Here is a 115,343-nt window from a genome sequence, read left to right as displayed (position 1 = left end):
GGGCCAAAAGGGTTTGATTACGCTTTTTCTAAAACCGACTTTTCTACTGATTTTTCTAGCAGTGCTTCTACTATTTCTTGAGAACGTACAGCAAGAATCGACAATAATGTATCGCTTAGGCCGTGGCTTGACTCACAGCATCCTTGTAAAAATATCTTAACATCGCAGTCTGATTTCATCTGAAGTTGGTATGAGCGCTCTACCGACTTGCTTTCAATCAACGGCTCAATAGAACTCAACATTTGATTGAACTCGTCATAACGGTATCCCGTAGCAAGAATAATGGCATCATATTCGTTCCACGATTGGACGTTGTTAATCGTGTCGTTTAATCGCAACGCAACTTTGTCATCTTTCAAGGCCACTTCTTGGATGTCGTGACAGCGTAGATGCTGATGGCTTCCCTCACCGGTCACTTTCTGTAAATACAGCAGTTCGTATATAGCATTCAGCTCTTCAGTATCGACAACCGAATAGTTAGTGCCACTAAATCGCGACAAAATTTGGTCACGCTGCGCTTGCGTACTTTTGTACATGTGATCAGTAAATTCAGGATCAAAGACTTCGTTTACAAACGGGCTGTCATCCGCTGGATGCATCGCAAAGCGTCTGTTCACCATATGGATCTCGCCGTCCGCGTAGCGGTTCGTTAAATCAACAAAGATTTCAGCGGCACTTTGACCAGCACCGACAATCGCGATTTTTGGTGGTTGGCTTGCATTGAACGTTTCACGCCACACTTTATATTTAGATGAGTGAATAACTTTTTTATCATCATGGCCTTCAAACTGTTTTGGCAATTTAGGTGTTCCACCCATTCCAACAATTAGGTTTTTTGCAATACGGACCGTTTTATTACCTTCAATATCTGTTGAGGTAACTTTAACTTTTGAAGTATGACCTTCTTCTTCAATCGCTTCGATATCTATAACGCGTTGTCCATAATGAACATGTGACGCAAACTGACCTGCAACCCAAGTAAGGTAGTCGTTAAACTCGACACGCGATGGATTCATACTGCCTAAGTTAATAAATGCACTTAATCTGTCTTTTTTATGCAGGTAGTTAACAAATGAGTAAGGACTTGTTGGGTTTCTAAGTGTAACTAGATCTTTTAAGCACGATATCTGCATTCTTGTTCCATCAAGCAGCATTCCACCATGCCATTCAAAATGAGATTTTTGCTCTAAAAAGCAATAAGTTAGCCCTTTATCTTTCGCTTGTTCTTCTAGCGAAATCGCAATTGATAAGTTTGCAGGGCCAAATCCTACACCGAGAACATCATATTCCTTAATTTGTTTCGTCATTTTTAACCTCATTATTATTCTTTGAGTGCAAGGCACCCTATTCCGACTGACTTTCTCAGAATGCGTTACTGAAAAAGCTATCCTTCAACTGACACATGAGCGCCGCACGTTTATGTGGAAACTCAAATTCTTTAATTTTGGCAAAGCCATATTTTTGTAAATATCCAATCATCTTGTCGTTGTCTGCTCTAGGTTCACTGACAATCTTCTCTGTTCTTGGATCTGATAAATAAATGAAATGACACACTGAAGGCAACCAAGCGTCGACCTTATGAGCTCCACGGTGAGACTCTTCGCCAACCAACATATGAATGCCTCGATCGTAGTCACCGGCCGCATAGTATGGTGCGATTCGATCTTCCTTCGTCCAGTACACTTCAATATAGGCAAAAGGCTGGTTATCTAAACAAACGATCAGCAATTGGTTTTTGTTATTTCGAACCGACTCTTCTAAGTAACAGCGATGCTCATCTAACGTGCCAGTCTGTTCCCAAAAAGCAGCCACTCTTGGGTTGTTCTGCCATTTATGAAAGTGCTTCAAATGCTTGTCGACATCCAACCCTTCAAGAGATAAAACTGCGTTGAGTTCTGGGATATAACGTTGGTAGAGCTCACCAGTAATTGGGACAGGCCTAGCCGGGTGATATCCTGAATCATCTAGAATCTGTTTATGAGGGAATAATCGATTTGGTACATTCTTCAGCCATAATTCAGCAACTTGCATCACCGACTCTCTCCATAGCACGCTCAAACCTTCTTTGGTCTGATAGCCCAATGAAGTAAGTGCTGCGCAGTTCACCTCCCCCAGTTCGATTGTTCTTACCGACCGATTAGCGGAAAACAGTAACGCAAACGCGGACAGCACTTCATGGTTTGCTACCGTCATCGCAGTGAGACGCCAATATTGTTCAGTTTCTCGAACAATCTCTACCATGCCCGAACTGACTTCTACACAGTAACGGTCTGTATTCGCTATTGAAGAAACACTCTGCCCCTCAGGCAGAGTGTTAGATGGCTGGTGATTACCAGTCATAAGTTACGCTCGCAATGACATTACGGCGGTCACCGTAGAAACAGTAGTAATCACAAGTTGCGATGTACTCTTTATCAGCAAGGTTTTTAGCGGCAACTTGGAATTTGTAGTCAGAGATGCGGTAGCTAACGGTTGCATCAAACAAAGTGTAAGAAGGCACCTTGTAAGTTTCTTCGTTGTCTCCGTAAGAATCACCGACATAACGTGCGCCAGCACCAATTGTCAGCCCATCTAAAGCTCCATCGAAGAATCGGTAGTTTGCCCACGCTGAAGCTAACTGATCAGCAATCTGTGATGGTGTATTACCTACATAATCACTGTTTGCATCAGACTTAATTTCAGAATCGATGAACGAGACGTTACCAATTAGCGTCAACGCTTCCGTAACGTTTGCAACGGCTTCAAGCTCAACACCACGGTTACGAACTTCACCGATTTGAGTCAACTGACCGGCAACTTGGCGTGCAAGGTTTTCTTTCGATACTTCAAACGCAGCAACATTAAAGTAGCCATCAAAACCGCGCGGTTGGTATTTCAGGCCTAGCTCAAATTGCTCACCACGTTCTGGCTTCGCTGGATCACCATTTTGATCAAGCTGAATAATTGGATTGAAAGACTGAGCATAGCTTGCATATGGAGTGAAACCACTGTCCATCAGGTAAGCAACACCTAAGTTCGTTGTCCACTCTTCATTATCAACCTTGGTTTTTGCACCAGTAGAAGTGTTATGCGTTTCATTACGTGAGTCATCGTACCGAACACCAACCTGCACAGCCCATGAGTTTGCAATCATCATTTGATCTTGCAGATATAGGCCAAGTTGGTTGTTATCTGTTTTCGTCGTTTGACGTTCAGACTCATCCATCGCTGCGAAGGTTGCAGGGTTTAACAGTGCGACGTTTGAACTGTATGACGGATCAAAAATATTGAATATCGGGTTAGGTATATTGCCTACACCCGGAACAGGAAGCAGACTGTTTGCATCACCAATAATTGGATCTGCAGCATAATCTTTACTGTCAATATCAATGCTTTGGTAATCTAGACCAGCGAGAAGCGTATGTTCTACAACACCTGTATTGAAGTTATGTACAACGCGGTTATCAATATTAAATGCGTTGGATGTCCCTTCTTCTGTCGAGGCTTGTCGAATGATGGAAGTACGATTTGGGTCATACGGAGCTAACGCTGTGTCGCCAACATACTGTGAGTAATACATCTGACGCAAGTTGATGTCCATTTGGCTGTAACGCGCATTTTGCATGAAGTAAGTGCGGTCATTGAAATGGTGTTCAAACTCGTAGCCTAAAGAAAGCTGTTCACGTTCAAATGTTTCCCAGTCAGGGTTGCCAACAGCAGTGCTATCACTGATTTTTCCATTAGGGTTTGATGTTAATGTTCCTTCCATTGGCAAAAATTGAAGGTACGGATCAGAATCGTCTTTTTGGTAACTGGTTAACAGAGTGATTTTCGTATCTTCTGTGAACTTATACGCCAATGATGGTGCAAGGAAAATGCGTTCTGCTTCCACGCCATCGACACGGCTGCCATTCTTACGAGCTAACGCTTGCATTCTAAATGCTAGTTGGTCGTTTACTTCTGAATTTACATCTAAGCTAAATTGCTTACGATCATCTGTGCCGAACTCTGCAGAAAATTGGCCTGAACCACCATCAAATTGTGGACGTTTGCTCACCACATTGATAACGCCGCCAGGAGGAGTTTGACCGTATAATGCTGAGCCCGGGCCACGAAGAATTTCTACACGTTCTAGGCCAAATGGGTCTATCTGCCAACTGTAGAAACCTGACGAATAAAGTCTTGTACCATCTTGATATAAACCGCTGTTTGCTTGCTTAAAGCCACGAATAACAAACCAATCTTGCTTGTTATCTTCACCAAAGTAGTTTGCTTGAATACTTGGTGTATATTGCAGTGCATCTGAAATACTAATTGAAGCGCGATCGTCCATTTGTTCACGAGTAACAATTGATACCGCTCGTGGTGTTTCACCTATCGCAACATCCGTTTTTGTTGCTGTGCGGCTACTTACACCGACATAGCTAAAGTCTGGACCGACTGAACTTTCCTCTAATTGCTGCCCTACAACAACAACCGTTTCTTCTTCATTTGCTTGAGCAATTCCTGACGCTAGAACTAAAGCGACCGCCAACGCTGTTGGGGTACGCATAAAGTGCCGATTCATATCAATCTCCTTCGTACGGCTATGAACCATTCCTAATAACAATGATAATTGTAATGATAACAATTATCATTGGTGTTTATAATTTAACGGAGTGTACCAATCTTATTTCAAAATTGAAACATTTCATTAATGATGTTTATAAATTATTGATTAACTAAATATTTAACTAAGTCTTGGATGACTAAATCGCTCTGAACAATGCCCAAGTGATCGGTATCAATGATGGTCGAAGCCTTCATGGAATTGAGTTTTGATAGCTCACCAGACAACCTTTCATGGCGTTTGATCGGTTGCCCGGCCCACCAGCAATGTAGAGATGTATTAACTTTGGGCAGCTCATATCCAGTACATAACGCACGCATATGTTGTTCGACAGACCAGCTAAATAGCATTTGCTGAGCATTGCTTGCCATATACTGATCAAACTGATTTTCAGACAGCCACGTTTCAAACGCTTCAGGCCACATTGGCGGTCTAACTGCATTCAGCAGCTGTAAGCATCGTTGCCCTTGTGACTCAGAAAGTTCGCCAAGTAGCATTGCGAGATGCTCTAGCAATTTTGCCTTAGAGGCAGGTGATTCCCATTGATCTTCTGCTATTTCAGTGCCTGGAACGTAGCAATCCAGCAAACCGCCAAACGCAATGTCATCACCGTTGTTCTCAAAACGTTTGATAAGTTCTTGGACCAAGGCGCCACCCAAAGACCAGCCGACAAGTCGGTATGGTCCGTTAGGTTGAAGTCGCTTGATCGTTTGATAGTAAACATCAGCCATATCAGAGAAAGAAGAATCAAATACATTGTGATACGCAAAGCTCTTAGACTTGATACCAAATACTGCCTTTTTACCCTCTAATGCTTGAGCAAGCTTTTGATAACCAGTCACACGCCCCGTCACAGGGTGGATACAAAACACAGGTTCTCGTTCGTCTGTCGTATCATTGAGTTTCTCGACAAGCTGCTCATCCGCTACTGCTGCCGTAGGCTGCGGGCTCGTGTTAATCAATTGAATGAGACAGGCTGTGTATTTTTCTGCTAGGTTTTGAATCGAATCAGAGGAGTAATGAGTCGTAGAAAATTCCCAAGCGAGCGTTAGCTTTCCAGATACAACCTGCGCATTTATGACTAACGGAGTCAGCATTTTGTTCAAACCAGATTGAGGGAGTCCCCCTTTCTCAATCGGCGTGCACCAATGAGCAAAACTGTTGCTCGAATACTGGCCTAAATAGTTGAATGTTGCTTGAGCCTGACAATCAGTTATCACGCCCTCATCAAGATACCGCGCCCCATAACCAATTCCTCCGTCACGTTTCACCATGCCTAGGTAATTTGCAGTACTGTCCAATACCGCCAACTGATCATCTTGGTATTGTCCAACCATCGGATAAAGACTCGTCGTCCAACCGACTAACCTTGATAGGTCTACGTCTCCAAACACAGACGCTTCTCGCCCGTGCCCTTCAAGGTAAACTGGAACTTCTTGCTGGTTTGAGCTGCCTAATGCCGATACCAGAGCACTGATAAGAATCGCTTGAACGTCGACGCCTAAATTGACGGTAGCTTCACGGAGTAAATATTGGGTATGTTCATTCGACAGTTCACTCTCAAAGACTTGGATATCTCGATAACGTGCTGGCTCGATTTGGGTACTAGAAACGCCTTCATAATGCCAAGTGTCTTGCATCAACTTCCCTTGATGGCTTTCACTCCACATTTCTAATGCATTCACCGCTTCATCAAGCGATGCTGATATTGGCATCAGATTTATAGGCTGACCAGATGCAACCTGCTGATACGCTTTCCATAAATCATCCAGCAGAATTCGCCATGACACCCCATCCACTGCCAAGTGATGAATCGCGATCAGCAATCGCTTCTCACCTGACGCCATTTGAGCATAGCCAGCTTGAATTAAGCGCCCAGCTCTAATGTCCATGCTTTGATGGATCTCTTGGGCAAAAGCCGAGAATTCGTCTTCAGTCAACGTCTCAGTTGTCCAAAGATACGTACGTGCTTCAAATGATTTAAAACGTTGCGTCCATTTCCCGTTATTAAAATCAAACGCTAGCCTCAAGCTAGGGTGAAGTTTAACCAGAGCCTGTAGCGCCAATTCCAAGTATTCAACATTCATCGTCTGCTTTAGTTCGACACAGACATGTTGATTCCAGTGATCCGGCTCAGGAAATTCCTGAGCAAAGAAGTGCGCCTGAATCGGCATTAAACCAAAGGACTGAACGGTTTCAACTCGCTCTTTCGTTGCTTTATGAACATCTAATGCGACGGCAAGATCAGATAAGGTTTTCGAAGAGAAAACTTGCTGAGGCGTAATGTTATAACCCGCAACCCGAACTTTGCTGACCATCTGCAAACATAGAATTGAATCACCACCTAGCGTGAAAAAGTTATCTGAACGACCGACGATAGGGATTCCTAGTAGATCCTGCCAAATTGAAGCGAGCAGAATTTCTTGTTCCGTTTCAGGTGCATCAGTCGCCGACTGCTCTATTAACACATTTGATATAGTAGGCAATGCATTACGATCTATTTTTCCAGCGGGTGTCAGAGGTAGCTTCTCCATCACCATTAGCTGACTTGGGACCATGTAATCAGGCAAGGTTTGCGAGAGTGCCGCGAGTATTAATTCAAAATCAAACACTTGCTTGTTAGGTGATTGCAGATAACCAAATAATTGTTTCTGGTTCCCCAGTTCTTTCGCTGCAACGACACAATGTTCAACTTGAGTAACCGCCTGAAGCTGGCTCTCGATTTCTCCTAGCTCAACCCTAAAACCACGTATTTTGACTTGTTGATCCGCACGGCCCATGTACTCCATGACATGATTGTCGTTCCATCGAACTAAATCGCCAGTGCGATACATACGTTCGCCATTTTGAGTAAACGGATCAGGTATGAACCTTTCAGAGGTTAAATGAGGCTGACCAAGGTACCCTCGCGCTAACCCTACTTCCCCTCCGATATAGAGTTCACCCACTTCTCCAAACGCAACTTTATTCAATTGTGAGTTCAAGATATAAAGTCGGCGTTCACCAACAGGGTTACCAATTGGCGCATAGGCGCTCTCTAATTTGTCTTCTGGGTAGGCACGCCAAATCATAGGGGTAACCACCGTTTCAGTCGGCCCATACCCATTAATGACTCTAGGAGGATTCACGACATTTTGCAGACGTTGATAAGTTTCAGCGGTAAAGGCTTCTCCCCCTAGCGTCCATGACCTAACATTGAGAGCAATGCCGGTATGCTCTATCCAATCGAGCAACGGACCCACATAGCTAGGAGGGAAACACGCAATCGTGACACTTTCTTGCTGAAGCACTTCGCAAGTTTGCTCTGCGCTCCATAGGCCTTGATCTCGAATCACAAGCTTACTACCAAAAGCCAACGGTACCGTCCAGCGCTCTACTGCTCCATCGAAACTGATTGAAGCAAAATGAAGCTCAACATCATTCGGTGTCATACCATACTGGTGACCAATAGTTTGAATATGCATAGACAAACCGATGTGGTTTACCGCGACACCTTTAGGTTTACCTGTCGACCCTGAAGTGTAAATGATGTAAGCCAATTGCTCGGGTAGCACCATAGTATCCAGTGTCGCTAGCGTGTTGTCCTTCATCAGGTCCGGCTCTAGTACAAGAGGCTTGGGTTGATTAAGAGATAAATCGAACTCCGAATGAATTTCGTTCCAACGCTGGGTTAACCCTTCTTGAGTGATCACCAAATCTGCACCAGAATCTTGAATCATGTAAGCCAAGCGTTCTGTTGGGTAATCAGGGTCGAGAGGTAAGAACGCGCCACCAGCTTTCATCACCGCTATCATTGCGATGAACATTTCAGGAGAGCGTTCAAATAACACCCCTGTCGCTTTATCCCTTGCAGCCCCTAATTCAACGAGTTGTTGAGCAAGGTTTGTTGATTCAGTTTCAACCTCTAAATAGGTGTACTCTTTATCATGATGTTTCAGCGCAATGGCATCCGGTTGTTCAGCCGCTTGATGTGAAATTAGCTCCATCACACTCTTAAATGTCCACGAGCCTTCGGGCTGACACAAAGTATTAAGCAGTGTAGAGTCTTGTTTTGAAAGTGTGTCAATTTGAACCATTGGCTGCTGAAGATAGGATTCGACTCCATCAATCATGCATTCCAACGTCGCATTCAGCTCTATCATTGACGCTTCACTGATACGATCAGCCGCGTAAGTCAGAACCACATTCGTCTTGTTTTCACTTTCACGAACATCCAAAGCGACGTCAAACAACGCAAATTGACCGCTTTGCGCTTGAGGGGACAGAGTTAGCTCTCCACCTAATTCAACGTTATCTGCTAGCTCGTTTTGATGGTTAAACAACACCTGAAACAGAGGCGTTTCGCCCGCTTTTCTCTCGGTAACTAATGCACTCACCAATTGGTCGAACGGCAAGAGTTGATGTTCTTGCGCACTCATGACTTTATGGTGTGCACTTTCTATTACCGTTGAAAGCGTCGTTTCTGGTTGAACAAACTGTTTGATGACCATGGTGTTCACAAAAAAGCCAATTAAACTCGCCACTTCATGACGCGTCCTATTGGCCATTGGCACCCCTACCGCAATATCGGCTCGTCCAGTTGTTTTTGCTAATGCGGCTTGCCAGAGTCCCAACCACAAGCTTGAAGTAGTGATAGAGTGCTGGCGTGCAATCTGCTTCAACTTCTCTGTTACAACACTATTTAGCGAATAACTAATCGCTTCAGCTACCCGTCTTTGATTAGGTTCGACGTTAGAGCTCCAAGGGTATAGCGCTTCTGAGTGCTCAGCCCCGAGTTCTTTCTGCCAAAATTCAATATGCTGCTGACCTTTTCCCGCATCCAAAAGGGCTTTTTGCCAATTAGAATAGTCACCGTATTGAATCGGTAGTTCAGATAACTCTAAGCCTTGATACAGAGAAATAAGTTCATTAAGAAAAACACCAATTGACCAACCATCTGAAACGATGTGGTGCATGACTATTTGCAGTGTCCAAGATGACTCTTCAACCTGTAGGCATTGCATGCGTATCGGTAAATCAAACTCCAAGTCAAATGCGTCTAAAACAAATTGATTTTGGAGCTCAGACTGTTGTTCTTCCGTCCATGTTCTCGCATCCACTACAGCAGGTGAAAGAGTCATCGCACTATCAACAAACTGGACAACATCATCTTGTTCTGTCGTCACAAACCTTGTTCTCAAGACTTGGTGGCGCTGCAAGACTTGATTGACGTAGCCCGTTAGCTTTGCGACATCGAGTTGGCCGGACACATTGAACGCCCCGGACATATGATAAGCGCTATTGCCTTTATCTAAACAATAGATATCCCAAAGGCGCTTTTGTGCAGGGGACAAACTTGCCGCTGTCGAAGTGTCACTTCCAACAATTGGGAGCTTCTCAAAATCTAACCCTTTCGCACTCAATAGTTCGATAAACTTGATTTGTTCTGGCTTTCCAAGCTGTAGAAAGCGTTTTGCTAATGCATGTTTGTCTATTTTTGCCGTACTCATAGCAGCTCCAATTCATCCATCAATGCTGCCATGGCATCGAATTCATCTTGTTCTTGTTCATTTTGTGTTTGAAATTTCGATTGCAAGCTGTCGGTTAAAGCCTGCAACGTTTTCGCTTCAAAAAAGTCTTTGAGTGCTATTTCAAGCCCCAATTCTTGTTGTGCTCTTGCCACCACCCGAGTAGCCAATAACGAGTGTCCGCCTAGCGCAAAGAAGTTGTCATCCAAACCAACTTGCTTGACTTCTAATACCTCCGCCCAGTTTTGTGTGAACCAAACTTCTAGCTCAGTTTCCGGAGCGCGGTATTCAATTGACTGCCACTCAGGCGCTGGGAGTGCTTTTCGGTCACGCTTTCCATTTGGCGACAACGGCATTTCCGATAACCCAATCACTATGGTTGGCACCATGTAATCCGGAAGGTGTTCAGACAAATGAGTTTTAATCAGCATTTCTTTGTTTGATTGCCATTCAGGGTCGACGATGTAACTCACCAACTGTTCACCTGTTTGATGCTTAAAAGCGATCACTGCCGACTCAACCACCCAATCTAGTTGGTTAATGACATTTTCAATTTCTTCAAGCTCAATTCGTAGCCCTCGAATTTTCACTTGATTATCCAAACGACCTAAATATTCATAGCGGCCATCTTCCATTTGAACGACTTGGTCACCCGTTCGATACAAACGGCTTCCCTCTTGCCCCCAAGGGTTAGGAATAAAACGATCAGCGGTTAGATCAGGTCTACCTAGATACTCGCGAGCCAAGCCAATGCCTGCTAAGTAAAGCTCTCCAGGTACACCATTTGGAACTGGGTTCCAGTTGTCATCCAAGACATAAAGCTGAGTATTGGAAATGGCATAACCGATAGGAATACGTTTAGAAACAGGTAATTCACATGGCCAGTAAGTCACATCAATCGCAGCTTCAGTTGGTCCGTAAAGGTTGTGCAATTCAACAGAAGACTGGGTCAGCACTTGCTCTGCAAGGTCAGCAGGTAGAGCTTCACCACTACAAACAATACGCTTGAGGCTAGTACATTCGGACATTTTCGTTTCAACCGAAAAGGCATTCAGCATCGATGGTACAAAGTGAATGGTTGTCACTTTTTCCTTTTGAATCACTTCAGATAAAGCAGTCGGCTGTCGATGAGAATCCGGTGGCGCGACGGCTAACCTTGCACCTGTCATCAGTGGCCAGAAGAACTCCCATACTGAAACATCAAAACTAAATGGTGTCTTTTGCAGCACACAATCAGACGGACTCAAGTTGTACTCTTCTTGCATCCAATTGAGGCGGTTTTGCAATGCGGCTTGGGTATTCACGACCCCTTTTGGCAAACCAGTCGAACCGGAAGTAAAAATGACATATAGCGCTTGGTCTGGATGCCAAGCCACTCTTGGTGATGTTATCTCCTGCTCCGCTAAATCCAAGGCGCTAATATCAATGTACTGACAAGCGTCGCTCTTCGGCCATAGGTGCATTGAGTTCGAATCGGTTAATAACAAATCGATATTCGCCGACTCTAAAATGTAATTAAGCCTTTCTTCAGGATAGCCAGGGTCAAGAGGCACATACGCACCGCCCGCTCTCGTGATCGCATGAAGCCCTATCACCAAATCAAATGAACGCTCTAACCCAAGACCAACACGAGTCTCAGCATTGACACCTTTATCCCTTAGCCAATTCGCCAGTTGATTAACGCGTTGGTTAAACTCTCTGTAAGTAAGAGACTGATCTTCCATAGAAAGCGCAATGGTGTCCGGCGTTTGTTCCGCTTGCTGCTCGATAGCTTGAGGCGGCGCTACAAATTGCCCCCAGTCGAGTTCAGTAGCATTAAACGCTTCTACTTGTTTCATGCTTCGCTCGTCAGACAGATGAACTTGCCCGACAAGTACATTTTGATTTTCTGAAACTTGAGTAAGTAGAAGTAGCCAGTGACTCAACATGGATTGCATCGTGCTCTCTGAGAACACAGGGGATACATAACTAATGAATCCACACCACTTATCTCTAGAAAGTTGCTGGATATCCATTGAGATTTCTAGCTGAGCATTCACCACGCCTGGGTCAAACGGTTCTACGTCCGCGCCATGCCAATCAAGAAGCTTTTCTGCATCAAAACTTTGGAAGTTAAAGCTCGTTTGGAATACTGGGTGATACTGTAAATTTCCGGTAATGCCTAGCGATTCCACTAACATTTCGAACGGGAAGTCTTGCCTTTCCAATGCCTGTTCGCTAAAGCGTTTAACTTGATTGAGTAACGAAGAGAACGAATCCTGAGAGTTGAAGTTGGCAGGGATCACCACGCTATTAATGAAACAGCCTTGCATTGACTGAGTTTCAGATTGAGTACGTCCTGCAACTGGCACTCCCACTCTCACTTGCTCGTGGCCTGAGTACTTGTGCATCAATAAATGCCACAGAGTCAGCATCACATTAAACGGTGTGGTGTGGTGAGAGCTAGAAAGTTGCTTCACAGCCTGAATTTGCTCTGTCGTTAGCTCAAAGTGCAGTCGATTGCCTTGGGTTTCTAGTTGCTCGCGTGGAACATCGCTATGCAGTACAAGAGGTTCAATATCGTGTTTTAACGCATTGAGCCACCACGATTTCTGCTGATTGGATTCCGGTGAATCTAGCCACTGTTGCTGCCATGCGACGTAATCGGCGTACTGAAGTCGGGTAGTGTCCACTGTCGCGGCGATATCTCCATTAACTGCTAACGCATAATGGTTAGAGAGCTCGCTAAGTAGGTGCTGCATTGATACACCATCAGCAATGATGTGGTGTACCACGATTAATAGTTCCGCTTGATGCTCGCTACACTGTACCCAATCGAAGCGAATCAGCGCCCCGTTTTCAAAGTCAAAAGGCTGTGCAATTAAGGATTCATAATAGCTTTCACGCTCACCTTGTATTGGTGAATGACATGCTATTTTTACTTCTCGCTTATCACAGATCGACTGCATTAACTCTCCATCAACTTGCGCAAAGTTTGTACGAAGAATTTCATGGCGTGCTACGAGCTGATTCACAGCAACTTGCAGCGCATCAACATCCACTTTGCCAGTAAAGCTAAGCCCTAAAGGCATATGGTAAGCAGCGCTGTTCGGCAACAGCTGTTGGACAAACCATAAACGTTTTTGTACCGCTGACGCAGGCATCAATGGCAAGCGCGCAGCCGCAACCATAGGCAGAACGTCAATCTCTTCTTTCACACATTGAGCCGCCAATTGCGCAAGCTCTGGAGTGTCGAATACGGCTTGGAGTGACAAACGAATACCGTCTTGTTGCTTGAGTCGACCCACTAGTTGTGTCGCGAGCAATGACTGCCCACCCAAAGCAAAGAAATCGTCATGACGCCCAATTTCCGTTTTGTTAAATAGAGATTGCCACTGCTTCGCTAATGCGATTTCTATCTCACCAATTGGAGAAACATATTCAACCGTAGACTCTGCTGACCATTTAGGTTCAGGTAAGCGCTTTTTATCCACTTTACTCGCTGGAGTCAGTGGAATTTTATCAAGCACCAATAACTGGCTTGGCACCATGTAGTCAGGTAGATCCGAAGCGAGTTCAGAGAGCACGGAATCTACAGAAATAGATTGTTCACTTTGGACGTAAGCCACTAACTGCTTTCCAGACGGGCTTTCACATGCGACCACCGCACATTGCTCAGATTGAGTAATGGTCTGTAAACGGGATTCAATCTCCCCTAATTCGACTCTAAAACCACGGATTTTGACTTGCTCATCGCTTCGCCCTAGGTATTCCATCACTCCATCGGCACGCCATTTTACCAAGTCGCCAGTTCGGTACATTCTTTCACCGTTACTCGCAAATGGATCTGGCAAGAAGCGCTCTGAAGTCATGTCTGGCCTTTCAAAGTAGCCACGAGCAAGCCCAACTTCTTCACCAATATACAGCTCTCCCGCCACTCCTAAAGGCACGCGATTTAAGGCACCATCAAGAACATACAAGGTTCGTGCGCCAACCGATGTACCAATTGGCGCATACGCGCTGTCCAAAGCGGTTTCAGGGTATGCTTCCCATATCATCGGTGTTACTACCGTCTCGGTCGGGCCGTAACCATTGATGATTCGCTTAGGCTTCAATACCGATTGCAGTTTGAAATAGGTATCTCTGGTAAATGCCTCACCACCTAAGGTCCAAGAGCGAACCTGTAGGTTTGGCTTCGCTCCTTCTATCCATTCTAATAACGGAAGGACATAACTTGGTGGGAAGCAGGCAATAGTGACTTGCTCTCTTTCAAGCACTTCACACGTTTGTTGGGCGCTCCAAAGCTGTTGATCGCGTATGACTAAACGGGAACCAAACGCCAACGGCACAGTCCAACGTTCGATCGCACCATCAAAGCTAATTGAAGCGAAGTGCAGTTCCACATCGTCTTTCGTCATACCGTAACGTTGACCGATGGTTTGAATGTGCATACTCAGGCCAGCTTGAGAGACACAAACCCCTTTCGGTTTACCCGTCGAGCCCGACGTATAAATCATATACGCCAGTTGATCCGGTAGTATCAAGGGTAAAGTTGATAACGTGGCAGACAGATCGAGCGAGCTGTAGCTTACTGTCGTCGCTTGATTAGCAATTTCGCTGGCGAGAAGCTCACTGGTTTCGTCGTGTATGAGCACTCGGGCACCGCTATCTTCCACCATGTAGTTCAAACGTTCTGTCGGATAAGATGGATCTAGTGGCAAGAATGCTGCCCCAGCTTTCATTACACCCATCATGGCGACAAGCATGTTGCAATCGCGCTCAAATATCACGCCAACAATGTCTTCACGTCGAATACCTAACTGAATCAGTTCAGCAGCGACGCCGTCACTTTGCGTATTAAGCTGCTCATAGCTTAACGAAACTCGTTGAGTGCCATTGGCTTGCTCAAGGTTTGAGGCTAGTGCTTCCGCAAGCGGTTGAACTTTCGCTTGCTCCGAAACCAAGCTTGTAAAAGGTGTAAATGACCAGCTTTCTGCTTCTTTTTGAAAGCTCTCTAGCGTTGCAAGTTGGGTAGTTTCTAAATCTGGAATTTGGCCAAGATGACTATCGACTAGTTCGACCAACTGCTCCAAATAATGTCGATTGGTCGCTGAAAGCGCTTCAATCTGTTGAGCTGAAAATTTACTTTCATCGAAAGCAAATACAATGCGTAACGAATCACTTGGCAAAATAGCCAATGTGAGTGGGTAATGCGTGAATTCGTAACTTTCAGGTTCTCCAACCAAAAGTTCCCCTTCCCCATTCAATAACGTTTCGTCTAAAGGATAATTCTCAAATACCACCAAGGTATCGAACAAGTTTTCCCCTGACCATCCAGTCTGTTTTTGAATATCAGACAGCGAAGAAAAGCTGAACTCGCGCTGCTCACTCGAAGCTCGCTGTATCCCTTGCAGCCAGCTAGACACTGACTTCGTGAGATCAACGCTATGAGTGATAGGCAATGTATTAATAAACAAGCCAACCATCGAATCACTGTGTGCAAGATCCGTTGGACGACCTGCTACGGTATTGCCAAATATCGGTGAAGTTTGTCCGGTAAATCTGTGTAGAGTAAGCAACCACGCAGCTTGCGTGAGGGTGTTAAGTGTTACTCCCGCTTGATTCAGTTTTGGAAGCCAAGAACCAATCACCTCTTTCGAGAAGTCATCGTTATGGCGCACAAATTTAGGCTCTACAACAGCGCTCTTTCCATAGGACTCCGCCAATCGAGTTGGAGATTCGATTCCTTGTAGGTATCGTTGCCAATATTCGTTCGATAACTCAGTGTCTTGCTTTTCCACCCACGCTAAATAGTCTGAGAACTCCGCTTTCACCGCGGTAAGTGTACGACCGTGGTACTGAGCAAATAAGTCGCTCAGCAACACGCCAGTACTCCAGCCGTCCATTAATATGTGGTGGATGGTAAACACACATTGAACATGCTCATCACTGGTTTGAACAAAATCGACGCGCCAAAGCGGTTTAACCGACTCCTTATCAAGGCCCTGTTCCAATAAGAAACCCTGATTCACTAATTCCTCTTTAAAGCCCTCCACATCAAAATGTTTACGTTGGCGAACATCGTGTAGATAAGATTCTAATTTCAGTTCTGACCACTCTGCCATGTAGGCATTGCCATCAAATGAGAACAAAGTAGAACGCAGCATCTGATGTCGATCCATCACACTTTGCCACGCGACCATCATCTTAGACACGTTCACATTGGTAAGCGGCAAAGTAATTTGGTTAACGTAGGTACTATCGCTATCGGAAAGTTTTGCGTGAAAATAAAGCCCTTGCTGCAACGTCGATAGAGGCAACAAAGTGTTCGGAAGCGAAGATTGGCCTTTTGCTTGAACGCACAAATCATCCAACTGCGGCTGCGAAAAATCGACAAGTGGCGTGTCGGCTTTGGTCAGCGCGGGTGAGGCACTTTTGAACAGCTTAGACAGTAGTTCAACACTGCCCTTTAGTGCCAAGCGTAATGATTCTATATCTAACTTAGGTGCGCACGCCTCATCCAGCTCGATTGCAAATTTAAGCTGTTGGGCTTCTGCAGAAACATTGAACACAATCGCCGCGTCAGCTTTGCTTTCATCGTCTCTCCATAAACCGGCATTATTTACCTTAACCGAATCACTAAACTGCTGACTTGAATTCCCCAGGTAATTAAACAATACATCTAGCGAAGAGGCATGAGGCCACAGGCCCTGTGCCACACCAGCATGATAAGTCGTCCCTCCTACACCATCTGTATCAAAGTTATCCTTGATAGCTTTAACCCAACTTGCTAACTCTGTCTGTTCAGGAATGAATTGAGGGTATAAAGAGGTATACCAGCCAACGGTACGGCTGAGATCAAGCCCTGACGACTCGGTAAATCGGCCATGGGATTCTCGGTGGATCGTAAACGGCCCTTGAGTATTTAACGTACTGAGGGACAGAGCTGAAGCAAGGAAAACCACTTGCTCTTGTGTCAATCGCGCAAACTCGAAACCCGCTTTCACTAACTGGCTTAACTCGGCATTCTCCATTGTCCATTCGCTAACTCGCGGTGTACCGCGTTTGTTTGGATACAAAGGAGAACTAATTTGCTTCTGCCAATAAGACTGTTGCTCTTGAGTGATTTCCAATGACTTAAGCGTATCTAACCAATTACCTTGATGATGGGTTTTGGGTGCTAGCGTAATCTGCGTTCCTTTTAGCTCCGCGTCATACAGTTTTGCTAAGTCTTCAATAAGTACAGGCCAAGACAAGGCATCCACCACTAAGTGGTGGATGGACATCAGCACTTCGCTTGAACCAGTCTGTTCCAAGGGTTTGGCCCCAACAGAAAGGCTGATGCCTTTGGCCAAGTTAATTTCCTTTTGGACATGCTCAACATCAATTTGTCGATCAAACTCGGTCAGCACAAAACATGGTGCATCGCTGTAGGTAGCGTGGTCTTGCAAAGAAAACTGCAATCTCAGAGCATCATGATGTAACGATAACTTGCGCAGCGCGGCAGTCATACACTCTGTGTCGACAGGAAACGCCCACTCGAATTGAATATATTGATTACAAAGACTTAACTGGTAATGCTCAATAAATCGCGACTGGATTGGAAGTAACTTAGTTTCTCCTTCCAATATCGCTTGTTCAGCGGTAACAAAGTGCGCTTCTTCTAGCTGTTCAGCCATCTGTTCAAGCTTCGGGTAATCAAACACCTGTTTTGGCGTGAGTCTATATCCGATTTGACGTAACTTACCTACCAGTTGCAGCGCCATGATTGAATCGCCACCAAGGGCAAAAAAGTGATTGTTCGATCCAACTTGGTTTACTTTAAGTAACTCACACCATAACCCGGCCAGTGCCCTTTGCTTTTCGGTTTTCAACTCACCGTCAGCTTCTGAAACGTCACTCCAATCAGGGGCTGATAGCTGCTTGCGGTCTACTTTTCCAGCCGGTGTTATCGGAAGCTTTTCTTGAATTAGGATCCGCGAAGGCACCATATAATCTGGAAGCGTTTGGCTTAGCTCAGAGATCCAACGTGACTCAACCTCGTCACTCGCGGTTGGTAACTGCACGTAACCAACCAGTTTTTTTCCTGTCGGAGAATCATGATCGACTACGGCACACAGCTCAGCATCAGACAAAGATTGCAGCTGAGACTCTATTTCCCCTAACTCGACTCGGAATCCACGAATTTTAACTTGATGATCGACTCGTCCTAAGTACTCCATCACGCCATCTTCGCGCCATTTCACCAAGTCTCCTGTGCGGTACATTCGTTCGCCATCGTTTGAAAAAGGATCTGGCAAGAAGCGTTCTGAAGTCAGGTCCGGTCGTTTTAGGTAACCTTCAGCCAAACTGACTTCCGAACCAATATACAATTCCCCAGCGCAACTTAATGGGACTCGATTAAGTTCGGCGTCAAGGATGTATAACTTACGATCGCCTACGGCATGTCCAATAGGAGCGTAAGCGCTAGTCATTGAATCCTCTGGGTACGCGGCCCAAATCATCGGTGTGATAACGGTTTCCGTTGGCCCATAGCCATTGATAATTCTTGGAGGCGCGATAACCGATTGAATACGTTCAAAAGTGTCTCGAGTAAACGCTTCGCCACCCAGTGTAATTGAGCGTAGAGCCAAATTAGGATTTTCAGTTTCTACCCAATCAAGCAATGGACCCACATAACTTGGCGGGAAACACGCGATCGTCACCTTTTCACTTTCTAACACATCACACGTTTGTTCTGCCGTCCAAAGTTCTTGGTCACGAATCACCAACTTAGCGCCAAATGCCAGCGGTACCGTCCAACGCTCTACCGCACCATCGAAGCTGATCGAAGCAAAATGCAATTCTACGTCGCTTGGCGTCATACCATAACGCTGTCCTATCGTTTGGACATGCATGCTCAAACCTTCGTGAGAGATAGTCACGCCTTTTGGCTTACCCGTCGAACCAGAGGTATAGATGATGTAAGCCAGCTCTTCAGCTAATGGCTGGCGAAACCGATGACCAACGGGAAGTTCCGAAAAACGAATGTCGTCTAAACACAATGGAGAAACTAGCGTATTCCCTTCCACCACATCGCTGCATCTATCATTGGATTTTTTATGGGTTAGTACTAACTCTGCACCGCTGTCTTCTAACATGTAGCTCAAGCGCTCAGTCGGGTAATCAGGGTCAAGCGGTAAGAAAGGCGCGCCTGCTTTTAGCACAGCGATCATAGAGACAATCATATCGACACCACGCTCCATCATCACCCCGACAGGCGCTGTGAGCGACGCCCCTTTTGATAAAATGGCATGAGCTAACTGATTGGAACGAGTTTCTAGCTCTAAATAACTGAGCTGTTCATTCTGGTGCTTCAGTGCAATGCTGTCTGGCGAGTGAGAAGCCTGTTGAGAAACCAACTCAGTGAATGATCGATAGCTCCAAGAATGATCGCTCTGCCCGAACTGATCAATCAAGCGCATGTCTGTGTTGGATATTGCATTGAGTGAAGCAACAGCTGAACTTGGCGCTCCAACAATAGCAGTTAGATTGGATTGAAAGCTTTCGATGAATTTACTAATGAATGGGCGCGTAAACTTTTCTTTTGCATACACAAAGCGAAGCGGCGAATTACCCTTGTTTACAACATCTAAAACAATCTCGAAAGGCGTTTCCAGAACAGGAAATTCTTCAAATTCACTTTTCACATGACCCGCTTGAATTGCGAGCTTATCGCCATGATTTCTAAAGTTGATTGCTGTGGTAGGAAAAGTTTGATCGCCAACGAGCAGCTCTAACGGTGTCGCTTCAAACCCTAAAGAAGATTTCATTGAAGCTTTAGTATTGGCGACAAGGCTTGAAAGAGTATCTTCCGCTTCAATTTGATAACCCATTACCGCGCTATTTACATAAAACCCGACAGTGCGACGGTTTTTCGAATTCCTATTCAGAGCGGGTACACAAATCGATGGGTGAATATTGGATGAATACTGGCGAAGCGTTAACATCATTGCGGACGCCAATACTTCAAACTTCGTCGCGCCTAATACACGACCAGTCTCTTTGACTAATTCGTTCAGTTCATCGGAGACAGTAAACAGCTCATGCCTCGCTGTGTAAGCATCTTGAGATAAATCGTTCAAACTTGGTAAAACAACCGAATCTTCACCGATGAAACGGTGATTTACCCAATCGGTTCTTTGTTGCGCGACGTGCTCCGATTTTTCAGCACTCACCTGCTCAGACGCATATTCTAGATAAGTTTGCGCCACTCTTGAGCGATAAGACTTACCCGCAACAAAATCCACCAGCGTTTTGATAATGATCTGTAACGACCACGCATCCGTCACAATGTGATGAGTCGCCAAAAGCACAGCAAATTTCTGATCTGTAAACTGATAAATGCAACTTCGAGCCAGTTTGCCTTCCGTTAGGTCAAACGGCTGTTGCCAACGCTCACGCGCGTTGCTTTGAATATATTCGACAGGATTTGCTTCTTCTCTTACATCTAACAAATCATAGTTAACCGCTGTATGCGGCAACACGCGTTGGGCTGCTTTTCCGTCAATTTCAGCGAATTGTGTGCGCAGAGAAGGAAACGCATCCACTGTATTATTGAGCGCTTGCTGCAGAGTATTAAGGGTGATGCCCTCCCCTTCAAACCATAATACCCCACCAACGTTATACGCTAAGCTAGAAGGCTGTAATTGCTGGAATAACCAAAGACGCTGCTGAGAGAAAGAAAGCGGATTCCAAGCGGTAACGGAATCCAAAGATTGATGCTCATCCACTGACATTTTATTACCTGAAGACAAAATTTGGTTGTAGCAAACCGCTATTTACGCTTCGAGCGCAAATAGTCGGTCGGTTTACTAAGAATTAGAGTCGGTTTAGCTTTCGAGCGCTTCTATTGCGTCGCGTAAGCTCTTAGGACGCATATCGGTCCAAACTTCGCTGATATGTTTAAGGCAAAGCTCCTTGTTGCCTTTGACACCAACTTCCGTCCACCCATTAGGGACAGGATGATAAGTTGGCCAAATGCTGTATTGCTCTTGGGCATTTAATACCACGGTGAATTCTGTATTTGGGCTATCAATACTCATTTTTTCCTCAACTAACTTTCTATTTTTATTGTGTTTTTATAACTGCTTAAGCCACTACACTTTCTAGTGCTTGGTGTGCTTGAGCTAAATTCCCTTTGCTTAATTCGACAAGGTGCCCCGTATCCATTTTGAATATTCGGTCGGCAGCATCGAAATAAGCGTCATCATGAGTAATCGCAATCACTGTCACGCCCCGTTCTTTGAGCAATGGCAATAACTGACGATAAAACAGTTTTCTAAACCTTGGATCTTGGTCGGCGGCCCATTCATCAAGAAGAATGCAGCCACGTTTTTCAAGTACCGCCATCATCAGAGCCAAGCGCTTTCTTTGCCCTTGCGAATAACGAACGTCACTCAGTTTTCCATTTTTGTGGTTAACTTTATGGGCCATCTCTAGACGAATCATCCATTCATCAATCTCAGTTTCAGAGATGTCGAGTCCTTCACCATCGACAATTTTGTGGAAAAGGTGAAAGTCACTGAATACCGAAGAAAATTGATAACGATAGTCCTGCCAATCTTTCTGGGTAATTTCAGAGCCATCGACAAAGACTCGTCCAGAGTGCGGGCGATATAAACCAGTAAGGAGCCTAGCAAACGTCGACTTTCCACTACCATTACCGCCAATAATAAAAATGTGTTCACCGCGCTCAATTTTGAAGTTGATTGGTCCAACACCAAATGCGTCATCATCACCGTCAGATTGATACTGATAACGAACACTCGATAGCTCAAGGGACTGAAAAACTTTAGTTCTTGCGGTTTTAGGATTCAGCTCGCGCTGCTCATCCAACTGTAATGAAGCTAATTTCTTCATGGAAATATTGGCGGTTACTAGGGTCGGCAATGATCCAACCGCTGACATCAATGGCGTTCTCATAAACAGCACGATCAAAGCGAACGTTGATGCCACTTCCAAGGTTGCCCAGCCTAGACCTGTCGCCAAGTAAAAATTCAACCCGATGAGCGCCAACACCACAGTATTAGCCATGTTGGCTGCAAAGCCATTCAATATATCCGCTTGCGTCACTTCATTGCGGTACCCTTCCGCATTGGCAGAAAACTCTTCATCAAAATAGCGTTTAGCACGAAAAGGGTTGAGCGACAGCTCTTTTCGGCCATCAATGAGGGATTGGTAATCGTGATACAGTTTGTCGTCATATTCACGGACTTGCCTTACGTGTTTGGTAATCTTGGTCACTAAAACGTAGCCAATCACACCCGTTAGGGAAAGCAAGAGCACGCTCACACCAAACAGTGGTGCAGACAGAAATGCTAAGTATGCTAGCGCGACTAGCGTCAGCACTAACCCGTAAACTAACTCGGGTAAATGAACAAAAGCGATGGTGATGTTGCGAATGTCAGTGTTCAACGACGCCAGCACCCCTGCGCTACCCACTTTTTCGACTTGCTCAATGTCTGTGTTGAGTAGTTGAGAGACTAACTCGCAACGCTTGTTGTAAACGAATTTATGCCCAAGCTTATGCAATGAGACTTGAGCGATTGTTGCTGTTACTAATAACAAAACAAGTAAAACAGAAAACTGAATTAGCGTTCCAGAAAGAGAATCACTGACGCCTAACAACTTATGTTGAATGAAAGCAATCACCCCAACACTTAGAAATGCACTCACTACGCTCAGTAAAATGACAAACGAAAGTGCTTTTTTTTGTTTTTCCGCCAGTAATAGGATCAAACCCATCGTTTAAATACCACTTAATTAATTACTATTGTGATTATCATTATCATTAAAGACTTATGTAATCCCTTACTATCGACCTGCAAAAACCAACGCTAGCGTGGTAGCAAGCTCATTGCTGTCGAGCAAACTTACCTAACTTCCTAGGTATCAAAGCTTTCTTAGTCCCCACATTAAGTACATACCGCCAATGATGGACGCAACCAACCCAGCAGGTATTTCTTGTGGGTATAGCCATTGTCTACCTAGCCAGTCCGAAAACAGCATTAGAGCCATCCCTATCAGTGAAGCACAAATAAGATGTTCTTTAGCACGGCTATAACCAAATAACCTCGCCATATGAGGAGCCATTAACCCAACAAAACTTAGCGGCCCGACTACCAAAGTGGCACTCACGGTTAGGCTCGCAACCAGAATCAGTAACAGGACGCGAGATCTAGGCACATTAAGCCCTAAAGACTGTGCGCTCGACTGCCCGAGCGGTAACACATCTAACCATCGCGCACAGATAAAGCCTAACGAAATAAATACAGCTGACGAAATAAAGAGTGGCAGTAAGGTCTCTTCCGTGACGTAATACGTAGAACCCGATAACCATGCCAGCACTTGATAACTTCTAGGGTCGCCACCCGCTAACACAAAACTTTGTACCGCGTTCATAAGCGCAGTGATTGCAACACCCGTCAATAGAACTCGTTCAGGTTGGAAGCCAGATTTCTGATTGAGAAGCACTATGATGCCTAATGTACAGATCGCCCCGACGAAGCCGCCAACATAAAGTCCAATAACACTCGTTCCTAATCCTGTAAAAATCGCGATGATCAGACCCAAAGCCGTACCAGAACTGATGCCGATTACCTCTGGGCTCGCCATTGGGTTACCACTTAAACGCTGAACAATGGTGCCCGCTACCGCTAGCATCCCACCAGCTAATGCTGCTGCAATTAACCTGGGTAAACGCCACTCAAGCAATACCCACTCTTTGGAAACCAATAACCAGCTCCAGCCCTCTGTTTGTAAAGAGAACAGACTAAACAACACAAGCGCAGAAAAAATGAGTAGAGTCGCTAAAACAACCGAGTTTTTATTGAGTTTAGAAGCCACTTCAGACTGGCGAGTTAATACTGTTTGAGTTTGCGCCTGACTTTTCATCGATAACTTAGGCAGCAACCACAATAGTAACGGAGCACCCAAAGCCGCTGTCGCCGCACCTGTTGGAATGATCATCGACATTAAACCTGGAAGTTGCTGAATCACTAAATCCGTTAAGCTCAATAGCAAGCCGCCAAGCAACATAGAGACTAGTAACTTAGGTACCAAACGGTGCACGCCCATTAGACGCGCTAGTGCGGGTGCGGCTAGACCTACAAAGCCAATCACACCTACGGCACTGACGACCCAAGCGGTAAGCATTACTGCCAAGCCAAGACATACAATTCTCAATTTTGGCAGTGATACCCCTAGGCTCTTTGCCCCTTGTTCGGAAAGCTGTAGCAAACTCAGTGGTTTCACAAATAAAAAGGCAACAACGATAGCGATAGCAAGTCGAGGGGCGATATATTGAACATCTTCCCAGCCAGTTTGAACCAAAGAGCCAGCTCCCCAGATCATTAATCCGCTTAACTTGTCTTGATTCATCATCAATAAAACCGTGCTGACAGCACCGCAGTAAAGGTTTACAACCAAACCCGACACAATCACCACCGTTGGTGACAGTGCTCTTCGCCAAGACAGCGCGAACACAAGCCCGATTGTCGCGATGCCACCAATCAGAGCGACGAGTGAATATGAAAACTCAAGTAACCAAGGGGCGTATAACGTCGCTAACATCAAAGCAAAACTGGAACCACTCGCCACACCTAGCGTGGAAGGCGATGCCAATGGGTTTCTTAACACCTGCTGCATTAGCACACCCGCTACCGCCAAAGCGGCGCCAGACAACAGCGTTGTGAACAACCTAGGCCACCAAGCCAAATGCTGTTTAACCGACTCAGCAGATGAAAAATCAGGATTCCATAAGCTGTTTAAACCATTCAAGCCCGTTTGAGAGAGGGAAAGTTGTTGACCGACTAAGATTAAAGTAGAGGCAATGAGCAGGCCAAAAACGCCAAGGGTTAGTGTTCTCATCGCGCCTCTCCTTTGTTCAGAGCAATTGAAACAAAACCAGCAAACCTTGTTGCCGATGGAATCGCGCCAAAACTCCAAACTGGAGGAATTTGCAATGCAGGGTAGCCCGATTCTTTAACAATATATTGCCAAAATTGATTCTCTTTTAGATGTTGCTCTGTGCCTGCAGGGAGTGGCTCAACGATCACAATCTGCCCTTTCACCCCAATTAATTTATCTACACCAACGAGGCCAAATCCCCATGAATTGGTTTTACCTTTCCAAGCCGATTCTAGACCTATTTGATTTATTGAAGTTTTGTAGAGGCTGTTCTCACCGAAGACCCTAACATGATTTGTGTCCATGAACTGAACCATAAGTAACGGTGGGGTTTGCTCTGGTAGGGTTTTCTTTAGACGAGAAAACTCATCTTGAGCGGCGACAATTAACGCTTCAGCCTCTCGTTGCTTGTCTGCAACCTTTGCCAACTTTCGAGTGACATTTTCAAAAGCCGACCAATCAATATTGCCCTCACGATAAAGGCCAATATTAGTCACGGGAGCAATCTTATTAAGCTGCGTTTCTAATGAAGAAAACATTGGAGAAATTAGTATATGGTCTGGCTGCAATTCGTAGATGCGCTCTAAGTTCGGCTGTGTACGCAAGCCTACGTCGGGCACTGCAGAAGGAATGACCGGAGATTTGACCCAAGAGTTATAGTCCGCCTTTTGTGCGACCGCGACAGGCGTCACGCCAAGCGCTAATAAAGTCTCGGTTTGAGTCCAATCTATCGACATCACACGCGGGCCTGCATCACTACCCTGCGTGTTCGCAGTCGCGGCACTGCTCAAGCATAATAAAGTGCAAAATAGCAGATTGTTCAATCGCGTTTTTTTTAACAGTTTAACCATTATGCCGGCTCCAGATCGCCAGGCATTGCAACTGGGTACCCTGCTGCATGTTCAGTGATGCACATGGGAACGCCATAAATATCTTTTAATGTCGACTCTTGGAATACTTGTTCTACCGTCCCTTCAATCATGAGCTCGCCACTATGAAGCGCGATAATATGATCGCAAAATCGAGCGGCCATATTAATATCGTGAATCACAATGATCACAGTGAGCTCTAACGTACGACTTAACGTTCGAATTAGGGACAGCATTTCAATCTGATGGCTGATATCAAGAGCGGCCAGAGGCTCATCTAGCAATAGGTATTTCGTTCTTTGCGCTAAAAGCATCGCTAACCATACACGCTGCCTTTCACCACCAGACAGGGTGTCGACTAATCTATCGGCATACTTTTTTGTATCAGTCAGCTCCATGGCTTCGGTGACGTACTGCTTATCTTGTTTTGACAGTCGCCCCAATAGACCATGCCAAGGGTATCGTCCAAAGCTGACAAGATCATGCCCTGATAAACTGTCTGTTGAAGGGAGATGTTGTGGTAAATACGCAACTTGCTGAGCGAATTCTTTATCGGACCATTTTGAAACAACCGTTCCGTTAAGCAAAATGTTGCCTGAAGTCGCATCCTGTTGCTTTGCTAACAGCTTAAGTAAGGTAGATTTTCCTGAACCGTTGTGTCCGACCAAAGCATAGATTTTGCCCTGTTCGAAAGACGTATTGAATTTCTTCAGCAGTTCCTTGTTCCCTACACTAAAACCGAGTTCCTTTGCTTCAAGCATACCTTCAACCTTACAAACACAACATTCACCTAGCTTTAAAGAGCCAGAAACATATTCATACAATCATTAACAGAAACGCTTTTATACACTTGAGAAAATTCAAATGCAAACAATTTTCATTTAGATTATCATGTATATCATTCTGGTTTTTCCATAGTATTTATAGGGTTAGGGTTTGATTAGCTTCCAAAACCACCAAAAGTCACAATTTATAATTGTAACAACTCCGTTAACATAACGTATGACACAGCCTTTCATCCCTCTTTCAGAGCCGAGTCGATTCTTCACTTCTACCAAACAAGTGAAGCTTCTCAATGACTCCTGTCCTTTAGAAATTGAAGTCGCGCAATTTTCCTTGCCCAACTTCTCCCCCCAATTGTTTACGTCAACAAATTTGCATTTTCCGCAAGCGATCCGAAATTCGGTTATAAGCAGGCAAGCGGAGTACTTCGCCACCCGATATATGGTCGCAACTGGCATGCATTCTTTGGATGCGAATAACTTTCAGCTTATGAATGATCAAAGACGTGCGCCTATATGGCCTGCTGAACTCATGGGCTCCATCTCCCATTCTGAGAACCTAGCGGCTACCGTGATCGGTAAGAAGAATCGTAAACGTACAGAAAATGTCGGCGTGGACATACAAAAAATGATTTCGCCTGAAATAGCGGAAGAAGTGGCCCCTCTCGTGATCACACAAGAAGAGCTCAAAGTAACGGGAGAATTAGGGCTAACAAAAGATGAAGCGGTTTCTTTGGTTTTTTCGGCAAAGGAATCCATATACAAGGCGCTAAATCAGTATTCATCTACCGAGTTGGATTTTCAGTCTGTCTCGTTAGTCCAAATAGATAACGAACTGATGATTTTTAAACCCAACCTTAACCTCGGCAGACAGTTGGCAGCCATGCAATCACTTCATTGCAGTTACCAGTACCTAGAGGAGTACCATGCTTACGTTACCGCTTGTTACGCTGCTTGGTAACACCTTGAAAAGCATGGAACCACAGCTTGAGCCACGCTACTTTATTTATCGCTGCTGGCTCTGAATCCGCCATGTAGCGCGCTGTCACCAATGAATCCGAGCCTGTCGACGAAAAGGTTGTTTTGGGCATGCGGTAGCATCGGTACTTCTCTAGTAATTCTTTATAGATTAGCGTTTCACAAGCTGAGATATTTTCGTTTCGCGCATGTATTAGATACAGAAGTGAATTTGGCAACGCTTGGTTAAGAAACCGCTTCTTTATTCGTTTTGCTAGGTAGACACAAAACGCCAATAAGCTCAGTCCAATCGCTAAATAAACGCGATAGAATGATATCAGGGAACTAAAGGTATGCCCGACTTTCCAGGTACGCCCCTGAATAAAACGCTCATTAGTTTGCTTCGATTTATTATCCCATTGATGTAACGTGATCGTAGGTATGGCTAATTGGCCCGGGCGATTAGCCACATACGTCACCGTTTCTACTTTGATTGCGACATACTCGCCTCGATTCTGACTATCCATTCTTTTTGGTTCAAGAGCGTACCTCGACGCCATATGCAGAGGGACTCTGCTCTTCTCCAGTAAATCAGGAAGCAACATCACGCTGGTATTCTTCGCTGTGGTGGTCAACGTTCGAGTGATCGCATCGCCAACCTGAATGTCCGCAGATTGCTCAACTGCTTCGCCACCCGCTCTCACCACATGCCACTCTTGTTTAATGTTGACGTCTGGTGAAACTAACCAAAGGTAATCATCGGTCATTTCCGCTGCTGGTTTGTGCGCATGAAAAGATAAAGACTCACTGGTTAAATAGCCCGATACTTTTTGATGTCCATCTTTCACTTCAATTTCAGCGGTAATTCTTGGTATTAGGTACTCGCCGCTTTTTAACGGGTAGAGCACCACCTCCCATTGCTGCTTAGAGAAGGTCTTGCCTTTAACACGTTCCGTAGAATTGATGGCGAATCGACTCGACGACAAGACCAATGCATTCTCTACATCAAAACGATGCACCTTGGTCCCTTTAGTAAACCAAGTATCTGTCATGATCTCGATATTAACGGTCACTTGCTGATGAACCGCGACCGAGTCGGACACGCTCAACGAAGCCGTTAGGCTTACTCGGCCGTCACGCTGTAATTCACTTAGCTCTGTCGCTAACGTTAGGGTGGAAAACGTTATAATGAGCGTGGTTAATAGTAACCGCACCACTGAACCAGCAACCTTAAATCCAATAAATCGTTTCAAGCTACTCATCTATTCGCCACTCCGCGCTTGTCCCATCTCCTTTCTGAAGTTGCGCTGAAAACTTTACTGCCAGAAAGTCAGCTAAATCACTTTGAACTCGTTTCATCCATTTTTCGTTCATTGCTGCATCATTAAGAATTTGGTCAGCGGTAAGATGCTCTTTTATCACGAGCTCTTTTGCTACTTTTTGAGTCACACCGTCTGTGGTTTGGGGTCTGTCTCCTAACTCTCGGCTGCTCGGCTGCTCATTACTTTTCCCCTGGCCTTCAGTAAATTGATTGATGTGTTTAATGATCCCTTCGACCAAAGCCAAATTATGCGTGGCGGTTTCATTCCCCGGTGTATCGAGCAAAATCTGCTGATAAAGATTTCTGGCTGCCACGTATTCTTTTTGGCGAGCTAAAGAAGCCGCTAACCCCAACCTAAATGTGACATTGTCACCTATCATGAAATACATTTGTGCTTTACTGAATTCACCCGCCATATAAAACGACACGGCTTTCCAATGGTTATCTTCAAACGTTTCAGCCGCGAGCAAGAACGCTTCCTGTTCAAAAAGTCGCTCCCCTTGCTGATCTTTGGTCAACCAAAGATCCATAAATTGAGAGTCGTTTGCAAAAGCGCTTGGCGTATAAAGTAAGCTTTGTCCAACCAATACAATGACGCACCACTGAACTAACCAACCTTTTCTAAACCAGATTAAATAAGGCACTAAAATCAGCCAAACTAAGGCATAACCAGAATCAAACCAAGGCTGAGATTGCTCTGCACTCATTTGGGAGTGGGACTCTATCAGCTCGCTTAGAGCCTCTAAATCTTGTGTATCATGGGTTAGTTCCACAAAGTCTACATTCACATCACTTGAAAAATTGCTCAACTTTCTGCGTTCAAATGGTATGTCCGATTTCACGCTCGTACTGCCAATTCCATAAACAATAAGCTGATGAGGATTCGCTTCGAAATAGGCTTGATAGGATTTAGCCGCCATCTCACTGACACCATCAGTAACAAGCACGACGCTTGCACCTAGTGCTTCGTCCGCAAGCAAGCGGTGTACGGAAGGCAACGCGTATTCGGAAAACTTTCCTTCTCTTGGCATAACCTCTGTCGAAATTGACTCCAAAAGAGGCTTGAATACTTGTATATCTTGAGTGAGTGGCATTGCGGTATGGGCGCTTCCACTGTATACCACCAGCGCCGTTCGCCCAGAATCCCGCATCGTTATTAGCTGATTCACTTTCTGTTTCGCTCGAAACAGCCGACTCGGAGGAACATCCGATTGCAGCATTGATTCAGATACGTCCAAAACGATCACAAGAGGCGCAAGATCTTCTCCAAAAGGAGAAGCCTGGCGATGCCACGTCGGTCCTGCACATAGCACGATGGCGATAACGCTTAGCCCACTCAGAATTTTCAGCGGCAGATGCTGGGTACGGTGCTGCTCTCCCACCAATAACGCGTTAGTTAGGTGATCGGGCAATGACTGTATCCAAGCTGCCTTAGCTGATTGTTGTTTAAGTCGAGACCAAATGATCACGCCAAATGGTAACAACAGCAGCAACCATTCTGGTCTCATGAAATGAAAGTGTTCAATCATATTCATCAAAACACTCTCCGTTTACACTCTGTGCCTCGCGTTTTTTTCGCTTCCAAATCGAAAAGCTCATAAACAAAAAATGGTTAATGAGTAAGACAAGAATGGGTATGTAGTGGAGGCTAACTTTAGGTTGAAAGCGAAAACTCTCAAATACCTGAGGCTCTAGCTCATTAATTGTCGAATAAATTTCATCTAACTCGGCTGGGGATTGGGCTAGAAACGCTCGACCACCCGTTGTATCGGCAATGTCATTGATAGCCGTTAAGTCGAGAGCTTGCTCCCCTTGAGTATTTGGGCTGCCCATCGCGACCATATGAATACGCACATCACGCTGCGCCGCAATCTTGGCTGCATCCAAAGGCGCCACCATGCTATCGGTATCGTTGCCATCGGTAAGCACGATCACCAATTGCTGCTTAGTCTTTTGATTCAGGAGGGACGCGTGTGCACTCGTACCAAACGTTTTTAACGCCAGCCCAATTGCATCCCCCAAGTGAGTGCTTTGCCCAGCCATCGCCACTTCAGTCTCGTTCAACAAGTTAAGCCACACTGAGTGATCGGCGGTAAAAGGAGATTGCAAATACGCCTTGTCACCAAACACGATAAGCCCTAGTCTATCGCCCTCACGCATTGTACTGAATTCAGCTAACACCGATTTTGCCGCACTTAGGCGACTGACTTCGATGCCATCATTTCCAGAGAAGTCGGTCGTCGACATCGAACCGGATAAATCGACGACAATCATCAAGTCACGACCGGACAATTCACGGGTTTGTTCTTCACCGAGCCACATTGGTTTCGCCGCCGACACCACAATCAGCACCCAGCCTAGAATGAGAGAAAACCGTTGCCAACGAGATGGTTTAAGCTCAATCGCTCCTTTATCCGCTTTCAGGGGTAAGTGGTCGAGTAGCCGTGTGAAAAAAGGCACTTTGATTGCCTGCTGTTTCGTTTGGTAGCTAGGAACAAAATGGTAAACAAAGAGTGGCACCGGCAGTAGAACAAACGCCCATAGGTATTCAAATTCAATCATGTCAGCCCCGCTTATGAGCGCGTAACCAATTACGGCAATAGAGGTAAAGCGTATCGGCTTCGTGCTTATCCCACTTGCTACTATTGTCTGGGAGATACAAACCTCGTTGCCAACGACGCAATAAGTCCCTATCACCATCCACGGTGTCGGCAGATTCATTCAAGAATGCTAACCAAGCTTCTCCGGTCAACCCTGCGATATTGTGCTTAGGGTAAGCATGACAAGCGGCGTGTTTTAATACGCGATTCCATTGCCTTGTTGCTATCACCGCATCGCGACTCGAAAAACTTTCACCAACGGCCAACTTATTTAAAGATCGAATCGCATATTGACGATACTTTTCTTCTCGATAACGAACCAAACACTTAACCAGCGCATAAAAAGCGGCGATCACAAGCAAACCAATAAGGACTTTCCAACCCACCATCATTGGCTGATTGGCGATAACTGGAGGCAACTCAGGATCAATAAGATCAGCAAGTAAGATGTTATTTTTAGACAAAGTGACCACCAGAAATTTGCTTCACAAAATCAGCGATGTGCTCACCTTTGGTGTCGAGCTCAATAACCGGTACGCCACCATTTTGAATCAAGCGATTGACTCGCCTTTTCTCTTCATTCAATTGTGCGTTATAACCGCTAAGTAAACGGTTCACATCAGAATCTACGGTCGCTTGTACCTCACCATCACTTAGGCAAAGCGTTTGAGGGATATGCAGCTCACTTTCCATCGGGTCTTGAATCGAAACTCCGAGCACGTCGTTGTGCTGTTTGAGCCAGCGTAGTTTCGCCGCGTCGTCTTCGGTCAGTTCTGTAAAATCACTCACGAAAACTAACAAGCTTCCTTTAAGCTTTAATCGTACTAACTTCGCAAGTGCTCGGCTTATTCCCCCACTCTCGCGGCTGTTTGTCCCGTCAAAATGAGTTAACGACTGATTCAACGTCGATAAACTGCGTAGAATACGCGAAACATGAGAAGGGTTACGCTGCGGCTTATACCAATGCAGATCGCGGTCACCAAAGAGTAAAGCACCAACTCTGTCGCTATCTTTGATAACTTTCCATGCGCAGCAGGCACTCACCTGAGCTGCTACCACGGATTTCATGGTATCGACGGATGAAAAAAACATGCTGCTTCTTTGATCCACACACAAAATTACAGGTTGTTCTCGCTCTTCCGTATACACCCTCACATGCGGCTCACCGGTTCTCAACGTAACCTGCCAATCTAATGTTCGGATATCGTCGCCTAATTGATAATGACGAAACTCTTCAAAGTTCATGCCTCTACCACGGAACTTAGATCCATGTCGTCCCGACAACAATCGAGAAATTTTACCTTTAGGAGGTAAATGAAAGTGACGAGCATGTGATTTCATTGCCATTAGCGCAGTAAATTCTACAGCGACTCTTGGATCTGCATGATTCATGATTTTGCCCTCTACGTTAAAGGCACATGGAGCAAAAGTTCATCCACGACTTGCGCCGGAGATATCGATTCAGAAATAGCATCAAAGCTCAGTGTAATTCGATGGCTCAGCACTGCTATGGCAACGCTTCTCACGTCATCTGGCGTGACGTAATCCCGCCCTTCAATCCAAGCATGTGCGCGACTACATTTGTCTAATGCAATAGAGGCTCTTGGGCTAACGCCAACATCAATCCAGGAGTTTAGATTGGAGTGTGGGTATAGGTGCGGGAAGCGAGTAGCCATCACTAAATCAACGATATAGCGTTTTATAGGGTCTGACGTATAAACGTGCTTAACCTCTTCTCTACCCAAAGTAATGCTGTCTAACGCACCATCAAATGCCAAGGGTGTTGATTGGAATTCATTTCCATGTAATTTGTCTGATTGTGAGCTATCTGTCTGCACTAACTCTTCGTTTCTCACCAGTTCGATTATTTCTAGCTCAGCATTGGCATCGGGGTAGCCCACGTCAATTTTCATGATAAAGCGATCCATTTGCGCTTCAGGCAATGGGTAAGTGCCCTCTTGCTCTATCGGGTTTTGTGTCGCTAGCACCATAAACAATTCAGGAAGAACTCGTGATTCTCCGCCAACGGTCACAGTACCTTCCGCCATGGCTTCCAACAATGCAGCCTGTACCTTCGCTGGAGCACGGTTGATCTCATCCGCTAGCACAATAGGGTTAAAAATTGGACCTGGTTGGAAGGTTAGCTTGCTTTCTTCTTGATGATACATCTGGGTACCCGTGACATCAGAGGGGAGCAAGTCCGGCGTAAACTGTACGCGCCCAAACCCCAGTTGAAGTAGCTCAGCTAAGGTTTTAACTGCTCGGGTTTTCGCTGTGCCCGGCAAACCTTCAAGTAAGATATGTCCACCTGTCAGCAATGCGATGACCATAGCTTTAGTAACGTGTTCCTGCCCAACGATTCGCTCGTTAATTTGGGAAAACAAGTGAGAAATGGATGTATTGATTTGCTGGGACATAATCTACCTTCGTGTAGCCATGGCTACAAAATTGACGTCAATTCAATGTGTGTAGAACACGCTGACTATTAAACGGAAAGCTAAAATTGGTGATCTAGAACTCATAACGACTCAAGCTTTAATACGCTTTGCGTAGCTCGTCCACGACCTTTTCTGGGGCTACTTTCGTCAGTTCATCTAAACACTGATCGGCACTTTGCTTGCTCGCGAGTAATGCATCGCACATGGCGTATAAGTAAGCTGGCTCTGGCTTAAGTTGGTAAGCCTTTTCAAACAACGGGGCAGCTTTCAAGGCACTCCACTCACGCAAGGTGGTGGCGTAAACATAGGTGTATTTAGCGTTACTCGGCTCAAGCTCCACAGCCTTTGCTAACGCTTGTTTCGACTTATTTAACTCACCTAATCGATGGTAGCTCAAGCCTAAGCTATAGCGGATGGTGGCATTATTCGAAAACTCTATTGACGCACTTTCTAGCACCGACAAAGATTGCTCTTCTTTTCCTTTGTCTCTTAAATAGCCAGCATAGATAATAGAAATTTGCGGATTCTTATGCTGAGCAGACATCTGTTCGTACTGCCGCTCAACCAAATCGTGTTTTTTCTGAATTCGATAGAACCACGCTTTTTTGATGTCTCCTTCAACGGTATTCGGCAGGCGTCCAAGGTATTCAGCCACAAATGGATCGAGATGCGCTTGATGAGATTCAGAAAGAATTGGCCATACAATTACTAGTGCTTGCACTGCTTGGTCTTTGACGCGAGTATCAGAGTCACTTAACAATGGTTCAATGACATCCCACTTGGCTCGCCCTTCCCATTGTTCTGCCGCTCGTATTGAAGCTAATCGCATCTCCACATGGCGAGATCGTGATGCTCGCGCAACCGCTATGATCGCATTTGCACCGTAATACATACCTAAATTACTGGTTGCTGCCACCCTTTGATCTAAGTCGAGAGATTCATTTTGAGAGTATTCCGCTAATAAACTTTCCTGTTGTTCCACAACGGAAAGCTCGGTGCTGCTTGGCTGCGGAGACGTCGCATTCACAAGTAGTGAAGTGGCAGCGAGCAATGCACCAAGGCAGCACTGTCGAACCCGTTGACTAAGGCGTAGGTTTCTCATGAATCGCTAACCTTTTCGTCTCTCAATAGTTGAGAAAGCTCTTCAGTACGCACTAATAGCGCATGTAAGAAATAAATATCGTCCGTTTTTGGCATGTTGTGGCTCATTAGCCATTCATTAAGTGCAGCTAAGGTATCGCTGTAATTCACGTCTCGCTTAATGCCATTGCCGAGGTACCCCAGATTTCTTAATGCCTCCACCAATTCTGGGTAGTTCACTTCCGGCATTAGTAGGTATTTAAACTCTTGGCCATACACCATAGTTAATACCGCATGATTCGCGTTTGCGGTTTCGTAATGGCTTTTTTTCTGTGTGTACTCTTCTCCACAACGAGCATCTTCTGGTTGTTTTTGGCAAAGGTTAAATAACCTCGCAAAGTTGGCGTACCTCGTACTTTTCGTCTGATACGCTACCGAGATCATCGTTTGAATTTCTTCTTCAACAAACAGATGCTCAACGCTCTGTTTTGACATCGATTTCTCTTGTTCCGCAGTTTGTGATTCTGTAGGCGACGCAAATGAGCCACTAGAAACCAAAAGAGTCGTGGCCATCGCCACGGATACAATACCTTTCATCGCATTAACCTCTATTTGAATTTAATTTTCATTGCGTCGGCATTAATGCCTTTATTTACGGGGTAGCCCATTGTCGCCACAACCATAGAAATATATGGGTCAATGTGACTAAAGAACTGCTTCCAGCCCGCACACAAATAGTTCAAACCAGCCTCGCCATCTAAGGTTTTAAGAAAGCGATTCTTCGGACATTCGCCATAGCAGGCAAACTGATAAGAACATTCACGGCATTGCTTTGGTAGGCTTGACTCTTTCGCACGACCAAACGCTTCCTGACCTTGCGAAAACTGCATGTCCTCGAGTTCACTGTCGGTAATATTGCCTAGCTTATATTCTGGATATACATAGTGGTCACACGCAAAAACGTCGCCATCATGCTCAATCGCTAAACCTTTTCCGCACATAGGCGCTAGGGTGCAAAGCGGGTTTACTCGTCCCATCCACGTTTCTACACACGCTTCGAAATACGGAACATTCACTTGGCCAATATCGTTTTCTAACCATTCGTCAAAAATGGTGCAGAGAAATGTCCCCCACTGAGAGGGAGAAACACACCAAGACTCCACGATCGAATTAGGGTGATTAGGTTCTGTTTCTGGCATTCCTTGAAACAAGATTTCTTCCTCTGGCCACTTTTGAGGAGCGGTATCGCGGAAGGACTTAGGTTCAACAATCGGAATGAACTGCATCTGTGGCGAACGAATCTCGTCTCTTAAGAATCGGTAGACTTCTAAAGGGTTAGCCCCTGTCAAATTGTTCACACACGTTAATGTGGCAAATCTAATGTTGTATTTATGAAGGATATCGACACCCTTCATGGTCTGTTTAAACGTACCGCGGCCAGAACGATTAGTTCGATAAGCGTTATGGATCATCTCTGGTCCATCGATGCTCAGCCCTACTAAGAAGTTGTTCTTACTTAGGAACTTGCCCCATTCGTCATTCAACAATGTGCCATTGGTCTGCAGATTGTTTTCAATGGTCACACCTTTCGGGCAATACTTTTTTTGCAAGCGCACCACATCACGAAAGAAGTTCACCCCAAGTAACGTAGGCTCACCACCTTGCCAGTGAAACACGATCTCCGGGAAATTCTGTTGCTCGATATAGCTTCTGATATAGGTATCGAGCATTTCTTCGCTCATGCGAGTGGCGCACCCACGCTCATGGCCTAATAACTCTTCTTTGCTTAAGTAATAACAGTAAGTACAATCAATATTACAAGACGCGCCGATCGGCTTGGTCATAATATTCATGCGCTGTGCTGGAGCATTCTTCGGTAACATTTCAATGTTGCGCTGAGCTGGCTGGTTCATAATCTCGACTCTCTAGTTGCTCACTTTCACTGTGCTTACTGCTTTCCCTAAATATCGGTAACACAAAGATATTCTTCGCTTTGCATACATTATTGTTTAAGCCCCTAAATAATGAATCAGTAGTATTACTGCAAAGTGGGTTCTATAGCGCAAACCTTGGGTTTTATGGCGTAAACCCTAGGTTTTGAATTGGGCACAAAAAAAGCGGACATAATGTCCGCTTTGAGTTACTTCTTCCCAATAAGTAGAGTGCTTTTTAGCTGTACGCCTTACTGGTATTGAGCGCGTTCCCAGATACTCATTTTTTCAACGATTTGATCGATTGAGAAAGAACCGGGTACTTGGCGTGGTGGGAACTCTTGGAACGTTTGTAGGAACTGGAACGTTTGAGCCGCACCTAAGTACATGTATGGTAAGTGCTCTACACGCCAGTTTTGGTAACCAGTACTTTCATGCAGCGCCGACTCATACGGGTCTTGGCGTAGGTTGAAGATGTATGGGAAACGTAGTTCTTCGAACGCACATGTCCAAGTTTCAATACCGTGACAGTTGTTCACAGAGAACATGATTTTCCAATCACCGAAGCGAATCGCTGAAATATCACCGTTATCTGTTGCGTAAATAAAGTTCTTTCGTGGCCAGTTCGGGTTGTTATCCGCAGTGGTATTCTTGCCTTCTTTAAGCGCTGGCATTAGGTTGTAACCGTCTAGGTGAACCTTATATTCTTTGCCGTTTAGCTTAGTGCCGTTCTTCAGCTTCTCAGACAGCTTAGGTTCGCCCGCTGCCGCAACAAATGTTGGAGCCCAATCTAGGTGAGAGGCGATTTCGTTTGCAACGCTTCCCGCAGGGATTTTATCAGGCCAACGCATCATAGCAGGAACACGGAAACCGCCTTCCCATGTTGAGTTTTTCTCTCCGTAGTAACGTGATGTACCGCCATCAGGCCAACCCCATTTCTCTACACCGTTATCCGTTGTATAAGAAACAATCGTGTTGTCAGCGATTTTTAGTTCATCCAACTTATCAAGCAGTTGGCCAACCATGTTGTCGTGCTCAACCATACCATCGCCGTATAGGCCACCACGTTTAGAGATGCCTTTAGACTCTTCTTTCAGGTGAGTCCATACATGCATACGCGTTGAGTTGTACCACAAGAAGAATGGCTTTTTCTCTTTATGCGCACGATCGATGAAGTCTAGTGCTGCTTCTAGTGTTTCTTCATCCACAGTTTCCATACGCTTGATAGTCAGCGCACCAGTATCTTCAACGCGGCCATCAGCGTACGAATGAATTACGCCACGCGGGCCAAATTTTTTCTTAAATCCAGGCGCTTTCGGGTAATCCGGATGCTCAGGCTCTTCCTCTGCATTCAAGTGATATAGGTTACCAAAGAATTCATCGAAGCCATGTTCAGTAGGAAGTTGCGAATCAAGGTCGCCAAGGTGGTTCTTACCGAATTGACCAGTCGTGTACCCTTTATCTTTTAACATCGTCGCGATAGATGGGTCTTCCGGCTTCATACCTTGCTTAGCGCCCGGCATGCCTACCTTTGTCAAACCCGTACGGATCGGGTGTTGACCCGTAACGAATGAAGAACGGCCAGCAGTACAAGATTGATCACCGTAAAAATCGGTAAACAGAACACCCTCGTTAGCAATTCGGTCGATATTTGGAGTCCAGTGACCAGCTTGGCCACGCGTGTAAGCACTGATGTTATCAATACCAATATCATCACCCCAAATCGCTAAAATGTTAGGGCGGCTTGTATCAGTCGTAGCATAACTTGCCATTGCTGTAGACGCTAACGCAGCACCAACAGCAAGTTGAAGAAAGGTTTTCTTTTTGAACATAGCTCAAGACCTTTATTGGATTAAAAGAAATATTTAGAATTCACGAGCTATTATTTCGAAATAAAAAACAGGGGTAAGCAGTAGTATTACTGCTTAATTACCACAACCGGGCTATGGAATATTATTTTTGTCGTTCCCATCGAGTTTGAATTATTTATGTTGTATTGACTTTGTTCCTATTAAAGCGCTAGTTTATTAATAAAGATATAAATGTGAGGCTTGTTATCTGTGATGGAAAAATCATCCAAAATTTCATTTGAAGAGTTAGTGATTGAGCAATCAACAACATTAATCAGCTGCCAACCGAAACACTTTGACGAGACTTTCCGAGACGTTGCAAGATCCGCACTAGAGTGGTTTGAAATCGATCGCCTCACACTCTTTCCAAACTCTATGATTCTTCTCAATGATGGTAAAACGGTTTCAGTATCCCGCGATGGTGTTCCAGAGCTGAACAAAGAAATGTTCTTACCCGGTAACTACACCGAATATTTGAAACTACTGCGCTCTAAGGCTCGCTGGCATAGCTTTACCGCTGATGAAATGGTCGGTCATAGAATTGATACACTAAAAATATTACATTCTGAAGGTGGACGCTGGCACGGTATCATCCGTTTAGAGTTATTCGGTCAAAACTGGGGAGCCCTGTCTTTCTCTAAGTTTAATAGTGATGCATCACCTCTGTCAGACACTCAAATGACCCGACTCAAGCTACTTTGTGACATATGGCTATGTTACTGGCAGCACTCAACTGTGACTCGTAACCTCAAACAAGATCACACAGAAAACGCCAACGAGGGTGAGAAGCTATTGCTCTTATCCAAAAAGCAATGTTCCGTGCTAACTTTGCTCGCTCAGGGCTATACAGCTAAGCAATGTGCTGAAAAGTTATTCCTAAGCCCGAGAACCATTGAATCTCATAAATACCGTATGCTTGATCTTCTTGATCTTGAAAACCACACTGAGCTTGTTCAATTTGCTTTAAGAAATGGTCTTGGAATAGAAAGTGAACAATCCTAAAAAGCTTCACTTCACTACTGCAATTTGTATTAATTGCAGTAGTTTTACTGCTTACATTCTTTTCCTTATCCCGTATTTTTAGTATTCACTTAATTATATTTTCTTTTTATTTAATTAGGTCCAGCATTTCACGTTCTACCATTACTTCTATTTTATTTTCGACACAGTAATTCGGTAGTAAATTCTAAAATATATTGGAGCGATCGTATGTCGCATAAAAATGTACTTGTTATTGGTGCCTCATCTGGCATCGGTAAAGATTTAGTGATCAAATTATTGGAAGGTAATCATAACGTCTACTGCGCGGCAAGACGCAAAGACAATATGAAAGATTTAGAAACCTTAGGTGCGAAGACATTCAGTGCCGATGTCAGAGATGAAAATGGCATCAATGCACTGGTTGATACAATGGTTGAAGAACTCGGTCACATCGATATTGTGTATGCGAATGCAGGTTATGCAATTGCAGGGCCAGTAGAAGAAACCACCATTGATAAAGTCCATGCCCAGTTCGACACTAACGTTTATGGTGCTGCTAGAGTAGCGAGAGCCGTTCTTCCTCATATGCGTGCCCAAGGCTATGGTAGGATTATTTTTACCACCTCTATCGCTGCTCGAGCTTCAAGTAGCATGAACTCTTGGTATTCGGCATCCAAACACGCACTAAACGGAATGGTAAAAGGGTTAGCGCAAGAAGTGAAAGGCTTCGGTATCCAAGTGGCGACGATTGAGCCGGGGTGTGTTCAAACGGAATTTGACGCGATTCAGCTATCAGACATGAAAGAAACCTCTAAATTAGAGGCATACAATACCATTGTGTCCAAATCTCATAACTTTCTACAAAACGCCTACAACTCTGGTTCAACACCTAAATCAACGGTCAACAACATGATCAAAGCAGGCTTTGACGATAAACCAAAACTAAGTTATCAAACAACCCTAGACTCAAAGCTAATGACTTGGGCCCAGCGTATCTTTGGTGAAAGGTTCTTTGGAAACTTAGTCCTTAAAATCATTAATCGTACTCCAGCGTAATACATAGCAAATGCTGTAGCCTACTTCAGGTTGCAGCTTATTCCCACTCTTTAGCAAGAACCGCCCTTAAAGACTCACCTGGCATCGGCTTGTAATTCAAATAGCTTGCATTAAGTCCCCTCTGATTCTCACTACTCGCTTCCCTATTTCTCATTTGGCTATTATTTTCCAGATAAAGCCCATCACTTATGTCATCCGCACCTCAATTAACCCTTCCTAGATCATGGTTTTGCCATTCAAAAAACTTCGAGCAGTATTTTTACTGATTCACTCCACTGACTAGCTCCGTAACATTTCGATACACGTTCACTATTGGTGAACTCACTCTAGCTTAATTTTTTCATTACCCCTTTTAGGAAGCTTTATGAGTTTAATTAGCATGCCTTTTGTTGAAACTGGATTCGACACTGGATTACACGTTGTTGCAGGGATCGTACTCGTTGGCACTGTTTTAGGTGCTTTGTATGCCTTTTGGAAATTCCACGAATTACCGATTCATCACGCCGACAAGAAAAAGCACGGCCAAATGGGCCTGGTCACCATATTGACCTGGATAGGCTTTATCTGGCACTGGGTTTGGGTCGTGGCTGTGATCATCGCCTTTGTCGATGCCGAACAAAGTATTCGTCGTGTACGCCATATTTGGCACGACACTTCGCCGAACCAATCTGAAACAGCAGGAGAATAATCATGTTAGAAGGTTTAGCTGTTTGGGCACTGTTTATTTATCTTCTTCGCCTTGTTGGCGTTCCTTGGGGAACCCCTTTTAAAACATTCGCTTACGGTGGTGGTACGGCTTGGCTCATGTTTGTCTGGGTCGGTTTAATCACTTGGGCACCAATGGATCTCTCTGGCGGCTCAGTGGTGCAGTCTCCGCATATCCAATTACGCCCGGGCTCGACCCGCGTCACCGGTAACATCGAACGCCTATACATTGAGCCAAACCAGGCCATTCAAAGTGGCGAGTTGGTGTATGAAATCGAAGATGATTCGTATGTTATTGCGGTAGAAAAAGCCGCTTCGCAAGTTTCGATTGCTGAAACCGCTTATAAGCTGGCAATGCAAGACATCAATATTGCCAATACCAACTATCAATCTTCTCTCGAAGATATCGAGATCATCAAAAATCAAATTCATGCTGCAAGCAAGGATCTGACTCTAAAAGAAAGAACCTTAAAGCGTTATGTTGATCAAAACTCGAAAGTCAAAAATACCGTTACCGAGAGCAATCTAGACCAGCAGCGCACCGTCGTAGAAGTGGCTCAAAGCCAAGTTTCTATCTTAGAGTCTCAGTACGATAAAGCACTGATCACAGCAGACAAAAACAGAAACTTGATGGAAAAGTCTCAGCTTACCGTGATAAGCAAACAAGCTGACTACAAGAACAAGCAAGCTTCTTTAGCACAAGCAGAATGGGACCTTTCACAAACTAAAGTGTACGCCCCAACAGATGGTTACGTGACAAACTTCATGGCACGTGAAGGCCAGTTTGTTGGCGCAATGCCCCGTTTGAAAATGTACAGCGATGAAAAATTCGTTCTCATGCGAATTAACCATCAAGCCTTTAGAAACATCAAAGTAGGCCAAGAAGCCGAGTTCTCTACCGCTATCTACCCTGGCAAAGTATTCAAAGCTCAAGTTGAAGGCATTGTTGAAGCTACGGGCGAATCGCAAGGCTCATTGCTGGCAAGAGAAACCAATGTTCGCGCTACCACTGGAAAAAACGTAATGAACAAACACCACTTTGTTCGCCTACGTATTAGCGAACCTGACGGCTATGACATCCCTGTAGGTGCGGTTGGTTTGGCTTGGGTCAACGCTGAAAAGCCGATTCCGTTCCTTAACTTCCTGAACGTTATTCGCGGCATCATCATCCGTATGAAAGCGCAAATCTACTTCTTATATAGCATGTAGGTGCCTATGAATATCTTTCATAAAATCTGTGAGTTCATCGATGTCACTCACCGAAGAAAAAGTCAGTTTCTACTGCTCACGGCCCTCATTTATTTGATCAGCCGAAGCGTATAAACGAAGTAAAAATGCAGGAAACCGTGTGCTTCAAGGATCGATAACGGCCACTTAGCTGGCTTACTCGGTTTCCTCTTCCACTTTCCAATTAAAGAACACTCCAAAAGTCAGTGTTCTCATTCACGATATATCTAAGTGAACATTATGAAAAAATCGATTCTATCCCTGCTTATCTGCTCATCTTTTGCGGATGCGAGCGGCTTATTATTACAAGAAGCTGTAACGGCGAATGCTGGTACTGGAGGTGCAGGTGACGGCGTTTATACTGAAACCGCCACAGCCAGTTGGACTAACCCTGCCACTATGAGTCACATGGGTGAACAAAAGACCACGATCAATACTATGGCGCTGTATCTTCAAATGGACTACAACGACATCGATTATCAAAACCGAGTCGACCCAACAACCGGCGATGCTAGCGCGAACACGTTAATGCCTTCTATTGGCGTATTCCATGTTCGCCAAATGAATGAGAAAACTCACGTTGGTATCAACTTTGGAGCAGTGGGCGGTTCTTCTGTCGAGTATGGCGACGACTGGGATGGTTCTAACCACCTCGACAAAGCGTTTTTGTCGGCTTTGCAATTAAACCCAAACATCAGCTACACGCTTGATGAAAACTGGTCTATCGCTGCGGGTGTTCAAATCAACTATGGCATGATTGAAGTATCCACATCAGGCTTCCAATCAGACATGGGCACAGATTGGGCATTCGGCTATAACGTCGGCACCCTATACCAAGCAGAAGAATGGTCATTGGGGTTAAGTTACCGCTCTAAGCTCGTGCATGATTTTGACGATATTGCAGCGCAACTTTTCATCGGGGCTGAGGACAGCGCCGTTGTCGGTACTGAACTTGTTGTACCTGCCATCGTCGATTTGAGTGCAAGTTACAACCTAAACCACGAACTAACGCTGCTCTCTTCCATTCAATTCCATCAATGGAGTGAGTTTTCAGAAACCCCTATCTATAACGACACTCTGAATGCAAACCCAAACATGCCTCAAGCCATCGACCGAGATTGGGATGACGTTTGGAAATTTGCAGTCGGTGCAGACTATCAATTGAACGCTGATTGGGCACTAAAAGCCGGCTTCTCTTATGAGACTTCGCCTCAAGACGATCCAACTAAGCAATGGGTAGATTTACCGACCGGTGAACAATACCGATATTCTTTAGGGGCAAGTACGTATTGGGGCGACACTCGTGTTGATATCTTCTACGAATACGCTGACCTAGGTACGGTAGAAATCGACCGCAGAGAGCCTGCTTTATCTGAAATCTATGGTGAGTTTGACGGGAGCATCCACTTCATCGGCGCAAACTTCACGTTCTAAGCACTGGCTCTGAGAAGTCTTAAAGAGGGGCACCAACCGCCCCTCTCTAACTCGTCAAAAGCGGTAGCTAACAAAGTTAATAGTGATAGCCAACAAAGCTAAAAGCGATAGTCGATGCCTACTGACGCCGTCACTTCTTCTGAGCTGATATCGCCAGCGGCAGTATTGCGGAGTTCAATAACGTCGTATTTAAACTCAAACATAATATTGATGTCTTTGGCGGCCACTTTGGTCTTTATGCCTTGAAGCCACATCAGGTTTGCAACATTCATATCGACGCCACCATAAGAGGAACCAAGGTTGACGTTAAAAACCGAGAAATGTGTATCGTTCCAAGGGTGAAGAGCATAAAGGTTTACCGAGCCTAATTGCGCTTCTTCGCCCCCTAGGGCCTGAGATACTTGCTGAGAAGTGATGGCCGGTACAGGTGACCCTGCCATTCCGTTCGCTAAGTCTGCAATATCGTTTGTTTTGAAATCGACATAGGTATAGTTCAATGAAGGGAAAAACAAAGTTCCATCATTGTTGGATAACGGCAGCATATAACCCGTTGTATACATTCCAGCGGCTTCATCTAAATGATAGACATCCAAATAGACACCTCCGAAACGGTCGAAATGCGCCGCTCGTAATCGCGCATTATGAGACTGGCTATAGTACTCAGCAAACCCGACCGTTTGCGATATGTCACTGGTTAACCCACCAGCACCACCACCAGCCAACAGTTTTAGCTCACCTTGATCGTCGGAAAATACCGCAGCTCTCATCGAACTGTTTCTTGGATCGGCATCATGATATTCCTGATCAGGGTAATTATCCGCTGAAAAAGACGGCGCTGAGATTACAGCAGATAACATCAATAGAGAGGGAATAAATGTCTTTGAACTATTCATTGCTAAACCTTTAATTACTTATTCGTAAGTCATGGCAAGCACTCTAAATATTAGACGTTTCATACTCTACTTATTCGAAATATTAGCAGTTCTTATTCAGCAAGAAGTGAAACATCAGTGCCACTAATTTAATATTCTACGGAGCCAATATGTACCGCAAATACAGCAATCAGTTAAACCTTAATTATCTACGAATATTTAATGCGGTTTATATCCACCGTAGTACGAAGAAAGCCGCTAACACACTCGGTATCACGCAATCAGCAGTAAGCCAAACATTAGCGAAGCTTCGTGAATTTACCAACGACAAACTGTTCTACGTTTCAGGAAACGAGCTACACGCAACCCATAGAGCGGATGAAATTGGCAATGGGCTAAACGAGCATATTGAATTATTGGACAATCGATTATCGTCCCACCTATTCTCGGACCCGCACCAGTTTGATGGCGAGCTCACTATTGCAGTATCGAGCGTATTTTTAGAAGCGATTGCCACAGAGTTAACCAGCTCCGTTGTCTTTGAAATGTTTCCGAATGCGAAACTCAACATTACGACTTGGAATGATAAAACCCTTGAATCCATCCAGAATGGTGAAGTCCACATTGGTTTAAACTTCTACCCGATAGAAACGCCAAAATCGATACGCTCTGTCGCGCTGACTACAAGTGAACCAGTGATCATCGCTCGTAAAAGTCATCCGTGGGAACAAGCAGACTTCAGACAAGAGCAATTTTTTTCGTTTCCGACGGGCGGCATTTTAGTCCCAGGCTTAACGGACTTTAACGCAATACTTGAGAAGCACTACCCTGGTAAGTTCGACTTCAAATATCGCTCAGCAAGCATGTCGGTATTAAGCTGCCTCGCAGAACACTCCGATATTTTAGCCATAACAGAAACGTTAGCCGCATCAATGTGCCCTAGCTCTATTCAATGCTTACAACCTCGCTGGCTTACTCAATTGCTACCCGAAAAGATCAGCCACGCCATGTATTACTTAGAACGTAATCACAGCCACCCTTTATATCAGTACAGCAGCGAACTCGTGAAGAAATCACTGCAACACAAGTTAGATGAGCTTTCACCTAAGATCATCCGCTATTAATCCCCTCCACCGCCAATGCCGTAGTTTTACGCTATTAGCCAATGATTATTTAGTGATAATCAGGTTGTGATGAATTGATAATACATGTAGGTGAGAGTCATGCGAAAACTTGTAATAATGGCGTCTGTTTTTATAAGTCTTAATACAGAAGCCAATCAACCTCTCTATTCCTTTTCAGAGTCGCCAATTCACTCCAATGTGCTGTCGTTACAGCTAAGAGAAGCCTATCCAAACCAAGTGGGATCTTTAGAAGTCAAATCAAACTATACTCAAGCCAGTGTTTGGGCGCAGACAAGCGACTACTTTTTAGACTATTACCAAAATCACGTAGATCTTGCTTTCTCTTATCAGGTTAACTCGATATGGAAATCAGAAGTGTCCTTGAGAAAAGTCACAGCGAAAGACAACGGACTCGACGAGCTCACGATGAACTTTCATGACCTGTTTGGAATCGGTCAGAATGGGCGTGATCAAGTACCCACCGATCAATTTTACATCTCTGTACCCGAACTAGGCATTGAAATTACCGACTTCGAAGGGGATACCTTAACCAGAGCAATATTGTCATACAACGAAGCATCAATATTACAAAGCGGGCCTTTGTTCATCTCGGCGGGCGTGACCCTGTATTACAATAATGTCAGCGATGGTGCCTTTGCACGTTCTAGCTTCGAGCAAGGACTCCAAGTGAATACCACTTACCTTGCCAACGCCCATACTATGCACGCATCTACAGGATTAGTTCATCGCAATAGTGACAGCTCGACTTTTGCTTTACATGACACCACCAGCTTTGCCTCTTTCGGTTACGCGTATCAAATCTATGCTCGGCATAGTGTGCTCGTAGAATCGCACAACTTCGCTGGATGGGGCGAAGAAAATGTCGACTTCTCTCAATCATCAAACGAACTTCTCTTAGGGTATCGCTACGCATTTATGCGTTCGATCCTAGAAGTTTACCTAACCGAAAACATTCGCAATATGGACAACAGCACAGACATTGCTTTATCTCTTTCCTTTCGTTCACTCTTTTAACCAATCGCCTTCTAATCCCCTGAAATACAGTAATTTTACTGATGTATATTGCAGGTAAAGCTCTTAGTCTATCCCATGACATCCTTTACTGACTTTGCTCACACCGAACCTATTGCGAGCAAGAACTTCGACATAATCGAGACGAAATCACGATGAAAAAAGCAATATTAGCGCTTTCTTTAGTTAGCTTAATGAGCGGTTGCCAAGCAACGCAAAGACACAACGCAACAACAGGTGAAATGGAAACCAACGCGACCTCTAAAGGTGCATTAATCGGTGCGTTAGCAGGGGCAGCAATTGGAGCCGCGACAGGGGATAGTTCCGATGCATGGAAAGGCGCGGCAATAGGCGGACTTGCAGGAGCTGGGGCTGGTCGCTACATGGATAAACAAGAGGCGGCGTTAAGAGCTCAGCTTCAAGGATCCGGCGTGCAAGTAAAACGAGTGGGAGAAAATGAACTGCAACTCATTATGGAAAATGGTATCGGGTTTGAATCAGGATCTTATTACCTTTCTTCCGACATATACCCAACACTAAATAGCGTTGCACTCATTCTAGGCGAATACCCTGATACCCGCCTACAAGTTTTAGGGCATACCGATAGCTCAGGTAGCGATGCCAATAACCAGAAATTATCAGAACAGCGAGCACAATCTGTTGGGGATTATTTGATCAACCAAAAAGTCGCGTCTGGTCGAGTGACCACACAAGGAATGGGCGAACGTTATCCAGTTTGTGATAACTCAACCAAGCAAGGAAGAGCATGTAATCGACGCGTCGAAATTAACATTTTGGCGATGAACTAATCTTCTATTGAACCAGAGGACACTGATATGTTTTTTAACCGTTTCCTAAAGCCGTTCCTTGTGATTGGCGGCCTCATCACCATGTATGCCGGGATTTACGCCATTAATCCTGAATCTGCACTGCGTGACATGAACAACCTACCCTACGATTCTAACTATGTGTTCCTATTCAGACATTGGGGCATCATGGTTGGGTTAATGGGGTTCTTCATCGCGGCTTCCGCTTACGTCCCACGTTGGAGACAGCCTGTTATCCTATATTCGTTTTTAGAGAAGTTATTTATGGTGTATCTGTTCACCTCCAACTTCTTTAATCCGGAGACGGCGCACCTAAACGCGAGCTTCATACCGTTCGCAATCACAGACATCACCATCGTCACTTACACTCTAGGTTACTGGTATGAAAACTACCGAATCAGACAAACCGTGACAGGTTAGAGCTGATACCCATAAAGCTGATATCCATAAAAGAAAAGCGCTGCCTAAGTAGCGCTTTTTTCTTTAGCAGTTTTACCATTTACTCGGAAGCTAGTGAGTGGCATCTCTCCTATTAAATCACTCACATTCCTAATACAGCCAAAACAGAAAACACTTGTTTTATAGACTAAATTAGGTAATTTCCGTATCAGAAGATTCATTCCACTTATCAATGGATACTGATTTAATGGCTGGAATTCCACTCGTAATAAAAGAGCTCAAGCATCAATTAAAGCTTCACGACATCCAATATCAAGACATCGCAACAGAGCTTGATTTGAGTGAAGGTTCTGTCAAACGACTGCTCGCAGATGGCGAGAATATAAGCCTCCAACGGTTAGGTAAGATTTGTGATTTAATGAGACTCGATCTTACCGAGTTGTTTAAACTCGCCTCTCATTCTAATACCGATCTTCAACAACTAACCTACGAACAAGAACTGCAAATTGTCTCGGATAAAGCGCTGCTAATGGTTGCAGTGTGCGTACTTAATGGCTTCAAATTCCACGAAATAATCGAGCGTTATAACCTAGACAAAAATATCCTGATTCAAAAACTCGCCGATTTAGATCGTCTTAATATCATTGAACTTCTGCCAAATAACCGCATACGTTTGTTGCTCTCTCCAAAGTTTGACTGGATCTCGGGAGGTCCGATCCAATCCTTTTTCTTAAAAGAAGTGCTACCGGAGTTTTTTGGAAGTTACTTTAACCGACAAGATGAAAAGCTCGTAATGGCCAGTGGATTGATGTCTCCGCATACCAACCAAAAGTTTCAAGAAAAAGTGCAAAAACTCACAGACGAGTTTTACGAATCGTGCCGAAACGATTCTGATTTGGATATTGATGACCGCAATGGCACCTCTTTAGTCGTCGCGCTTCGTCGGTGGCACTTTGATATGTTCGACGATATTAATTCTATCAATACCAAGTAACGATATACGTAACTCGCGGTGACAACATTCAAAACTTGAATTGTTAGGCTTTATAAATTCAGGTGAGGAATGCATTTTATAGTTCTGGTAAGAGGAGTTAGACACAATACAACGCCTCTCTAACTGACTCATTTTTGAAAGTTACAAGGATCGAACTATGAATATCATTAAGCACATTTCTATTGCCATTGTCGCAATTACATCGGTAACTGGCTGTACTAGCACTCAATATTCATCGCGTTTTGTCTCTTTACCACAAGTTAAAAATATCAACGTTGCTCCCACTATAAGAACCTTGAGCAACGTGACTAGAGCCCTTACCCCACTTGTTCTTACGTTGGCTCAACCGGTTGTCATCTCTCCCCGCATTGTGATTTCCAACTAGCTTCATTTAGTCATCAATATCATTAGGCCGCTAACCTCTCAAGCCAATGACCGCCGGCTCTCCGATTGGAAGCAAATAAAAAGGAGCTGACTCGCAGCTCCCTTTAATCAGGCCTACAGCAATGCCGGAATACCCGGTAGCTGCCCTACGACTGCTAATGCGCCAATACAGACGATCGCCGTTGTTAGTGGAATCGTCACTTTATCGACTTTAGCCAGTGAGTCCGCTCTCTCTTTATTACCGATCAAACCCATATTATCTAGCAGCATGGTGATCGCCCAACCAAATACAGGGTTAACCAAAGCACATGCGAACATACAAATGCCAGCACTTTGTGAATTGCGAGCGTTTTTCACCATCTGCATTCCTGCCTCAAGAAGCGGTAAGAAAACACCAACTAACAGGGCAACGCGTAATACCGGTTCCCACATGGCTAGATCCATTGGGTAACCAAGCACAGCAGCGAACACACACAGTAAACCCGTTAACAATGCACCGCCAGGAATTGGGCGTTTAGCGATAGCCGCAGGGATCATATAGGTACCCCATGAAGATGCTAGATTGCCCCCACCTAATCCGGCACCGACCATTTGGCGAATAGAGCACACTGTCATCGTGTCATCCACATCCATTAACGCGCCTTTGGCTTTCTTAGGGTAATTCAATTCTTGGAACACTCGATGCCCGAGGAAATCTGGAGACCACATCGCGACCGCCAAAATAGCAAATGGAATGACCGCAATGTAGTGCTCTAATTTGGGCCAACCTAATTGCCAACCGGTATTTTCACCCCACCAATAAAACGGGCTCATATTAGGTAAGCCAGGCTCCGTGGTGAATTCAAATGGCACGCCCATAATGAAGGCGACGACACCCGCAATAAAGGAACAAAGTGGGATCGCCAACCAACGCTTTTCAATTTTGGCTAAATAGGCATAAATCACAATGGTGGCAGAAATAACTACAAACGAAACCGCATCAAGGCCTGAAGTCACTGACCACGCTTCAAACTTATTAAGCTGGCCGATTAACCCAACCGCACCTAAATAAATGAGCAAGCCACCTCTCACCCCTTCGCCTGTTAATTTCACTAATTTTGAGCCACCTTTAGTCGCACTCAAAATTAATCCAAACACACCAACCATAATACCGAGTGCTAAAGGGTGACCTCCGGCTGCGGCGATTAATGGGATCAGTGGGATCATTGGCCCATGCGTGCCAGCAAGGTTACTTAGCGGGTTTAATATGGCTGAAAAGAATACAACAAAAATGAGCCCAGCAATCAATAATTCAAAGCGTACGTTCTCTGCGACAAACTCAGGTGAAAGCCCAAACTGAGCCGCAAAAGCTGCGACCATAGCCGTCACCATCACGACTTTGCCTATCGTTGCGGCAATTGCTGGTACCCAATCTTCAATTTCTACACCAAAATCTCTAAATGGTAAGTGGACTCGCCACCGCTTTAGATCGAGGATGGATAACTCATGTTCTAGATATTCATCACGGGATTCAAATTCTTTGGCTTTTCGCCTACGCGATTGGTAGGCACTTTGTTCCATGTTACTCATTTCCACTCCATATAATCATTTCCGCTACTCATATAATTATTAATAGTTATGAGATTTGAAAATTGATATATGTCAGTGTTAACCCGTTACCGCACATGGAGTTATGATAAAGGCGGTACAACGCACATTTAAACGATTAGTTGGGACATCAATCACATTAAGTAGATAATCCCATAAATAACTAAATTGCTTATTAAATGAATGAGTATTTTGCTCTTCTATTTAATATTAAATATGGGTAATACGATATTTTCAGAATAACTGACAATAAATAACAACCAATTGCATAAATACCAATTTGATATTATTACAAGACTTCATACTGCCGAATATTGCCAAATAATCTGCTTGTCTAGCATCAAAGTGACGCACAATAGTCGTCAGGTTTAATATTTGAGACAAGAACAGACTAAATTGAAATAGGATTGTCGCGTCAGATGAGAGTGAATAGCTTTCGAGTTTGATAGTAAATTTTCAACGATGTATGCGTTCAAAGCAGGTGAATAGGTAAATTATTTTTGAGTGATATAGCAGTGACTACGCTGACTTGACAGGGTATCTAATAAGGGGATAAATGTTGGAAAAACTCTTTGGGTGAGAGCTTGGAGCGTGCAGCGGGAATCGAACCCGCATCATCAGCTTGGAAGGCTGAGGTAATAGCCATTATACGATGCACGCATTGTGTCTTGTGGTAAAGACTGATGCGGTAAGACTTGGAGCGTGCAGCGGGAATCGAACCCGCATCATCAGCTTGGAAGGCTGAGGTAATAGCCATTATACGATGCACGCACATCGTCTCGACGAGATTGATAATGCCACATCTAACTGAAAACGAAACCTTTTTCTTTGAATATTTGTCTAAGTGGTTGCATAACAGGCATTGCGCGAGTTTTTTGTACAAACATTAAACACTAGTAGCGTTGAAGTGTGATCTGGTTCTTACCCGACTTTTTCGATTCGTACATCAAATGGTCTGCATCATTCAGTAAAACGACCTCCGGTTGCATTTCGTAATACGCACACCCTAGGCTAACGCTTGTCTGTATGTAACGATTTCGGCACTTTACTGGTCGCTCACTGATAGCATCGCAAATGCCTTGAGCACGAAGCTGTGCCTGTTCGCAGGATAATCCAAATGAAACAACCGCAAACTCCTCTCCCCCTATTCGAGCAAATAGATGCTTATAGTCCAGTGAATTTGCCGCTCGGCTCGCGACCGCTTGAATCACGATGTCCCCAACGTTGTGCCCAAAATTGTCATTGATTTGCTTAAAGTCATCGATATCAAAAACCATCACAGTTACCGAGGCAACACCAATATCAAGGTTGGTGATTTGTTTGAAGAAATGACGTCGATTACTGACCCCGGTTAGCTCATCGGTATTAACCACCCGAACCAATTCTCGGTTGGCTTTTTCTAATTCGAGCGTTCTCTCTTTTACTGTCCGTTTCAACTGTATTGCGTAAATAAAAATAATGCCGAAGACCACCAATATAAGACTTGGCACAAAATACGGAGGGTAAACAGTTTTAATGTGCATCCATTTACTTAAAATCTGTTCGCGATCTTTACGAGATAAACTCGAGAAACCGGTATCTATGCTTTCTAGTAATGCTTGGTTCCCTTCAGCCACCGCGACTTTTAAATCTCCGGAATACAAAAACATGACAGGTGCTATCTGCACTTCAGCTTTAGAAGTATAAAGATAAAAATTCGCCACTTGGGTGTCAGCAATAAAGGCCGTCAATTTGCCTTTCAGCGCTGCGTTGAACATTTGCTCATTGTTAACAAACATGTCTAACTGCAAATTAGGGAAATTCTGTTCAGCAAAATACTGCTCGTAACCGCCTTCCACTACACCAATTGATTTGCCTTCATCACCAGCCAAGAAATAATTCAAATCGGTTCCGATGTAATCTTGCACCATAAATAGGTGCGTATCTATGGTAAGCAGGGTATCGCTATAGTCGAGGAATTCATCTCTAGGCGCAGACCATAACAGCCCCGCATGAGCGTCCGCTTGACCATTTTTCACTAACATTAAAGATTCATTCCAATCTGTCAGTTTAAACTCAACGTCTACACCGGTTCTCCGTGAATATTCTTTCCATAGATCAATCAAAATTCCGTTTGGCTCACCTTTTTCGTCAATGTAAGAAAATGGTTTCCAAGCTTTTGAATTGGCAATAATCAATGTCTTCGAATCTTCAGATTTAGCGTGCGCTACCGATGAGGCCAGCATCGCAAGTAAACTGATTATCGAAAATACAATTAGGCGTTTATTCACTGGAAACGGCTCCCACTATTACTCCTTCATCAGCCAGAGCCAAGTAGTCGGCTAGATCTGATATTCTCATCGGTTTTCCAAAGGCCCAGCCTTGTCCATATTCAATCCCCATTTTCTTCAAGGCCTGATGCTGAACGGTTGTTTCGATTCCTTCAGCGACCAATTTCATGTTCTCTCCGCGAGCGATGTCCACAATATGTTGAATGAGGGAAGAGCGAATCGCGCCATCTTCAACATCTATGACAAAGCTTCTATCAATTTTTAAGACTTGGCTGTTGATCTTTCTAAGCTGATTCAAATTGGAATACCCAGTCCCAAAATCGTCTATCGCAATATCAATCCCTTCTGTCTGCAAATGCGCGATCGTGACCGGACTTCCTTCTTCTTCTAGGTACTCACTTTCCGTTACTTCCAAGATCACACGGCCTTTAAAGTGCTTAAATTCGCCAAAACTGCTGATATGGGCGACTGCTCCACTCGCTATGTCCTTAGGAAATACATTAATGCTTAACCTAAAGTTATCCGTTACCACTGGGTTTAACTCGGTCAATGCAATCTTCATTAAACGAGCAGAGAACTCCCATGTTTTTTCTTGCTGACTGATCACCGGAATAAACTCATCAGGTGTCATGCATCCATATTCATCTTCGACTCTAGCTAGCATTTCTACACCAACCACTTCCCCTGTGTGTAAATCAACTATTGGCTGATAAACGCAGTAAAAGTCACCGTTAATCAATGCCTGTTTCACTCGGTTTGCCGTTGTTCGCTTTCTAAGGTAGTACTTACGAACCCATAGATAACCAAACCCACCTAATGAGATAGAAAACAAAAATGTGAGTTCTACAAGTAAAGGCGGAAACTCGGTTTCGCGAATTTTGTTTGGCTCCACTGCAGCACACAAGCGCCCTGATGCATCACACTTCACGACGGTCGATGAACGCCCTCCCCAAAAATGATAAGGTTCATCCCTACTAGCGTGGTTAGAAACTCCTGCCTCGCCCGCCCATGAATACTCATTACCTTCGTAACTAAAGAACATCTCCCAGCGATATTCTTGACCAAGGAGATCCGTCATGAACTCTGGGTCAATCACAACGTTATAATTGCCAAGTCGCGCGATCAGCCCCGAATGCTCTTGATTAAAGAAAAGTAGCTTCTCAAAATGCCAATACTCTACGCCAATAGGTGACACGACATCTGGTTCAGATGGGTCGGTAAAGGGAGTTTCTAATAAACCAAGTCCAGTGGTACAAATCAGGTCCTTTCCATCAAAAAAGCCAATATCTTTTATGAAATGAGAGCGGAACAGAACCTTGCGCATTTCTAGAAGGTTTTGCTCATTGCACTCATTGAAACGTAAATCATTAAGATTATTTAGACTGCTATGAATTTCCTGCCGAGATTTGATCGCATAACTCAATATATAGTTAGCTTCGACATTGGTGCGTTGCCAGATCTGATAGGCAAATATTCGTGAAATCGCCGCCGACGAAACAACAAAAATCAACAGCGGGATCACCATCGAAATAGTGAGTTCTCGGACATTGGTCTTAGCTTTCAAATTCACTCCATATTCGTCTTTCATTCATAAAATTTTTTATAAACTATGGACTTATTTATTCCATTAACAATAAGCGTAGTACAAATTGCCTTGTTATTGAGTGAACAAACAAATTCCTACGTTGATTGGCAAAAAAGTATGGATTTTGAGACGCAAATAACTCGTCAATTGAGGTGAGCTCTGATACATTTGCCGCACAATTTTCGTCCCCAATACGCCCATGCCTTCGCAGTTTAGAATTAACAAAATCGTTGAGATTGGTGACACCCTTCACCGAAGTGGTTGTGCACCTTATAAGCTAGAAAAATACACTCAACATTATGCTCGTAAGCATGGTGTGGATGTCATGATTCAAGCGACCCCTACGGCGATAAACTACCAGTTCCCAGATGACAATAACGCCGTTGTATTAAAACGCCTCAAACCTGCGTCTATTAACCTAAGTTTGCTCGCAAATACTATTATTCGAATCAATCAGCCAAGCAGTGAGCCCGTCCCTGAACCGACTGGCTACCCTAAGTTTGTTATTGCATTGGCAAATATGGGGATTCCACCTGCGTACCTTATGCTAGTGGGTAGCACATTAGAGGCTGTTGGGTTTTCGGTGATTCTTGGGTTTATGGTTTGGTTGTGTCAGCAGCTATGTCATTCAAGACGAGCCATTGCTGCAGAATTCATATCCGCGCTAGTAACCGGCATTTTTGTCGCCTTCCTTGCCAGCACTGGGTTGCCGATTCCAATTTGGGCGCTGTGTATTGCAGCTATCGTCCTCTTTGTCCCCGGACTTTCGATTGCAAATGCGCTAGAGTGTTTGGCGTTTAACGACTTAGTTTCAGGAACCAGCTTACTAGGTCAAAGTGCCCTCACCTTGATCAAACTGTTCGTGGGAATTGTAATGGGATTAAACATTGGTGAAGCCATATGGGGACAAGCGGAATCAATTTCTTATACCAATGAAGTGCCAATGTGGATGCACGTATTTGGATTGGTACTGATCTCTGTTTCTATCGGAGTGATATTTAATGCTCGACCTAAGGACATCTTGCTTGGGTTGCCGGTTGCAGTTTTGGGTATGTGGGGACCTTTCTACCTAGGCTTTGATAGTGGCTGGGTAGTCGGCACGTGGATTACAACGGTGTTAATCACGCTCTACGGAACTTGGATCGCGAAACGCATGGATTTGACAGGATCAATATACATTGTTCAGGGCATCATTATTCTTGTACCTGGTAGCCGAGTGTTGGTGAGCGCAAGCCAATCCGTGTTTGAACAATCAATCCTCCCGATCCCAAGTATTGGATTGTCGGCACTCTTTATGTTCTCTGCGATTGTTGCAGGGCAAATTACGGCCTACTCCATTTACTCACCTAAAGTTGAAAGGTAGCACCGACAAACCAAACAAACTGAGTTGATATAAAAAGAGCCCTATTCAAACAACGCTATCAAGCGGCCTTTGAATAGGGCTCTTTGCCTCTATGTTTTGCTTTTCTATTAAAGCTTCCTTTTCCTTTTTTCGCCTTTACTGTTCGAGTTCTAAATAGTTGACTGGTGACAACCGCCTTTAATGCATTGTCTTTGATTTCCCCTCTACCCATTTCGTGATCAACCTTTGGCGGATTGACTATTTCATGAGTAGATAAGTGCAAGCTTTTATGCTTCTTCTTACTCATCTTTATTCCTACTTTTTGTTAATGATTTAGTCAGTAACTGACTTGTCGAAATAAATAATAAACGATTTTGTTCAATAGTTTTAATTTAATTCATTAGAAAACGTCATACGATTGTAACCTTATGATATTTAAGGGGACGAAAATTTGATGGCCTCCAAAGTTATCCGAATTTTCTCTCGAGTATTCGTTGACTATCAAGGGATTTGATTTAGACTCATTGGCGGCTAGAAAGAAAGTTCTTTGTATGTAAACATTTCGTTGGATTACTTGTAACCCCGTTGTGTTGTAAACAATAGCAATCAACTTTTCCACGCTATCAGTGCCATATTGGCGCAATACAACTTATATTATTAGGATATTGATTATGTCTAACACAGTTACTGGTACAGTAAAATGGTTCAACGAAACTAAAGGCTTCGGTTTCATTCAACAAGAAAACGGTCCAGACGTATTTGCACACTTCTCTGCAATCACTGGCGAAGGTTTCAAAACTCTTGCTGAAGGCCAAAAAGTTGAGTTCGTAGTATCTCAAGGTCAAAAAGGCCCACAAGCTGATAGCATCAAAGTACTTTAATTCAGTACCTAAAGCTTTTTAAAAATAGCCAGCATCTGCTGGCTATTTTTTTGCCCGTCGTTCCACTAATTAAGGTAGTATCTGTCTACTCTATTTTTCAAAGACATACCCATGGCTCTTAAACCTACCATTTACAAGTTTCGTATCTCGCTAACGGATATGAACCGTGATTACTACGACTCTTTTAACCTCACTATCGCGCAACACCCGTCAGAAAACGATCAACGTATGATGGCGCGTGTAATGGCTTTCTGCCTTAATGCCTCTCAAGAGTTACAATTTACAAAAGGGCTATCTTCAGTCGAAGAGCCAGACCTGTGGTTAAAAAGCCTAGACGACCAAATTGAGCAATGGATTGATGTCGGTGAGCCTGACCCTGAACGCGTTAAGAAAGCGACTCGTTTATCCAAATCAGTGAAGGTGTACTCATTCAACACCAAATCCAATGTGTGGTGGGAACAAAACAAAGGTAAGTTTGGCTACCTTAATGCTCAAATCACCCGCTTGAATAACGAAGGTATCGAGCAAATGGCTGGCATGATCGAGCGTACAATGGATTTATCCGTTATGCTCACTGGCAACTCAGCGTTTGTGAACAGTGATACTCAGTCGTGTGAGATAACTTGGGAAGAGTTACAAGAAAATGACTAGCCTGGAGCAAAGTTTAGAATCTGCTGGTATTGGTAAAAACGAGCCGTTTAACAAACGCTTTCAAAGTGATTTCGACACCTTTATTAAAAACAACCACGAATTTTACCAACGCGCATGTGAAAACAAGCCAGAGCATTCTGAATTACAAATTCTTCTTGGATTGTTGACCAAACTTCATATCGAAGCGACAAGCGGTTTCGAGTCGGGGCTCGCTTCAAGCCAAGCCATGAAAGATCTTATCGAAGATTCGGTCGGCACAGAACACTCTAAGAAGTTCAAACACAATCAAACTGAAGTTCTCCTGTTTGCCACTCATCTATGGTTAACAGTGCAAGGACGTTTAGGCATGGATTTTAGCCTAGCGAATGATCATGCCGTGATTACCTCCGAGCTTATCGCAAAAGCAGTAGTGACCGATGTGGATGAGCAACGCACGCAGTTTTTAGAAGGGTATTACCAAGGCTTATCTATTTACAAAGCGCAGCAAACGCCAGTAGGTTTGTTTGCGAAAATCAAGAAGCTATTCAACTTCTTCTGATGCACAAGATTTGATGGTGTTACACATTGTGGTCGGAGCCGTGATAACTTGGTTTCGGCCATTATCTTTCGCCTGATACAAGGCAAAATCGGCTTTCTTAAACAACGCTTTCAAACTGGTTTCCTTGTCTGTCGACTCAATCATTGAAACCCCAACAGAACACGTCACATAGCCCAAATCTTTGTTACTTGGATGCGGCAACTTCCTTAACCAAACGTTCTTACGCAATAGTTCAGCCAACATGGTGATCGATGTTGCTGAAGACTTTTCACAGACCACCACAAACTCTTCACCACCATATCGGTATACTTTGTCCGAATGTGGATTGATGCTAGCACGTAAGGCTTTGGCTACAGCTTGCAATGCCTCATCACCGACTGAATGGCCGAAATGATCGTTGTAAGCCTTAAAGTTATCAATATCTATCACGATCACGCCAAACCAACGCTTATTGTTTCTCGCGTTTTCTAATGCCAATATTGCTTGTGTCTCATAGGCAAAGCGTGAATAAACCCCAGTAAGCACGTCAAACAAAGATTGGCGCCTTAATCCCAACATTTGGTTTTGGATTCGCTTAATGAGGGAAGCATACCTTTGAGCAAGTTGCCCCAGCTCATCGGAACGATCTCGCTCTGGAATGCTGTTAACATCAATTGAGTCGATGTCCCCTTCCATACTTTGAGCTAAGCGATGAATCGGTTGGATAATACGTCTCGAAGCCCAAAATATCAGCGCTAATGAGAACAGAATTGCAACCAGAGCTTCCCTCGCAACCAACTTTAAGGTGTCGATTTTAAACTCTGTCAGGTTTGATGCATCAAACACCGCCCAAACATAGCCTTCGGTTGCTCCGCTTAGAGGCATTTTGATGTAAAGAAGACAAGAATCTGAATTGAGGACATAATCGCCACCACCAAATTCAGGCTTGTAATAGATATTGCCGAACAAGTTTTCAAGACGCACATGATTGATCAACTGCTCTTGCTTATCGATCAAGCGTTCAAGCGCATAATTGATTTTGAATCGTTCTGACTCTGGTGAAGTGTCTAACTTAGATTTCAGTGTTTTGATTTGGCTTTCTAACACTTCACTGCTTTTAAGTGATGCATCGATGTTCCAGATATCATTGACATCCTTTATCCATGCAATCCTGTAACTATTGTTATTTTGAGAGAGTGCATCGACTTCAAAATAGAATAGGTTCTGCAGCTCTTTATAGGTATTGAGTGCTTCGGAAGTCGCCACATGATTATAGTTACGACCACCAGCAGCGAAAGAAAGCTCTTTGACGATAGAGTGCATCGATGCATTCGCCAATCGTACTTCAGCCTCAACTTCACTACTCCACTCACTCATATAGCGGGTATAGCTGAAAGAGCCGACTAACCACAGCACTAGCACGGCGTGGGTAATAAAAAGGAGTTGAGAAAGGCTAAAACGACGACGCATATTATCTAAAGGCAGCGTTCACGCGATCACCACAGGTTCCGTTTACACAGATGTCTTGAAACTGCTCATGGCAAGCCGTACATGCTTGGACTTCAAACGACGGATGCTGCTTCGAAATATCCGTGCCTTGCAAATCGTACGTTCCGTACAAAGGTATACCTGCATAGTGTTCCGTTACAAACATAATCCCTGGTTCTTGAAAAATCGCAATAGCGGTAGGTCCATCGGTATAAGGGCCGTGAGTCTTATATTGTTCAAGCTTGTCTGGATGAACATACACATGAACAGCCGTCCCTCTACCCTCATTTATCCAATTGTATTGAGCAACCGTTCGCTGAACAAACAACGAAGCACTTTCAGGAAGCTTGACATCTCGTCCTACGTTGACGGTTTCATTCACCATTGGCCAACGTTTCCAATCAGAAGGATAACTGGCCAAAGAACTCGCGAAAGATCCCGTAACTGGTGCTAAAACACCAAAAACAAGAACAAAAATAGGTCGTTCCATGAAGTTTATTGCTTAACAAAAAGTGGAAAGAAGATAACATTTATAAATAGAATTCACTAATTATATTTTCCTCAGTTATCAGTAATTCATTTTGCCACTGGTTAAATCGATAAAATATTATGTTGTCATAAAGAAAAAGCCCCAATGACAATCATTGGGGCTTTTAAAATCTGCTATTGGCTTATCGTAAGCCGTGTAAAAACTCATGCCTTGTGGCTGGCTTGCTTTTGAATATCCCACCTAACGCAGTCGTGGTCGTTTCACTAGTCGCATCCATCACACCACGAGACTTAACGCAGTAGTGGACTGCATCCATCGTTACGGCAACATCTTCTGTTTCCAATAAAGTTTGGAGTGCGACAAGAATTTGCTGAGTCATGCGCTCTTGCACTTGCGGGCGCTGTGCAAAGAATCGAACAATGCGATTAATCTTAGAAAGGCCGATGATTTTTCCGCGAGGGATATAAGCGACTGCGGCTTTACCATCAATGGTCACTAGGTGGTGCTCACAAGTACTAGTCAGAGTGATGTTTTTCACTCGAACCATCTCGCTCACGTCCATCTTATTTTCGATTACCGTAATTTTCGGGAAGTTCTTGTAGTCCAAACCAGAGAACACTTCATCAACGTACATTTTTGCAATACGGCTCGGTGTTTCTTCTAAGCTGTCATCAGAAAGGTCAAGCTCAAGTAAAGAGAGAATTTCGCGCATGTGAAACTCAATTCTTTCTTTCTTTTCTTCTCGGCTTACATCGTTCGGGCTCATTGGTGTTTCTAACCCGCGACTTGCTAGCGCATCTTTAACCAACTTCGCTGATTCGCTAAGACCTGACATTCCTATTCCTCTTTACTTTACCCCTTACGGATGGCTGACAAGGATACGCGTAATTTTGAATAAATACACCCATATTTTAAGGGAGGTCATTATTTAGGGGATTCAAATTATGCTAAAGTACTTCGCCTAAACTAGATGATAAAAATTAAAACGATAAAGGAATTTCAATTATGGGTTGTTGTGACGCTCCTGGCTTGATGCCAATTGAAGAAGCATTAGACAAAATGCTTACCCCGATTAAACCAATCCAATCGACTTTTTCTCTGCCTCTTGCCGATGCTTTGGGTTTTGTACTTGCTGAAGATGTCCTATCTCCTATTTTTGTGCCTCCTTTTGATAATTCAGCAATGGATGGTTATGCCCTACGCTTGGCTGACCTAGAACAGACAAAAACACTTCCTTTAGCAGGTAAATCATTTGCTGGTCAGCCGTTTGAAGGCGAATGGCCTGCTCAAACTTGTATTCGTATTATGACGGGTGCAAAGGTGCCTGCAGGTTGTGATGCGGTAGTGATGCAAGAAAATACTGCTGTCACTGACGCGGGAATTGAAATAAAACAAGACACCATTTCTCTGAACAACAATATTCGTCCTACTGGTGACGACATCAAACAAGGTGACATTGTTCTTCAAAAAGGCGCTCGTCTTACTCCACGTGACATCCCAATGATCGCTTCACTAGGTATCAGTCATGTGACGGTTGTCCGTAAACCTAAAGTCGCGTTCTTTTCCACTGGCGACGAACTGAAGAAATTAGGCGAACCATTGGAAGATGGCCAGATCTACGACAGTAACCGTTACGGTATCAAGCCACTGATCGAAGCATTCGGCTGTGAAGCCATTGACCTAGGTATCATCCCTGATTGCCCTGCGACATTGAAAGAAACGTTTGATAAAGCGCAGCAAGTGGCTGATGTGGTTGTGACTTCCGGTGGCGTGAGCGTTGGTGAAGCTGACTACACTAAAGATATTCTCGAAGAGCTTGGACAAATCGGCTTTTGGAAGCTGGCAATCAAACCAGGTAAACCTTTTGCTTTCGGTGAACTTGATAACGCATGGTTCTGCGGATTACCAGGGAACCCAGTGTCAGCCATTCTTACTATGTATGTTTTGGTTCAGCCTATGCTTGCGAAATTGGCAGGACACAGCGAGTGGACAGCGCCAGAGTCTATCCCTGCTATTACTCAATCTGCATTTAAAAAAGGCCCAGGACGTACGGATTACCAACGCGGTATTTATCGCATTGAAAATGGTCAATTCGTTGTGGAAACCACAGGCAACCAAAGTTCAGGCGCGTTCCGTTCAATGAGCCTAGCGAACTGTTTTGTTGTGATTGAAAAAGACCGTGGAAACGTGGCCGTTGGTGAGACGGTTCAAATCCAACTGTTCAATTCTACTCTGTACTAGGCAATTTAATGGAAATTTTATCTGATGCAGAGATGCTTCGTTACAATCGTCAAATTATTCTGAAACAGTTTGATTTTGACGGTCAAGAAGCCTTAAAACAAAGTTCCATACTTGTTCTTGGAGCCGGTGGTTTAGGGTGTGCTTCTGCTCAATATTTGGCAACGGCTGGTGTTGGAAAGCTCACCTTAATCGATGATGATGTCGTCGAACTGTCAAATCTGCAACGCCAAGTGCTGCACACAGACGGCGATATCGGTAGACCAAAAGTCGAGTCAGCGGCCGAAGCGTTACAATCACTCAACCCACACCTAGTGGTAGACACTGTAGCTAAGCGACTCAATGACGAAGAGTTGGGCGCATTGGTGAAATCCCACTCTTTAGTGCTGGATGCGAGTGATAATGTAGATACTCGTAATCAGCTCAATCGCCTTTGTTTTGCATCTAAAACACCTTTGGTTTCTGGCGCAGCTATCCGAATGGAAGGTCAAGTGAGCGTCTTTACTTACCAAGACGAAAATGCTCCTTGTTACCAATGCTTAAGCGCACTATTTGGAAACGCGGCTTTAAGCTGTGTCGAAGCTGGTGTCATGGCTCCTGTGGTCGGTATTATTGGTGCAACACAAGCATTAGAGGCCATTAAGGTCATAGCAAACTTCGGTGCTCCTAAATCAGGTAAGCTACTCATTCTCGATGCGATGTCTTTGAGCTGGCGAGAAATGAATCTTATGAAAATGCCAACCTGTAGTGTGTGCCAGGGGTAAGGTTTAACCTGCCTCGCTAAATAAAAACCAGCCTTTCGGCTGGTTTTTTTGTTATGTACACGATGAACTCATCAGTCTCGTGTTTTCTCAAACACAGCAACCGACCAAGCAGGTACAGACAGTTTGTTATTGCTTACGCTTGCCACATCAACTCCGTTGCGGGCAATCGAAGCCTCTGCTGCGGCTGTTTGAATGTTATGAAGCGCATACCCCGTTGCATCGAATTGACTAAACTCTTCTAAGTTTGTCGGCGACGCATTCACTACAACCACTAAACCATCACGTTCTCCGTCAATAGTTGCATCAAAGTTCGCACCACTGTTGTCAATGCTCATCACGATCAAACCTAACGTTTGCTCAGAACCTGTATTGTGGAATTGCACTCTCTTTTCAATTTCAGTGCCCTTATCTAAAGTCATCAAGCCTGAAGACGCGCGCAATGCTGTCAGCTCTTTAAAGAATTGATCCATCGTTTCAATATCGCTCGCCGTAGGGTTCGCCTCTTGAGCAGATTGAACAATCACATTCTCGATGATGTCCCAGTTAGAGCCGTCTTTATCTTCGCGAGGTAACCCTACGTCCCAGTTGTTATCGGCTTTGGTAAAGTCGACTAGGTTGTACCAATCACCAGAATCGTACGAATCTCGCTGCATCGACTTAGAACGTAAGAACTCACTGCCCATATGGATGAACGGAACACCTTGCCCAAGTAGCGCGGTAGACAATGATACCGCCTGCATTCTTACGCGAGTTTCTACCGGTACATCATAAGCAATCTTGTATTGATTATTATCCCACAGTGTTTGGTTATCGTGCTTAGACACATAGTTTTGGATTTCGCTGGCGTTAACGGCATACCCCGCTGCTTGTCCATTATAATCAAGCTCTGAGCCTTTGATGACGGTGTCATTACTGTCAGTGAACTCATAATCTTTCAGGTTACCAGCCATACCAAGTCGGACAATGTCTGCTAAGTGCATCACGGCTTGCGTGTCAGCTTCAGACGGCGTACCAGCTAGATCGTTTGGTAGAACCGCCGCTCCATTACCAAAACCTTGATTTGAACGAAGAGAATCCTCACTGTCGAATGGGCTTCCGCCTCGTACCGCATCTCGCAGCCGGTCAGAGAAAGAACCGATGCCTGTGCCACCTAAGTTTGGCTGAGTCGCTTGAACGAACATACGATCATTCGCAACTTCACCAAAGTTCCAGCCTTCGCCATAGAAGTAGACATTTGAATCAACCGCTTTAGCAGCCGCTAGCGTTTGTTCTATTTGCGCTAACGGATGGTGCCCCATCAAATCCCAACGGAACGCATCAATTTTGTATTCTTTAACCCAAGTTGTAATCGAATCATCAATCAACTTACCAAACATTGTATTTTCTGGCGCTGTATTTGAACAACACGTCGATTGCTCCACTGAACCAGAGAATTCATTTAAACGTTGGTAGTACCAAGGCACAATACGATCCAATACCGACTTACTTGAAACACCAGATTCATTGGTATGGTTGTAAACCACATCCATCACCACATTCATTCCGATATCATTTTTAACCGCCATCACCATTTCACGGAATTCTTTGATACGCGTCAGCCCTTCGGCGTCTGTCGAGTACGAACCTTCTGGGACTGTGTAATGGAACGGATCATAACCCCAGTTGAACGAGTCTACATTTCTGACATGTCCATTTAGACGTTGAACAACGGCGTTCTCTTTACTGTCTTGTGCCGACAAAGCCGTAAACACTTCAGCGATCGTTTCATCTCCAGAGCAGTAATTTCCAAAATCACTATCGCTACTCACCGTTGAATCCAGCGAACATAACTTGCTAAAGGGTTCATTGATGTTCGCGACTTGGTCAGGATCTTCATTGATGGTCGCAATATCAAATACTGGCAATAAGTGAAGATGCGTAACGCCAGACTGTTGCAAAGCTTTCAAATGCTGAACGGGGACCGAGTCAGACTCTGTAAATGCGCCAAACTTACCGCGCTGCGCATCAGACGTTGAACTGTCAAATGCCGAGAAATCACGCACGTGCGCTTCATACAGTACAAACTCGGCAGGGTTGTCTTGTGACTGAGGTGCTTCAAGCGCACTCCAACCTTGTGGAGTGACATCGGCGCTAGTTAGATCAACAACCTGAGTGAACTGTGAATTCATTGCCAAGCTCAGCGAGTACGGATCCGTCACTTCATACGTTTCGACTTTGTCTGTCGCTGGATGGAAAACCGTGACTTCGTATCGGTAGTAATCACCATGAGCCAGTGAGGTATCTTCTGCTTCCCAGCTACCCGTCGTATCATCAAAAGTCATATCGACGGCAGTTTGCGCCACTTTGTCAGAAGAATACGGAACAAGTTTTACTGACTGCGCAGTTGGCGCCCATAATCTAAAACTTGTTGTTCCATCATCATTAAGAATCGCACCAAACTCTAAATTTTTGGCTTGCTCTGCGTAAAGAGCATCGAGCGCGCTAGCTGGCTGAACTTCTGTTGCTTGAATCACTCCCGTAGAATCCGATGCCACTAAAATAAGCTGACCTTTGAGCAAATCTTTTAGAGCATGACCTTCTGATGAGAAATCAAACGTAAAGCCCGTAAAGTCATTCGCTAGATGAGGCTTCGCCGCCTGCCAGTCTGTGCCACTTTTGGTGGTCGAGCTCAGTTGCTTAGTCGCATTTTTCACTTCTTTTGTTGAAGTATCAAATTCTAGTTCGGCCGTCTCTGAAAAATACAGAGTCAGTTCTGTCGCGTCTGCATTGTTGATAAGTACCGTTGTATCATCAGCGAAAATCGCGCTTGCACCCGATAGTTCGACAGCTGTTGCTGGCTTATTCGCTAACGCATCGTAATAAACTTTATCCGTCCCTTTAAAAACGAAAGCCACGTTACCTATTGCGGTTGTTTTATCGAATTCAAACTTTAGATTCGCAGTTTGGTAGTCGCCGTTATTGGGAATAATATTGATACACCCTTGCGCTTGATTGAACGGTACATCCCAATAAGGTCCGTATGTATCACTAACACCGCTTGTATCCATTCCAGGCCAATTCGTGTTATTGCCGTCTAAGCTTGTACACTCGCCTTCATTCCATGTATGAAGGGTAAAGTCACTTTGGTCACCATCAGGCGTATTCATATAAATACGCACATGGGAATCCGGCACATCTTCCGAGGTAATTAACTCTGGGTATACAGCAGCCACCGCTTCTTGGGTAAAGACTTCGCCCTGTTCATTAGTTTGATTTAAATCGGCTTTTGCATTGTACTCCCCTAACGGTTTTTCACCGTTCACTCTAGGGATAAAGTTGACACACTCGGTACCTTCCGCTTCATCGACCTCTAACTCCCAATAAGCACCGAATTGATCATCAACACCATCCGGAGATAGCCCTTTACTCCAGTCACTCGCGTCCGGATTCCCACCCGAATATGCGGCGCACGATTCGTCGTTCCACACGTATAAGCTTGCGCCAGAATAGTCATCACTTTGTGCAGATTGTGCTTGAGCAGATGTTGAAGCCTTGTAATAGACTCTCACGCTAGAGCTGGCTTCTGCCTCTTCACTGTCACTTGAAGAAGAGTTGCAACCAATAAGAAGGGAGCCAGCCATCAAAGGTAAAATGGCTTTACTCAGTGTCGATAATTTAAAATGCTTATGGTTCACGTTATATATCCATATGTTTGTTATTAGATCAGACGATATGCTACGGCTAACGATCCGCAGCAAAATGTGCTCAAAATCATCAAAGATTTTTCGTCACAATTAATAAGCAAACATGCGTATAGTAATCACGATTAGTAGGATGAATTAGGCAAATCAAGAGGAGGATACACAGTGATATGCTGCGCAATTAAGGGCGTAGAGGGCGGGCGTATTTCGCTCATTTTGACGCTTTTAAGGAGGAGTGCAAAACGCATGAACACAACGCCTCGTTTTCGAGAGTGCACCTAATGCACGCTAGCTCACATTAATAACTCAACTTATTTTTTCGTTGAAAAGAAGGAGAGTGAAAATCTCTTACAGTCCCACTATCACTCGTTCTCTTTTTGACTTTCATTTTAGAAAGCCAGACATAAACAAATCATATAATCAAATAAAAACAACAAGTTAAACTTTGGCACAACTTTTGATTGAGCAGATATAGGCTTAAACAAAAAAAGGATGTGGGCATGCGGATTTTAACTTTAATATTACTTCTCACCTTTACCGGTTCGGTCTATTCAGCGCCATTTGATACCTGCCCGAGTAAAGCCTACTTATTTCAGTCGACCCCCGTTCAAGTCTGGGGTGTAAACCTAGTCACCGGTTCGACATCACTGCTTGAAGACGACACAGGGCTAAATGCCAATATTAACGGTGTCGGGTTCGACTTCGATGATAGATACATTTACGGTTACGACACCACAAATAAACGCCTGGTCCGCCTTGGACAAGACTTCCAAGCTGAAATCCTAAATACATCAGGTCTACCCACCGATCACACCTTTTTCGTTGGTGATGTTTACAACCACGTTTACTACCTATATCGCAAAGGTAAAGGCCTATTTACGGTTGATCTATCGCCATTAGACTCCGATCCAACCGCCACAGTTACCGTCACCAAAGTGGTAGGCAGCCCAGCAACGGTCAACCTAACAGATTTTGCGTTCCATCCTAGTGACGGTTCACTCTATGGTATCGACAACAACTCTGGTGCTTTGTATCGATTTAATCCGACTACTGGTGCTGAAACCTATATTGGTGATACTGGCGAAACGGGTACGTTTGGTGCGGGTTATTTTGATGTAAATGGCTATTACTATGTCTCTCGAAACCAAGATGGGAAGATTTATCGAGTTGACTTATCTCCGGGCAATGCCGTCAACATTGCCGCAGGTTTCGTTCCAGCTATTGAATTTGTATCTAACGGCCCTGCCTCCAATCAAAATGATGGCGCTCGTTGTGCTAACGCTCCCGTCGTAGACGAAGATTCCAACATTGATTTTGGTGACGCTCCAGACTCGTATAAAACAACGCTTGCCAATAACGGTCCTAGACACGAACTTGATGGCATCACTTGGTTAGGCACAGAAGCTCCAGATTCCGAACAAGATGGATTTGTGAGCCCTCTTTCTGACGATAATTCAGGTTCAGATGATGAATGGACAAATGGTGGTATTGGTTTCGTTACCGCTGTCGAGTCAGGGTTAGATTCTCGTGTTGTTGTGGAGGCATCAACAAGTGGTTATTTATCTGCGTGGATAGACTGGGATCAAGATGGCACTTTTGATGGTGCTACAGAACAAGTGTTTACCGACCAACTACTATCCGCTGGTGAAAATACTTTGTTCCTCAATGTCGATATCAATGCATTAGCCGGCACTACATGGGCACGTTTCAGATTCAGTCAGCAAACAGGACTTAACTATTACGGAGGCTCAACTTCAGGTGAAGTCGTCGACTTCCAGATCGATGTCCTTAACAACGGAGCGTCAGCTCGCTACTTTCCAAGTGCTTCCGGTTACGCGACATTAGCCTATGAAGACAACTGGCCTTATAAAGCAGACTACGACATGAACGATGCCGTGTTTATGTACCGTATTACCGAGATTCTCAAAGAAGGTAAAGTGGTAAAAACCACCATTGACGGAAGATTAGTTGCCATAGGCGCAGATTACAAAAATGGTTTCGCTATCCGACTAGAGGACCTAGCACCGAATATGGTTGATTCTGGCCAATCTTATATGAAACAGAATGGATCTTTCACCTCATCTGGTATGGAAGAAGAAAGAACCGAAGCCATATTTGTTGTAAGCAACGATTTAAGTAGCGAGGTCGCAAGCAGCTGTAACTTCTATCGCACGCTATCAAATTGCAAAGAAGACGAACAATTTACCTTCCAACTCGGTATCACTCTAACTGGTGATGGCGTGGAAGATGCCAATTGGACTGATATGCCGTACGACCCATTCATCTTCGCGACTCCAGGATATTACCATGGTGATAACCTTCCGCTTCACCCAGGACGAAGTTGGGAAGTCCACCTAGCTGACAAGGCACCAACTGAAGCGTTTGATACTGTCAATCTATTTAACACAGGGCTAGGTGTCGATGACAGTGACCCAGCCACAGGTAAATACTTTAAAACGGCTTTAAACCATCCGTGGGCATTACTTATCACAGCCGATAGTGAGTGGGAATGGCCTTTAGAAAATGTCGATTTGGTCACCGCTTACCCTGATTTTGCTGACTATGCACAATCTGGGGGGACTCGGTCCACTACTTGGTTCAATTCGCCTTCTAATAACCAATGCTACGAGCCTTAAGGAGATACATTATGAATATGCACAATACTCTAACAATAGGTTCAATCGTACTGCTGTTAACGGCGTGTGGTGGAGGCGATGGTGGGGGCGGTGGCTCAACATCTACACCACCTCCTGCGACGCCAGCAGCTCCGACAACAATGGAAGATCTAGTCGTTCCAGATGGTTTTGATTACAACCCGGTTGGTAGCTACAAAATGTCGATAGATATTAGTAACACGACAACGGAAAGAGCGTTTGTCTCAGTATACAGTCGCTACAACACTCGAAGTGATAATACTCTAAAACCCGATTATTCGAGTAAAGTCGTTGCGAGTTCTTTAGCAAACGGAAAACTTGATCTCAACTTTTCGGCGCCAAACGTTAATGAAAACTTATTGATTGAGATATGGTTCTATAACGGTCAAGACCCTTTACAGCGAACGTTTAGCACTTCGCAATCTCAAATTACATGGTAAATACAAGCTGAATTCGACTGAAATCATTATTAAGCGAGCTCTATGTGAGCTCGCTTCATTTCTTTCACTTGTCTAATATTCCTTTTGTTTAACAAATCATTTATCTTTTAATAAACAATCACAAAAACTGCCATGGAATGAAGCAACTAAAGTTAGGAGTGTTACTGCTATTCGTAGGAGCCAGCATTTTATGGCTTCTTGATCGCTTCCCTTTGACATCGTCAACGGGAAATCAGGTGTCCGCGACCGTTATCAGCAATACGTTAACCCAATCCCTTGATGGTCACCGCCGCTATCTGACTTTGGAATCTGACTTAAAAGCTTCATTTCGTTTAGGTATCGACCCTAAAATTGATTGCCCTGTCGGCTCGATTGTCTACCTTGAAACAATAGACTCAATCCTCTCTTCACAAACTAGTTTTCGATTTATTCGCTGCGTAACTAAGTAAACTAAAGGACTGCTGCTCATGACGTCACCACTCATCTCCTCAACACAACTCAAAGACCTTATCGGTCAACCTAACACCGTATTGTTAGACGCTAGTATTAATTTTAAAATCCCTAATGAGCAGCCTAAAGTGCACGGGGTTTATATACCTACCGCAATCAAGTTTGATTATGACAAAGAGTTTTGCGACGCCGACTCCCCTCTGCCTCATATGATGCCGAGCGAAAATGAATTCAATCAGAAAGCCCAAGCGCTCGGGTTAAATAATGAAAGCGTCATTGTGGTGTATGACAACGCTGGAACCTTCGCTTCTCCCAGAGCTTGGTGGATGCTTAAAGCAATGGGGCACCAACAGGTATACATTCTTGATGGTGGGCTACCAGCTTGGATTGAACAAGGTTTCGAAACCAGCAAGTTGTACCGCAAGGATATTCAACAAGGTAACTTCAATGGTCACTTGAACCCAGATTACTTTGTTGATGCGGGTTACGTTAAGCAAAGCTCTAACCAAGCCTCTGCGCATATACTGGATGCTCGTTCACAGCAACGCTTTGACTCTCTCGTTCCAGAGCCACGTGAAGGTCTTCGTAGTGGGCATATTCCTAATTCCACATGCCTACCTTTTTCTTTGGTGATGGCTGAAGGTCGCTTAAAACCGGTCGAAGACTTGAAGATAATCTTTAGTCAACTAGAGTTAACAGGTACTAAGCCTTTGATTTTTAGCTGTGGTTCAGGGGTGACAGCGTGTATTATCTTGCTGGCAGCTACACTTGCCGGACGTTCAAATACCATGAGTGTTTACGATGGTTCTTGGACTGAGTGGGGTGCAGACGAAAGCCTACCTATTTCCGTGACTCAGTAACTTTTTCAGTATCGATTGCAGCGCCGAACTCGGGCTGCAAGATAATTTAGGCGCTTTATGGCTGTATTTAAGAAAAATATCTGGATGCTCTACTTAGTGATTTTTCCAATCACATTAGTGCTGTTTTCTCTATATGGTTATTTGAAATGGGAATCAAATCGAAAAGATTTCGCATTCCAACAAAAGCTCCAAGTGGAGCTATTTTTCACGTCAGTCAACTCTCTTTTCACAAGCCAAGAAGCATTGTTGGAAGTGGTTGGGCATCAGTTAGTAAAACAAGCCGATTTCACACGTACCGCATCAATTCAAATCCGCCCAATTTTGGACAAATTACTAGACGTACATCCCGCTATCGCCGCATTCGGGCTTACCAATGCGCAAGGCGAATACATTTCCGTCACATCAAACATTAACCTTACCGACACTCAGAACCTGATGAGTTTGGAACACACTCGCTCATCGTTCAAAGAAACTTTAAAAAGTAAGCGTATGATCATCGGAAGAACATACTTCCAGCCTTCGCTTGCCAGTTACGTTATTCCAATCAGAAAAGCCATTCGAATGCCAGGCGAAGGCGTCAAAGCGGTAATGACAGCTGGGCTTAAAATCGACGACATCATCGCCTTTCAACAAGATGTTCATGCTGGCGCTTACAATGATTTATCATTAGTTCGAACTGACCACTATCGTCAATTCTTATCCAGCGATCGTAAATCTCACCTTCCGTATGAAAAGCCGATTGATGCCAACCTTTATCGCTCGGTTCTAGGCAGTATTACACTACAACACCAAATTACGATAGAGGAAGCTAAGCTCAGTAATCAAAGTTATACCGTTAAAGTACGAGAACAAGGGCAAGACTCATTAATCACGGTTAAGTATTTGAGAAACTACAACTTGTGGGTAGCGGGCAGAACCAATCTTACTTACGTAGACGGCTTATTCTATGACGAGTTCAAACTGTACATTTTCGTGTTCCTACTGCTTCATGTTGGCTTTTTCGTCCTAGTTAGGTCGATCGCGAAAAATGATGAGAAAACGCGTAATCAGCTGATCTATCAGGCAAGCCATGATTCGTTAACTTCGTTGCCTAATCGTCATTATATGAGAATGAACATTCACGCTTGGATAGAAAATAAAACCAAGCCGTTTTCCCTTCTGTTTATCGACATAGACAGCTTTAAAAGCGTTAACGATACTCATGGGCACGACTTTGGCGACAAGATATTAAAACAAGTGGCGCAGCGCCTTTCTGAATTCAAAGGAAATACAGGTCTTGTTGTCCGAGAGGCGAGTGATGAGTTTATTTTCCTAACGAGAACAAAAGACGATGACAAACTAAAAGCACTCGCTCAACACGTCATCAATGCACTTGCTGAACCTTATGACATCAATGGCTCCCAGTTTTTGCTCAGTAGTAGTATTGGCATTTCCAAATTCCCTAAGCACGGTAGTGATTTAGATGGCTTACTACGAGCCGCTGATATCGCTATGTATCGAGCGAAACAAGAACAAAACTCGTACAGCTTGTTCACCACTCAGATGCAAGAGTCTCACCTATACAAAATGAAGGTTGAGCAACGATTACGTATCGCAATCGAAAACAAAACTTTGTTCATGGTGTTTCAACCTCAAGTAAAGGCTGATGGTTCCATTCATGGTGTTGAAGCGCTTGTCCGTTGGGTCGACGAAGAATTGGGCTTTATACCGCCGGATGTATTCATTCCTATAGCTGAAAACACGGGCTTAATGGCTAAGTTAGGCATATTCATCATTGAATCCAGTATCATGCAGATGGCTCGTCTACAACAATCAGACAAGGTCAGTTTTGGATTGTCTATCAATATTTCAGTCAGACAATTCATGCAAAAAGAGTTTGCTTTGCACTTGCTTGATACGATTGAGAAATACAACTTTGATAAAAGCCTCCTGACCTTAGAGATCACCGAGAACCTATTTATTGAAGATCTGGGGCATGTAAAACCGATTTGCGAAGCGCTGCATGATGAGCAGATTAAAATCTCTCTTGATGATTTTGGTACGGGGTATTCGTCTCTCAGTATGCTTAAAGCGTTACCCATCGACGAACTCAAAATTGATAAAAGCTTTATCGATACCATTCACTATGATAATCAATCACTAACCATGGTTCAGAACATCATTGCGATAGGTAAGAACTTTGGAATGGTCGTGTTGGCGGAAGGGGTCGAGTCTAACGAACACTTTTCTATTCTTAAGGAGTGCCAGTGTGATTTGATGCAGGGTTATTACTTTTCTAAGCCTATCTCTTCTGAAGAGCTGAGTGCATACCTTGTGAATAACTAGTTCAAGCTTAAAAATAGGGAAACGCTGTCAGTTTCCCCTAAGTAAAAGCCCCAGAGTCTTACCCTAATACTCTGGGGCTAATTCGTTTTATTTATTCATCTCTTGGTACATCACATCCACGAGCTCTCCTGTTGGGTCTCCAGATAATTCCCAAGTGAAAATGCCACCTAGATTGGCACCTTTCGCCCAATTTGCTTTTGCTTTAATCGAACGTTCATCTTCAAATGAAATGAAAACTCTCTTTTCTGGATTCCATAAGTAAGGTGCTTGCGCTTGTTCATCATACTTATATTCATAGCCCTGTTTACTGCTGTAGTTATTCATCAGATCCCAAAACATGAAATAGCCATTTTCTCCAGTGCCAAATTGTGCCCCAGTTTCTGAAACTAGATCACCGGCAGGAAGCTCACCCGCGAAATCTTTTGTTCCTTGCCAACCTCGCCCGTAAAAAGCAGCCCCAATTACCAGTTTTTCACTAGGAATGCCGTGCTCGATCATCTGATTAATAAATACGTCAGCGCCCATTCCCCACCAGCTTCGCTCAGTGGCATGCAAGTTGGTAGTGTGCCCTGTTTGTTGCCCCCACCCACCAAGGAAGTCATAAGTCATCGCAAACATATTGGTAAGATAAGGGCTCGCAGCTTTCCAGTCTATTTGCGCCGCTTTCGGGCCAACGCCAACAGCAGTGGAAAGTTCGTACTCCCTTTTCGTCGCTTTACTTAATGTATCCAGATCCTTTCTCAGTGTTTTGACAAGTAAAGTGAACGCTTCGCGCTCCGAAGCTTTTTGTTCGTCAGTAAGTTTGGTTGCAGGGTTCCAAGGTGAAGTCGTTAAACCGCCTCCTCCCGGGTATTCCCAGTCAAGATCAATGCCGTCGAAGAAGTCATACTGCTCGATAAGCTCTACGGCTGTTTTAGAAAAGTGAGCGATCGCTTTTGGATCTTTAGCCATGGCATGAAACGGTTCAGACATCGTCCAGCCGCCAAAAGAAGGCAAAATCTTTATATTTGAGTGTTCGCTTTTAAGTTGAGCCAACTGAGCGAAGTGCCCCTGATAGTCAACATCGACGCTCACTTTGCCAAAATCGACTTCTAGCGCTGCTTCTGTATCAACGACGATCGCAGTATAAGGCGCCTTCCCTTCACATTGCTTTGCAATTAGCTTTTGAACTGGCTCCCCGGCCCCTTTATGTGGCCCACACATACTTAGGAAAGCGTAAATAATATGAGTGAGCTTTTCTGCAGGAATATCTTCGACCTTATAAGGATTTTCCTTGTTGTTATACTGCCAATCCGCGAAGTAGCCCGCAACGATATTGCTGTCAGCATGCGCAGATGACGCGAACAACAGTGAGGTAGACAAAATACTAGAGAGGAACGTAAGTTTGGATGGGTGTCGACTTTGTGTAATTGATTGCATGGTTATCTCCTTTAACTTCCTACAAAGTTAAATAGAGATTTTTCTTTCTGCCGACGAATAAAATCAGTTCTCGACCCATATCTGATTGTTTTTCAATCGTTACATTGGTTGCATATTTATAAATTTCAATTCGCAAGTAATGACTTAGATATTAGGCCCAAAGCTCTTTCAATCGCTCTCAAATTTATGTGCAAATTGTCACACTACAAGTAAAAACACCATACTGTAATAAAAATCTCTCTCGAAAATTACAATGTCTGGCATTTTTACCAAGTGATACTTGTCATTAGTATCGCGCTAATGGCCTATGTGTCTTATGACTTATGGCACAACAAGCTTGAACGCATTCATCGAGCACAAGAAAACCAGATCTACTCATTTTCCAACTCTGTTAACTCTCTTTTAAAAACGCAAGAATCGTTTTTGGAGGTGTTGGAACAACAGATCCATAGTCAGCTAGTCAATGGCGAAAAGAACGACGCGATACAATTGCTTGATAAGGTCATTGCCAACCAAAACGAAATTAAAGGGATCAAGGTACTAACCCCTGATGGTAATATGTTGTTCACAAGCTCCAACCTATCAGCAGATACCAACGCCAACTACCTCGAACGCCCTGAAACACGTGACTCTTTTCTTTATGCACTGCGTTCACCCAATATCATATTAGGTAGAACCATTTATGGAAGCAGCTTGCAATCAAACCTTATTCCAACAAGGTTCGAGATTCCAATTCCAACCCTTTAGTTGTCATGGCCACAACGCTTAGCCTTGACCAATCTAAGATTTTTAACTCCTTCCCGCATCTTGGGCCTCACAATGAAATTGGGATCACACGAAACGATGGTTACATTCAATTTTACTCTAGCGAAAACGTAAGGAAGCGGGACTACTACCAAGCAATCAGCAAAGAACGCATTCAGGGAATGGCAACCCAGTTTTTCGCTAAGTTTAATATCACGATGAACGCCGCACGCGAAAGTGGGCAGATATTTACTCTGTTTATAAACCATAAAGATCAACCTGCTCAAGTCTCCCTCACTTACGATCAAGACTTCCATATGTGGGTCGTGTCAAAGGTAGAATCAAAATACTTCCTAAAGGAATTTCTCCCTTCATTTGCACTAGCATTATGTATATTCATTACCGTTCACTCCGTGTTATTCGTGCTCCTAAAAAAGATTACAACTAGCGAGCAAGAGAAGGAGAAGGAGGAACAATTAATATACCGAGCTAACCACAATTTACTGACTGAACTGCCCAATCGGATTTATTTTCAATCTAAAGCACGGGAATGGACGAGTAACGCCAACCGTCCATTTAGCCTCATATACATTGATTTAGATAGCTTCAAAGGTGTTAATGATGCTTATGGGCACAAAACTGGCGACAATATTCTTCGGTATGTCGCTGAGCGAATCAAAAAACAATTCCCAGACAAAGGGTTACTCATACATGAGTCGGGAGACGAATTTCTGTTACTCACGCATATCGTCGAAAGACACCAAGTAAAAAGGTTAATAGACAAATTACTACAGCGAGTCCATGAGCCTTTTGAGGTAGACGATCACCGATTGACTATCAGTGCTAGTGTCGGAGTTGCTCAATTTCCGTCGGATGGTAAATCTGTAGAAACATTACGTTGTAATGCTGATTTTGCGATATTCAAAAGCAAAAAAACCAACAACACCGTCACTTTCTTCACTCGTGACCTACAAGAGACACACTTACAGAAGCTAAAGGTCGAACATAAGCTAAGGGACGCGATCAATACCGATAACATATATATGTGGTATCAACCTCAGTTAAATAAAGATGGCTCGCTGCACGGAGTCGAAGCCTTAGTGCGTTGGTATGACAAAGAACTTGGACAAGTGTCTCCACAAGAGTTCATCAGTGTCGCAGAGTCTACCGGCCAAATGCCAAGGCTGGGGCAAAGGATCATTCAAAAGTCACTTACTGACATTATCCAAATTCAAAATCAAACTGGGCGTGCGTTTGAGTTGTCGATCAACATATCGGTTCAGCAATTGACGATGGAAAGCTTCATCCCAGACTTAATCGAACAAATAGAGCAATCAGAATTCCCAAGACATAGACTGACACTTGAGCTAACTGAAAGCATGATGATAAAGGATACTCACTTGATCAAAGCCAAGTTAACTCAATTACGCTCATTGGGAATTAAAACATCATTAGACGATTTTGGTACCGGATATTCATCGCTCAACATACTCAAAGAGCTGCCGCTCAACGAACTCAAAGTCGATCAAAGCTTCGTCTTTAATATCAATTCTGATCCCACACTCCTAGAGATGGTTAAGCACATCATTGAGATTGGAAAAATGTTAAACATGCAGGTGGCGGCGGAAGGAGTTGAATCTGAACGGCACGCTTCGCTTCTAAAGGAAATGAACTGTGACGTCCTACAAGGATACCTCTATTCAAAGACCCTAAGCCCAAAACAACTTACTCAATATGTCAGCCAAGAGCACATGAGCAGAATTGCGTAACCTCCACGAAACCATACAAACCTGAGCTTAACTGGCTAAGGTTTGTATGGTTTGCCCAAAATTATTTATCCAATTCACTCATTTTCATTTGTTCATCTAAGTTCAAAACGGTTAATGCGTTACTTACACTTGTCGCAATCACATCCACCACTCCAGTTCTTAACGCGCCTAATAATGCTAATGGTTTACTATTTTCTGCGGCAATCGCGATAACGTCAGAAATAGAACGAAATTCTTCTAAGCCTAACCCGATAACTCGGTCGCTCATCACTGTATTTGCGGCTTGCCCGTAAACATCAAAAAAGTCATAACCAGCAAAATCTCCAACGACGCCTTGATGCAAGCGAGACTGAACCACCTCTTCAGCGGTAAACCAACCTAAGTCAACCATATAGCTGTTTTCGCTCATGTCACCAATCCCCACTAATGCCACGTCTGCTTTACGCGCCAAATCGAGAGTTTGCTTTACCGTCGCATTCTGCATGAACGCCATCTTTTGGTCTTTATTTTCCGCATATGCTGGGGCATAGAGAGTTTCCGAGCTACCGCCGTACTTTTTAGCTAACTGACGACAAATATGATCGGCATTGAACATACCGCCTCTTGGGTGAATACCGCCGATCCCACAAACAAACTTACAGTCACGTGGGGTAATCACCCCGATATGGTGCGCGACCGCAGAAACATTTCGTCCTTGGCCAACCGTCACAACCATTCCGTTTTTTAATGAACTCGTAAGGTATTTTGAAACTAACCCTGCCACTTGTAAGCGTTGTTGCTCTTCTCTTGGCTGGTCAAGTGCCACGAGCGCACGCTTAACACCAAAACGTTCAATCAATCGTTGTTCTATCTTGGCACTAAAAACGGGGTGGTATTTTACCGTAATATCAACAATCCCCTCATCACGAGCTTGCTTGAGCATTCGCCCTACCTTTGCACGTGAGATTGAGAACTTTTTGGAGATTTCTTCTTGAGTCGCGCCATCTTGATAATAAGCAACCGCGATCTCTGTTAGTACATCAGTATTTTCTTCGGAAACATCTGGAATATTACTAGCCATATCCTGCACAACCCATCATTAACAAATATTTTACCTAAACCAACAAGTTCGACACATGCCAATTTACTCATGGAATCCATTATACAATCCGAACATGCGCTCACTCAAGTTACATTTGCTCAGCCCAATTACCACATATTTTATAGGAGTGAAATTGTGGCAAATTGACCGTTAAACGTTTGCTTGAAAGCCTTACCCAGATTGAAGCGAAATATATTTGATTAAAGTCACCGAATCGCGTTAATACCAATTGACATTGTGGGTAGATCAGATAAATATGACCACATCATTTACTCATCGAGCGAACATATGTTCGATACAAATGTTCGCTTGATTGAAAATTTAAACTGATGAGCAAATGTATGCCGCCAATTGCGCGACATTACTCATTAGTTAGCTTGCAAATGCCCACACTTCACGACCGATGAAGTGTTGCCCAAGACATAGGATGATCAAAATGAGCAACAAATTAGAGCAACTTCGTAAATTGACAACTGTTGTAGCTGACACTGGCGACATTGAAGCTATCGCAAAATACACTCCAGAAGACGCAACAACTAACCCTTCTCTAATTCTAAAGGCTGCTCAAATCGCTGAGTACGCACCTCTGATTGACGCTTCTATCGAATACGCTAAAGCGCAAAGCGATGACAAAGCACAACAAGTTCAAGACACTTGTGACATGCTTAACGTGAACATCGGTAAAGAAATCTTGAAAGTTGTTCCTGGCCGTATCTCTACTGAAGTTGATGCTCGTCTTTCTTACGACATGGAAGGCAGTGTTGCTAAAGCTCGTCAACTTATCAAAATGTACAACGACGCTGGCATCACTAACGATCGCATCCTTATCAAACTGGCTTCTACTTGGGAAGGTATCCGCGCTGCTGAAATCCTAGAGAAAGAAGGCATCAACTGTAACCTAACGCTTCTATTCTCTTTCGCTCAAGCTCGTGCTTGTGCTGAAGCTGGCGTATTCCTAATCTCTCCTTTCGTAGGTCGCATCATGGACTGGTACAAAGCGAAAGAAGGTCGTGATTTCGAAGCTTCAGAAGATCCAGGTGTGGTTTCTGTATCTAGCATCTACAACTACTACAAAGAGCACGGTTACAAGACTGTTGTTATGGGCGCAAGCTTCCGTAACATCGGCGAGATCCTTGAACTTGCTGGTTGTGACCGTCTAACTATCGCGCCTCAACTTCTCGCTGAACTTGAAGCAGCTGAAGGTGACGTTGTAGAGAAACTAGTAGACACAAACGGCTCTAAAGAGCGTCCTGCTGCAATGACTCACGCTGAATTCTTATGGGATCACAACCAAGACGCAATGGCAGTAGAGAAACTAGCTGAAGGTATCCGCAACTTCGCAGTTGACCAAGGTAAGCTAGAAGACATGATCGCAGCTAAGCTGTAATCACTACCAAATAATACAGAGGAACGAATTTCGTTCCTCTCTTATATCTAATTCAATATTTCTGTTTTGACTCTATTTTGGAAGCAATTATGAATCGCAAACATTTAGCTAACGCTATCCGTGCTCTAAGCATGGACGGTGTACAACAAGCAAACTCTGGTCACCCAGGCGCACCTATGGGTATGGCAGACATCGCTGAGGTTCTTTGGCGTTCTCACCTAAACCATAACCCATCAAACCCAGAGTGGGCTGACCGCGACCGTTTCGTACTGTCTAACGGCCACGGCTCTATGCTGATTTACTCTCTGCTTCACCTAGCAGGTTACGAGCTTTCAATTGAAGATCTTAAGAACTTCCGTCAACTGCACTCTAAGACTCCAGGTCACCCAGAGTACGGTTACGCACCAGGTATCGAAACAACGACTGGTCCACTAGGCCAAGGCATCACTAACGCTGTTGGTATGGCGATGGCAGAGAAAACTCTAGCTGCGCAATTCAACAAAGAAGGCCACGACATCGTAGACCACTTCACTTATGCATTCATGGGTGATGGCTGTCTGATGGAAGGTATTTCTCACGAAGCATGTTCTCTAGCAGGTACACTTGGTCTTGGTAAGCTGGTTGCTTTCTGGGATGACAACGGTATCTCTATCGATGGCGAAGTTGAAGGTTGGTTCTCTGACGACACACCTAAGCGTTTTGAAGCGTACGGCTGGCACGTAATCCCTGCAGTTGACGGTCACGATCCAGAAGCAATCAACGCAGCTATCGCAGCGGCTAAAGCTGAAACTGGTCGCCCGACTCTAATCTGTACTAAGACTATCATTGGTTTCGGTTCTCCAAACAAATCAGGTTCGCACGACTGTCACGGTGCACCACTAGGCGCTGAAGAAATTGCAGCTACACGTAAAGAATTAGGTTGGGAGCACGGTCCTTTTGAAATTCCGTCGGAAGTTTACTCAGAGTGGGATGCGAAAGAAGCAGGCGCAGCTAAGGAAGCAGCGTGGAACGAGAAACTTGCAGCTTATGAAGCAGCATACCCAGAACTTGCATCTGAATTCAAACGCCGCGTAAGTGGTGGTCTACCAGCTGAGTGGGAAGAGAAAGCAAACGCAATCATTGCTGACCTTCAAGCTAACCCAGCGAACATCGCTTCACGTAAAGCGTCTCAAAACGCTCTAGAAGCATTCGGCGCTATGCTACCTGAATTCCTAGGCGGCTCTGCTGACCTTGCACCTTCTAACCTGACTATGTGGTCTGGTTCTAAGTCTGTTTCAGCTGAAGACCCATCTGGTAACTACATCCACTACGGTGTACGTGAATTCGGTATGACAGCAATCATGAACGGTATCGCTCTGCACGGTGGTTTCGTACCATACGGCGCAACTTTCCTAATGTTCATGGAATACGCACGTAACGCAATGCGTATGGCTGCTCTGATGAAAGTTCAGAACATCCAAGTGTACACGCACGACTCTATCGGTCTTGGCGAAGATGGCCCAACTCACCAACCAGTTGAGCAAATCGCTTCTCTACGTCTGACTCCAAACATGAGCACATGGCGTCCATGTGACCAAGTTGAGTCTGCAGTGGCTTGGAAACTGGCAATCGAGCGTAGAGACGGCCCAACGTCTCTAATCTTCTCTCGTCAAAACCTTGCACAGCAAGATCGTGACGCAGAGCAAGTAGCTAACATCGCTAAGGGTGGTTACATCCTGAAAGATTGTGAAGGCAAACCTGAGCTAATCCTTATTGCAACGGGTTCTGAAGTTGAGCTAGCGGTTAACGCTGCGGCTGAACTGACAGCTGAAGGTAAGAAGGTACGTGTAGTATCTATGCCTGCAACTGACGCATTCGATAAGCAAGACGCTGAATACCGTGAGTCTGTACTGCCATCTGACGTAACGGCGCGTATCGCAGTTGAAGCTGGCATTGCTGACTTCTGGTACAAGTACGTTGGCTTCGGTGGCAAGATCATCGGTATGACAACATTCGGTGAATCTGCACCAGCAGGTGAGCTATTCAAGATGTTTGGTTTCACTACTGAAAACGTAGTAAACACAGCAAAAGAGCTACTAGCTTAATCATTTAAGCAATAGTAACGCTAGAAAATACCAAAAGCCCCTGCATGCCTGATGCAGGGCTTTTTTATTTAGGGCTATTCCTCAATAAGCTCAATCTCAGTACTAAATTTTACGGTTCTCAGTGATACCGAAGTGTGGAACTTTCTAATATTCAAATCAGTATGCAGAACACGCTCGACAAAGTGTTCGTACGCTTGAATGTCTTTTACTGTGACCACCAGCATAAAGTCATAACTACCAGATATTTGATAGCACTGGGTCACTTCAGGTGCTTTTAGAATCGACTTACGGAAGACTTGGTAGATGTCCGCTCGATCGCGTTCCATTTCCACCGACACAATCAAAGTCATGGTGTTGCCCGCTAGTTCAGGGTTGATAATGGATACATCGCCAATAATGACTTTGTCTTCTCGTAACCGTTTCACTCGTTTAAGACAAGCAGGAGGCGACAATCCCACAAGTTCAGCCAGTTCTAGGTTAGAGAGCCGGTTATTTCTTTGCAAAGCCACCAAAATTTTTCTGTCTATCCTATCAATCTGCATAATTTCCCTTATCACCAATAAATCCAACAAAAATTTCTCACATACACATAATTAACAAATTTTTGAAATCAAAACCACATAACTAAGAAATCACACTTCATTAACAAAGGTTAGAATCTCTCCATTAGTTAGCAAAATGGATTTAAGACAATGCAGGCAATCCAACATTTCTTTAAGGAACTCATTCGCGACATCTTTGATGTCACTTTCACGCTATTCAAGATAATGATTCCTATCATTATCGTGATCAAAGCAGTGGAAGACTTAGGAGGCGTCGTGTTGCTCAGCGAATGGCTTAGCCCAATCATGGAGTTCGTTGGCCTTCCCAAAGAGCTAGGACTTGTGTGGGCAACGACAATCCTAACCAATATTTACGCAGGCTTAATCGTTTTCATCAATCTAGATATGCCTTTAACGGTTGCTCAAGTCTCTATTCTTGGCAGCATGATGCTACTCGCGCACTCCCTGCCTATAGAAGCCGCCATTGCGAAAAAAGCTGGCGTTAACCTTGTAGCGACTCTCGTGATCCGTATCGGTGGAAGCTTACTTCTCGCTTGGCTACTGCACATTAGCTACCAGTTTGGCGACGTGCTCAATCAACCTGCGGTCGTGTTATGGCAACCTGAAACGTCAGCTGACACCAGTTACTTAGGTTGGGCAATGGATCAAATCAAGAACTTTGGTGTGATCTTTGTGGTGATATCCGCACTGCTTTTCTTACTTAAAGTTCTCAAATTGTTAGGTATAGAAAAGTTGATGGCGGTAATGCTAAGGCCTTTTCTACGCGTTCTCGGAATCAGTAAAGAAGCCACTAACCTGACTATCATTGGAATCACACTTGGGTTGTCTTTCGGAGGCGGGCTATTAATCAGTGAAGCAAAACGTGGACATATCGCGGCAAGAGACGTGTTTACCGCAATCATGCTTCTGAATTTATTACATAGCTTAATTGAAGATACATTGCTTATCTTGCTCATTGGTGCGGACTTCTACACCATTTTCTGGGGGCGCTTGGTGTTTTCTGTATTGATTGTCGCCATCATCGCACAAGCAATAAAACGGATCGATGATCGCACTTGCGAACGCTATTTTTTCCGAAGTGTGGTTCAATAACTCCCCCCACTAACAGAGGAGCCTTATTTGGCTCCTTTTTCTATTCAACTTTATCTTTACCTAAAATAGTTCTACCTAATGTACCACTATTGAAAGTTACTATTAAAATCACTCACTAGAACTTTATATCGATGAATTTTTAATCATTAACATACTTTCTAATAAACTATTCATTGATACTCTTATATTTTATTTATAGGATTTGAGGTGAAGATCTAATTATAGTAATACATCAATTTTCAAGCTTCCTCCCATTTATATTCATAATCATAATCCCGCCCATAATTTTCCATACAATGAAATTTATCACGCTCTCTTATTTTTAAAGGGCATGAGTTTCACTAGACAATTTTACATGGCTATAATCATTGTTAGATTAGTTAATAATTTATGCAACAAACCCCATTAAATAACTCATAAATCCCTCACTAACGCCCTTATTTTATAGTTACATATTATGTTGAAACCCGAACAAATAGTGACTTACAAAAATTATGTATTTGATTGGTTAATTTTATAAATATATTTTGTTACATAATCTTTAAGCATGTATCGAAACATTATGTTCATTAAAAGTTTGACTGCCATAGCAATACTCATTTCAGCACCGTCACAGGCTTCTACATCTTTAGAAAATGATGAGGCGTTGCTCAAATCTTTAATCCAACGTGGTGTTATTTGTTCAAGGTTAACTCATAAGGAGAATCAAGAATCTTTGCGAATATATTTAAGTAGGAAAAGTAAAACTAGTTTTAAAAATAAAACCACTAAAGAAGAAAAACAAAAAAAACCACCGATAGAGTGTATACAACCAAAATAAAAATCATCACTTCAAATTCACCGACAATGGCTTAAAGGAATTTGATGTAAACATGGAAATATAATTAAGGATATACAATGATTAACATGAGAAAAACCTTGCTGGCCTCAGCAATGTTAACTCTATTCAGCGTCAACAGTTATGCCAAAACTCCCATTGATTTAGGGGTGGTCAATGAAGACAAACTGATTGAAATGCTAGTGAGGCAAGGCTTAGTCGAACAAGACGCATCAGATGCCGCTAAACACGACGCACTCGATCGTTATTTAGCAAATAAAGTGAATTCAGGATTTAAAGGCGATGCGCAGTTTGGTAAGAAAGCGCTTGAGCAACGCGCTAAAATACTGAAGTCGATCGAGAAAGAGTCAGGTCTTAAAAAGGCGAGTGTTTTCGCTCTCGATCTTAGCCAAAAAAAAACAGATAAAGTACTCGCCCTGCTGGTTGATTTCCCAGATTTAAATTGGGACGACAATAAGTTGACCGAAGAGCACACTCAAATGCTGTATGAAAGCTATAAGCCTCAGCATTACCAAGAGTTACTCTTTTCCGATTCAGGCTACACAGGGCCTAACGGTGAAAACCTTATCTCTATGCGTCAATATTATGAGAGTGAATCCGGAGATAGTTACAGCGTAGCAGGACAAGCCGCTGGTTGGTACCGTGCTGCTAAACCAGCTTCATTTTACGGAGGAAACTCCCCTACTACAGATAACGATCTTAACGCGCAAGAGTTAGTTCGAGAGGCACTAAACCAGCTCGCACAAGACCCAAATATCAACCTTGCCGATTACGATATTGAAGATCGATACGACTATGATGGCGACGGCAACTTCCGTGAACCTGATGGCGTTATTGACCACCTTATGGTTTTCCATGCTTCTGTTGGTGAAGAAGCCGGTGGTGGTGTACTTGGTGCCGACGCAATCTGGTCACACCGGTTCAATTTAGGCCAAGCCCACGTATTAGAAGGAACATCCAGCTCCTTACCTGATCGCTTTGGTGGTCAATACGCCGCATTTGATTACACAATCCAACCTATCGATGCCGCGGCTGGTGTTTGTGCCCACGAATACGGCCACGATTTAGGGCTACCAGACGAATACGATACCCAATACACAGGTAAGGGCGAGCCAGTATCCTATTGGTCCATCATGTCTTCAGGCAGTTGGGCGGGGCAAATTGGTGGCACTCAGCCTACCGCTTTCAGTTCGTGGGCAAAGCACTTCTTACAAAAATCGATTGGCGGTCGTTGGATTAATGATGATCAAATAGCCATTGATGACTTAGAAGACAACCCGCAAGTCTATACGCTGTTCCAAACCACGGATAACAGCCGACCGAACATGATCAAAGTCGACCTTCCGGAAAAACAAATCGAAGGGTTGAAACCTTTTTCTGGTGAGTATTCTTTCCATTCAGCGAAAGGCGATGATCTAAAAAATAGCATGTCACGCACGTTGACCGTTCCGGCAGGCGACACAGCGGTACTGACTTTCAAAACCTGGTATGAAATCGAAAAAGATTACGACTTCGCGAGAGTTGTCGTAAACGGTAAAGCGGTCGCCGGTAATATCACAACAATGGACGACCCATACAATACAGGGCTCGTTCCAGCGATTGGTGGCGAATCTAATGGTTGGATTGACGCCGAGTTCGACCTATCAGAATGGACAGGGCAAGATATCGAACTCGCATTCGAATACATCACCGATGGTGGCTTGGCCATGGACGGTATGTATCTCGACAACCTGAACTTAATCGTTGATGGCGCCGTTACTCCAATTGATGATGGTGAGTCAAAGTCGAGTTTTACGCTGAATGGCTACCAATTAAGCAATGGTTTCTACCAAGCGCAGCATTATTACTTATTGCAATGGCGCAGTCATACAGACGTAGATGAAGGCTTAGCTAACATCAAACGTATGGGACAAGTGATTTCATTCGAACCAGGCTTGATCGTTTGGTATGTCGATGAATCCCTGACTGACAACTGGGTAGGTAAACACCCTGGAGAGGGCTGGCTAGGTGTGGTCGATGCAGACCAAAATGCGATGGTTTGGGTAAATTCTGGTGAAGTCGCGCAAACCCGTTACCAAGTTCGCGATGCTACATTTTCTCTTCAAGATCAAGCACCGATGCGTTTAGTTAATGGTGACAATGATCTGTTGGAAGACACAAGTTTGATCGGCAATGCTAGCTTCTCTGATAACCAAGACTATACATCTCCACAAGCTCCTGACTCAGGTCGTAAACTGACCGAATTTGGTCTTGCCATTGATATTTTAAATCAGGGTGAAAGCAATGAATACGGTGTCGTCCGCTTGTCAAAAGTAAGCGAAAAGAATATCGCACCAACAGCAAACTTTGAGTTGAAAATTGATGGCTTGAGTGTCGTTGCTAGTAACTACAGCCTTGATGAAGACGGTGAAATCGTTAGCTACCTATGGGATTTCGGTAACGACATCACCAGTAACGAGGTTGCACCTACTTGGTCTTACTCGCAAGCAGGAGATTATAAAGTAAGCCTAACCGTTATCGACAACAAAGGCGAAACAGGGTCATTTATGTCTGTCGCAACCGTTGAACAAGCGAATGTTCTTCCTGAAGCTAGCGCCCGCTATATCCATTTAGGACGCTGGGTCACTATGTGGTCAACGAGCACAGACAGCGATGGCCGTATCGTTGACACAGAATGGACTCTACCAAATGGGAAAGTAAAAAGAGGTCGCATATTTACTTCTCTATTTCCGAAGTACGGAAAGCAAGAAGTCAGCCTTAAAGTGATGGATGACTCGGGTGCAACGGTAACAAAAACCATCGTTGTTGACCTGTAATATTAGGATTAAGTCTATCTGTTACGCTTTAAGATTCCCCAGCGAAAGTTCTGTTTTCAAAGGGGAAGTTACACACGTTTTGTTATTTAAGCACTAATATAAAGCCCCGCTTTCTCGCGGGGCTTTTCATTTTTTCTATCTTCTTGTGTAGAGTCGATCGTACCTTGTCATATCTAACTAAGTTGTCGCAACTAACCGGCTCGTCGTTCTAGAGCGCGAGATTTCTTCGCTCCAAATGCAAACAGAACAATAACTGCGACGACAAACGGTAGCACGTAAATATTCAAATTTTTCCAGCCAGCGGTGGACTCTAGCCAACCGGACAACAAAGCGGTGATCGTAACGCAACCAAACACCACAAACTCGTTGAATGCCTGTGCTTTGGCCTTGTTCTTTGCCGCATAAGACTGACTAAACAAACTCGTCGCCGCAATAAACATAAAGTTCCAACCAACGCCAAGTAACACCAACGCCAATCTAAAGTGCCAAATCGACTGCCCATGAATATTCACAGCTATACATGCGACAAACAATAGCCCACCCATTAGGATCATCATTCGAGCACCGAACTTTTCAATTAAATTTCCGGTAAAAAACGCAGGCACAAACATACCTAAAACGTGCCATTCGATCACACCAGCTGCTTTGGTAAAGTCAAAACCACACCCGATCATTGCCAGAGGCGTCGCCGTCATTAAGATATTCATCACCGCATATGAGACCATCGCCGCGAACACGGCCATCGCAAAATTGGGTTGAGTAATGATTTGACGTAATGGCTCGGCTTTTTCGCTCACCTGCGCCAAGCTTACCTTTGGAAATTGGATAGTCTGTAGCAACAATAGCGCAGTGACATTCAATCCAATCAAAGCTGCAAACGCGCCGATATACAGCCCGTCAGCAGACCATTCTTGGGACATAATCGCCAAGTTCGGTCCTAATACTGCAGCAAGCACTCCACCCGCCATCGAGATAGAGATTGCTCGATGACGTGCGTTTTCGTCACACACTTCGATGGCAGCAAATCGATAAAGCGTACCAAAACCGATACCTATCCCTAATAAGAAGGTCGCCAAACAGAACAAATAGAATTGTTGATGAAAAAGAGCAAACGTTGCTAATGAAGCACCGGTAATACCAATCATATTACCAATACTAAATCCTCGTTTTCGTCCGAGCTTTCCCGAAATCAAAGACGCAGGAATCGTCGCCGACATCAAGCCTAAAAACTGCAATGCTACAGGCAAGGTTATCATGCTTGGCGCTGGCGCTATATGTTTTCCAATTAGTCCAATAACAGAAATCAGTAAAATATTGCCTGTCATCAACAAAGCCTGGCATAGCGACAATAGCCATACATTCTTGTTCATTTTATTCCTTATAATTCAATCGACATTTTGAAGTAGGCTTCTTCCGACTTGTAAAACCGTTCACCTGTTTTCGTCATGCCTAAACGCTGGTAGAAAGCCAGCGCAGATTCCCTTGCATCACACCAAAAATAGCGATATTGGTGCGCTTTAAGTTCAGCAAAGACCCTATCAATGACTTTGCTTCCGATGCCTTTGCCTTGAAAAGAAGCGAGTGTGGCGAATTTCCTCAAACGAGCTTCATGCCCAGAAACAAACACCGATGCGCAACATACTAACTGCCCGTCAACGAGCGCGCCAAAGTGCCAAGCTGTCTCATCACCATCAATACGACAAAAAGATTCGGGCTTTGAGGGCCAAAGAACTTGGTGTCGTATAGGAAGCGCTTCTTTCGATGAAATACGAATCACCTCTACGTTCATTAATCTAACGCCGTATCCACCGCGGCACGAGCATGGATCTCAGTGGTGTCATAAAGGGGAACTCGGGTATCTTCAGCTTGCACAAGCATTGCGATTTCAGTACAGCCCAAAATAATGGCTTGCGCGCCTAACTCATACAAATCACTGATCACAACTAAAAAGTCATTCTTTGAGCGACGGTTAACCTTCCCATGTACCAGTTCTTGATAAATCACATCGTGCACTAACTTTCTTTGCACCCCATTAGGCACAACTACCTTTATTCCATGTTTTTCTTGTAAACGACCTTTATAGAAATCTTGCTCCATAGTAAAAGCGGTCCCTAACAAGCCCACTTTGGTAATACCGTCTTTTTTCAACTGTTCTGCGGTCGCATCAGCAATATGCAATAAGGGAAGTTCGGTGCACTCTTCAACATGACCGGCCACTTTGTGCATGGTATTTGTACAAATCATCACAAAGTCAGCGCCAGCTTTTTCCAAAGATTTAGCAGAATTAGAGAGAATTTCTGCAGTCTTCAGCCATTCTCCATCTCTTTGCATTTGTTCGATTTCTGCAAAATCAACACTCACCATAGCTATCTTCGCTGAGTGATAGCCTCCTAGGCGTAAACCAACTTGTTGATTAATCTCTCGGTAGTAATTAACTGTTGATTCCCAGCTCATTCCGCCGATTAAACCGATCGTCTTCATAGCCCTTCCCTTGATAGTAATGTGATCTCATTTCACTACACCAGAAAACTGGTTGCCATTCAAACGAATTGTTAATGACACGTATGCTCACCTTTAGCTATCTGATTCTTCGGTATTAATTGATTAACATTAAGCGGCTAACTACGTTTAAAAGGTGATGAGTCAGCCGAGAAAGGAGAGTGAATGCATCGAACATTAAGCGTAATCCTACGTAAATGCATCACCCCCTTATTTTTCACGCTGGTTCTATTGGCCAACATTCAATGGTTTCGCCACGCATCAAATATCCCACTCTTTGAATCGGCGATAATGCTCAGTTTGTGCTGTATGTGGGCCGCTGTTTATTGGCAAGCTCAAAAGCTGCGATCGAGAGTATTCGTCACCATAAACCTATTAATGCTGGCGGTTTGCGTCTACACGTACAGTAAGTTTTTCGTCTCCGGCTTGGAGGCTTATACATCGATCACGCTGGCCGGAGTATGGTTACTCGCAGTTTGGCTTCTCTCATATGCATCATATAAACAGATTTCAAGTATTGTGCTGTTGCTTAAACTAGGAGGCCTATTGATATGGCTGACCACCTTCGTGATGCTGATTGGCTACAAATATTACGGAGCCATAAACCAAGAGTTTGTGTTCGCTATCATGCAAACCAATGTCAATGAAGTGGCTGAATATTTAGGCCAAGTCGTAATAAACGGTACTTTTTACGGATATCTTTTTCTGTTCTGTATTGTCGGTTTCTCGTTCCACTGTTTTAGCCTTAGCTATAGCGTTCACCTGACGAATACTCCTTCATTCTACATACTTAACTGTGTATTCATCATTTATGCCGTGACATCCCCTCAAGTCTTCAATGGACTGAAAGTCGCTAATCAATACGCCGAAACCTATCGCCAAGAATTAAACCTGCTTCAAGCGATAATCGAAAAGCGCCGAACTCACGAGCCCGAGAATACAGCTATCGCATCGACAGATGGGAAGATGCATATATTAGTGATCGGCGAGTCGCTCTCTAAAAGGCATTTATCAAGTTATGGATACCAAAGAGATACAACCCCTTTTATTAGTACCAGCGGCCCCATCCAATTTGAAAACGCCTATTCAAGCCATACCCACACAATGGAAACACTGTCGTTGGCATTGACACAAAGTAATCAATACAACAAGTTAGATTACTTCCAAAGCGCTTCACTCATATCCTTGTTCAATCAAGCTGGATTTCAAACCGCATGGATAAGTAACCAAATATCTGCGGGTGTGTGGGATAATTTGGTTTCCGCCTTAGCACAAGAAAGTGAGTATGCTCGCTTCATAAACTCTAACGTTGGCAAATCAGATCACACTCGAAAACTCGACGATGCATTGGTCCATGAACTTGCTGAATACCTTCAGCAAGCAGATTTATCGCGAAACCAATTTATCGTGCTGCACATGATGGGAAGCCATATTCGATATTGTGACCGAACAAAAGGCAAAGCGATTCCACTGGAACACTTGCCATTTTATGTTTACCTAGACAAACAGGACGATTGTTACGACCAAAGCGTTAAATTTACCGATCGTATCCTAAAAGACATACATACCTTGGCATCAAGCTATGAAGCATTTACCTCACTCACCTACCTTTCAGACCACGGCGAAGATGTCTTTTCTCATTTAGGTCACGATGCGAACAAATTCAATGAATACATGGCAGAAATCCCGTTTGTTATATGGCCAAGCGACAAGTTTGATCCCGACCGATTAGCTAACCTAAAGTCACATCAAAGCGCACTTTTCACCAATGATCTTTTATTCGACACCATGCTCGGGATTACGGGAATCACATCAGATGCGCAAAATACTCGCTATGATATCAGCGATCATCGCTACGACTTACCCAGTAATGTTGCCTCCACCATGCATGGACGAATACCGATTCACTCACTCGCTTTTCAAAAGACGCAATCTAACTTAGGAAAGCTTCCCAAACTCATGGCTCACAGAGTAAACACAGTAGGAGCACTTGAGGACGCCATTCGACAAGGTTTTTCGAGAATTGAATTCGATGTATGGTTCGATGATAAAAGTAACCGGATAGTGATGGGGCACGATGAACATACACTGACAGGTCAGTCACTAGAACAATTTTTAGAGCTTGAGTCAGGACGATTTGAGCAAGTCTGGATAGACTTCAAAAACCTCGCAGTAGAAAACCAACCAACAGTCCAGCGTGAGTTAGAAATGCTCGACGCACGCTTCAATCTCAAATCACGAACACTACTTGAAACATCATCGCGAAGCCCTTCTGTTGCCGCCCTTTCCAATTCAGGTTGGAGAACCAGTTACTATTTGCCAACCAAAGCATTAACAGCCTTGTCAAAAATAGAAAATGAACAGGCGATAAACCAACTTATCGGCGAACTGCAGCAGCAACTCATCGCACAGAAAATGCGGTCTATAAGTTTCGATGCTTCATTAATGCCGTTTGTTACCAAGCTCTTTACCCAGACGATTCTTACCCCCTTAAAAATGGAAATGAATGTTTGGACCGACTTACGAGCAGACAGCCCAACACTTGAACAAGATCTATCGCTGAGAAAGCTTCATCATTCCGCACTCGATAACGTTATTGTCATTCATCAATCGCGGTTTAAGTACTAATTGTTTAAATATAAAACGCTTACGTGAGTTCCTAGATTAATACTGCAAAATCTATCAATTGAGCATTGACCTTCCCCCAGGGGTAAGCTTTAATCTATAAGCAGTTTTATTATTAGTGGGCTCACGATGCGTTTATCTTCACTTCGCATAATTTGGATTACATGTTTCAGTATGTTCGCCATGCTGTCTTCAAACATTGCATCCAGTGAACCACTAATGATGATCAAGATGATGTCAGATAATCACTCCATGATGTCATCCATGAGTTGTATGAGCACTGTTTCGAGCTCTCGCGAACACGCACATAGCGATGATTTTTCGCATGATGACATGCTCCAATGTCAATCTGAAAAACAGCACAACTGTTGTGCTTCTTTGTGCCTAAGCCCCTTGGCTTTTTTGCCAATCGTGAACCAACCAGCTCCAATAAAAGTACAACTCGCTTTGATCACTTTTGAGAAAGGCATTCCTGCCGTAGAACGCCCCCAGTCCCTGTACCGCCCCCCAATAGCATAGATCCATCTTAATTTTCTCACTTCACCGCCTATAACGCGTGTGAAAGGTTTTTCTGTGCCCTTTCGGCACAATAAGATTGGATTTTATTGTGAAGTTTATCCCAACAGCATTAGCACTCGCTGTAAGTGCTTCTGTATTGGTCGTGCTTCCTAGTTTCGCTGAGCCTAACTCAACGCAACAAATCACGAGCATAACCAATACCAACGAATTATCGACACTGATCGAATACGCATTGATTAATGATGCCAGCCGCGAGCAGTTTTCCGCTCAATCACAGGCAATACGCGCTACAGGTGTCGCAAGCTCTACCTTAATGGACCCAAAGATCAAACTCGGCTTTGGGGGCTTACCTGTCGACAGCTTTGAATTTGATGTCGAACCCATGACCTCAGTTTCTGTCGGGTTGATGCAGCAGTTCGAGCGAGGTTCTACTTTGGAGCTTCAGAAAAAGAAAGCGAACCAACAAGCTGACGGTGTCGACCTACAAGTCAATGTTCGCGAGAGAGAAGTGGCCAATGCGCTCACCAAATTGTGGCTAGAGCTCGGATATCAGCAGCAAGCAGAGCTAATACTGATTGAAAATCAACGCCTGATGGACGAATTAACCAGCTTTATTCAAACCAATTACTCCATTGGTAAAAATGAAGCGCAAGATTTGTTAAATGCACAGCTTCAAGTCAGTAAGTTGGAAGAAAAGTCCCTAGCAAATCAACAGGTTCAGCGCCGATTAATTTCTCAGCTTTCCGAATGGCTAGGCTCGGATTGGTTAGCTAGTACCACCAATTTGACGGCGAGTAACCAGCTTGACTGGCGCTTGCTCAATACAAAGCTCTCAGAGCAATCCAGTCCAACACAACATTATGCACTACTCAATCAGCACCCAATGGTGAAGATGGCAGATGTCGCGATTGCTTCCAGCGAAACACAAGTAAATATCGCCGAACAAGCCTACAAACCTCAGTTTGGGGTAGAGGTCATGTACGCCAACAGACAAGCCAACAACATGATGGGCGAACCTGCTTCTGATCTTGTCAGCGCTTACGTCACCATGGATATCCCGCTGTTTACCGGTAATAGACAAGATAAAAACCACGAGGCTGCTCAATACCAAGTAGGTGCAGCAAAATCTCAAAAGGACCTGTTGCTTTCGCAAATGAATGCCAAGGTTAACGCCTTGCTTGTCGACAGAAGTAACTTAGAACAACGCCTTGAACGCTACAACACAACCTTACTGCAGCAAGCTGACGCTCGTATTAAGGCGGTTGAGCGCGGTTATCAAAACAACACTTCTCAATTTAACGATGTCATCGCGGCCACAAATGATCAGCTCGCGCTCAAATTGGAAAGAGAAAGACTTATCACCGACCTAAACATAGTGAACAGCGAATTGGCATCACTACTTGGTGGCTTCGATTACCAAGCTAAGAACACCGACCAACCAACGAATACAAACAGCAAGGCAGGAAAATAAAATGAAAACAATGCAAGTTGCAACAATCGCTTTGTTGGTAGGCAGTGCTATTGGTTTTAGCGCTAATCACTTCCTTATTTCCAACGGTTCGATGTCTCACGACACCATGTCTACAGATTCGAGCATGGTATCTGACTCAAACGAGCCACTGTATTGGGTTGCACCAATGGACCCGAACTACCAGCGAGACAAGCCAGGACAATCACCAATGGGCATGGATTTGATTCCTGTGTACGCCGATGATTTGGCCGGTGGCGATGACAAACCAGGGACCATAAGAATAGACGCTTCCGTCGAAAATAACCTTGGTGTCAAAACAGCACAAGTATCTTTAGAGAAGCTGTCGCCGCGAATCGAAACGGTTGGTTATATCGCTTTTGATGAAAGTCGCTTATGGCAAACCAATGTCCGCGTCGCGGGATGGGTAGAAAAGCTATACATCAATGCTGTTGGAGAAAAAGTGAAGAAAGGCGAAGTGCTTTTCACTCTGTATTCTCCGGAACTCGTCAAAGCCCAAGAAGAACTCCTTAATGCCTATCGAACACAACGCAAAGGGCTGATTAACGGAGCAACGGAGCGCTTGGTGACTTTGGGTGTAGATCGTGCCCAGATTAAGCAAATCGTTAAACGAGGAAAGGCATCTCAAACCATTGATATCAAGGCAATTGATAATGGTGTGATTGCTAGTCTTAATATCCGAGAAGGTGGATATCTGTCCCCGTCTCAAGCGGTTATTAGTGCAGGACCACTTAATGAAGTGTGGGTGGATGCTGAAGTCTTTGAACGACAAGCCCATTGGATCGAGTCAGGAAGCAGTGCCGCTATGACATTAGACGCCGTTCCCGGCCAAACTTGGCAGGGAGAAGTGGACTATGTCTACCCTATCCTAGATCCCAAAACTCGTACGATTCGAATGAGATTGAAGTTTGACAACTCGAATGGTGCGCTAAAGCCTAACATGTTCGCCAATATTGCTTTGCAACCTGTTACCGACGAATTCGCGTTAACCATTCCTAAGTCCTCGGTCATCCGTTCAGGAGGAATGAGCCGAGTAGTACTTTCAGAAGGCGATGGAAAATATCGCTCAGCACGTATCGAAGTTGGCCGTGAAGCGGGAAGCCAAGTCGAGGTTCTACAAGGGTTAACAGAGCAAGATACCGTCGTAACATCGGCACACTTTATGCTGGATTCGGAATCCAGCCAGTCAGCAGACTTATCGCGTATCAATGGTGTTGAACCTGAAGCTGAGACAGTTTGGGCTCAAGGTCAGATCACTGATTTAATGAAAGATCATCGCATGGCAACCATCAATCATAAGCCGGTTCCAGAGTGGGATTGGCCGGGCATGGTGATGAATTTCAACTTTTCAGAAGATGTAGACTTAGCGGAACTAGAAAACGGCCAAGTTATTGATTTTGAAATGGAACAAAAGGAATCTGGCCAATATGAGATCGTTGATTTCAAAATCGACACAGCCAAAGCCTTAAGTGAAGTGTGGGTTACCGGTGAAGTGAGTATGGTCATGCCCGATTTCGGCATGATCACACTACAACACTCCCCTGTTACTGAATGGGATTGGCAAGCCGGAGAAATTAACTTTTCAGTCAGTGAAGAATTGGATCTTAGCCAATTCGTTGAAGGCCAAAAGGTACGATTTCTAGTCGCTAAAGAAGGAAGTGACTTCGCGCTTCGTGAACTGCAAGTGGAAGGAGCTGAGCAATGATTGGAGCGATTATCCGATGGTCGATCAACAACCGATTTTTGGTGCTGATTGCCTCTATCTTTTTGACCTTAGGCGGCCTTTACAGTGTTAAGAACACGCCTGTCGATGCCATTCCTGATTTATCAGACGTACAAGTCATCATAAAGACCAGCTATCCGGGGCAGGCACCTCAGGTAGTCGAAGATCAAGTTACCTACCCACTTACCACGGCAATGTTAGCGGTACCGGGAGCAGAAACGGTGCGAGGTTATTCCTTCTTCGGTGACTCCTACGTGTACATCATTTTCGATGACAATACCGATATGTATTGGGCTCGTTCACGTGTGCTTGAATATCTAAGCCAAGTCGCCCCGAACTTGCCAGACAGCGCAAAGCCAACACTTGGCCCAGATGCTACCGGTGTGGGTTGGGTTTACAGCTACGTTTTGCAAGACAAAACGGGTAATCACGATCTCGCTGAGCTAAGAAGCCTTCAAGACTGGTTTTTAAAGTACGAGCTTCAGACCGTTAACGGCGTATCGGAAGTCGCGACGGTTGGTGGCATGGTCAAGCAATATCAAGTGCAAATCGACCCCGCAAAACTGCGTGCTTATGACCTGACCTTGCAGCAAGTCAATATGGCTATCCAGAATGGCAACCAAGAAACTGGAGCTTCTGTAATCGAGGTGGCCGAAGCTGAACATATGGTTCGCACAACGGGGTACCTATCCAACATTGAAGATATTCAATCATTGCCGTTAAAAGTCACAGACAAAGGCACACCGCTTCTGCTTGGTGACATTGCAGACATTAACCTAGGGCCACAAATGCGTCGTGGCATTTCTGAGTTCAATGGGGAAGGAGAAGCCGTTGGCGGTGTCATCGTTATGCGATTTGGTGAGAACGCCAGTGAAGTGATTGCAAATGTAAAAACTAAACTCGCAGAGCTACAACGTGGTTTGCCAGAAGGCGTGGAAATTGTCGCCACTTACGACCGCTCGACCTTGATCGACTCAGCCGTTGAAAACTTATGGAAAAAGTTAGCGGAAGAGTTCTTCGTTGTGGCGATCGTATGTGCACTGTTCTTGTTCCACATTCGTTCTTCACTCGTCATCGCGTTGAGTTTGCCTGTAGGAATATTGTCGGCATTTATCGTCATGCACTGGCAAGGTATCAACGCAAACATCATGTCTCTCGGCGGCATTGCGATTGCGATTGGCGCTATGGTTGATGGTGCTATCGTCATGATAGAGAACGTTCACAAGCATATCGAGCGAACACCACTGACCGACAAAAACCGTTGGCAAGTGATCACCAAAGCGGCTGAAGAAGTGGGCGCACCACTATTCTTCTCTCTGCTCATCATCACCCTGAGCTTTGTTCCCGTATTCGCACTTGAAGGGCAAGAAGGCAAAATGTTCTCGCCGCTAGCCTTTACCAAAACCTATGCTATGGCCGCTTCTGCAGGCCTAGCCATTACTTTGGTTCCTGTGCTGATGGGCTATTTTATTCGAGGGAAAGTATTACCCGAGCATAAAAACCCAGTGAACCGCGGTTTGGTTGCCCTTTATCGCCCGTTGCTCACATTGAGCTTAAATTACCCGAAGACCATGATTGTATTGGCGATCGGTTTAATGGCTTCGGCTTACTATCCGACGAGCAAATTAGGTAGTGAATTCATCCCGCCCTTAGATGAAGGCGATCTAATGTACATGCCGACGACCTACCCTGGTATTTCGATTGGTAAAGCCCGTGAGGTGCTGCAACAAACCAATAAACTCATTAAAACTGTTCCAGAAGTCGAAACGGTATGGGGAAAAATCGGCCGAGCAGAAACCGCTACCGACCCTGCACCTCTCACAATGATCGAGAGTGTGATTCAGTTGAAGCCTCGCGACCAATGGCGCGAAGGTGTCACTTCCGAATCGCTGCGTAAAGAGTTCGATGAACTGGTGCAATTCCCAGGCTTAACCAACGCGTGGGTTATGCCAATCAAAACGCGTATCGATATGCTCGCAACCGGTATTAAGACACCGATCGGCATCAAAATCGCCGGTCCAGACTTGAAGGTCATTGAAAGTATTGGCGCAGACCTAGAACCAATATTGAATGGCATTTCAGGTACAGCCTCTGTGTATGCCGAACGTGTAGCCGGTGGACGTTATGTCACCATCGACATTAAGCGCCGCGCTGCTGCCCGTTATGGGTTAAGTATCAAAGATGTTCAGTTAGTGATTTCCACTGCTGTTGGTGGCATGAATGTCGGTGAAACCGTCGAAGGATTAGAACGTTACCCAATTAACGTTCGATACCCGCAAGACTACCGCGATTCTGTCGTCAAACTGCAAAACCTGCCTCTAGTGACGCAAAACGGTGCGCGTATCGCCTTAGCTGATGTCGCAGACATTCGTTACGAAGACGGCCCTCCGATGATTAAAACCGAAAACGCACGCCCGAACGGCTGGGTATTCGTCGACATCGAAGACCGTGACTTAGGCTCGTATGTTCAAGAAGCGCAGCAAGTCGTCGCGGAAAACTTAGTGCTTCCAGCTGGTTACTCTATCGCGTGGTCTGGGCAATACGAATACATGGAACGAGCTAAAGAACGATTAAGCATGGTGGTTCCGATCACTCTGGCGATCATTATGCTCTTACTTTACTTCAGCTTTAGGCGTGTCGGTGAAGTGCTCATCATCATGTCGACTCTGCCACTGGCGATGGTGGGCGGGTTATGGCTTATGCATGTGCTCGGTTTCAACTTCTCTATCGCGGTTGGCGTCGGCTTTATCGCTCTAGCAGGCGTCGCTGTCGAGATCGGCGTGATCATGTTGGTCTACCTCAATCAGGCTTGGCATTACAAAAAGCTTGATGCTCAGGAAAACAAACAGCCACTTAGCTTAGAAGACTTAACCAACGCGATTCGCGAAGGTGCCGGATTACGCGTTCGCCCAGTAATGATGACGGTTCTTACAGTCATCATCGGACTCATTCCAATCATGTATGGCGATGGGACAGGTTCAGAAGTCATGCAGCGAATCGCCGCTCCGATGATCGGTGGTATGGCTTCAGCGCTACTCCTTACCCTTCTTGTGATTCCAGCCGTCTTTAAGCTATGGAAGTCTCAAGAAATAACCAAAAACAACAGCTAGCGATGCTCTCCTAGCACTCAATCAAAAAGTATTGGCTCGTTCGACGTATGTGCTCAAAAGGCATTCGACGAGCCCACAAAAACAAAGGAATCTATGATGAAAAAATCACTACTCGCATTAACACTGACTCTGACTTCTTCTTTTGCTATCGCTGATGAAATGGACCATTCCAAAATGGACCATGGTTCGATGAAAATGGATCACTCTCAAATGGATCATGGCTCAATGAAAATGGACCATTCATCAATGATGAATATGGAAGGTATGTCGGAAGTAGGTATGCCAGCGAAGGGCGCGAAACCTGACAAAGTTGTTCATGTAATATTAGCTGATGACATGAGCATCACTTTCAAAAAAGAAGTCAAAATTGAGCCTAACGATGTTGTGCAATTTGTTGTCATGAATACTGGTAAGATCGACCATGAGTTTTCCATTGGCTCAATGTCAGAGCAAATAAAGCATCGAGAAATGATGAAAGCCATGACTTCGGGTCACGCACACGATAGCGGCAGCACAGTAACAGTTAAACCTGGAAAGGCGAAGCAACTACTTTGGCATTTCCACGGTGATAACAACATCGAGTTTGCATGCAATATCCCGGGGCACGCTGAAGCTGGAATGGTGAAGTCAATAAAGCTCTAATCTCCCCCCCTGTAATGCAGATGGTAATAGCGGTGATTGCACAGCTATTACCATTCATGCTTTTCCCCGATTAAAAGCGCACCAATCGTTAAATCACGCCCTGGCGCCTAAACAATAGTGACGCGCTGCCTAAAATTAGCCACCACAGGATTGAAGAAAGAAATATCAAGTTCAACGCTCCTATCCCCATCAGCCAAACTGAAAACAACTTGTCATTAACCGATTGCCACCCCATCCAATGGCAGATAGTCAAAAAAGCGGCAAGCATAACAAAAACAATCAACGAACCTTTAAGTGCATTATTGAAATCGCTTCGACTTGGAATGCAGTGAAAACAAATGATTGATCCCAATACAATCCACCCTATGTCTTGCCGATATACCATCATCTTCTCTACAAAGTGAGCCATATTTCGATAAAACACGCTTGGCCAATTCGCCACATTATTTTGATACGGGTATGTATAGGTCGAAATATCGAGAAAACTACTTCCCATATTGAGAATGATGATGGCAGACAACAAAGGAGCCATTGCAATAAAGAACAAGCCCATATTTTGATACAACGAACCTTTATTCCAGCGGTGTATTACATAGCCTAGCCGACCATCGTGGCTGAAGTTAATCAGGCTGATTTTTTCAATTTTATGGCCAAACATTACCGCGACGATAGCATGCGACAATTCATGAATAGGAGTGCCGACTAATGCTGAGCCATAATACAAAGATCTACTGACAGGAGAGCGAGAAACAGAAGGCATAACAAAGCGAGCGATGAGATTGTGAACGCCAATAAGGACCGCGAAAGGAATGACGAGGCATAAAAAGGTAATGAACAAAGACATAAGAATTTCAATTGGAGAAATTAATCAAGAACAGAGTGCGACAACTACCCTGCCCCCATTAACCGCTACTGGTCTATCCGTTGCTACAGAGTGACTTTAATATCAGGGCGAATGAAAGTCGGAACATCTAAAATGCTTTCATTCTCAGATAAAGTGACAGCCATTATCGCATTCGCCTCTGCACTATCCACGACCGATTGTAGTTCATCGAAGCTAACACCAAAGATCTTAGCACTAGTCATGAGGCCATTCAGAAAAGCCTTTTTCTCCCTTAACCGCTCACATTCGTGACTTGGGATTTGTCGGTACTATTCAAACTCTTTCCGTAAATAATCGAGAAATTCCGTTGAATCCATGTTGAATTCCATTGTTGAGGGGCTGAACATCATAATAACCAATAGCAGCCACAATGTAATTATCGTGTGCCCAAACACTTACGTGTAAAATCACATCATGGGCTATTTGAGGTTATTCAATATTCAATTGCGGGTAGGCATTACCTTGTTTTTGGTCTCCCGACGCTATCGATGCATGCCTATGTAGCCACACCCAGCGATCAAGCTTTTTTAGGACCAAACTTTAGTTAGATGGATATCTTCGAAAATTGTCATCTGATAAGTTTTCAGCAAACCCCATTTCTCCAATGATATATAGCGCACTTCCAACGGCATCGAGCGTTTCATTGCTCTTGTTCACTGGCGCGGGCGTGATGTTCAGCGTCGGCACCGAAGTCACCTCTGTTCGATTGACACACACTACGCTTTGACAATTCATTTCAGGGCCTGGAGCTTCGATGTTGCTTTGCCCAAAAGACGAATCAAAAGCGATAACCACCTCTTCAGCCGAAACCAAATGGGGGAACAAAAACAATCCAGCGAACCAATATCTCATCTAACCACTCTATAAAATAAGAAAAGATTTATAGATACTATCGAAAGAATAACTTAATGAACAGTGTTTTATTGGCTAATTTGAAGTTGAAAAGCCCAAGCAACGCTCGCGCCCAACAACTTAGTTGAAATGAAAACGACATAAAAAATCCGTTGCGCAATAAAAACTGGATAAAAGCTCAATTTATACGAGTTAAATACCTAAACTAGCCGGATTTTGAGAACCTACTGTTAATCGTGAGAGAAAAAATTCCGCTTGTCTTTTTATCTTAACGAAAAAACAATGGCGCCCATCTGGCGCCATTGTCAATAAAACAGGAAAAGGGAAATCATCCCATACGGCTGAGCGCACCAAGCACTAAGGATCTAAATTTTGGTAAGCTTGGGTACACGTCTAAGCGAGTACCATTAGGCACAGAATAACTAAATGATACCGAATCTTCCAACTGCTTAAACTCGATTCCTTTCTTAGAAACAAAACGACGTTTATCTTCAAGATCTAGATTTTCCAAGCTCCGAAGATCGTCTCGGCTAAGCACAAGATCATAATTTTTAAAATCAAAATCTAAGTGAAATAGCGCGTTCTGATTATCAATCAATTCGTATTTTGAGCAATCGTAATTCATAAGTACCTCTCCAATTTACCGCTGCGTGAGATCTTCACTTATCTCAAACCTTTCAATCAACGCTGATAACCATTTATATTTTTATTATATTAATCAGACATTAACATCACAAAACCCACCGAAGCTGTCACCATCTAATATACAAAGTGACAATAATTTTCCACAAGAGCAGTGGTGCCAACTTAAGCGACCAAAGTTCTCCATAGCATTCGACGATTTTTAACCAACCCAACTAGGGCTCCGACAATATACTGTACATCCATACAGATCGCTATCGAATTTTTGGGTTATTTTCTTTGAGGAGATCTCTATAGAATATTAAGAATAGTCATCTCTGAAGAATAGTCACTTCCCCAAACGATGTAATTTGTTTACACAGCAACGTACTGACGCAATCAAAAGAAGCTGAAAAGGAATGCAAAAAAATCACGCCATGTAACCCATGAATTTTCAAAGAAAAGCAAATTTAGAGCGTGTGAGTGAGTACTAGCATCCCATTAGAAAATAATTTTCTAAATAATGTGAGCGTGTGTTTAGTTCACGTTTCGAAACAGGATGGTGCTTCGTTATGGCATTTTCATTCATTCGAAAACATTAGAAATAATTGTTACTCTTAAAATTAGCGCTATACGTTTATTTTTATTGGTTTAACGGATGGTTTTGAGCGAAATATGAAAAGAAAATAGATTGTAATTGCCGAACGTAGAGCATACTTGAACTAAACGCTCGGTGACAGTAGGACAACTCACAGATCATGACTGACCATTCTTGCGGTTGTCCAAGGAGCTAGGTTATGGGGGAAATTCAGATGAAAGGGTTTGCTAAGTAAACCAACCTAAAGATTTATTTCACTCAGCTTATCTTCAATCGGTTGCGACACAGCCATAGTAGGATTGGAGTTTGGGAATCCCATCGCATTTTCTTTTTCCGTGATTTCTTTCTTCGCGGCTTCAAATGCTTTTATCAAAGACAGAGTTTTAGGAAGCTGGCTAACAAAATATGCCTCTCCAAAATACGTGTATTCATCAGCGGAACTACATCCAAAAGATGGATTATGTGGATCACTTGCTGTAATAACGAGTGTATGTGAGTCTGCGATCTCATCGGCAAAGTGACCAGAGAAACAAGCCGACACGATTAACACTTTCCATTTCACATCTGTTTCACTAAGCGATTTTTTCAGAGCTTGAGGGGTGATCATCCCTTTATGATTGGGCCCGTAGTTGATATACAAACCGTATTCATCACCATGAAACGTTCCGTGTCCACTTAAGAACACAAATAGCATATCGTCTTCTTTATCCATAACATCCGATACATTTCGCAGTGTCTCGTCGAGGTTATGCTGTGTCGCCATTGGGATCTCAAAGGCCGTTTTACTGTTATTAAGAAGTACTACGGAACGCCCCTTTGTCCCAAACTGATCATCTAGTAATTTCTTCGCATAGTTCACTTCGTTGCTGAACACTTTAAGAGTCGAGTCCGCTGCAAAACCGACATAATACACATCTGTAGTATCTGGCCTCTCAGACAGCAATTCTGCTGTATTTTGTTCGACAAGCGCCAGTTGAGCGTTCAACATTTCTTGGTTCGCACAACCAGATATCAAACCCAGAGATAATCCAATGAGCATAATTTTAACAAAGTAGAAATTTAGAATAGGAGATTGAAGCTTAGAATCATTCACGAGTCATCGTCCCTAATTGAGGTAATCGCGCAGAAATGCATAATCAAATATATGCAATGAGTTTTAACAAGCTGAAGAATATTCGATGATAATTTGCCATTACAAGACAAGTATGCCACTCACCAAACATTTAACCGCGTTATGCGACTGACCCGACTTCTTGTTCCTCACAGTAAGCCAAACGCTAGTAACAACTTTACCTTCAGTTACCTTTATCTTTAACTACCTAAGGTTTAGTTTCCTTATGGCAGACGCTCAAAAATTTCAGGCAAAAAAAGAGCTTCTAGTTAGTGGCTCTTTCTCTAAATTTCAAACTGTCGTTTTAAGCGATAAGCTTACTTCTCTTTACCGAAAACGTTGTTCTCTTGCTCTTGTACACGGATGAAAGTAGTACGCTTGGTTAGCTCTTTAAGCTTTGCTGCGCCTACGTATGTACAAGTTGAACGTACACCGCTAAGGATGTCTGAGATAGTGTCATTTACGTCGCCACGGAATGGAAGTAAAACAGTTTTACCTTCAGCCGCACCACTAGAGTGCTTAGCCATTGCCGACTCTGAAGACATTCCATATAACTTTACAGAAAAAATTAAAATCCATTTAAAACAATAATATAAAACCTAAAATCTGTATATAACCCCAGCATTTATTGGAAATTTTTTCGGTAAATAACGCTGTTTTTCAACGAGTGTCGCCATTTTTGTCGCCACTTTTTAGCCGATTATCTGATAACGCTAATCTAATTATTTCTAGAAACATTACTAGCCAGACTAATATCTAAGGGAGATTCCCAGTAGAACATCCAAGTCTAACGGGCTCCCTGTCAACCATTTCGCCACGTCAGCTCTTTCGATAAGCAACGGAATTATGTGATGATATTCACCACACTGTTCATTTGGTCTTGTGGTCAGAGAGACTACTTTCTCATTATGCTCAAGTGCAATAGCCGCTATATAGATTGGCAAATCATCAGGATGCTTGAATAGGTACTTTTGCTTTTTTCATTGATATTCGTCCACTCATACCAAACTGAGCATGGAACGATAACTCGATTATTTGAGAAAGATTGTTTGAATGTAGGCTTTATCGAGACAGTCTCCGCTTGAGCATTAATTAGCATTCTCTTAGCCCAGTTTGGTTTAATACCCCAAGATAAATCTAGTTGATGCATAGCGCTAATCGGCTGCCTACTTACGGTTCCTTTGATCACGTATGCTACGCCCCCTATTGATTACTACTCTGAGGCTAGAGGTAAGTCCGGTAATGACAATTGGCAAGATGGACAAAACATCGATGTGTGGGAAGTGCTTACCTATACCGACGCTGCGTGTGAGCACGATAGATTTGATTGCGACGAAGTCGTTCTGCTGTACACCGGGAACATCGTGTGAGTAGATGCTGCTAATAGAGGCTCCGGAGGTCATGATACATGGGAAAGAGAGCACGTCTGGCCCAAGTCACGAAGCTTCAAGAAGCCCTCCCAAGATGGCTATACAGACCTACACCATAAGACCCGCAGATAGGAATGCCAACAATGCTCACTCTAATCTAGGGTATAACGTCGGTGGGGAAAGTCTGTTTGATAAGAAATCAGATGGTACAAAGGTAAAGACCGAAGCGGAAAAGGACAAAGCACAATCGTCATTCGAGCCGCCTAGTCGAGCTAAAGGACAAGTCGCGAGAATGATGTTCTATATGGCGGTGAGATACGAAGAAACAGACAATACGCCAGATGAACAAATGGGAGACTTACAACTTATCCATGGAAACCAGATCACCAAAGAAGGAAAGATTGGCGATCTCTGTGCATTGCTGGAATGGCACCACACATTGGGTCCGACAGACTTTGAACGCAGACGAAACGATCGCGTAGACATCATTCAAGGGAATCGAAATCCTTTTATCGATGAACCTGGCTAGGCGCAACTGATATGGGGACATCAATGCTAGCCGCTAGTTTCGCGAATTGACCTTTGCCCTTTTGAGAGTTACCGATGAAATGTTCAATCACCAACCTATCTAAGGTTGCCATTTCAGCGGTTTTATTGTGTCATTCAAAGAAACATCCTTTTAAGAAAGGGACCGCCTTTCTGGGAACATGGTCATCCCCCGAAACCTCTCGGGGTAACCAGAAACTCTCTGGCTCAACGAGGAGTGGAAACTGCGTTATGGTTATTCCAAACGTTGCCTCTCAGAAATGTTGAAGATGCGAAATTCTTACGTCAGCAGACCGACCAACCGATCAAATGGGCGCTTCCGGGGGTCTATGACGATGATAGATACGCTTTACGATGCGCAATACCAAAGCCGTGAGAAACTGGTGTGGGAATTTGCAAAGATCCTCAACGAAGAAGCCAAAGAACTTGAAGCTGCAGGCGTTGATATTATTCAGTTCGATGAACCTGCATTTAACGTGTTCTTTGATGAAGTGAATGATTGGGGAATAGCCTGCTTAGAAAGAGCCATTGAAGGGCTTAAATGCGAAACCGCAGTACATATTTGCTATGGCTACGGCATCAAAGCAAACACAGATTGGAAAAAGACACTGGGCACTGAGTGGCGCCAGTATGAAGAAGTATTTCCTAAGCTGCAGCAATCGAATATCGATATTATCTCTTTAGAGTGTCACAACTCTCATGTGCCACTTGAACTACTTGAACTTGTTCGAGGAAAGAAAGTGATGGTTGGTGCGATTGATGTAGCGACCGATTGCATTGAAACACCAGAAGAAGTGGCCAACACTCTGAGAGAAACACTTAAGTTTGTAGATGCAGACAAGCTCTACCCTTGTACTAACTGTGGCATGGCACCCCTACCTCGCGAAATTGCCTCAACTAAGTTAAATGCACTAAGTGCAGGTGCAGAGATTGTTCGTAAAGAGCTTTCAGAGAATTATTAAAAATCAGCGTATTCTCTTTTTAACTAAATAGTACGTGGTATCAAGTAGGTTTTCTGTTGATATCACGTACTTTTCAGCACCACAAAAAAATCATCTATGTATTTAGCATTGTTCGGATGGAGCGACGCAACCACTGAATCGAGGGCCAAATTGCCGATACGCCAGACACGACGGCAAAAACAGCCATCGCGACCAATACGATCCATGGCTCCCTGATCTCCAATGAGAATTGCCGATTTATCGACTCGTAGAGAGCATAGCAAACGCTCACTCCACCCACGACGGAGACCAGAAAAATGGTCGCTGCCCGTTTGACTATGTGGAGCAAAATTCTTCGCTTTGTCCACCCCAGCGCCATTTGTATGCCGAAACGAAGCTCAAATAAGGTGAAGTAGGTAACGGACATATTGAATAAGTTAATCAGTACCGTAACCAACACGATTAACGCTAAATAAAACCCAGATCGAACTAAGAGAAGACCTTCAGCGTTTGCTTCAACCTGTTGCGAAGAAAGTGTACCCCTGTCTTGTAATGTCGCCAATACCGAGGCGTTCTGAATCGCAGTCAATTGAACGCTGAGATCAGCGGAATGTTTTGCCACGATATACACAGGACCTGCCGTCTGCCTGAAATCAGATACAATCGGTAGATAAATAGCCGGTGAAGTCTGCCACAATGGTCCTATCGGGCTAATATCTTCAATCACCCCGACGATGCGTATCGGTTGATTCTCCTTTAAGCCAAATGCAGTTTGACTACTGTAGATCCGATGCCCTAATAACTGACTTGCGGATACATCAAAGACATTCAGAAATGTTCGATTAACAATAACACCGGATTTTAAGTCAGGAGCCCCCGCGATCCAAACCGCCCCCAACACATCCAGATACCCATCAGAAACATTGATGACGTTGATGGGGATGTGTCTAGATTCTTTGGCCGCTTCCAGCCTGATCGGAGTACTGTAACTGTGATTCAGTACGAAGGGAGACAGGGCAACCCCCACCGGTTCACCTTCGACAGCCGACAGTACATTTTCGACATTGATCTCACCTTGGTGCTTGGCGAGGGTGAGTGCCCACTCCGAGTTCCCCTCCTCAAAGGTATGCTGATTATAGATAGCATATTGACTATACAACAGTGCTATCGACAGTAAACAAGCGGCAAACCCAACCGTCGATTGCACACTGGTTGTGATCCACCATACCGCCACCTGCAACCGGCTTTGACTTCCAATTTGATCTCTTAAGAATAAACGAGTATCCAGCAACAAAAGCGAAGGGACTAACGTACAAATAAACACCAACAACACCATGAACACGGTGGCGCGAGACCACGCCCAACCAAGTGCGGCTTGGGTGACTTCAATAATGGCATTTGGCTGATTAACGTTCAAATAATCGATGACCAATAGGTATAAGATCGCAGAGACGATCGTCACAACTACGCACAAAGGAATGTTGGTTAGCTGCACGAGGTAAAGCAATCTGTAATTGTTGGCGCCTACCGCTCGTCTTAATGTCAGTTCATGCTCACGACGAAAATAGATATTGATGGCGTGGGTGACCAGTGAGACAAAAGAAACCACCGCAAATACGCCAGAAACCCAAAGCATCAAGGTCCACTGATTGATAATACGGATCCTTTTGGCCGGTGCGAAATTGATCCCATCATACCCCTTAAGCTGGAGTGACTGCGCGGTACTGAGTGTCGTCACATTGCTTTGTGTTCCCACATCGCGCCCTTGCCCTTCGAGAGCCAGATCATCCGATTCATAGCCCTCAGCAAGCACAGCAATACCTGCAAACATAGGTGAATTATCCGCAAGACTCGCAAATACCTTATCCAGAAATTGTGCAGGGGGCGGCTGGTCGCCAAAGTCCACCGTCATGCTCGACAAGTAGTGCTCCGTTGAAAGCAACACATCCACAGGTCCCAGATCTGGTATCTGAAATGACTCAGGTAGATAGCCCATTACGGGAAAATGTCGCTTACTCCCCGTCATCACAAAGCTGGTCGACGAACGTTCGGCGCCTTCCGACGGATGATAACGCGCAGATGACAGCCAAACCCCTTGATTGAATGCCTCAGGTGTGGAGGGTAAAGACGGAATGTTGAGAAGCGGCAAAAGTTTGGGATCAATGAACACTGCTCTAAGCTGGGTATTGTTACCATTGAGGTCAACATCAATATCCTCAAAACCAATTCGATAGAGTGCCGTTATACCATTGCTGCCCTCTATCTCTCTAAGCTGCTTGGTGCTAGCTAGCGCCGTCGTGCTGTCCAGTTTTTCCAGCAAAATGGTGGCATAGGCATGCTTCTTCGACAGCCAAGACGGGCTAGTATCATCTAACCAGGGTTGGATAGTAGCTGTCGCAGCAAATAAAGCCACCATAATAGAAAGGCACAAGATCAAAGTGATGAACTCTAGCTTTTTCGCTTTCCACTGACGTATTGCGTACGTTATTTCCATCATTCGCTTGTGTCCAATAAGACCCCGTCCACCATCAGGTAACGTTTTCGGCATTGCTCGGCCAACGACTTGGAGTGAGTGACTAATAGCACTGTCCGCCCTTGGCTGTTCAGAGTCTGAAGCAGTTCAAAAATCTTTTGTGAGTTGACTGAATCAAGATTACCGGTGGGCTCATCAGCCAAAATTAACTCAGGCTCTGCGACCAACGCCCGAGCAATAGCCACCCTTTGCTGCTGCCCTCCTGAAAGTTGGCTGGGGTAAAGTCTCACCTTGTCATGCATTCCAACCAGCGTAAGTTTTTCCTGCGCTTTTTCGATCCTCTGCCTGCGAGTCATGCCTTTATGGTTCGTCAAAGGCATCATGACATTTTCCAACACCGTCATGTCAGACAATAAAAGAAACTGTTGAAAAACCCATCCGATGTGTTGCGCTCTTAATGTAGCCATCTGCTCATCAGATAACGTATAGACGGGCTCTCCACATAGCTCATAGTGGCCAATGTGAAAGGTTTCTAATAACCCCAAAATAGACAGCAAGGTCGATTTTCCTGAACCTGAAGCGCCCACGATCGCTACCATATCGCCTTCATAGACTTCCATCGATATGTCATGCAAAACCTGCGTTTCCAGACGGTGGTCGTAAAATAATTTGCTAAGCTTCTCTACCTTAATTAAACGTTGTCTCACGACGATACCTCCAATTGTATCTGTTCAGAAAAATTGTAATCGGCGGGATCCACTAACAAAATGGTATCGCCAGCACTTACCCCCAGTCCAAGCGCGAGCTGTTTACCATTGGATTGTATGACTTGTACATTTCTCAATTGATAACCATGGGTCGACTTGACATATAGCTGCACCTCCGACGAGTTGTGGTAATGTGGAGGCATAGCAATGGTCAATGCATTGTCGACCGAAAATAGGACGACTTCACCAGTCACTTCAATGTCCGGTCGAGCCAGCATCGCTTGCTTGGATAAATTCCCAACTCGGAAAGTGATCTGACTGTCTTTCACGTTTGGTGACACCCCCACTACTTCCCCAAAAACAGCCTCGCGTCCGATTTGAAGTTCGACTTTCATTCCCATCACTAGGGCATCGGCGAGGCGCGCGTTGATCCTCATTTCTGCAAGCATATCTTCTTTGCTGGTCACCACACCGACCACTGTACCTTGTGGCAACCACTGCCCTAGGTCGATAGAACGTTCAGGATCTTGCAGCACACCGTCCAGACCAGCATTCACTTGGAGAGCGCTTAACGCTTTTTTTTTCATGGCGGTTAGGCCTTTAACTTTATCCAATCTCAGTTCACTGGCTTGCCGTTTTATCGCCCGTGTATTATTGAAGCTGGCCAATTTCCTTTTTGCGACTCGGCTTTTAATGGTCGCCTGTTCAAAATGCATCTCGGCTTTTTGTATTTCGAGTTGAGAGATGACTTGTTGCCCTTCTAACGCCTGTTTGGCTTTGAGTTCCGCTTGTTGAGTTCTCAGTTCTGCATCCAATAATTCGACTTCACTGGCGAGATTGAGGGCCTGTTCTTCTAACTGGTATATTAAGGTATTGTGATCTGCCCTTACCGCTTTCAGTTCTAATTCAGCCAATTGATATTCTCGATTCAGTGCTTGGTTAGACAAGGTGATCACCGTGGTTTCAGCACTCACCAAGTCGCCCCCCTGTTTTGACTTATCGATGACAATTCCCGGGGATTCCACCACTAAAACTCGATACTTCAAAGGCCTCATTTTCCCATAAACAATGGCCTTTTTTTTGAAAGAGCTGACGATCACCGTAGTCCTCAGTGGAAGGGGATCTCCCGAGGCATCCCCCAAAGACCGCAAATACAGCGCACCGACCGCCCAGAGGGCAAGCGCGGCCAATCCGCTCCATTGCACCGTTCGCCAAAGGCGCTGACTCGCTTTTTTCCTCTCAGGAACCTTCATGCCACCCTCAAGGTCTGACTGATCAGCTCAAACAACTGGTCCGTACCACAACATTGATTTTGATAAGAACCGTCGTGTCGCCGGTTGATGATCCTGTCGTGAGGACACCCACCATGACAGAGAGAGAACCATTCACAGTCCTGCATAGATTTATACGCATCGCGCTCCTCCTGACGCAATCGTTGGTTGTACTCAGAGTGACTGAGCAACGCATCGATATTTTGTTCCAACAACGAACCGTACTGGCTGCCCTCGTCAGCGATGAACTTGTCACATGGCGTTATTTCACCATTGGGCTCTACGGTCACCACTTCCTGCGAGCAGTTTCCCGACCAGTAACAGGACGACAGTATCGCGTCCTCATGAGCCATTTTGTCCATGATTTCATTGAACAGATTGACCCTAATACTGTCTTTATAGCCGGAATACCAAAGACTAAACGCCTCACACAAAAACTGAATGTACTCGCGATAATTGATATAAGAGGGATCATTGAGCGCGCCCGAAGCAACACGATTGTCAGGCACAATGTTCAAGAATTCGATCGCATTGATACGTGTCCGCTTAAAATAATCAAACAGTTGGTTTAAATCGCTTTGGCTGACGGCTCTATCCACGACCACCAAAGCTCCATAGGGAATACTATAATCACGTAATTGTTGGATGCCTTTTTCAACCCTTTTTGACGTTCCCCGCCCCAACAAGTCAATTCGTCTTGAGTCATTGATGGCCGGATAGCCATCAATGCTGATCCCCACGGGCACCCCGGCGCCGTTTAAAAATATCAACCACTCATCGCTAAGGTCGATCGCGTTGGTTTGCAGAGCGTTGGTGATTTCTTGCCCCGGTTGCCTAAATTGTTGCTGGAGCCAAATGAGTGTTTTAAAAAAATGTGGGTTGAGCAAAGTGACTTCACCGCCATGCCAAACAAATTCAAAACGCGTGACATTGACCACAGATAAGATGCGGGCGATAACGGTGATGAGTGTACGCATTGACATGATATTCCTGGGGTTGTCAGACCACGAATTACAATACGTACAGCGTAAATTGCAGCGCCGCGTTGCTTTTAGCACCACCACTACTTTTCTGGCATTCAGGGTGATACCTAAATCGACTTCCCGGCCCCGGCGCTTTTTCTGTGACACAAAGGCTGCTAAGTCGTCCGCTTCTAACAGTGATTCCGCGGGGATCGAACCAACCACTTGTGCTGCAAAACGCGCATAGGTCGACAGGTGCTCACTCCCACCAATACCAGTTGTTGAGTTTCCCATATTGGGTGCTCCAATTTTTTTGATTTTGATTCACTAAAAACGGTAGACCCAGTTCCATGTCGGAGAGTTGACTTGAGATGATGTAAGTGACCAATCAAATGAACGTAATTCATTTGGGTCCACAGTAAGCCCTATATCGCTGAACGATACCTCTAATGCTGCAACCCGTTGTTCTACACTTCCACTTAGACTTAGACGCTCTGACTCTAGATAACTCATACCCATAATATGGCTTCCTGATCATTGTTGAATGTTTCAAAAGGAAAGTTACCTCTAAAAAAAACAAAGCGTACTAATTAATCATTATTTAGTTATTTCAATACCGCGCATAGTGGCTGAGCGCGAACCGAACATAGGCCCTTGCATAAGCCACAACGCCATGTGTAAGTTACGTCAGGCTAGATGTTGATTCACATGAGAAAATTGACCATCAATCTTTCCATCACTAGCTTTTATTTCGCGGCCATATCGGTAGTAGTAACAATCTAGATATCAGGAGGCGCTCATAAAAAACCACTCAATCAAATCGGCGTAATAGGTGCCCAATGATCTGCACCATTACCACTGTTCCAAAAACGAAGAATATCAACCCGCATAAAACATACATCAACAACCGTTTGCAAAGTACGTAGTGAGATGAATAACAGGATAAATCCTACACGTTGAAAACCTATTGCTCACACTGGCTTTTAAAGTCGATAAGTTGATTAGAACTTCGTGTTCGACTTCCTCATCTTGGCCAAAGCAATAGCCGTTAAACAGGCCGTATATATGGAAGCTAACCTGCGCTTTTAATCATACTGCTGGCTTGCAAAACTGGGGGAGACCATATAGGTGAGCAACGCGATACCGATACTTCTGCATACCACCTTAAACACTAAATTCAAAGCAAACCGAAAATGCCGAGCGTTGGGATGATCGACCTAGCCGCATTGTTATCGAAGCAACAGGGCGGCTTGAAATGCCCTTCATATTTGCCTGTGATAAAGCAAAGTTACCCTATGTTATTGCGAACCCACTGCACGTTAAAAGATTCGCAGGAGCCATTGGACGAAGAGCTAAGAATGACCGTCTAGATGCCGCCCTTATTACCCACTTTGGTCAAGCTATCTAACCTAAACTGGCACAACTAAAAAGCGAAAACATACGGTTAATGAGTGACTTAGTTACAAGGCGTAATCAGCTGCTTTCTATGCAGACGATGGAGAAAAACCGACTACAGATTTTGCCTCAGAGCCTCGCTTCTTCAATCAAGCCAATTTTAACCGCCCTTAAAAATCAAATCGTTAAAGTAGAAGAAAAGATATCAAAACTTATCGATACCTGCCCTGAGTACCAAGCAAAAAATGAGATACTACAAAGCATACCGGGAATAGGAAAAATAGCATCCGCGTCTATCATCAGTAATGTTCCAGAGCTCGGTTTTATCACCAATAAGCAAGCTTCCTCACTTATCGGGGTTGCTCCATTAACGAGAGAAAGTGGACGACTCAAAGGTAAGCGGATGATCCAGGGTGGGCGTGCTCAAGTTCGCACCGTTTTATACATGGCAATGATGTCGGCCATACAGTGTAACCCGGTTTTTAAGGCGACCTATAAACGATTATTTTCGGCGGGAAAACCCAAAAAAGTAGCAATCGTTGCCTGCATGAGAAAGATAGGGGGGTACTGAATTCGATGCTAAGGGACGGTGTTATGTGGGATAAGAATAGCGCCAAAAATTAACTATTGACGCCATAGTCTCTTGTTATGTGCGTTGCTAAAGTAACACTATAGCTTACCATATTTTTTACAGTTCGTTTGAAACCATTTAGTTAATCTTATGTTTCATATTTAACAGATGTGTAACCTTAGTTAACCACCTAATGTTATTAGTACTCAACAACAAGCAGAGTAAAATGATGAAAGTTCTAATACAATACACTCAAACTGGCAAATATAGAGATCAAGTGTGGGAATCAATGACCATGAAAGCTAAAGGTGATATACAAGCAGTCACGCCATCTTGTGCCGCACAATTAATAAAGCACAATAAGGCGAAACTGGTCACATCCGGCGATCAAATTATTATCCACCCTTAATCAAACATGAGCTCAGAACTTTGAGCTCACATATTTCTTCCAAGCACATAACGAATGATATGGACTCCCTCTACCTGACACTCTGCGTGCCATACTGACTTAGTACACGCTGAAGAACTGGAGGT

Annotated in this window: 85 protein-coding genes, 2 tRNA genes and 3 pseudogenes; 41 read left to right on the top strand and 49 right to left on the bottom strand. The window is 44.2% G+C overall.

Features of this window, described 5'->3' with window-relative positions; translation table 11 throughout:
* Positions 1-17: 17 nt before the first annotated feature.
* The 10 genes from ACHUFI_RS17805 to ACHUFI_RS17760 form a co-directional block, all read right to left on the bottom strand.
* Positions 18-1,307 (bottom strand): lysine N(6)-hydroxylase/L-ornithine N(5)-oxygenase family protein, encoded by a 1,290-nt coding sequence (locus ACHUFI_RS17805; protein WP_394251548.1) that lies wholly within the window; start codon positions 1,305-1,307, stop codon positions 18-20.
* 55 nt (positions 1,308-1,362) lie between these two features.
* Positions 1,363-2,340, bottom strand: a complete 978-nt coding sequence (locus ACHUFI_RS17800; RefSeq protein ID WP_394251546.1) for a GNAT family N-acetyltransferase — start codon at positions 2,338-2,340, stop codon at positions 1,363-1,365.
* On the bottom strand, positions 2,330-4,531 hold the full coding sequence (locus tag ACHUFI_RS17795) for a TonB-dependent siderophore receptor (RefSeq protein WP_394251648.1): 2,202 nt from the start codon (positions 4,529-4,531) through the stop codon (positions 2,330-2,332). Before ACHUFI_RS17795 ends, ACHUFI_RS17800 begins: the two co-directional genes overlap by 11 nt.
* Before the next feature lie 158 nt (positions 4,532-4,689).
* A complete protein-coding gene (locus ACHUFI_RS17790; protein WP_394251544.1) occupies positions 4,690-10,077 on the bottom strand; it encodes a non-ribosomal peptide synthetase in 5,388 nt (1,795 codons plus the stop codon).
* Positions 10,074-20,852 (bottom strand): amino acid adenylation domain-containing protein, encoded by a 10,779-nt coding sequence (locus tag ACHUFI_RS17785; protein WP_394251542.1) that lies wholly within the window; start codon positions 20,850-20,852, stop codon positions 10,074-10,076. The genes ACHUFI_RS17790 and ACHUFI_RS17785 overlap by 4 nt, the downstream gene beginning before the upstream one ends.
* A gap of 93 nt (positions 20,853-20,945) precedes the next feature.
* Positions 20,946-21,158: an MbtH family protein gene (locus ACHUFI_RS17780; RefSeq protein ID WP_394251540.1), complete on the bottom strand. Its 213-nt coding sequence runs from the start codon at positions 21,156-21,158 to the stop codon at positions 20,946-20,948.
* A gap of 46 nt (positions 21,159-21,204) precedes the next feature.
* A complete protein-coding gene (locus tag ACHUFI_RS17775) occupies positions 21,205-22,860 on the bottom strand; it encodes a multidrug ABC transporter permease/ATP-binding protein (protein WP_394251538.1) in 1,656 nt (551 codons plus the stop codon).
* 147 nt (positions 22,861-23,007) lie between these two features.
* A complete protein-coding gene (gene fhuB, locus ACHUFI_RS17770; protein WP_394251536.1) occupies positions 23,008-24,984 on the bottom strand; it encodes a Fe(3+)-hydroxamate ABC transporter permease FhuB in 1,977 nt (658 codons plus the stop codon).
* Entirely contained in the window at positions 24,981-25,874 is an 894-nt protein-coding gene (locus ACHUFI_RS17765; RefSeq protein WP_394251534.1) for an ABC transporter substrate-binding protein, read from the bottom strand. The genes fhuB and ACHUFI_RS17765 overlap by 4 nt, the downstream gene beginning before the upstream one ends.
* Positions 25,874-26,653 carry an ABC transporter ATP-binding protein gene (locus ACHUFI_RS17760; RefSeq protein WP_394251532.1) on the bottom strand — a complete coding sequence of 260 codons (780 nt, stop codon included), beginning with the start codon at positions 26,651-26,653 and terminating at the stop codon, positions 25,874-25,876. The genes ACHUFI_RS17765 and ACHUFI_RS17760 overlap by 1 nt, the downstream gene beginning before the upstream one ends.
* Positions 26,654-26,894: 241 nt before the next feature.
* On the opposite strand from ACHUFI_RS17760, the gene ACHUFI_RS17755 reads away from it, so the two are divergent.
* Complete coding sequence (locus tag ACHUFI_RS17755; RefSeq protein WP_394251530.1) at positions 26,895-27,635, top strand: 4'-phosphopantetheinyl transferase family protein; 741 nt, start codon at positions 26,895-26,897, stop codon at positions 27,633-27,635.
* Here ACHUFI_RS17755 and ACHUFI_RS17750 read toward each other — a convergent pair.
* The 10 genes from ACHUFI_RS17750 to ACHUFI_RS17705 form a co-directional block, all read right to left on the bottom strand.
* Positions 27,610-28,893 (bottom strand): BatD family protein, encoded by a 1,284-nt coding sequence (locus tag ACHUFI_RS17750; protein WP_394251528.1) that lies wholly within the window; start codon positions 28,891-28,893, stop codon positions 27,610-27,612. The genes ACHUFI_RS17755 and ACHUFI_RS17750 overlap by 26 nt on opposite strands.
* Positions 28,886-30,487, bottom strand: coding sequence for a VWA domain-containing protein (locus ACHUFI_RS17745; protein WP_394251526.1), 1,602 nt, complete (start codon positions 30,485-30,487; stop codon positions 28,886-28,888). The genes ACHUFI_RS17750 and ACHUFI_RS17745 overlap by 8 nt, the downstream gene beginning before the upstream one ends.
* The gene (locus ACHUFI_RS17740; RefSeq protein ID WP_394251524.1) at positions 30,474-31,514 is read right to left on the bottom strand and encodes a vWA domain-containing protein; all 1,041 of its coding nucleotides are present in this window, start codon (positions 31,512-31,514) and stop codon (positions 30,474-30,476) included. Before ACHUFI_RS17740 ends, ACHUFI_RS17745 begins: the two co-directional genes overlap by 14 nt.
* 1 nt (position 31,515) lies before the next feature.
* Positions 31,516-32,016, bottom strand: a complete 501-nt coding sequence (locus tag ACHUFI_RS17735; protein ID WP_394251522.1) for a DUF4381 domain-containing protein — start codon at positions 32,014-32,016, stop codon at positions 31,516-31,518.
* Complete coding sequence (locus ACHUFI_RS17730) at positions 32,009-32,944, bottom strand: DUF58 domain-containing protein (RefSeq protein ID WP_394251520.1); 936 nt, start codon at positions 32,942-32,944, stop codon at positions 32,009-32,011. The genes ACHUFI_RS17735 and ACHUFI_RS17730 overlap by 8 nt, the downstream gene beginning before the upstream one ends.
* Positions 32,945-32,955: 11 nt before the next feature.
* Complete coding sequence (locus tag ACHUFI_RS17725) at positions 32,956-33,969, bottom strand: AAA family ATPase (RefSeq protein ID WP_394251518.1); 1,014 nt, start codon at positions 33,967-33,969, stop codon at positions 32,956-32,958.
* A gap of 118 nt (positions 33,970-34,087) precedes the next feature.
* Complete coding sequence (locus ACHUFI_RS17720; RefSeq protein WP_394251516.1) at positions 34,088-35,092, bottom strand: tetratricopeptide repeat protein; 1,005 nt, start codon at positions 35,090-35,092, stop codon at positions 34,088-34,090.
* Entirely contained in the window at positions 35,089-35,667 is a 579-nt protein-coding gene (locus tag ACHUFI_RS17715; protein WP_394251514.1) for a hypothetical protein, read from the bottom strand. Before ACHUFI_RS17715 ends, ACHUFI_RS17720 begins: the two co-directional genes overlap by 4 nt.
* 11 nt (positions 35,668-35,678) lie before the next feature.
* Positions 35,679-36,983 (bottom strand): anaerobic sulfatase maturase, encoded by a 1,305-nt coding sequence (locus tag ACHUFI_RS17710; RefSeq protein ID WP_394251512.1) that lies wholly within the window; start codon positions 36,981-36,983, stop codon positions 35,679-35,681.
* A gap of 269 nt (positions 36,984-37,252) precedes the next feature.
* Positions 37,253-38,833, bottom strand: coding sequence for an arylsulfatase (locus ACHUFI_RS17705; protein WP_394251510.1), 1,581 nt, complete (start codon positions 38,831-38,833; stop codon positions 37,253-37,255).
* Between the two features lie 231 nt (positions 38,834-39,064).
* On the opposite strand from ACHUFI_RS17705, the gene ACHUFI_RS17700 reads away from it, so the two are divergent.
* The 5 genes from ACHUFI_RS17700 to ACHUFI_RS17680 all read left to right on the top strand — a co-directional run bounded on the left by ACHUFI_RS17700 (position 39,065) and on the right by ACHUFI_RS17680 (position 44,254).
* Positions 39,065-39,853 (top strand): response regulator transcription factor, encoded by a 789-nt coding sequence (locus tag ACHUFI_RS17700; RefSeq protein WP_394251508.1) that lies wholly within the window; start codon positions 39,065-39,067, stop codon positions 39,851-39,853.
* A gap of 207 nt (positions 39,854-40,060) precedes the next feature.
* Positions 40,061-40,888, top strand: a complete 828-nt coding sequence (locus ACHUFI_RS17695) for an SDR family NAD(P)-dependent oxidoreductase (RefSeq protein WP_394251506.1) — start codon at positions 40,061-40,063, stop codon at positions 40,886-40,888.
* Between the two features lie 364 nt (positions 40,889-41,252).
* Positions 41,253-41,576, top strand: coding sequence for an MFS transporter (locus ACHUFI_RS17690; RefSeq protein WP_394251504.1), 324 nt, complete (start codon positions 41,253-41,255; stop codon positions 41,574-41,576).
* Positions 41,577-41,578: 2 nt separating this feature from the next.
* Entirely contained in the window at positions 41,579-42,802 is a 1,224-nt protein-coding gene (locus tag ACHUFI_RS17685) for an HlyD family secretion protein (RefSeq protein ID WP_394251502.1), read from the top strand.
* 258 nt (positions 42,803-43,060) lie between these two features.
* Complete coding sequence (locus ACHUFI_RS17680; protein WP_394251500.1) at positions 43,061-44,254, top strand: OmpP1/FadL family transporter; 1,194 nt, start codon at positions 43,061-43,063, stop codon at positions 44,252-44,254.
* A 98-nt stretch (positions 44,255-44,352) separates the two neighbouring features.
* On the opposite strand, the gene ACHUFI_RS17675 is transcribed toward ACHUFI_RS17680, so the two are convergent.
* Positions 44,353-45,147, bottom strand: a complete 795-nt coding sequence (locus ACHUFI_RS17675) for a hypothetical protein (protein WP_394251499.1) — start codon at positions 45,145-45,147, stop codon at positions 44,353-44,355.
* Positions 45,148-45,296: 149 nt separating this feature from the next.
* Between ACHUFI_RS17675 and ACHUFI_RS17670 the strand changes: the two genes are divergently transcribed.
* The 6 genes from ACHUFI_RS17670 to ACHUFI_RS17645 all read left to right on the top strand — a co-directional run bounded on the left by ACHUFI_RS17670 (position 45,297) and on the right by ACHUFI_RS17645 (position 49,887).
* Positions 45,297-46,250 (top strand): LysR family transcriptional regulator, encoded by a 954-nt coding sequence (locus tag ACHUFI_RS17670; RefSeq protein WP_394251498.1) that lies wholly within the window; start codon positions 45,297-45,299, stop codon positions 46,248-46,250.
* 99 nt (positions 46,251-46,349) lie between these two features.
* Positions 46,350-47,285, top strand: coding sequence for a DUF3187 family protein (locus ACHUFI_RS17665; RefSeq protein ID WP_394251497.1), 936 nt, complete (start codon positions 46,350-46,352; stop codon positions 47,283-47,285).
* Positions 47,286-47,437: 152 nt separating this feature from the next.
* Positions 47,438-48,091: a YiaD family glycine zipper/OmpA-like lipoprotein gene (locus ACHUFI_RS17660; RefSeq protein ID WP_394251496.1), complete on the top strand. Its 654-nt coding sequence runs from the start codon at positions 47,438-47,440 to the stop codon at positions 48,089-48,091.
* A gap of 27 nt (positions 48,092-48,118) precedes the next feature.
* Positions 48,119-48,529, top strand: coding sequence for a hypothetical protein (locus ACHUFI_RS17655; RefSeq protein WP_394251494.1), 411 nt, complete (start codon positions 48,119-48,121; stop codon positions 48,527-48,529).
* Between the two features lie 226 nt (positions 48,530-48,755).
* Entirely contained in the window at positions 48,756-49,502 is a 747-nt protein-coding gene (locus ACHUFI_RS17650) for a helix-turn-helix domain-containing protein (protein ID WP_394251492.1), read from the top strand.
* Between the two features lie 157 nt (positions 49,503-49,659).
* The gene (locus ACHUFI_RS17645; protein ID WP_394251490.1) at positions 49,660-49,887 is read left to right on the top strand and encodes a hypothetical protein; all 228 of its coding nucleotides are present in this window, start codon (positions 49,660-49,662) and stop codon (positions 49,885-49,887) included.
* Positions 49,888-50,000: 113 nt separating this feature from the next.
* On the opposite strand, the gene ACHUFI_RS17640 is transcribed toward ACHUFI_RS17645, so the two are convergent.
* From ACHUFI_RS17640 to ACHUFI_RS17620, 5 genes are all read right to left on the bottom strand, one after another.
* Positions 50,001-51,455, bottom strand: coding sequence for a DUF3360 family protein (locus tag ACHUFI_RS17640; protein WP_394251488.1), 1,455 nt, complete (start codon positions 51,453-51,455; stop codon positions 50,001-50,003).
* 603 nt (positions 51,456-52,058) lie between these two features.
* Positions 52,059-52,133 (bottom strand) — tRNA-Gly (locus tag ACHUFI_RS17635).
* A 36-nt stretch (positions 52,134-52,169) separates the two neighbouring features.
* Positions 52,170-52,244: transfer RNA gene (locus ACHUFI_RS17630), tRNA-Gly, on the bottom strand.
* A 122-nt stretch (positions 52,245-52,366) separates the two neighbouring features.
* A complete protein-coding gene (locus tag ACHUFI_RS17625; RefSeq protein WP_394251486.1) occupies positions 52,367-53,743 on the bottom strand; it encodes a transporter substrate-binding domain-containing diguanylate cyclase in 1,377 nt (458 codons plus the stop codon).
* Positions 53,736-55,307 (bottom strand): EAL domain-containing protein, encoded by a 1,572-nt coding sequence (locus tag ACHUFI_RS17620; RefSeq protein WP_394251484.1) that lies wholly within the window; start codon positions 55,305-55,307, stop codon positions 53,736-53,738. The genes ACHUFI_RS17625 and ACHUFI_RS17620 overlap by 8 nt, the downstream gene beginning before the upstream one ends.
* Before the next feature lie 220 nt (positions 55,308-55,527).
* On the opposite strand from ACHUFI_RS17620, the gene ACHUFI_RS17615 reads away from it, so the two are divergent.
* Positions 55,528-56,691 (top strand): threonine/serine exporter family protein, encoded by a 1,164-nt coding sequence (locus tag ACHUFI_RS17615; protein WP_394251482.1) that lies wholly within the window; start codon positions 55,528-55,530, stop codon positions 56,689-56,691.
* A 58-nt stretch (positions 56,692-56,749) separates the two neighbouring features.
* Here ACHUFI_RS17615 and ACHUFI_RS17610 read toward each other — a convergent pair whose 3' ends face one another.
* Positions 56,750-56,902 (bottom strand): alternative ribosome-rescue factor A, encoded by a 153-nt coding sequence (locus ACHUFI_RS17610; protein WP_394251646.1) that lies wholly within the window; start codon positions 56,900-56,902, stop codon positions 56,750-56,752.
* 439 nt (positions 56,903-57,341) lie between these two features.
* Between ACHUFI_RS17610 and ACHUFI_RS17605 the strand changes: the two genes are divergently transcribed.
* From ACHUFI_RS17605 to ACHUFI_RS17595, 3 genes are all read left to right on the top strand, one after another.
* Positions 57,342-57,551: a cold-shock protein gene (locus tag ACHUFI_RS17605; RefSeq protein WP_004737278.1), complete on the top strand. Its 210-nt coding sequence runs from the start codon at positions 57,342-57,344 to the stop codon at positions 57,549-57,551.
* Between the two features lie 111 nt (positions 57,552-57,662).
* On the top strand, positions 57,663-58,202 hold the full coding sequence (locus ACHUFI_RS17600; protein ID WP_394251480.1) for a YaeQ family protein: 540 nt from the start codon (positions 57,663-57,665) through the stop codon (positions 58,200-58,202).
* On the top strand, positions 58,195-58,740 hold the full coding sequence (locus ACHUFI_RS17595) for a hypothetical protein (protein WP_394251478.1): 546 nt from the start codon (positions 58,195-58,197) through the stop codon (positions 58,738-58,740). Before ACHUFI_RS17600 ends, ACHUFI_RS17595 begins: the two co-directional genes overlap by 8 nt.
* On the opposite strand, the gene ACHUFI_RS17590 is transcribed toward ACHUFI_RS17595, so the two are convergent.
* The 3 genes from ACHUFI_RS17590 to folE form a co-directional block, all read right to left on the bottom strand.
* Positions 58,723-60,189 carry a diguanylate cyclase gene (locus ACHUFI_RS17590; protein WP_394251476.1) on the bottom strand — a complete coding sequence of 489 codons (1,467 nt, stop codon included), beginning with the start codon at positions 60,187-60,189 and terminating at the stop codon, positions 58,723-58,725. The two genes, ACHUFI_RS17595 and ACHUFI_RS17590, sit on opposite strands and share 18 nt — an antisense overlap.
* A gap of 1 nt (position 60,190) precedes the next feature.
* Positions 60,191-60,697, bottom strand: a complete 507-nt coding sequence (locus tag ACHUFI_RS17585) for a hypothetical protein (protein ID WP_394251474.1) — start codon at positions 60,695-60,697, stop codon at positions 60,191-60,193.
* Positions 60,698-60,878: 181 nt separating this feature from the next.
* Entirely contained in the window at positions 60,879-61,532 is a 654-nt protein-coding gene (gene folE / locus ACHUFI_RS17580) for a GTP cyclohydrolase I FolE (protein WP_394251472.1), read from the bottom strand.
* A gap of 170 nt (positions 61,533-61,702) precedes the next feature.
* On the opposite strand from folE, the gene moeA reads away from it, so the two are divergent.
* Positions 61,703-62,938 carry a molybdopterin molybdotransferase MoeA gene (gene moeA, locus ACHUFI_RS17575; RefSeq protein WP_394251470.1) on the top strand — a complete coding sequence of 412 codons (1,236 nt, stop codon included), beginning with the start codon at positions 61,703-61,705 and terminating at the stop codon, positions 62,936-62,938.
* Between the two features lie 8 nt (positions 62,939-62,946).
* A complete protein-coding gene (moeB, locus tag ACHUFI_RS17570; protein WP_394251469.1) occupies positions 62,947-63,699 on the top strand; it encodes a molybdopterin-synthase adenylyltransferase MoeB in 753 nt (250 codons plus the stop codon).
* Positions 63,700-63,770: 71 nt separating this feature from the next.
* On the opposite strand, the gene pulA is transcribed toward moeB, so the two are convergent.
* The gene (pulA, locus tag ACHUFI_RS17565; RefSeq protein ID WP_394251467.1) at positions 63,771-67,373 is read right to left on the bottom strand and encodes a pullulanase-type alpha-1,6-glucosidase; all 3,603 of its coding nucleotides are present in this window, start codon (positions 67,371-67,373) and stop codon (positions 63,771-63,773) included.
* Positions 67,374-67,879: 506 nt separating this feature from the next.
* Here pulA and ACHUFI_RS17560 point away from each other — a divergent pair.
* The 5 genes from ACHUFI_RS17560 (at position 67,880) to ACHUFI_RS17540 (ending at position 74,108) form a co-directional block, all read left to right on the top strand.
* On the top strand, positions 67,880-70,015 hold the full coding sequence (locus ACHUFI_RS17560; RefSeq protein WP_394251465.1) for an LruC domain-containing protein: 2,136 nt from the start codon (positions 67,880-67,882) through the stop codon (positions 70,013-70,015).
* Between the two features lie 11 nt (positions 70,016-70,026).
* The gene (locus ACHUFI_RS17555) at positions 70,027-70,473 is read left to right on the top strand and encodes a hypothetical protein (protein WP_394251463.1); all 447 of its coding nucleotides are present in this window, start codon (positions 70,027-70,029) and stop codon (positions 70,471-70,473) included.
* Positions 70,474-70,610: 137 nt separating this feature from the next.
* Positions 70,611-70,922 carry a hypothetical protein gene (locus ACHUFI_RS17550; protein ID WP_394251461.1) on the top strand — a complete coding sequence of 104 codons (312 nt, stop codon included), beginning with the start codon at positions 70,611-70,613 and terminating at the stop codon, positions 70,920-70,922.
* A gap of 18 nt (positions 70,923-70,940) precedes the next feature.
* Entirely contained in the window at positions 70,941-71,783 is an 843-nt protein-coding gene (locus ACHUFI_RS17545; RefSeq protein WP_394251459.1) for a sulfurtransferase, read from the top strand.
* Positions 71,784-71,840: 57 nt separating this feature from the next.
* Complete coding sequence (locus ACHUFI_RS17540; RefSeq protein WP_394251457.1) at positions 71,841-74,108, top strand: bifunctional diguanylate cyclase/phosphodiesterase; 2,268 nt, start codon at positions 71,841-71,843, stop codon at positions 74,106-74,108.
* 87 nt (positions 74,109-74,195) lie between these two features.
* On the opposite strand, the gene ACHUFI_RS17535 is transcribed toward ACHUFI_RS17540, so the two are convergent.
* Complete coding sequence (locus ACHUFI_RS17535; RefSeq protein WP_394251455.1) at positions 74,196-75,527, bottom strand: glycoside hydrolase family 18 protein; 1,332 nt, start codon at positions 75,525-75,527, stop codon at positions 74,196-74,198.
* A 300-nt stretch (positions 75,528-75,827) separates the two neighbouring features.
* Between ACHUFI_RS17535 and ACHUFI_RS17530 the strand changes: the two genes are divergently transcribed.
* Together ACHUFI_RS17530 and ACHUFI_RS17525 are read left to right on the top strand one after the other, a co-directional pair.
* Complete coding sequence (locus tag ACHUFI_RS17530) at positions 75,828-76,274, top strand: hypothetical protein (RefSeq protein ID WP_394251453.1); 447 nt, start codon at positions 75,828-75,830, stop codon at positions 76,272-76,274.
* A 5-nt stretch (positions 76,275-76,279) separates the two neighbouring features.
* Entirely contained in the window at positions 76,280-78,040 is a 1,761-nt protein-coding gene (locus ACHUFI_RS17525) for a putative bifunctional diguanylate cyclase/phosphodiesterase (RefSeq protein ID WP_394251452.1), read from the top strand.
* 61 nt (positions 78,041-78,101) lie between these two features.
* Here the strand turns inward: ACHUFI_RS17525 and ACHUFI_RS17520 are convergent, their stop codons facing one another.
* Entirely contained in the window at positions 78,102-79,100 is a 999-nt protein-coding gene (locus ACHUFI_RS17520) for a sugar-binding transcriptional regulator (protein WP_394251450.1), read from the bottom strand.
* Positions 79,101-79,557: 457 nt separating this feature from the next.
* Between ACHUFI_RS17520 and tal the strand changes: the two genes are divergently transcribed.
* Positions 79,558-80,508 carry a transaldolase gene (tal, locus tag ACHUFI_RS17515; RefSeq protein ID WP_394251448.1) on the top strand — a complete coding sequence of 317 codons (951 nt, stop codon included), beginning with the start codon at positions 79,558-79,560 and terminating at the stop codon, positions 80,506-80,508.
* Between the two features lie 89 nt (positions 80,509-80,597).
* A complete protein-coding gene (gene tkt / locus ACHUFI_RS17510) occupies positions 80,598-82,592 on the top strand; it encodes a transketolase (protein ID WP_394251446.1) in 1,995 nt (664 codons plus the stop codon).
* Positions 82,593-82,666: 74 nt separating this feature from the next.
* On the opposite strand, the gene ACHUFI_RS17505 is transcribed toward tkt, so the two are convergent.
* Positions 82,667-83,134 carry an Lrp/AsnC family transcriptional regulator gene (locus ACHUFI_RS17505; protein WP_394251444.1) on the bottom strand — a complete coding sequence of 156 codons (468 nt, stop codon included), beginning with the start codon at positions 83,132-83,134 and terminating at the stop codon, positions 82,667-82,669.
* A 150-nt stretch (positions 83,135-83,284) separates the two neighbouring features.
* Between ACHUFI_RS17505 and ACHUFI_RS17500 the strand changes: the two genes are divergently transcribed.
* The 3 genes from ACHUFI_RS17500 to ACHUFI_RS17490 all read left to right on the top strand — a co-directional run bounded on the left by ACHUFI_RS17500 (position 83,285) and on the right by ACHUFI_RS17490 (position 87,901).
* The gene (locus ACHUFI_RS17500) at positions 83,285-84,247 is read left to right on the top strand and encodes a hypothetical protein (protein WP_394251442.1); all 963 of its coding nucleotides are present in this window, start codon (positions 83,285-83,287) and stop codon (positions 84,245-84,247) included.
* Between the two features lie 562 nt (positions 84,248-84,809).
* Positions 84,810-85,067 carry a hypothetical protein gene (locus ACHUFI_RS17495; RefSeq protein ID WP_394251440.1) on the top strand — a complete coding sequence of 86 codons (258 nt, stop codon included), beginning with the start codon at positions 84,810-84,812 and terminating at the stop codon, positions 85,065-85,067.
* 77 nt (positions 85,068-85,144) lie between these two features.
* A complete protein-coding gene (locus ACHUFI_RS17490) occupies positions 85,145-87,901 on the top strand; it encodes an immune inhibitor A domain-containing protein (protein WP_394251438.1) in 2,757 nt (918 codons plus the stop codon).
* Positions 87,902-88,092: 191 nt separating this feature from the next.
* On the opposite strand, the gene ACHUFI_RS17485 is transcribed toward ACHUFI_RS17490, so the two are convergent.
* The 3 genes from ACHUFI_RS17485 to ACHUFI_RS17475 are packed head-to-tail and all read right to left on the bottom strand — an operon-like array spanning position 88,093 to position 90,382.
* Positions 88,093-89,271, bottom strand: coding sequence for an MFS transporter (locus ACHUFI_RS17485; protein ID WP_394251436.1), 1,179 nt, complete (start codon positions 89,269-89,271; stop codon positions 88,093-88,095).
* 8 nt (positions 89,272-89,279) lie between these two features.
* Positions 89,280-89,690 carry a GNAT family N-acetyltransferase gene (locus ACHUFI_RS17480; protein WP_394251435.1) on the bottom strand — a complete coding sequence of 137 codons (411 nt, stop codon included), beginning with the start codon at positions 89,688-89,690 and terminating at the stop codon, positions 89,280-89,282.
* Positions 89,690-90,382: an aspartate/glutamate racemase family protein gene (locus ACHUFI_RS17475; protein ID WP_394251433.1), complete on the bottom strand. Its 693-nt coding sequence runs from the start codon at positions 90,380-90,382 to the stop codon at positions 89,690-89,692. The genes ACHUFI_RS17480 and ACHUFI_RS17475 overlap by 1 nt, the downstream gene beginning before the upstream one ends.
* A 183-nt stretch (positions 90,383-90,565) precedes the next feature.
* Between ACHUFI_RS17475 and ACHUFI_RS17470 the strand changes: the two genes are divergently transcribed.
* The 6 genes from ACHUFI_RS17470 (at position 90,566) to copI (ending at position 100,508) form a co-directional block, all read left to right on the top strand.
* On the top strand, positions 90,566-93,028 hold the full coding sequence (locus tag ACHUFI_RS17470) for a sulfatase-like hydrolase/transferase (protein WP_394251431.1): 2,463 nt from the start codon (positions 90,566-90,568) through the stop codon (positions 93,026-93,028).
* 126 nt (positions 93,029-93,154) lie between these two features.
* Positions 93,155-93,544, top strand: a complete 390-nt coding sequence (locus ACHUFI_RS17465; RefSeq protein ID WP_394251429.1) for a hypothetical protein — start codon at positions 93,155-93,157, stop codon at positions 93,542-93,544.
* Positions 93,545-93,686: 142 nt separating this feature from the next.
* The gene (locus ACHUFI_RS17460) at positions 93,687-95,015 is read left to right on the top strand and encodes a TolC family protein (RefSeq protein ID WP_394251644.1); all 1,329 of its coding nucleotides are present in this window, start codon (positions 93,687-93,689) and stop codon (positions 95,013-95,015) included.
* Between the two features lies 1 nt (position 95,016).
* Positions 95,017-96,738 (top strand): efflux RND transporter periplasmic adaptor subunit, encoded by a 1,722-nt coding sequence (locus tag ACHUFI_RS17455; protein WP_394251427.1) that lies wholly within the window; start codon positions 95,017-95,019, stop codon positions 96,736-96,738.
* Positions 96,735-99,866 carry an efflux RND transporter permease subunit gene (locus ACHUFI_RS17450; protein WP_394251425.1) on the top strand — a complete coding sequence of 1,044 codons (3,132 nt, stop codon included), beginning with the start codon at positions 96,735-96,737 and terminating at the stop codon, positions 99,864-99,866. The genes ACHUFI_RS17455 and ACHUFI_RS17450 overlap by 4 nt, the downstream gene beginning before the upstream one ends.
* Positions 99,867-99,962: 96 nt before the next feature.
* Complete coding sequence (copI, locus tag ACHUFI_RS17445; protein WP_394251642.1) at positions 99,963-100,508, top strand: copper-resistant cuproprotein CopI; 546 nt, start codon at positions 99,963-99,965, stop codon at positions 100,506-100,508.
* Between the two features lie 88 nt (positions 100,509-100,596).
* On the opposite strand, the gene ACHUFI_RS17440 is transcribed toward copI, so the two are convergent.
* From ACHUFI_RS17440 to ACHUFI_RS17410, 7 genes and pseudogenes are all read right to left on the bottom strand, one after another.
* Positions 100,597-101,352, bottom strand: a complete 756-nt coding sequence (locus ACHUFI_RS17440) for a hypothetical protein (RefSeq protein ID WP_394251423.1) — start codon at positions 101,350-101,352, stop codon at positions 100,597-100,599.
* Between the two features lie 83 nt (positions 101,353-101,435).
* Positions 101,436-101,594, bottom strand: a complete 159-nt coding sequence (locus ACHUFI_RS17435; RefSeq protein WP_394251421.1) for a hypothetical protein — start codon at positions 101,592-101,594, stop codon at positions 101,436-101,438.
* 337 nt (positions 101,595-101,931) lie between these two features.
* Positions 101,932-102,243, bottom strand: coding sequence for a hypothetical protein (locus tag ACHUFI_RS17430; RefSeq protein ID WP_394251419.1), 312 nt, complete (start codon positions 102,241-102,243; stop codon positions 101,932-101,934).
* A gap of 328 nt (positions 102,244-102,571) precedes the next feature.
* On the bottom strand, positions 102,572-102,868 hold the full coding sequence (locus tag ACHUFI_RS17425; protein WP_394251417.1) for a hypothetical protein: 297 nt from the start codon (positions 102,866-102,868) through the stop codon (positions 102,572-102,574).
* A gap of 835 nt (positions 102,869-103,703) precedes the next feature.
* Positions 103,704-104,555, bottom strand: coding sequence for a C13 family peptidase (locus ACHUFI_RS17420; protein ID WP_394251415.1), 852 nt, complete (start codon positions 104,553-104,555; stop codon positions 103,704-103,706).
* Between the two features lie 335 nt (positions 104,556-104,890).
* Positions 104,891-105,133 (bottom strand): annotated as a pseudogene (locus ACHUFI_RS17415) (IMP dehydrogenase); the annotation flags it as partial.
* Positions 105,134-105,501: 368 nt separating this feature from the next.
* Positions 105,502-105,672 carry an SOS response-associated peptidase family protein gene (locus ACHUFI_RS17410; protein WP_394251640.1) on the bottom strand — a complete coding sequence of 57 codons (171 nt, stop codon included), beginning with the start codon at positions 105,670-105,672 and terminating at the stop codon, positions 105,502-105,504.
* A gap of 82 nt (positions 105,673-105,754) precedes the next feature.
* On the opposite strand from ACHUFI_RS17410, the gene ACHUFI_RS17405 reads away from it, so the two are divergent.
* The 3 genes and pseudogenes from ACHUFI_RS17405 to ACHUFI_RS17395 form a co-directional block, all read left to right on the top strand.
* Positions 105,755-105,943 carry a hypothetical protein gene (locus ACHUFI_RS17405; RefSeq protein ID WP_394251413.1) on the top strand — a complete coding sequence of 63 codons (189 nt, stop codon included), beginning with the start codon at positions 105,755-105,757 and terminating at the stop codon, positions 105,941-105,943.
* Positions 105,944-105,947: 4 nt separating this feature from the next.
* A complete protein-coding gene (locus ACHUFI_RS17400) occupies positions 105,948-106,472 on the top strand; it encodes an endonuclease (protein ID WP_394251411.1) in 525 nt (174 codons plus the stop codon).
* Between the two features lie 279 nt (positions 106,473-106,751).
* Positions 106,752-107,451, top strand: a pseudogene (locus tag ACHUFI_RS17395) (methionine synthase); the annotation flags it as partial.
* A gap of 94 nt (positions 107,452-107,545) precedes the next feature.
* Here the strand turns inward: ACHUFI_RS17395 and ACHUFI_RS17390 are convergent.
* The 5 genes from ACHUFI_RS17390 to ACHUFI_RS17370 form a co-directional block, all read right to left on the bottom strand.
* Entirely contained in the window at positions 107,546-109,927 is a 2,382-nt protein-coding gene (locus ACHUFI_RS17390) for an FtsX-like permease family protein (RefSeq protein ID WP_394251409.1), read from the bottom strand.
* Positions 109,924-110,610: an ABC transporter ATP-binding protein gene (locus tag ACHUFI_RS17385; protein WP_394251407.1), complete on the bottom strand. Its 687-nt coding sequence runs from the start codon at positions 110,608-110,610 to the stop codon at positions 109,924-109,926. The genes ACHUFI_RS17390 and ACHUFI_RS17385 overlap by 4 nt, the downstream gene beginning before the upstream one ends.
* Positions 110,607-111,656 (bottom strand): HlyD family efflux transporter periplasmic adaptor subunit, encoded by a 1,050-nt coding sequence (locus ACHUFI_RS17380; RefSeq protein ID WP_394251405.1) that lies wholly within the window; start codon positions 111,654-111,656, stop codon positions 110,607-110,609. Before ACHUFI_RS17380 ends, ACHUFI_RS17385 begins: the two co-directional genes overlap by 4 nt.
* 203 nt (positions 111,657-111,859) lie before the next feature.
* The gene (locus ACHUFI_RS17375; RefSeq protein ID WP_394251403.1) at positions 111,860-113,137 is read right to left on the bottom strand and encodes a radical SAM protein; all 1,278 of its coding nucleotides are present in this window, start codon (positions 113,135-113,137) and stop codon (positions 111,860-111,862) included.
* A 33-nt stretch (positions 113,138-113,170) separates the two neighbouring features.
* On the bottom strand, positions 113,171-113,362 hold the full coding sequence (locus ACHUFI_RS17370; protein ID WP_394251401.1) for a hypothetical protein: 192 nt from the start codon (positions 113,360-113,362) through the stop codon (positions 113,171-113,173).
* A gap of 697 nt (positions 113,363-114,059) precedes the next feature.
* Between ACHUFI_RS17370 and ACHUFI_RS17365 the strand changes: the two are divergent.
* Positions 114,060-114,862, top strand: a pseudogene (locus ACHUFI_RS17365) (IS110 family RNA-guided transposase); the annotation flags it as partial.
* A 176-nt stretch (positions 114,863-115,038) separates the two neighbouring features.
* Positions 115,039-115,218 carry a hypothetical protein gene (locus tag ACHUFI_RS17360; protein WP_394251638.1) on the top strand — a complete coding sequence of 60 codons (180 nt, stop codon included), beginning with the start codon at positions 115,039-115,041 and terminating at the stop codon, positions 115,216-115,218.
* The last annotated feature ends 125 nt before the right edge of the window (positions 115,219-115,343 follow it).

This window comes from Vibrio profundi (assembly GCF_043642225.1).
GTDB classification, from domain to species: Bacteria; Pseudomonadota; Gammaproteobacteria; order Enterobacterales; family Vibrionaceae; genus Vibrio; species Vibrio profundi_A.
This window is presented reverse-complemented; position numbering and strand designations above follow the sequence as displayed.

Bases quoted from the DNA above. Each gene is read 5' to 3' on its own strand.
- ACHUFI_RS17695 (WP_394251506.1), top strand. From the start codon at position 40,061: ATGTCGCATAAAAATGTACTTGTTATTGGTGCCTCATCTGGCATCGGT.
- ACHUFI_RS17530 (WP_394251453.1), top strand. From the start codon at position 75,828: ATGGCCTATGTGTCTTATGACTTATGGCACAACAAGCTTGAACGCATT.
- ACHUFI_RS17400 (WP_394251411.1), top strand. From the start codon at position 105,948: ATGCTGCTAATAGAGGCTCCGGAGGTCATGATACATGGGAAAGAGAGC.
- ACHUFI_RS17480 (WP_394251435.1), bottom strand. From the start codon at position 89,690: ATGAACGTAGAGGTGATTCGTATTTCATCGAAAGAAGCGCTTCCTATA.
- ACHUFI_RS17390 (WP_394251409.1), bottom strand. From the start codon at position 109,927: ATGATGGAAATAACGTACGCAATACGTCAGTGGAAAGCGAAAAAGCTA.
- ACHUFI_RS17780 (WP_394251540.1), bottom strand. From the start codon at position 21,158: ATGAGTATTGATAGCCCAAATACAGAATTCACCGTGGTATTAAATGCC.
- ACHUFI_RS17680 (WP_394251500.1), top strand. From the start codon at position 43,061: ATGAAAAAATCGATTCTATCCCTGCTTATCTGCTCATCTTTTGCGGAT.
- ACHUFI_RS17465 (WP_394251429.1), top strand. From the start codon at position 93,155: ATGCGTTTATCTTCACTTCGCATAATTTGGATTACATGTTTCAGTATG.
- ACHUFI_RS17700 (WP_394251508.1), top strand. From the start codon at position 39,065: ATGGAAAAATCATCCAAAATTTCATTTGAAGAGTTAGTGATTGAGCAA.
- ACHUFI_RS17795 (WP_394251648.1), bottom strand. From the start codon at position 4,531: ATGCGTACCCCAACAGCGTTGGCGGTCGCTTTAGTTCTAGCGTCAGGA.
- ACHUFI_RS17755 (WP_394251530.1), top strand. From the start codon at position 26,895: ATGACACAGCCTTTCATCCCTCTTTCAGAGCCGAGTCGATTCTTCACT.
- ACHUFI_RS17665 (WP_394251497.1), top strand. From the start codon at position 46,350: ATGCGAAAACTTGTAATAATGGCGTCTGTTTTTATAAGTCTTAATACA.
- ACHUFI_RS17640 (WP_394251488.1), bottom strand. From the start codon at position 51,455: ATGAGTAACATGGAACAAAGTGCCTACCAATCGCGTAGGCGAAAAGCC.
- ACHUFI_RS17545 (WP_394251459.1), top strand. From the start codon at position 70,941: ATGACGTCACCACTCATCTCCTCAACACAACTCAAAGACCTTATCGGT.
- ACHUFI_RS17470 (WP_394251431.1), top strand. From the start codon at position 90,566: ATGCATCGAACATTAAGCGTAATCCTACGTAAATGCATCACCCCCTTA.
- ACHUFI_RS17675 (WP_394251499.1), bottom strand. From the start codon at position 45,147: ATGAATAGTTCAAAGACATTTATTCCCTCTCTATTGATGTTATCTGCT.
- ACHUFI_RS17410 (WP_394251640.1), bottom strand. From the start codon at position 105,672: ATGCTAATTAATGCTCAAGCGGAGACTGTCTCGATAAAGCCTACATTC.
- ACHUFI_RS17525 (WP_394251452.1), top strand. From the start codon at position 76,280: ATGGCCACAACGCTTAGCCTTGACCAATCTAAGATTTTTAACTCCTTC.
- ACHUFI_RS17430 (WP_394251419.1), bottom strand. From the start codon at position 102,243: ATGAGATATTGGTTCGCTGGATTGTTTTTGTTCCCCCATTTGGTTTCG.
- ACHUFI_RS17805 (WP_394251548.1), bottom strand. From the start codon at position 1,307: ATGACGAAACAAATTAAGGAATATGATGTTCTCGGTGTAGGATTTGGC.
- ACHUFI_RS17785 (WP_394251542.1), bottom strand. From the start codon at position 20,852: ATGTCAGTGGATGAGCATCAATCTTTGGATTCCGTTACCGCTTGGAAT.
- ACHUFI_RS17760 (WP_394251532.1), bottom strand. From the start codon at position 26,653: ATGCTTGAAGCAAAGGAACTCGGTTTTAGTGTAGGGAACAAGGAACTG.
- ACHUFI_RS17730 (WP_394251520.1), bottom strand. From the start codon at position 32,944: ATGAATCATGCAGATCCAAGAGTCGCTGTAGAATTTACTGCGCTAATG.
- ACHUFI_RS17540 (WP_394251457.1), top strand. From the start codon at position 71,841: ATGGCTGTATTTAAGAAAAATATCTGGATGCTCTACTTAGTGATTTTT.
- folE (WP_394251472.1), bottom strand. From the start codon at position 61,532: ATGTCAGGTCTTAGCGAATCAGCGAAGTTGGTTAAAGATGCGCTAGCA.
- ACHUFI_RS17560 (WP_394251465.1), top strand. From the start codon at position 67,880: ATGCGGATTTTAACTTTAATATTACTTCTCACCTTTACCGGTTCGGTC.
- ACHUFI_RS17495 (WP_394251440.1), top strand. From the start codon at position 84,810: ATGTTCATTAAAAGTTTGACTGCCATAGCAATACTCATTTCAGCACCG.
- ACHUFI_RS17440 (WP_394251423.1), bottom strand. From the start codon at position 101,352: ATGTCTTTGTTCATTACCTTTTTATGCCTCGTCATTCCTTTCGCGGTC.
- ACHUFI_RS17375 (WP_394251403.1), bottom strand. From the start codon at position 113,137: ATGGGAAACTCAACAACTGGTATTGGTGGGAGTGAGCACCTGTCGACC.
- ACHUFI_RS17610 (WP_394251646.1), bottom strand. From the start codon at position 56,902: ATGGGTAGAGGGGAAATCAAAGACAATGCATTAAAGGCGGTTGTCACC.
- ACHUFI_RS17600 (WP_394251480.1), top strand. From the start codon at position 57,663: ATGGCTCTTAAACCTACCATTTACAAGTTTCGTATCTCGCTAACGGAT.
- ACHUFI_RS17725 (WP_394251518.1), bottom strand. From the start codon at position 33,969: ATGTCCCAGCAAATCAATACATCCATTTCTCACTTGTTTTCCCAAATT.
- ACHUFI_RS17765 (WP_394251534.1), bottom strand. From the start codon at position 25,874: ATGGTTAAACTGTTAAAAAAAACGCGATTGAACAATCTGCTATTTTGC.
- ACHUFI_RS17690 (WP_394251504.1), top strand. From the start codon at position 41,253: ATGAGTTTAATTAGCATGCCTTTTGTTGAAACTGGATTCGACACTGGA.
- ACHUFI_RS17595 (WP_394251478.1), top strand. From the start codon at position 58,195: ATGACTAGCCTGGAGCAAAGTTTAGAATCTGCTGGTATTGGTAAAAAC.
- ACHUFI_RS17550 (WP_394251461.1), top strand. From the start codon at position 70,611: ATGAAGCAACTAAAGTTAGGAGTGTTACTGCTATTCGTAGGAGCCAGC.
- moeA (WP_394251470.1), top strand. From the start codon at position 61,703: ATGGGTTGTTGTGACGCTCCTGGCTTGATGCCAATTGAAGAAGCATTA.
- ACHUFI_RS17740 (WP_394251524.1), bottom strand. From the start codon at position 31,514: ATGATTGAATTTGAATACCTATGGGCGTTTGTTCTACTGCCGGTGCCA.
- ACHUFI_RS17645 (WP_394251490.1), top strand. From the start codon at position 49,660: ATGAATATCATTAAGCACATTTCTATTGCCATTGTCGCAATTACATCG.
- ACHUFI_RS17505 (WP_394251444.1), bottom strand. From the start codon at position 83,134: ATGCAGATTGATAGGATAGACAGAAAAATTTTGGTGGCTTTGCAAAGA.
- ACHUFI_RS17585 (WP_394251474.1), bottom strand. From the start codon at position 60,697: ATGGAACGACCTATTTTTGTTCTTGTTTTTGGTGTTTTAGCACCAGTT.
- ACHUFI_RS17605 (WP_004737278.1), top strand. From the start codon at position 57,342: ATGTCTAACACAGTTACTGGTACAGTAAAATGGTTCAACGAAACTAAA.
- tal (WP_394251448.1), top strand. From the start codon at position 79,558: ATGAGCAACAAATTAGAGCAACTTCGTAAATTGACAACTGTTGTAGCT.
- ACHUFI_RS17590 (WP_394251476.1), bottom strand. From the start codon at position 60,189: ATGCGTCGTCGTTTTAGCCTTTCTCAACTCCTTTTTATTACCCACGCC.
- ACHUFI_RS17500 (WP_394251442.1), top strand. From the start codon at position 83,285: ATGCAGGCAATCCAACATTTCTTTAAGGAACTCATTCGCGACATCTTT.
- tkt (WP_394251446.1), top strand. From the start codon at position 80,598: ATGAATCGCAAACATTTAGCTAACGCTATCCGTGCTCTAAGCATGGAC.
- ACHUFI_RS17720 (WP_394251516.1), bottom strand. From the start codon at position 35,092: ATGAGAAACCTACGCCTTAGTCAACGGGTTCGACAGTGCTGCCTTGGT.
- ACHUFI_RS17555 (WP_394251463.1), top strand. From the start codon at position 70,027: ATGAATATGCACAATACTCTAACAATAGGTTCAATCGTACTGCTGTTA.
- ACHUFI_RS17435 (WP_394251421.1), bottom strand. From the start codon at position 101,594: ATGACTAGTGCTAAGATCTTTGGTGTTAGCTTCGATGAACTACAATCG.
- ACHUFI_RS17715 (WP_394251514.1), bottom strand. From the start codon at position 35,667: ATGAAAGGTATTGTATCCGTGGCGATGGCCACGACTCTTTTGGTTTCT.
- copI (WP_394251642.1), top strand. From the start codon at position 99,963: ATGAAAAAATCACTACTCGCATTAACACTGACTCTGACTTCTTCTTTT.
- ACHUFI_RS17655 (WP_394251494.1), top strand. From the start codon at position 48,119: ATGTTTTTTAACCGTTTCCTAAAGCCGTTCCTTGTGATTGGCGGCCTC.
- ACHUFI_RS17775 (WP_394251538.1), bottom strand. From the start codon at position 22,860: ATGGGTTTGATCCTATTACTGGCGGAAAAACAAAAAAAAGCACTTTCG.
- ACHUFI_RS17750 (WP_394251528.1), bottom strand. From the start codon at position 28,893: ATGAGTAGCTTGAAACGATTTATTGGATTTAAGGTTGCTGGTTCAGTG.
- ACHUFI_RS17490 (WP_394251438.1), top strand. From the start codon at position 85,145: ATGATTAACATGAGAAAAACCTTGCTGGCCTCAGCAATGTTAACTCTA.
- fhuB (WP_394251536.1), bottom strand. From the start codon at position 24,984: ATGAGAACACTAACCCTTGGCGTTTTTGGCCTGCTCATTGCCTCTACT.
- ACHUFI_RS17650 (WP_394251492.1), top strand. From the start codon at position 48,756: ATGGCTGGAATTCCACTCGTAATAAAAGAGCTCAAGCATCAATTAAAG.
- ACHUFI_RS17745 (WP_394251526.1), bottom strand. From the start codon at position 30,487: ATGAATATGATTGAACACTTTCATTTCATGAGACCAGAATGGTTGCTG.
- ACHUFI_RS17660 (WP_394251496.1), top strand. From the start codon at position 47,438: ATGAAAAAAGCAATATTAGCGCTTTCTTTAGTTAGCTTAATGAGCGGT.
- ACHUFI_RS17370 (WP_394251401.1), bottom strand. From the start codon at position 113,362: ATGGGTATGAGTTATCTAGAGTCAGAGCGTCTAAGTCTAAGTGGAAGT.
- ACHUFI_RS17475 (WP_394251433.1), bottom strand. From the start codon at position 90,382: ATGAAGACGATCGGTTTAATCGGCGGAATGAGCTGGGAATCAACAGTT.
- ACHUFI_RS17685 (WP_394251502.1), top strand. From the start codon at position 41,579: ATGTTAGAAGGTTTAGCTGTTTGGGCACTGTTTATTTATCTTCTTCGC.
- ACHUFI_RS17535 (WP_394251455.1), bottom strand. From the start codon at position 75,527: ATGCAATCAATTACACAAAGTCGACACCCATCCAAACTTACGTTCCTC.
- ACHUFI_RS17710 (WP_394251512.1), bottom strand. From the start codon at position 36,983: ATGAACCAGCCAGCTCAGCGCAACATTGAAATGTTACCGAAGAATGCT.
- ACHUFI_RS17800 (WP_394251546.1), bottom strand. From the start codon at position 2,340: ATGACTGGTAATCACCAGCCATCTAACACTCTGCCTGAGGGGCAGAGT.
- ACHUFI_RS17425 (WP_394251417.1), bottom strand. From the start codon at position 102,868: ATGAATTACGATTGCTCAAAATACGAATTGATTGATAATCAGAACGCG.
- ACHUFI_RS17790 (WP_394251544.1), bottom strand. From the start codon at position 10,077: ATGAGTACGGCAAAAATAGACAAACATGCATTAGCAAAACGCTTTCTA.
- ACHUFI_RS17615 (WP_394251482.1), top strand. From the start codon at position 55,528: ATGCCTTCGCAGTTTAGAATTAACAAAATCGTTGAGATTGGTGACACC.
- ACHUFI_RS17450 (WP_394251425.1), top strand. From the start codon at position 96,735: ATGATTGGAGCGATTATCCGATGGTCGATCAACAACCGATTTTTGGTG.
- ACHUFI_RS17670 (WP_394251498.1), top strand. From the start codon at position 45,297: ATGTACCGCAAATACAGCAATCAGTTAAACCTTAATTATCTACGAATA.
- ACHUFI_RS17520 (WP_394251450.1), bottom strand. From the start codon at position 79,100: ATGGCTAGTAATATTCCAGATGTTTCCGAAGAAAATACTGATGTACTA.
- ACHUFI_RS17705 (WP_394251510.1), bottom strand. From the start codon at position 38,833: ATGTTCAAAAAGAAAACCTTTCTTCAACTTGCTGTTGGTGCTGCGTTA.
- moeB (WP_394251469.1), top strand. From the start codon at position 62,947: ATGGAAATTTTATCTGATGCAGAGATGCTTCGTTACAATCGTCAAATT.
- ACHUFI_RS17455 (WP_394251427.1), top strand. From the start codon at position 95,017: ATGAAAACAATGCAAGTTGCAACAATCGCTTTGTTGGTAGGCAGTGCT.
- ACHUFI_RS17360 (WP_394251638.1), top strand. From the start codon at position 115,039: ATGAAAGTTCTAATACAATACACTCAAACTGGCAAATATAGAGATCAA.
- ACHUFI_RS17485 (WP_394251436.1), bottom strand. From the start codon at position 89,271: ATGAACAAGAATGTATGGCTATTGTCGCTATGCCAGGCTTTGTTGATG.